77 protein-coding genes, 1 pseudogene and 1 riboswitch (1 of these 79 cut by a window edge) are annotated in these 93111 nt (G+C 27.0%); of the genes and pseudogenes, 59 read left to right on the forward strand and 19 right to left on the reverse strand.

Annotation, left to right across the window (positions count from 1 at the left end):
• Both J2Z24_RS11075 and J2Z24_RS11080 read left to right on the forward strand, forming a co-directional pair.
• On the forward strand, window positions 1-627 hold the 3' portion of the coding sequence (locus J2Z24_RS11075; RefSeq protein ID WP_035144561.1) for a hypothetical protein. Its footprint begins 219 nt before the window's first position; 627 of the gene's 846 nt are visible here — the last part of the coding sequence; the start codon falls outside the window, past its left edge; it ends in the stop codon at window positions 625-627.
• A 58-nt stretch (window positions 628-685) separates the two neighbouring features.
• The gene (locus J2Z24_RS11080; RefSeq protein WP_241392960.1) at window positions 686-1021 is read left to right on the forward strand and encodes a hypothetical protein; all 336 of its coding nucleotides are present in this window, start codon (window positions 686-688) and stop codon (window positions 1019-1021) included.
• 51 nt (window positions 1022-1072) lie between these two features.
• On the opposite strand, the gene J2Z24_RS11085 is transcribed toward J2Z24_RS11080, so the two are convergent.
• Window positions 1073-1879: a cell wall hydrolase gene (locus J2Z24_RS11085; RefSeq protein ID WP_035144560.1), complete on the reverse strand. Its 807-nt coding sequence runs from the start codon at window positions 1877-1879 to the stop codon at window positions 1073-1075.
• Between the two features lie 4 nt (window positions 1880-1883).
• A riboswitch (cyclic di-AMP (ydaO/yuaA leader) is annotated at window positions 1884-2011 on the reverse strand.
• Window positions 2012-2334: 323 nt separating this feature from the next.
• Entirely contained in the window at window positions 2335-3030 is a 696-nt protein-coding gene (locus J2Z24_RS11090) for a tetratricopeptide repeat protein (protein ID WP_051593092.1), read from the reverse strand.
• A gap of 328 nt (window positions 3031-3358) precedes the next feature.
• Here J2Z24_RS11090 and J2Z24_RS11095 point away from each other — a divergent pair, with 328 nt between their 5' ends.
• From J2Z24_RS11095 to J2Z24_RS11195, 21 genes are all read left to right on the forward strand, one after another.
• Window positions 3359-5077, forward strand: a complete 1719-nt coding sequence (locus J2Z24_RS11095; protein WP_035144558.1) for a HAMP domain-containing methyl-accepting chemotaxis protein — start codon at window positions 3359-3361, stop codon at window positions 5075-5077.
• A gap of 95 nt (window positions 5078-5172) precedes the next feature.
• Entirely contained in the window at window positions 5173-5967 is a 795-nt protein-coding gene (locus J2Z24_RS11100) for a DUF1835 domain-containing protein (protein ID WP_051593091.1), read from the forward strand.
• Window positions 5968-6206: 239 nt separating this feature from the next.
• Window positions 6207-7292 (forward strand): hypothetical protein, encoded by a 1086-nt coding sequence (locus J2Z24_RS11105; RefSeq protein WP_035144556.1) that lies wholly within the window; start codon window positions 6207-6209, stop codon window positions 7290-7292.
• 94 nt (window positions 7293-7386) lie between these two features.
• On the forward strand, window positions 7387-8571 hold the full coding sequence (locus J2Z24_RS11110) for a hypothetical protein (protein WP_035144554.1): 1185 nt from the start codon (window positions 7387-7389) through the stop codon (window positions 8569-8571).
• Between the two features lie 9 nt (window positions 8572-8580).
• The gene (locus J2Z24_RS11115; protein ID WP_035144553.1) at window positions 8581-11247 is read left to right on the forward strand and encodes a GAP1-N2 domain-containing protein; all 2667 of its coding nucleotides are present in this window, start codon (window positions 8581-8583) and stop codon (window positions 11245-11247) included.
• Between the two features lie 59 nt (window positions 11248-11306).
• Window positions 11307-12704: a GTPase domain-containing protein gene (locus J2Z24_RS11120; protein WP_085058960.1), complete on the forward strand. Its 1398-nt coding sequence runs from the start codon at window positions 11307-11309 to the stop codon at window positions 12702-12704.
• 22 nt (window positions 12705-12726) lie between these two features.
• Window positions 12727-14472: a vWA domain-containing protein gene (locus J2Z24_RS11125; protein WP_035144610.1), complete on the forward strand. Its 1746-nt coding sequence runs from the start codon at window positions 12727-12729 to the stop codon at window positions 14470-14472.
• A gap of 23 nt (window positions 14473-14495) precedes the next feature.
• Window positions 14496-17903, forward strand: a complete 3408-nt coding sequence (locus J2Z24_RS11130; RefSeq protein WP_035144551.1) for a tubulin-like doman-containing protein — start codon at window positions 14496-14498, stop codon at window positions 17901-17903.
• Between the two features lie 62 nt (window positions 17904-17965).
• Complete coding sequence (locus tag J2Z24_RS11135) at window positions 17966-20305, forward strand: hypothetical protein (protein WP_035144550.1); 2340 nt, start codon at window positions 17966-17968, stop codon at window positions 20303-20305.
• A gap of 33 nt (window positions 20306-20338) precedes the next feature.
• Complete coding sequence (locus J2Z24_RS11140) at window positions 20339-21601, forward strand: vWA domain-containing protein (protein ID WP_035144549.1); 1263 nt, start codon at window positions 20339-20341, stop codon at window positions 21599-21601.
• A 29-nt stretch (window positions 21602-21630) separates the two neighbouring features.
• A complete protein-coding gene (locus J2Z24_RS11145; protein ID WP_035144547.1) occupies window positions 21631-22278 on the forward strand; it encodes a hypothetical protein in 648 nt (215 codons plus the stop codon).
• A gap of 174 nt (window positions 22279-22452) precedes the next feature.
• Window positions 22453-23727 (forward strand): TRAFAC clade GTPase domain-containing protein, encoded by a 1275-nt coding sequence (locus J2Z24_RS11150; protein WP_035144546.1) that lies wholly within the window; start codon window positions 22453-22455, stop codon window positions 23725-23727.
• Window positions 23724-24887, forward strand: a complete 1164-nt coding sequence (locus tag J2Z24_RS11155) for a GAP1-N2 domain-containing protein (RefSeq protein WP_173680188.1) — start codon at window positions 23724-23726, stop codon at window positions 24885-24887. Before J2Z24_RS11150 ends, J2Z24_RS11155 begins: the two co-directional genes overlap by 4 nt.
• A gap of 288 nt (window positions 24888-25175) precedes the next feature.
• Complete coding sequence (locus J2Z24_RS11160) at window positions 25176-26906, forward strand: pyridoxal phosphate-dependent decarboxylase family protein (RefSeq protein WP_035144544.1); 1731 nt, start codon at window positions 25176-25178, stop codon at window positions 26904-26906.
• Window positions 26907-27219: 313 nt separating this feature from the next.
• Window positions 27220-28743, forward strand: coding sequence for a BCCT family transporter (locus J2Z24_RS11165; RefSeq protein WP_035144543.1), 1524 nt, complete (start codon window positions 27220-27222; stop codon window positions 28741-28743).
• A 331-nt stretch (window positions 28744-29074) separates the two neighbouring features.
• Window positions 29075-30130, forward strand: coding sequence for a carbamoyl phosphate synthase small subunit (locus tag J2Z24_RS11170; RefSeq protein WP_035144542.1), 1056 nt, complete (start codon window positions 29075-29077; stop codon window positions 30128-30130).
• 94 nt (window positions 30131-30224) lie between these two features.
• Window positions 30225-33431: a carbamoyl-phosphate synthase large subunit gene (carB, locus tag J2Z24_RS11175; protein ID WP_035144541.1), complete on the forward strand. Its 3207-nt coding sequence runs from the start codon at window positions 30225-30227 to the stop codon at window positions 33429-33431.
• 197 nt (window positions 33432-33628) lie between these two features.
• Window positions 33629-34549 carry a M15 family metallopeptidase gene (locus J2Z24_RS11180; protein WP_035144540.1) on the forward strand — a complete coding sequence of 307 codons (921 nt, stop codon included), beginning with the start codon at window positions 33629-33631 and terminating at the stop codon, window positions 34547-34549.
• A gap of 18 nt (window positions 34550-34567) precedes the next feature.
• Window positions 34568-35683 (forward strand): amidase domain-containing protein, encoded by a 1116-nt coding sequence (locus J2Z24_RS11185; protein WP_035144539.1) that lies wholly within the window; start codon window positions 34568-34570, stop codon window positions 35681-35683.
• A gap of 149 nt (window positions 35684-35832) precedes the next feature.
• A complete protein-coding gene (locus tag J2Z24_RS11190) occupies window positions 35833-36513 on the forward strand; it encodes a serine/threonine-protein kinase (protein ID WP_111947542.1) in 681 nt (226 codons plus the stop codon).
• A 148-nt stretch (window positions 36514-36661) separates the two neighbouring features.
• The gene (locus J2Z24_RS11195; protein WP_035144151.1) at window positions 36662-36934 is read left to right on the forward strand and encodes a hypothetical protein; all 273 of its coding nucleotides are present in this window, start codon (window positions 36662-36664) and stop codon (window positions 36932-36934) included.
• A gap of 88 nt (window positions 36935-37022) precedes the next feature.
• Here the strand turns inward: J2Z24_RS11195 and J2Z24_RS11200 are convergent, their stop codons facing one another.
• The gene (locus tag J2Z24_RS11200) at window positions 37023-38573 is read right to left on the reverse strand and encodes a PAS domain-containing protein (RefSeq protein ID WP_035153054.1); all 1551 of its coding nucleotides are present in this window, start codon (window positions 38571-38573) and stop codon (window positions 37023-37025) included.
• Window positions 38574-38893: 320 nt separating this feature from the next.
• Here J2Z24_RS11200 and J2Z24_RS11205 point away from each other — a divergent pair, with 320 nt between their 5' ends.
• Window positions 38894-39376, forward strand: a complete 483-nt coding sequence (locus J2Z24_RS11205) for a hypothetical protein (protein ID WP_035144148.1) — start codon at window positions 38894-38896, stop codon at window positions 39374-39376.
• 390 nt (window positions 39377-39766) lie between these two features.
• Window positions 39767-42361, forward strand: a complete 2595-nt coding sequence (adhE, locus tag J2Z24_RS11210; RefSeq protein WP_035144147.1) for a bifunctional acetaldehyde-CoA/alcohol dehydrogenase — start codon at window positions 39767-39769, stop codon at window positions 42359-42361.
• A gap of 140 nt (window positions 42362-42501) precedes the next feature.
• Here the strand turns inward: adhE and J2Z24_RS11215 are convergent, their stop codons facing one another.
• Window positions 42502-43734 carry an aminopeptidase gene (locus tag J2Z24_RS11215; RefSeq protein WP_035144145.1) on the reverse strand — a complete coding sequence of 411 codons (1233 nt, stop codon included), beginning with the start codon at window positions 43732-43734 and terminating at the stop codon, window positions 42502-42504.
• A gap of 198 nt (window positions 43735-43932) precedes the next feature.
• Between J2Z24_RS11215 and J2Z24_RS11220 the strand changes: the two genes are divergently transcribed.
• From J2Z24_RS11220 to J2Z24_RS11280, 13 genes and pseudogenes are all read left to right on the forward strand, one after another.
• Window positions 43933-44559, forward strand: coding sequence for a protease complex subunit PrcB family protein (locus tag J2Z24_RS11220; RefSeq protein ID WP_051593068.1), 627 nt, complete (start codon window positions 43933-43935; stop codon window positions 44557-44559).
• A gap of 57 nt (window positions 44560-44616) precedes the next feature.
• On the forward strand, window positions 44617-45120 hold the full coding sequence (locus J2Z24_RS11225) for a sigma-70 family RNA polymerase sigma factor (protein WP_035144158.1): 504 nt from the start codon (window positions 44617-44619) through the stop codon (window positions 45118-45120).
• 2 nt (window positions 45121-45122) lie between these two features.
• The gene (locus J2Z24_RS11230) at window positions 45123-46049 is read left to right on the forward strand and encodes a hypothetical protein (RefSeq protein WP_035144144.1); all 927 of its coding nucleotides are present in this window, start codon (window positions 45123-45125) and stop codon (window positions 46047-46049) included.
• Between the two features lie 55 nt (window positions 46050-46104).
• Complete coding sequence (locus J2Z24_RS11235) at window positions 46105-46932, forward strand: alpha/beta hydrolase (RefSeq protein ID WP_035144143.1); 828 nt, start codon at window positions 46105-46107, stop codon at window positions 46930-46932.
• A 150-nt stretch (window positions 46933-47082) separates the two neighbouring features.
• Entirely contained in the window at window positions 47083-47547 is a 465-nt protein-coding gene (locus J2Z24_RS11240; protein WP_035144141.1) for a methylated-DNA--[protein]-cysteine S-methyltransferase, read from the forward strand.
• A 53-nt stretch (window positions 47548-47600) separates the two neighbouring features.
• On the forward strand, window positions 47601-48284 hold the full coding sequence (locus J2Z24_RS11245; protein ID WP_035144140.1) for a DNA alkylation repair protein: 684 nt from the start codon (window positions 47601-47603) through the stop codon (window positions 48282-48284).
• A gap of 80 nt (window positions 48285-48364) precedes the next feature.
• Window positions 48365-48814 (forward strand): GNAT family N-acetyltransferase, encoded by a 450-nt coding sequence (locus tag J2Z24_RS11250; protein WP_035144139.1) that lies wholly within the window; start codon window positions 48365-48367, stop codon window positions 48812-48814.
• Window positions 48815-48971: 157 nt separating this feature from the next.
• Window positions 48972-49601, forward strand: a complete 630-nt coding sequence (locus J2Z24_RS11255; protein WP_035144136.1) for a TetR/AcrR family transcriptional regulator — start codon at window positions 48972-48974, stop codon at window positions 49599-49601.
• Between the two features lie 14 nt (window positions 49602-49615).
• Entirely contained in the window at window positions 49616-50470 is an 855-nt protein-coding gene (locus J2Z24_RS11260) for an ABC transporter ATP-binding protein (protein WP_035144134.1), read from the forward strand.
• 1 nt (window position 50471) lies between these two features.
• Entirely contained in the window at window positions 50472-51515 is a 1044-nt protein-coding gene (locus J2Z24_RS11265; RefSeq protein WP_035144132.1) for an ABC transporter permease, read from the forward strand.
• A gap of 198 nt (window positions 51516-51713) precedes the next feature.
• Window positions 51714-52967, forward strand: a complete 1254-nt coding sequence (locus tag J2Z24_RS11270; RefSeq protein ID WP_035144129.1) for an IS110 family RNA-guided transposase — start codon at window positions 51714-51716, stop codon at window positions 52965-52967.
• Between the two features lie 405 nt (window positions 52968-53372).
• A complete protein-coding gene (locus J2Z24_RS11275) occupies window positions 53373-54368 on the forward strand; it encodes an ABC transporter permease (protein WP_035144125.1) in 996 nt (331 codons plus the stop codon).
• Window positions 54369-54412: 44 nt separating this feature from the next.
• A pseudogene (locus J2Z24_RS11280) lies at window positions 54413-55488 on the forward strand (M24 family metallopeptidase).
• 142 nt (window positions 55489-55630) lie between these two features.
• On the opposite strand, the gene J2Z24_RS11285 reads toward J2Z24_RS11280, so the two are convergent.
• Window positions 55631-56989 carry a YjiH family protein gene (locus J2Z24_RS11285; protein WP_035144123.1) on the reverse strand — a complete coding sequence of 453 codons (1359 nt, stop codon included), beginning with the start codon at window positions 56987-56989 and terminating at the stop codon, window positions 55631-55633.
• 319 nt (window positions 56990-57308) lie between these two features.
• Between J2Z24_RS11285 and trxB the strand changes: the two genes are divergently transcribed.
• From trxB to J2Z24_RS11320, 7 genes are all read left to right on the forward strand, one after another.
• Window positions 57309-58256 (forward strand): thioredoxin-disulfide reductase, encoded by a 948-nt coding sequence (gene trxB, locus J2Z24_RS11290; RefSeq protein WP_035144121.1) that lies wholly within the window; start codon window positions 57309-57311, stop codon window positions 58254-58256.
• Window positions 58249-58488, forward strand: coding sequence for a glutaredoxin family protein (locus J2Z24_RS11295; protein ID WP_035144118.1), 240 nt, complete (start codon window positions 58249-58251; stop codon window positions 58486-58488). The genes trxB and J2Z24_RS11295 overlap by 8 nt, the downstream gene beginning before the upstream one ends.
• Window positions 58489-58546: 58 nt before the next feature.
• Window positions 58547-59083 carry a peroxiredoxin gene (locus J2Z24_RS11300; protein WP_035144116.1) on the forward strand — a complete coding sequence of 179 codons (537 nt, stop codon included), beginning with the start codon at window positions 58547-58549 and terminating at the stop codon, window positions 59081-59083.
• A gap of 208 nt (window positions 59084-59291) precedes the next feature.
• Window positions 59292-60242, forward strand: a complete 951-nt coding sequence (locus tag J2Z24_RS11305; protein WP_035144113.1) for an NAD(P)-dependent oxidoreductase — start codon at window positions 59292-59294, stop codon at window positions 60240-60242.
• A gap of 456 nt (window positions 60243-60698) precedes the next feature.
• A complete protein-coding gene (locus J2Z24_RS11310; RefSeq protein ID WP_051593067.1) occupies window positions 60699-61139 on the forward strand; it encodes a ferritin-like domain-containing protein in 441 nt (146 codons plus the stop codon).
• 108 nt (window positions 61140-61247) lie between these two features.
• A complete protein-coding gene (gene eutH, locus J2Z24_RS11315) occupies window positions 61248-61895 on the forward strand; it encodes an ethanolamine utilization protein EutH (RefSeq protein WP_051593066.1) in 648 nt (215 codons plus the stop codon).
• 299 nt (window positions 61896-62194) lie between these two features.
• Window positions 62195-63916 (forward strand): methyl-accepting chemotaxis protein, encoded by a 1722-nt coding sequence (locus J2Z24_RS11320; RefSeq protein WP_035144111.1) that lies wholly within the window; start codon window positions 62195-62197, stop codon window positions 63914-63916.
• A gap of 87 nt (window positions 63917-64003) precedes the next feature.
• Here J2Z24_RS11320 and J2Z24_RS11325 read toward each other — a convergent pair whose 3' ends face one another.
• Window positions 64004-65410 (reverse strand): PdaC/SigV domain-containing protein, encoded by a 1407-nt coding sequence (locus J2Z24_RS11325; RefSeq protein ID WP_051593065.1) that lies wholly within the window; start codon window positions 65408-65410, stop codon window positions 64004-64006.
• Between the two features lie 235 nt (window positions 65411-65645).
• Between J2Z24_RS11325 and J2Z24_RS11330 the strand changes: the two genes are divergently transcribed.
• Entirely contained in the window at window positions 65646-66338 is a 693-nt protein-coding gene (locus tag J2Z24_RS11330) for a response regulator transcription factor (RefSeq protein ID WP_035144108.1), read from the forward strand.
• Window positions 66331-67746: a HAMP domain-containing sensor histidine kinase gene (locus J2Z24_RS11335; RefSeq protein WP_035144106.1), complete on the forward strand. Its 1416-nt coding sequence runs from the start codon at window positions 66331-66333 to the stop codon at window positions 67744-67746. The genes J2Z24_RS11330 and J2Z24_RS11335 overlap by 8 nt, the downstream gene beginning before the upstream one ends.
• Before the next feature lie 45 nt (window positions 67747-67791).
• Here J2Z24_RS11335 and J2Z24_RS11340 read toward each other — a convergent pair whose 3' ends face one another.
• Window positions 67792-70278 carry an HD domain-containing phosphohydrolase gene (locus tag J2Z24_RS11340; protein WP_051593064.1) on the reverse strand — a complete coding sequence of 829 codons (2487 nt, stop codon included), beginning with the start codon at window positions 70276-70278 and terminating at the stop codon, window positions 67792-67794.
• A gap of 198 nt (window positions 70279-70476) precedes the next feature.
• Window positions 70477-70848, reverse strand: a complete 372-nt coding sequence (locus tag J2Z24_RS11345; RefSeq protein WP_035144104.1) for a LapA family protein — start codon at window positions 70846-70848, stop codon at window positions 70477-70479.
• 202 nt (window positions 70849-71050) lie between these two features.
• On the opposite strand from J2Z24_RS11345, the gene amrA reads away from it, so the two are divergent.
• Together amrA and amrS are read left to right on the forward strand one after the other, a co-directional pair.
• On the forward strand, window positions 71051-72457 hold the full coding sequence (gene amrA / locus J2Z24_RS11350) for an AmmeMemoRadiSam system protein A (RefSeq protein WP_035144101.1): 1407 nt from the start codon (window positions 71051-71053) through the stop codon (window positions 72455-72457).
• Window positions 72458-72497: 40 nt separating this feature from the next.
• Window positions 72498-73487, forward strand: a complete 990-nt coding sequence (amrS, locus tag J2Z24_RS11355) for an AmmeMemoRadiSam system radical SAM enzyme (RefSeq protein WP_035144099.1) — start codon at window positions 72498-72500, stop codon at window positions 73485-73487.
• A 228-nt stretch (window positions 73488-73715) separates the two neighbouring features.
• On the opposite strand, the gene J2Z24_RS11360 is transcribed toward amrS, so the two are convergent.
• The 4 genes from J2Z24_RS11360 to J2Z24_RS11375 all read right to left on the reverse strand — a co-directional run bounded on the left by J2Z24_RS11360 (window position 73716) and on the right by J2Z24_RS11375 (window position 77858).
• Window positions 73716-74837: a DUF1648 domain-containing protein gene (locus tag J2Z24_RS11360; RefSeq protein WP_035144097.1), complete on the reverse strand. Its 1122-nt coding sequence runs from the start codon at window positions 74835-74837 to the stop codon at window positions 73716-73718.
• Entirely contained in the window at window positions 74834-75223 is a 390-nt protein-coding gene (locus J2Z24_RS11365) for a GntR family transcriptional regulator (protein ID WP_035144094.1), read from the reverse strand. The genes J2Z24_RS11360 and J2Z24_RS11365 overlap by 4 nt, the downstream gene beginning before the upstream one ends.
• Before the next feature lie 215 nt (window positions 75224-75438).
• Window positions 75439-76569 (reverse strand): S1C family serine protease, encoded by a 1131-nt coding sequence (locus J2Z24_RS11370; protein ID WP_035144093.1) that lies wholly within the window; start codon window positions 76567-76569, stop codon window positions 75439-75441.
• Between the two features lie 14 nt (window positions 76570-76583).
• The gene (locus J2Z24_RS11375) at window positions 76584-77858 is read right to left on the reverse strand and encodes an FxLYD domain-containing protein (RefSeq protein WP_035144091.1); all 1275 of its coding nucleotides are present in this window, start codon (window positions 77856-77858) and stop codon (window positions 76584-76586) included.
• Between the two features lie 171 nt (window positions 77859-78029).
• On the opposite strand from J2Z24_RS11375, the gene J2Z24_RS11380 reads away from it, so the two are divergent.
• Window positions 78030-78929 (forward strand): hypothetical protein, encoded by a 900-nt coding sequence (locus J2Z24_RS11380; RefSeq protein WP_035144089.1) that lies wholly within the window; start codon window positions 78030-78032, stop codon window positions 78927-78929.
• Window positions 78930-79015: 86 nt separating this feature from the next.
• Here the strand turns inward: J2Z24_RS11380 and J2Z24_RS11385 are convergent, their stop codons facing one another.
• Complete coding sequence (locus J2Z24_RS11385; protein WP_173680190.1) at window positions 79016-79186, reverse strand: hypothetical protein; 171 nt, start codon at window positions 79184-79186, stop codon at window positions 79016-79018.
• 99 nt (window positions 79187-79285) lie between these two features.
• A complete protein-coding gene (locus tag J2Z24_RS11390) occupies window positions 79286-79555 on the reverse strand; it encodes a DUF1294 domain-containing protein (RefSeq protein ID WP_035144086.1) in 270 nt (89 codons plus the stop codon).
• 167 nt (window positions 79556-79722) lie between these two features.
• On the opposite strand from J2Z24_RS11390, the gene J2Z24_RS11395 reads away from it, so the two are divergent.
• Window positions 79723-80175, forward strand: coding sequence for an RNA polymerase sigma factor (locus J2Z24_RS11395; RefSeq protein WP_035144084.1), 453 nt, complete (start codon window positions 79723-79725; stop codon window positions 80173-80175).
• Window positions 80176-80262: 87 nt separating this feature from the next.
• On the opposite strand, the gene J2Z24_RS11400 is transcribed toward J2Z24_RS11395, so the two are convergent.
• On the reverse strand, window positions 80263-81249 hold the full coding sequence (locus J2Z24_RS11400; protein WP_035144082.1) for a biotin--[acetyl-CoA-carboxylase] ligase: 987 nt from the start codon (window positions 81247-81249) through the stop codon (window positions 80263-80265).
• Window positions 81250-81462: 213 nt separating this feature from the next.
• Here J2Z24_RS11400 and J2Z24_RS11405 point away from each other — a divergent pair, with 213 nt between their 5' ends.
• Window positions 81463-82326, forward strand: coding sequence for a DegV family protein (locus J2Z24_RS11405; RefSeq protein WP_035144079.1), 864 nt, complete (start codon window positions 81463-81465; stop codon window positions 82324-82326).
• Between the two features lie 84 nt (window positions 82327-82410).
• On the opposite strand, the gene J2Z24_RS11410 is transcribed toward J2Z24_RS11405, so the two are convergent.
• The gene (locus J2Z24_RS11410; RefSeq protein WP_207714602.1) at window positions 82411-82995 is read right to left on the reverse strand and encodes a DUF2238 domain-containing protein; all 585 of its coding nucleotides are present in this window, start codon (window positions 82993-82995) and stop codon (window positions 82411-82413) included.
• 60 nt (window positions 82996-83055) lie between these two features.
• A complete protein-coding gene (locus tag J2Z24_RS11415; protein WP_035152450.1) occupies window positions 83056-83676 on the reverse strand; it encodes a L,D-transpeptidase family protein in 621 nt (206 codons plus the stop codon).
• Between the two features lie 220 nt (window positions 83677-83896).
• Between J2Z24_RS11415 and J2Z24_RS11420 the strand changes: the two genes are divergently transcribed.
• The gene (locus J2Z24_RS11420) at window positions 83897-84796 is read left to right on the forward strand and encodes a polysaccharide deacetylase family protein (RefSeq protein WP_051593341.1); all 900 of its coding nucleotides are present in this window, start codon (window positions 83897-83899) and stop codon (window positions 84794-84796) included.
• A gap of 183 nt (window positions 84797-84979) precedes the next feature.
• Here the strand turns inward: J2Z24_RS11420 and J2Z24_RS11425 are convergent, their stop codons facing one another.
• On the reverse strand, window positions 84980-85639 hold the full coding sequence (locus J2Z24_RS11425; RefSeq protein ID WP_035149345.1) for a DUF6483 family protein: 660 nt from the start codon (window positions 85637-85639) through the stop codon (window positions 84980-84982).
• Between the two features lie 249 nt (window positions 85640-85888).
• Here J2Z24_RS11425 and J2Z24_RS11430 point away from each other — a divergent pair, with 249 nt between their 5' ends.
• Window positions 85889-86158, forward strand: coding sequence for a hypothetical protein (locus J2Z24_RS11430; protein WP_035152447.1), 270 nt, complete (start codon window positions 85889-85891; stop codon window positions 86156-86158).
• Window positions 86159-86198: 40 nt separating this feature from the next.
• A complete protein-coding gene (locus tag J2Z24_RS11435; protein ID WP_035152444.1) occupies window positions 86199-87068 on the forward strand; it encodes a radical SAM protein in 870 nt (289 codons plus the stop codon).
• A gap of 184 nt (window positions 87069-87252) precedes the next feature.
• On the opposite strand, the gene J2Z24_RS11440 is transcribed toward J2Z24_RS11435, so the two are convergent.
• Window positions 87253-89658: a glycogen/starch/alpha-glucan phosphorylase gene (locus J2Z24_RS11440; RefSeq protein ID WP_035152439.1), complete on the reverse strand. Its 2406-nt coding sequence runs from the start codon at window positions 89656-89658 to the stop codon at window positions 87253-87255.
• Between the two features lie 299 nt (window positions 89659-89957).
• Here J2Z24_RS11440 and J2Z24_RS11445 point away from each other — a divergent pair, with 299 nt between their 5' ends.
• From J2Z24_RS11445 to J2Z24_RS11460, 4 genes are all read left to right on the forward strand, one after another.
• Window positions 89958-90764 (forward strand): sigma-70 family RNA polymerase sigma factor, encoded by an 807-nt coding sequence (locus J2Z24_RS11445; protein ID WP_051593446.1) that lies wholly within the window; start codon window positions 89958-89960, stop codon window positions 90762-90764.
• 207 nt (window positions 90765-90971) lie between these two features.
• A complete protein-coding gene (locus tag J2Z24_RS11450) occupies window positions 90972-91412 on the forward strand; it encodes a GNAT family N-acetyltransferase (RefSeq protein WP_035152431.1) in 441 nt (146 codons plus the stop codon).
• A gap of 120 nt (window positions 91413-91532) precedes the next feature.
• A complete protein-coding gene (locus J2Z24_RS11455) occupies window positions 91533-92087 on the forward strand; it encodes a rubrerythrin family protein (RefSeq protein WP_035152429.1) in 555 nt (184 codons plus the stop codon).
• 131 nt (window positions 92088-92218) lie between these two features.
• Window positions 92219-92872, forward strand: coding sequence for an aspartate/glutamate racemase family protein (locus tag J2Z24_RS11460; protein ID WP_035152426.1), 654 nt, complete (start codon window positions 92219-92221; stop codon window positions 92870-92872).
• Window positions 92873-93111 lie beyond the last annotated feature (239 nt).

Here is a 93111-nt window from a genome sequence, read left to right on the forward strand (position 1 = left end):
TATTCGGAACAATATGATATGGTTCCAATTAAATTACTTAGTAATACTCCAACGAGGGATATGCCAGCCTTAGCTCATTATTCTATAATGGCAATTGTAGGGGCAGCAATTGTAAAATTTTTAGGTATTTCATCAAATAAAAATATACAAGATTTGTCAAATTGGATAGCTGTTGGCACTACAGTTGGAGCTATAATTGAACATGGATATAAAGAAATAAATGAAAAGGGAGCTTTTGATCCTGAAGTAGTTTCAGTTATGTATCTTATAAATTCAGTAAGTAAAGGTAATTTTATAAGAGCAGCAGCCCTTACATGGGTAACAACTTTTGGAAGACATATTTTGGATTTTTATTATGAAGGAATATCTATAAAAGTAAATAAACTCAAAAATTCATGTACACAGGAGGAATATTATGAAATTTCTCTGTGCAAAGGGGAAGACATTTATAAAAAAGTTGATTTTATGAAAGCATTCGTAACAAACTTTATTGAAAAACAAAATTTTACATTTGGAAACAATATCTTAATTAATAAAGGTGGCATGATGAGGAATGGAAGAAATGCTTACACAAGGTCTACTCAAGGATGCAATAGAATAATAATGGATGCTAAATATGGAAATTAATTTAGTATAGCTAAACAAAAAATATTTATAATATGCAAAATTTAAGGGAGGAAGAATTATGATATTACAATCAATTAACAAGGATCATATTAAAGGAGCATTAGTAGGAGTAGGTATATGTGCAGCAGGATATTACATATACAAGAAGAATCAAACACAGGTAGATTCATTTTTAAAAAAGCAGGGAATTAAAGTTCCAAATAGTACAATTAAGGATTATAATACAATGTCTTTACAGGAGCTTATGGAAACTAAAGAATTTATAGAGGACATAATAGCAGAAAAAGAAATGAGCATGAATGTGCAAGAAGAAGTTATAGAAAATATAGAGCCAAGAGTAGAAGAGAATACTATTTCTAAAGATTTAGAAGAAGATATAGTACAGGAAAGCTAAAATAAAAGTCCATGACTTAAATTTAAGTCATGGACTTTTATAAGGTTGTAATTATTTAACAAAAACCATATTTCCAATTCTAGCTAATATAGGTTTAGACCATAACCATGTATTGGTAGCACTGTCATCAAAATAGAATAATGCTCCCTTACTTGGATCTGAACCATATAAAGCTTCTTTAGCTGCTTTTTTGGCAGTATCAGTAGAAGGCTTATTTATCCAACCATTTACTACAGGAGTAAATTGAGCATAGCCATTAATTTTTTGATAAATTACGGATGAAATATTATTTGGAAATTCAGAACTTTGTACTCTGTTTATTACTACGGCAGCAACACCAACTTGAGCACTATAAGGTTGATTTTGTGCTTCAGCAGTTACAAGTCTTGATAAAAGGTCTAAGTCAGCTTCAGTATAACTTATAACTGGCTTTTGTGTAATTGGCACACTAGATGTTGTAATGCTTAAATTAGAATTTTGGCTTGTCCCACTACTTGGACTTATTCCAGGTAAATTAAGTATTTGACCAGGATAGATGTTATTATCCCATTTATTATTAGCCCTTCTTAAATTGTATAAACTTATACCATATCTTTTAGATATTAGATATAAACTGTCTCCACTTTTTACAGTGTATGTGCTACAAGGAACTTTTAAAACTTGTCCTGGATAAATAGTAATTTCGTTAATGTTATTAGTCTTCATTAAATTATTTGAGGATGTATTAAAAACTTGTCCTATTTTATACAATGAGTCTCCTGATACTACAGTATAACTACCTGCGAAAGCTGGACTAGATATAGTTACACATAAAGTTAGTGCAACTAATATTGTTTTTAAAGATTTGAATTTTAACATATTTTAACTCCCTCCGTTTTGCCTCCCAGGTTAGTTGACGGGTTTGGGTTAGAGGTTACCCTACTTCATATAGAAGATTCACCCCAAAAATATCCCCGGTACTTCTTTAAGAAGATTCGGCATTATCATAAGTTAGTGATATTTTAACAAAGGGAGTAAAGGCATGTCTATGTAAAATACATGGAATACTAGGCTTAAAGTAGATATGTTGGGAGGATTTATATCATTAGTATAGACTTTATTTCCATAGCATTAACTTTACAAATGAAATGATAGTAAATGAATATAGAGAAAATATAGAAGAGTTTTTATAGTATAAAGCAAAGAGTACAGATTAGGAATTTAATTTAATATTTATTAAAATAAATTATATTAATATTAAATTTAATATTTTCTGTAGTATTAATCAAAGGAAAGCTTTTTGTTTGTTATCTGTACTCTTAAAAATCTTAATTTTAAAACATGTTTTTCATTATTGAATATTCGCATTTGCACCATTCATCTTTAGGATCTAGCTCATAGGCTTTTTTTGCAAACTCTAAAGCTGTATGATAATTGCCCATATCCCTATAAACTAATGCTTTTTCTATGTAAGCTTTACTTTTAGTTTTATCTAATTCAATTGCTTTTGAATAAATTATAAGGGCTTCTTCATTTTTATCTAGAGCATTTAATAAGCTACCTTTAAGACAAAGTGCTTCATAGAAATCAGGCTTTATGTTAAGGCAGGAATTACAACAGGATAGAGCTTTTTCATTATCACCTAACATATCAAAAAAATCTGCTTTTTTAAAATGTAAGTTGGCATTTTTATTATCCTTTTTTAGTAATTCATCGCAATAATAAATAGCTTTTGAAAACTCTGCAGTTGCATCATATATTTCTATCAAATTTAAATAAGCTCTTTTACTTTTAGGAACAAGAGTAAGATATTTTTTTATACATTCTTCAGCTTCATCCATTTCATACATATCAATATGAGCCTCAGCCTTTACTATATAAGTTTCAGCATAGTTTTTATCTAGATTAATTGCTTCATTAAAAATTTCAAAAGCTTCATCAATTTTGTTTTCTTCAAAAAGAGCTTTACCTCTTTGAATAAGAGTAGTAATTTTACTATTTTCTTTATACATATTAAAACAACTTTCCATAGTGATTCTCCTTTATAAAAATATATTTATTACAATTATTAACATAATATGGATTTTGTATACTTCTATAATGAATTAGTGGTAATATTATCTAGTTGACACCATTTTATAGGGAATGTAAAATTATAAAAAAGGATATAATGCTAAAAATATACTTTTAATTTGCTTCAGTGAGGGCGTAAAGGTTGATATGAATATGATAAAGAATTCTATAAATCTAGTTAATTATTTTGAATATAAAGGGTAATAAGGGGATTAGATATTTAAAGTTGATGCCTTTATTACCCTTTGTTTTTTATATATTATAAATATAGTAGGGAGGAGAAAAATGTTAAATAATTTAAAAGTTAAATGGAAAATTTTTTTATTGTCTGTAATACTTATGACATTTTGTTGTACTATAGGAGTTATAGGATATTATTACATATCAAAATATAATGAAGATATGAATTGTATGTATGAAAATAATTTAGTTGCAATTGAATGTTTAAATGACAATAGAAATCAATCAAGGGCTATAGAAGCGGATTTTTATTACATATTATTGAATACAGGAAATAAAGAAAAGCAGAATGACAAATTAAATGATATAGAAAAAAGGGAAAAAATATTCAATGAAAACTGGGAAAGATACAAAAAAACCAGTGTAGATGATGTAGAAAAAGAAAAATTTCCAACAATTGAAAGTCAATTTCAAAAATATAGTACAGAGAGAAATGAAGCCATAAAACTTGCTATGAAAGGGAAAGTGACAGAAGCATTAAATAAGTATTATTCTTTGCAAAGTGTTGCAGATGAATTTCAAAAAAATTTAAAGGAATTGGCAATTTATAATATTGAAGATGCTGAAAGTGTCAATATTGAAAGCAATGAACAATTCAGCATGACTGAAAAAATATTTATAGTAATATTTTTAGCTAGTGTAGTTCTAGGAATCGGCCTTACAATAATTATTTCAAAATCTATTGTAACTCCATTAGCATTAGGAGTAAAACATTTAAATCGTATAGCTAATGGAGATTTTTCTGAAAATATTGAAGAAGAATTAAAAGGTAGAAAAGATGAAATTGGTGATATTTCAAAGGCTATGGATTTAATGGCTTCATCATTAAAAACTTTAATTAAAAATGTAAAAGAGGAATCAAATAATATTGGATTGGTATTTAAAAATATATCACAAAATATAAATAGCCTAAATATGAATATAGAAGAAGTTTCTGCAACTACAGAGGAACTATCAGCCGGAATGGAAGAAACCTCTTCATCTTCACATGAAATGAATGAGTCCTCAATTCAAATTGAAAATGCAGTTCAATCTATTGCTGCCAGAGCTGAAGAAGGAGCTGAAGCTGCTGGAGAAATAAATAAAAGAGCAATTAATATAAAGAATAATTTTACAGAATCACAGAAAAAAGCAGTAAATATGCTTATGGCAACTAGAGAAGATTTAGGAAAGGCAATTGAAGATTCAAAAGTAGTAGAACAAATAAATGTATTGACAGAAGCAATTATGGATATAACATCTCAAACTAATCTTTTAGCTTTAAACGCAGCTATAGAAGCAGCACGAGCGGGAGAAGCAGGAAAGGGGTTTGCAGTGGTAGCAGATGAGATAAGAAAACTAGCAGAAGAGTCTCAACAGGCAGTAGGAGAAATACAAAATATAACAGAGAAAGTAACAAATTCAGTGGAAAATCTATCCACAAGTTCTAATGAAGTGTTAAAATTTATGTCCGTAGAAGTTCAAAATGATTATACTACTATGTTAGATGTATCAGAAAAATACAGTAAAGATGCAAATTTTATAGATGAAATGGTAACAGAATTTAGTTCCACTTCAGAGGAATTGCTGTCATCGATTCAAGAAATGGCAAGAATTATAGAAGGAGTATCACAAGCTTCAAATGAAGGGGCTAATGCTACAACTAATATTGCTTCAAAAGCTATGAATGTAACTGGAAAATCTAATGATATAATAAAACAAGTAGAAAATTCAGAGGAAAGTATCCATAAATTACATATGGAAATATCTAAATTTATAATTTAAATAAGGTGATTTTTACGTTTAAATGGAGTTTACAAAAATAATGTAGAAAAACTTTATTTAAACATAAGAATCACTTAATATAGTGGAGGGATGATATGGGTAATTTAATTCATATATGTTTTTCAGCAAGTGCAAGTGGAAGTTTAAAGTATGCATTAAAGACTAATCTTATCTCTGGAAACAAGAGTATAGATTTTTTCGATGACTTATCTAATGGACCTATTTATGGTAAAGTAGATTTAGGAGATAGGATTAATTGGTGTAAAAAACTTATTAAAGAATATAAAGCTGAATATATAGAAGATCTTAGAGAAAATTATTATAAATTTAATAAAAAACTATCAAAAATAACTTCTGAAGATACTGTGTATTTTTGGATTGGTAATAATGCTTCAGAGTTAGTTGCTTTAATGTATACTTTGGAGAAATTAAACTTGCCTTTAGAAAATATGTATATTATTAATGTGTCACAAGTTACTTATAATCAAGGATTGATTAATGAATTTACTCCAAGAAGTGTAGGTGAAGTATCTTCAAATAGGCTTTCAGAAATTCTTGAAACTAAAAAGAAAATAAAAAAGGAGACTTACAACTCTTTATTAAATAACTGGAATAAAATCAAAGAAGAAAAAGGAAAGCTCAGAATTTATAAAGATGGACAGGTTATAACTGTAAAGGAAGATTATTTTGATAATCAAATACTTAAATATACCCCTAAAGAATTTAGAAAGTGCGCCAGAGTTGTAGGGAAAACCATAGGATATAGTGAAAAATCTATATCTGATTATTATATATTTTTAAGAATCCAACAACTTATTAAAAATGGATTGATAGAATATAAAGGTAATTTTAAATTAATGAGAGAAATGGAAGTGAAAATCTCTAATTAACTTTATCTTTTAATATTTAATCTTTAAAAATAATTTTATATATGAATTTAAATTTTATAATTTCCTGTAGAAGAATGAAAACTCCCTAGGCTGAAAAGTACTAAGGGAGTTTTTTAAATAAATATTCAATAATTCTTAAGAAATTCATAAGATTTTTATGATAAAATGTAATTATAAAAGTACATTTGGATATATTTGCATTTTTAGAGAAAACTTGATACCAGGTGGAGGAAGTTATTATGAATGAAGAAAAGCAATCCCAGCTAGCAGAATTAATTGATGAATTAGAAATTATACTATCTGTTAAAAATGATATTTCTACAGAGGAAATAGATAATTTTACTAAAAAATTTAATTTATTATCTGAATATGATATAAGAAATAAGATATGTGAAATTACTAAAGATGATTCATATATAAACAACATAGATAACACGCAAGAATTTAAATTACCTGATGAACCAGAATATAATGAGTATGTTAATAATGATAGATTAGATGAGTTAAATGAATATAAAAACCTAAAAGATAATAGTTGTGAACACATAAAAGATGATGATAAAGTTTTACATAATGATTATAAATGGAATGTAAATGAAGATTTTGTTAGTGAAGATAAAAAAGAATTAAATAAAACTATAGAGGAAGTTAATAGTAATAAAATATATTCTTTTGATGAACAGAATATACCAGAAGTTTCATTTATAAGAGGTGAAACTAAATATGGGCAACTTTCCTTAGAATGGGGTTGGCCAGAGGAAATAGATGAAGTGCTTATTTGTTATAGGATGGATAGATTTCCAACAGGTCCTAAAGATTTGTCAGCAACTCAATATGAGATAAAAAGATGTGCCCATGAAAAAATAGGAAGTTATAGCATTAGCAAAGTAAGTGAAGGGGACTTCTATTTTTGTGTTTACACAAAAGTCAATTTAAATGGCAAGGTATGTTATTCTCAAGGGCAAAAAAGGCTAGTAGTAAACAAAGAACCTTCAGAAATATTTTATGAAATAAAGATTAAAAGAAGCATATTTGGTAAATTGAAGTCATCAGAAATTATAGTATGGACTAAGGAAAAGGAAATGAATTTACCTCAGCTCATATTAGTAGGTAAGGTTGGTAATATGCCTTTACAAAAATCTGATGGAGAAATTATATTAAATATTGATTATGAAGTTATTAAGAAAGATGAATGTATAAATATGGAGTTACCTAACGATATTGTGAGAGGAAATATGTATGTTAAATTATTTTTTCTTGATGATGCTAATAGTAAACTTTTTAGAATAGTGTCTCCAGGAAAGGAAAGGTTATACTTTAAATAATAAAGAATGAATAAGAAAACCTTTTTAATTTGTAATAATGTAAATGGAGAAAAATCATCTATTAAAAATATCAACATTTGAGGAGAGAGAATTTATGAATTTTAATTTTAAAAAAAAGGATTATTATATATGTCCCTATTGTTTTTCAAAGCATGATCTAACAGAAATAGGATTTGTATGTGAAAATGAAGCAGAAAAATGTGAAAATGCAAGAACAAGAAACATAATTGGACTAAATGATGATGATGGGAAAGGACAAATGCCAGAAAGCCAGATATGTGATAAATGTGGAGTTAGAACAACTACAAAGGTATGTCCTACTTGTAAAGAAGAACTTCCTTATTCCATTGGAAATTATGATAATCTAATATTTTCAGTAATAGGAGCAAAGGAAGCGGGTAAAAGTCATTATATTGCTGTGCTTATTGATAAAATAATGAATGAAATAGGTTCTTCATTTAATTGTAGTCTTCAAGCTATTAATGATTCTACTATTAGTAGATATAGAACAGATTTTTACAATCCAATTTTTAGACAAAATGAAGTAATAAGAGTAACTCGTTCTGCTAAAACAGATTCATCCGTAAAGCAACCTCTTATATATACATTAACATTTAAACAAAATAGCATGTTTGGAGGATTATTTAAAAGTAATAAAAACAAAATAAGTAATGTAGTTACAATAGCCTTTTTTGACACCGCTGGAGAAGATTTGGATTCTGAGGACACAATGAAAGCAGTAAATAGATATATTTATAATTCTTCAGGAATTATATTTGTACTAGATCCACTGCAGCTGGAAAAAGTAAGAGAAATGTTACCAGAAGAAACTGTGCTACCAGAAAGAAATACAGAAATAGAGGATTTACTTTCAAGAACTGCTAATCTCATAAGAAAAGCAAATGGAATAAAAATGAACAAACTTATAGATATACCTGTAGCAGTGGCTTTTTCTAAAATTGATGCAGTAGAATCTTTGGTAGATCCATCTAGTTCTATAAATTATGCAAGTAAGCACATAAATAATGGATACTTTGATCTATCAGATTTTGAAGATGTAAATGGAACTATGGAATCTTTAGTTAGAAGCTGGGGTGGAGAAAATTTTGCTAATCAGTTAAGTACAAATTTTAAAGATTATGCTTACTTTGGAATGACTGCATTGGGATGTAATCCTGAAAGCAATAAAATTACAAAATTAAGGCCTCATAGAGTAGAGGATCCTTTTTTATGGTTATTATACAAGCATAAATTGATAAAGGCAGAAAAAGGGAAGTGATTTAAAGTTATGAAAGTCCAACAGCTTTTTTATACTTCATGTAAGAAAGGAATTTCCTCAGGTATGGGATTCCAGACCTACTCCATGTCAGAAGGAATTACACAAGAAGAAAGAAAAGAGATAGAAGCTCATTGTATATATATACCACCAGAAAATCTTCCTACACAACCAACAAAGGAGGAGATAAAAAAACTGTTTCCAGTAGCATTATCTTCTTTTAGATTAAAACATGGTAAATATTGTATTTGTCAATCTAAATATGTAGGAAAAGATTATTCAGGAAGGTATGGAAATTATTTTTCTCATGTATTGATTTCTGATGAACCATGGCCATTTTATCCTATAGAGCTTTATGATTCTATAACTTTTAGGGACTCTTTAACTTTTGAAGAGGAAATTGCAACAGAAATAAGCCCTTTACCTCATTTAGATAAAATACATTTAGGAAATAAAATTGATTTTATTCAAATATCAAAATTCCTAAAGGGGACAGAAATGGGTGTGAAAAGAAAAAGCTTGCAAGCTTTAATAAATAGCATTGTAACATACGAAAAAGAGGGGAAGAATATAATATTTTGGGATTGTAAAGATAATAATCCTTATTGGATTGGTGCTATACAAATGGCGCTACCTAAAAATTTAGCAAATAACTTTTCTTTTACTACATATTGCTATAGTCCTGAAAATATTAATTATACAATTTGTGCATTAGATAAAGAGGGAAGTGTATTTAGTTCAAAAAATAATCAAAAATTATATAAATATACTGTTATTGATTTTAATGCAATCAAAGCACAAGTAACTTCTACAAGCTTTTCAAAATTAGTAGAAGTAGGATATACAGTTTCAAATGAAGTTCTTTTATCGTTTTTATCTTTTGTTCAGCAATTTGAATATAGTGTGCTAGATGAAGATATAGAAGATTGTATATGTTTATATAATATAGTGAATAAAGGCATAGAAAGATTAAATGTTGAAAATGTTAAAAAAGCTATAAATTTTGCAAATACATATAAGTCTGAAGATGCCTTTAGTAAATTGTTTAAACAAATTACTCCTAATTTGGAAAAAATAAGTACACAAGTGGACATGAAGCTTACAGAAATAGTAACAGAATTTTTATTTAATATGGGAAGAGAAACAAAGAATGAAGAATATATAGAAAAAGCTTATAAATTTTTCTTCCATTCAATACATAGTCTTGTTATGGATGCAGAAGATACAGATATTAAAGAGATATTTAAATTATATAAAAGAATCAGGGAAAAAGAAAAGTTAAGTAATGAAGAATTTATTAAGATGTCTTTAGATAAAAAGAGAATAGAAGAGTTAGATACTTATCTAGAAGGAGCTAAATCAAGACATGCTAAATTCTATCTTCAGGCAATGATAGATGATGTAATAATGTTTAATAAAGGAGAAAGTGAGACAAATAAAATAGAATTATTCAACAGGAGTTGTGAAGATGGAAAAATAAGAGATAAATTTTTAATAAAATGTATGGATATATTATTACATTCTCCAAAGGATCTGGAAGAAGTTATTTATTATTTTAAAGATGAAGTAGAATATGTATCTGACATAATGATTAAAGAATATAAGGTGAATTCATATAAATGTAGAAGTGAATTAGCAGAAAAAACTTTATTTGAATTTTTAATTAATGAAGGAGAAAATGATAAATATTGGAGAGATAGAATTTATTCTAGTATTTGTAAAAAAACTTCAGGTATAGATTTTATATTTTATCTATTTAAATATGAAGTAGAAAAAAATAAAGAAGATAAAACTTTTTTTACCAGGTACTGTAAAGATATTTTTAATATGTTTGTAGAATATAGAAATAAAAAGTTCTGGGATTGTTTAGAAGCATATACCAACTTAATTGAAGAAAATCATATATCTTTAGAAGAGTATAAAAACATACTAATGTATATTTATAAAATTGCATCTTATACAGAAGTAAATAAAAAACTTCTAGAAAAAGTTATAGTAGATTTTGAGGATAATATCCATATAGATAATGTTGATATAGTTTATGAAGATATTAAAGAAATTGAAAAACTTAAGAATAAATATAAAATAAAAACACCATGCAGTATTACAGAGCTTATATGTATTCATAAATTTACCAAAGAAGATGAATCAAAGAGTAAGATTAAAGGATTGGGAAGCTTTAAAGGAGATTTTTCTCATATAAGTTCAAATAAGTACAAGGAATATTTAAAATGGATTCTACCTAATTTAAGTGCATATATTAAAGACTATACTGATCATAGTAAAATAAAAAAAGCATTCTTTTGTGAGGATTATAAGGAAACTTATTATAAGTGCTATACTGATGTTATAATGAGCATTTTTAATGAAAAAAAATATAAAAATATTTTAAAGCAATGTAACAAGGAAGTTTATGAAATATTATTAGATTATATTATTTTTATATTAAAAAATGGAGTAGATTTTGAAGAAGATATAGAGGTATATGTTGAGGATAAAATTATAAGTACATTACAAAGTGCTAGTGAAAGAAAAATGAGTATTTATGAGGAATATATATTAAAAAAAATTAAAGATGATAGAAATGAAAAGCTCATATTAAAACAATGGAAAAAAATAAAAATGAAATCCATGGAAAAAAACAAGTTGAAAAATATATTATCATTTTTTAAGATATAACAAATTTCATCCAATGTTTTTTAGGAATGCTTTGTACATTGGAGGTGATTGGAGGTAATATGTTAGATTTAGCAATAAAAATAGTTATTCTTATTATAATAGTTATCATAATAGTTGTATTAGGATCCATAGGTATTATAAATGGAATTCTAGAAGGAATTTTTCATAGTATATATGGTTATTTTGAAGCATTAAAGTTTAGTTTAGGTAAGGTATATCCTATGGAAAAAAGAGATAACTTTGCTGAACCAGCAGAAGAAAAATACTTTTTTTACAGACAATATGAAGATTTGAAAAACACTTTTACTAGTGCTGTAGGAGTTAATAGGGGAAAAGTACTCCTTATGAAAAAAAATATGTATGACAAAGACAAAGTTAATTTAAAAAAGCTAAAGGCTTACCAAATATCTTTATATTTATTTGGAAATATTTTTATAGGAATTTATGGGGGAATACATTTTTTAATTATCACTATTATTAGTATTCCAATTTATATTTTTTATTATGTGGTTATAATTTTAAAGAAAGTAAAAAGAATAAGGGGAAGAATTTCAAATGTTTGTCCACATTGTTATAAGAAATTTGAATTGCCTTATTATGTGTGTGTAAGTTGTGGCAGAGTTCATAAAAGATTAGTTCCAGGGGCTTATGGAATAATAAAGAGAAAATGTGCTTGTGGTGAAATTATTCCCTGCGCTTTCTTAGAAAAAACAAATAAAGTTAAAGCTATTTGTCCATCATGCTCTAGAGAAGTCCAAGTGGGAGATAATGCACCGGTATGTATATCAGTTGTTGGCTTAAAATCCTCCGGAAAAACTTCTTTTATAATTGCTGCAATAAATTCTTTACTAAATAATATTTCAAAGGAAAAACAATGGAACACAGAATTTATTAAGGAAAATTTTGTAGATAAAGATAATAGTAAGGTTTATAATATTTTTATAAACTCCAAAAAATTCTCGAGTAAAAAGCTATTATATATGTATGATATAGCAGGAGAAAATTTTAATAATAAGGATAGTATAAAAAGACAGAAGTACTATAATTATGTCCATGGAGTAATATTTGTTATAGATATTTCTTCCTTGATAAATGGTGGAGAAATTAATAAGAGGCAAATAGGAAGTAAAGGTATCTCAGAAATAAATGATTTACTTGATAGATTTATATTTACTTTAAGAGAAATTCGTGAAATTAAATTTGAAGAGAGTATAGATGTACCTATAGCAATATTAATAAATAAGATGGATTGTGTAGAGATAAAGGATAATGTTGAAGATTTTTTAAATAAAGTAGGAGGAGAAATGATAATAAGAAAGTTAGGATATAATTTTGAAAATTACAGGGTATTTCCCTGCGTTTCAAAAGGAAATTATAGTAATGAAGAAACAGATATTAACTATGTAGAAGAACCAGTAAAATGGATTTTAGGTGAAGCTAATAATGAGCTTAAGTAAAGCTGTAAGGGGTGTTAACATTTTGAAGTATAAGAGTAAATTAAATTTAATAATAATAATTATGTTTTTATTTCAAATATTATCTACTTCATTTATATCTGTTAAGGCTGCGGAAATATCTTCAAATTTAGATGTAATTTTTGTTCTCGATGCCAGTGGTTCAATGAAAAAAAGTGATCCTGAAGATATAAGAATAGAAGCGATAAAAATGTTTTTAGATATGGCACAGACTAAAGGAAATAAAGTAGGACTTGTAGCCTATTCTGATAATATAGTAAGAGAACATAATTTAAATAATATAGATTCAGATAATGATAAAAATAGAATAAAAAACATGGCATCTAATATTCCTTTTGGACAAAAAACTGATACAGGAGCAGGTTTGTTAGAAGGCGTAAAGTTATTAGATAGTGAACATAACAAATCTCATAGGCCTGTAATAGTACTTTTATCTGATGGGAAAAATGATCCTTTAAGAAATAATAGTGAATCCTTAAATGATTTAAATAAAGCAATAGATATATGTAAAGAAAAGGGATATCCAGTATATACTATAGGACTAAATTATGATGGTACTGTGGATAAAGCTCAACTAAGTCAAATATCAACTGGAACAAAGGGAAAGAACTATATAACAAATAGTGCAGCGGATATACCTAAAATCCTTACAGATATCTATGCAGATAATTCAAAATTAAAGGTACAAGATAAAGGAACTTTAAAATTAAATGGAAGTTTTCAAGAGATGAAAATTAATATTCCCAATTCAAATGTATTAGAAGCAAATGTAGCGATGATTTCAGATAAACCAGTAGAAGTTAAACTTATCAATCCTAAAGGAGAAGAGAGTAAAATACCTTCTTCAAATGCTATACTTACTTCTTCAAAGAAATATTCAATGTTAAAGATTATGAAGCCTCAGGTAGGAGATTGGACATTAAAAGTAAAAGGGGTAAGTGGAAGTGATATAAAGGTAAGTTATGTATTTAATTATGATATTCAGCTAGAGGGAAAGTTTACTCCAAGTAATGGTAAAGAAGGAGATAAAGTAAATATAGAATCTTACTTTGTAAATAATGGAGAAAAAGTTTCAGATAAGGAACTTTACAATGGCGTAAAAGGAAGATTAATTGTAAAGAGTTTAAAAGATGATTCTACAAAAGAAGTACCTTTAACTGTTGAAGGAACTAAATTTATAGGAGAATATACAATTCCAGACAAGGGGAAATATGAACTTAAAGTAAGAGTGGATGGAAATAGTTTTTATAGAGAAAGTGCGCCTGTAGTTATGGGAGGAACAAAGGCTACTCCTACGGTTAATGATACTCCTAAGGAAAGTGTTGTAAAAAAACCTTTATTTTTAGGAATAATTGGAGCAGTAGTTTTGGCTATAACTTCTGCCATAATAATTATTATTACTAAAAAGAAGCGAGTGCGTGGATTTGGACGTGTAGAAATTAATATTAAAGATGAAAATACTAATGAAATATTACCTCCTCAATTTAGAAGTTTAAAAGGATATCAAGGTAGTTTTTCTTTATTTGAAGTATTAGGACTTAAAGAAGAATATGAAGAAACAGAAGGTATAAGATTTATATTTAGAAATGATGACAGTATAGAAGTTATCAATAAATCAGAATGTACTATTCAAAAATCAGGAAGAAAGTTAAATAAAGATTCTAATATAAGACTTTACAATGGAAATAAAATAACAATGCAGTTAAATAAAATATCAAAAAGTATAACTATGGAGTTTTATTCTAAATAGGTTATAGAAAATGGAGGGTTTTTATGAATACAAGAGTTAGAGAGCATCTTCAAGACCTGGAAGTAAAAAAAGGTGGAGGAATTATAAGTGATAAAATACGTATAGAAACTATATCAAATCCAATGCTTATAATAGGTCTTGGCGGAACTGGTATAGATGCAATGTTAAGACTTAAATATCAAATAAATAAAAGATTTGTTCTTGAAGAAGATAAATTATCAAATACAAGAAAAGATAAACCTAAAAAGGTAGAATTTTTAGGTTTTGAGACAAATCAAAAGGAAAAAAACAAAAGATATCCAGCAAACTTTGGAATGGGACTTGATCCACAAAGTGAGTTAGTAATGCTTTCAAATGCAGAAGTAAGATCTATATTAAATGACCGTGAGATATTAGATGATTCTATAAAAGAATGGCTAGCACCAGAATTATCAGCAGAAAGCGGTACTGATGGAGCAGGTGGCATAAGACAATTAGGAAGGCTACTTTTATTTACCAAGATAAATGAAATAGTAGATTGTCTTGAAAAGAAAATAAAACTTCTTTTAGAAGATAGTGAAGATATTTTGCATGTATTTGTTTTGTCTGGATTAGCAGGAGGAACAGGTAGCGGAACCTTTATAGATATTCCTTATATAGTAAGAGGAATTATGAATAATATCTATGGAGCTAAAGGAGAAGATAAAGTTAATATAATGGGATATTTATTTACTCCAGATGTTAATTTATCAAGAGCTGCAGACAATCAAACCTCACAATCCTATATTATAAAAAATGGATTTGCAGCATTAAAAGAACTTGATTATCTTATGGGTATAGGAGATAGACATGAAAGATTTAAGCAAAGATATAGAAATAGACTAACGGTAGATTCTCCAATGCCTCCATTTAATTTATGTCATTTAATATCTGCTACAAATACTTTAGGAAGACCTATGAGCAATGCTTATGACTATTGTATGAATGTTACAGCAGAGAATATAGTAAACTTTATGTCAAATGAAGTAAGAGAGTCTGGTGGAGAGTTTGCAATACAAGATTATATAAGTAATTTAAAACAAAATACAGATAATATGCCAAAGCCTTATATGGCAAATTATAAATATGTAATGATAGGAGCTTCCTCAGCGGTACTTCCTATTGAAGAGATAACTACATATATAGCATTTAAGATTTTTCAGAAGATGCAGTATATGTTTGAAAAAATGCCAGAGGAAAAAGATATAGACCAATTTATAAGACAGATTAGATTAGATGAGGATTCAGTAATAGAAAGATTTGAGCTTCATCTTCAAGATAGAGAACCTATTTCAGGCTATGAAGATAGAGAACGATATAGCTATGATAATGTTATAAAAAAACAAGCTGTAAATATTGATGACGAAATGAAAGAATTTCTAAGAGATTGTACTAATGAATATAATAAAGTTAAAACACAATATCCTGGAGAAGTTTTAAAGAGTGTAAAAAATATGATAGATGGAATTTTTAAAGACCCTAATAAAGGTCCATTCTATGCATCAAGAATGTTATATTCCAATGGATTTTGTGTAATAAAAACTTTAGAAGCTGAGATATCATCATTAGAACAAAGACTCTCAAATATTTCTAGGGAAATAAAAATCAGTAGAGAAGATGCAGAGGATAGACTAGTTGAGGCAAAAAAAGCTATTCTATTTACAAAGGATAGAAAGAAAAATGATTATATAGATGCCAAAAGTGATGAGTATATTTTAAGAGCAGAAGAAGAAAGGCTCTTTAGAATGATAGAGTTTTATAGAAATGTAATATCTGATTTAAGTGATTTAAATAATAATATATACAAAGTATATACTGAAATACTTAATGAATTAAATAAGATATTTAAAGAAGATGGAGAAATATTAGCACAGGGAGAAGAAATTGAAGGAGCTCTTGGAAGAAGTTATTCTTGGACAGTAGTTAATGTGCCAGATTTAACAGATTATATTGAAAAAATAGTAAATAAAGATACTGCAGATGAAATTGTTAGAAGATTTTCAAACAAACTTTTAGAAGAATCTCAAAAATGGGTTGATGATGTGCATATAGATGTGGTTGGATCTATATCAAGTTTCGTATCAGATGAATACGGAGATATAATAACTCAATCCATGGAAGATTTCTTAGCTTTAGAATATGGTGAAGATAAATCCATAATAAGTTTGATTAAAGATGAAATTGCACCAAGATTAGATAAAGATGCAGTACCAATTTTTCACTTAAATAATATGGAAGCACTTAATTTTCCTTCATGGAGCATGGTTTCTGTTCCTAGAAACGCTAAAAAGATTCTTGAGGGAATTAAAGAGTATAAGAAAAACGCTAATACAGGAAGTTCTCTTAATATAAAAGAGAGTATGGTCACAAATAGAATATTTTGGTTAAATACTAGAAATGGAGTACCTCTTTATTCATATTCTCCAATAAAACACTATGAGGAAATTTATGAAAGTTCATTATTTGAATATGATGGTATAGGAAGACACTTATATCAAAGCAGAGAGAAGAATTGGACTTACTTACCATCACCAATCCCTGAACAGAGCTGGGGATCAACCTATAGTAATGAAAGAATAAAGAAATATAATAGCAACGTAAGAGAACTATTTGACCATGGTATTGAATTGGGATGTATTGCAAATGTTCAAGGAAGCAGTAATGTAAAATATAAATGTATTATTACAGAACCATTTAATATTGAAGAGTTTATGAAGGAGTATTCCATAAATTTAAAAGATGATAAATTTAATGTTGGGGAAATAAGAAGAGCTTTAAAAGATATTGAAAGTATTTTAGATAAAGGGCTTACACCTATTGAAAATTCTAATGTTCAAAAATATTATATATATGAGAGCAGTAGTGAAGAAAAGGCAAAAAATAACTTAATAAGAACATTAGAGCTTACAGAACTTGTAAGAGAAGAAGTTAAAAAATATGAAAGGATTATAGATAAGAAAAATGAGCTTCAAAGTATAATAGATAATTTAAGTAGAGTAGAAACAGATATGGATAATTTCATTAGAGCTTTGTATACGGATACTATAAAGAAAGCAGGATTACTTTTTGTCTATAATGGCGGAGAAGAAAGTAAAATAGAAATAGAGCCTTTTATAAATACATTGAAACAGAAAGAATATCAACATGAAGCTATTTATAGAAAGTATGTAAGTTTAGATGAAAAAGAAAAAATTATTGTGGATAAGACTTCAGATAAGAGGTTAGAACAACTTTCTTTAGAGGAAGATGCGAAGGCCCTTAGGGAAAATGTAAATGAATTACTAGATAAAATAAAAGTAACTGTAGATGATTTAGAAACAAGAAAATATCAGCTTGTAAATGGAGATGAATTGTTTATATTTTATAGTGATATGCTTTCAAGACTTCAAGAAGTAAAAAAACAATTAGAGTAGGAGTTTAGAAGGTAAGGGGTTCCCTTACCTTCCTGTCTTAAATATGTTCAGGAGGAATTTATATGAATGATATATTAACTAATTTTACCCATACTTACTCCTTAAATATGGATAGAAAAATTTTCAGTAAAGATGCTCAAAGAAATTTGCAAAGTCCTATACTTTTTGTGTTTGTAGGAGATGCTGTTAGTTCTGCTGTGTCGGTTATTAATAATATAAAAGATAAATGGAATAATGGAGAAGGAATAATTTTTGTAAATATATCTACTAAAGATATAGAAGATAGTATGAACATATTTAATTTTCAAATTCCTATTGAATGTGAAGATAAAAAAACTTTAAGAAAGAGTATAAGAGATAAATTTTATAGTAATAAAGAACTTCTTCAAAAATTCAATAAAAAATTAACTACAGTAAGAGATAATATGTTAAGTTTTGGAGAATTGTTTAATTCTTTTGAAAATCTCAGTATCTCTGTGATTACAAGAGCAGATGATCCTTTGAATATAATACTTCCTGAAATATCCATACTTACAAAAAAGAGAATGATGGAAGTATTTAAGAGTTCTATAATGGATTTATATGTACTTGTAAAAGAGCAAAATTTAGAAGATGAATTTTATTCTAAAGTTCTATCTGCTAGTTTTTTTAGAGAAGTTGAATATATACAAAAAAAGGATTTTAAATTCAATGAAAATATAGCTATTTATGGAGAAGGAAGAGAATTGCCTGTGGAGGAAAATGGTCCTATATTTTATTTAACTTATTTGTTGGAAGAGAAGAATGAGAAAGGGTTAATACCTAAAAATTCCATGGAAAATAATTATGAGATAGTATCTTATATAAGTCTTTTAAAGAACATAGGTATAGAAGGAGAAACTTATTCAGATATAGAAAATCAATACTATGATAATGGCAGATTTAAAGTAAATATAAAATCAACTTCATTAGAAAATGAAAAAAACATTTATTCAACGGGAGGACTCTCTAAGGTAAAAAGACCTAATGGAGCTATTGCAGCTACAGTTACTAGAGCAGTTTACGAAAATGTATTAAATAAAATGAAATACTTTTCTAAAAAACATAAAGATTTTGTAGCAGAAATTTTAAAAATAGATGAATCTAGCTTACATTCGATGGTAGAGGACTTAATGCCACAAACAGTAAAAATAGCTGATATGATCAGTATAATGACACAAAAGGTAAAAAATGAATTTTATAGACTTACCGTAAGGGAAAGTGAAGAAAGCTTATATGAAAATAGGTGTGAAGAATTTTTTAAGCAAAATTTTATTTATGGATCCGAAAAAAATTTATATAATATGAAACTTGAAGATAAAGTGGAAGGGTTGATAAAAGACTATATAATAAGTAACCCCAAATTAGGAATTTATTGTGCCTGGTTATGGACTTTGGAAGAAGGAGAAGGAATAAATTACATAAGGCAATATAAAAATTTAATTGAAAAAAATATTGAGAATTTAAATAGAAATATTGAAAATACATATGAAAATAAGGCGTTAGATGGATTTAATATTAAAAGTATATTTTTTAAGGATGAAAAAATCAAAGAAGTAAAAAATAAAATATTTTATATATACGAAATGAAAAAAGAAGTGTTAAAACTACAGATAATGAAAGAAATTCTAAGTAAATATGAAAAAATTTTATTTAACATTAATGGAGACATTGAGAAATATATAAAAGAATTAGAAGAAATTAAAAAGTTATTAAAGGACTATGAAGATGATATAACAAAAAGTGGAGATGAGTATACAGGTCAGAATATAAAGGCTTATTATGAGAATTTAGTAAATGACATAATAGTCCATATAGAAAATATTCAAGGAGAAGCTTTTTATTTTGATGATAAATATATTGGAAGTATTCATAAGCTTTTGATAGAAGGAAGAGAACAGTTACTTGAAAAGGTTATTCAATTTTGTAGTAAGTATATTTTATCTAATGAAGAATTTTATAAACCTTTTGAAGAAGAATTTAATAAAAGAGCTAATGCAGATGTAATGGATTCTAGTAATAATGTACTTTCTAAGGAAGAACTTTATAGAAAACTTCTAAATATACTTGATGATAATTCAGCTATTAAAGCTTATATAATGAATTATGATGTAAGAGCATATGAAGAAAAATATTTTTTTGGAGATTATGAAAGTAGTTTTATGAAATATGCTTTTAACTTTGATAGAAATATTAGAAATTATAAAATTGGATATATACATGAAAAAAGAGCTAGTGGTATAGAAAAACTTAGTTTAATGGGAGGTTTTACGGCTAAAGATGTAGTTTATATTAAAAACGCTTTTGAATGTTATGATTACTGTTTAAAAGAGGGATATAAACTACATGGAATAGATTATAATGAACTTCCAAGTATTATATAGAAATTTTAATATTTAAACATGGAGGCGGGGTTTTTGGTAGAAAAGCGAATAAATTTAACTATGGTAATAATGAGTTTAATTGGAGGAGTATTAGGCTTCATTATAGGAGAGGTTTTATTACAACATTATAGATATAAACTTCCTAATAGTATATTAATTGGATTATACTTTGGCATATTAGCTTTTTGTATAGGAATTATGTGTCTTATAGCAGAAGTAGTACATCCAAGATTAAATGGATATGCATGGAAAAATAATTATTTAAAAACTTCTGTTAAGTTCTTAATTCCATGTACTTTAATTTCTATATTTGTAATAGGAATGATTTCTCAAATAATATATGGAATGAATATAGGTAAGTTTAAAAATATAAATGATGTAGTAATGCTTTTAGATACTTCTGGAAGTATGAAAGAAACAGATTCAGAAAATGAAAGGTTTAAAGCTACATTAAATTTATTGAGTAATATGCATGAAGACAATAGGGCTTCTATATATAAATTTGATGATAAAGTAGAAAAAATATTACCTATGACTGAAGTTTCACCTAGTGTGATAGAGGAAGTAGAAGAAAAGCTTAAGCTCTATGAAAAGCCAGGTGGAAATACAAATATAAATGAATCCCTTAAAAAGGCGTACGAGGAAATAGAAACTACTTCAAATGCTGGAAGAGGTGCAATGATAATTTTACTTTCAGATGGGGGAGACAATTTTAATCTTGATTCAGAATTTAAAGATACTATGGAGCCTATTATAAAAGAAGAGATACCAGTATATACTATTGGTATGTCCAATGGTAATGATTTTTCTATGTTAAAGAAGATATCAAAGGAAACTGGAGGAACCTATTACAATGTAAAGGATGTAAAAGATTTAAAGAATGTATTTTATAAAATATATAATGATAGACAGCAGAGACTTTTAATAGATAAAAGAAATGGTATTTTTGAAGGAAAAACAGTATATATTTTTATGAGAATTTTATTAATTACTATAATTGGATGCTGTATAGCTTTATCTGTAAGTTTTGTGTTTGATAATAAGAATTTACTTAAAAGTTTTATAATAGGAGGAGTTATATCAGGAATATTATCAGGATTAATAATTGAATATGGATTTTTACATTATCCAGGACTAGGTATGTTATATAGATTTCTAGCAGATTCTATTATAGCCTTAACTTTTGCACTTATTCCTGCAAAAGTGGATATAAAGGATTATGCTAAAGCTACATATTCTCATAGTAGAAAGAGATCTATAGAAGATGAAAATAAAATTATAAATAAATTTGATTGATTTATAACACCTTTAAAAGGGGGATTCTAGTGAAAATAGAAGAAGTAAAAGAGGAATTTAATAAGATAAGTGGATTAAATTATATTTTGGATAAAGATAAGTTCACTATAAGATGGAAATGGCCTAAAGATATAGATATAGTATATATACTAAAAACAGATGATATAGAAGGTTTTTCTATAGAATATCTTGAGGATAAATACTTAAAGTTATACACAAAGGAAGAATATAACGAATTTAATGGCTATGTTGAAACTATAAAAGAAATAAAGCAATATAAATTTTTCATATTTTCGGCTAAAGAAATAGAAGATGATATTTCTCTTTTTAAACAACAGAACGGAGAAAATGAGATAATTGTTAGCACAGGAGTACCTAATATATATTATTATGTAAATGAAGTGAAAAGCATTAAAAGCTTTTTCTCAAAAGAGAAAACTGTTCAAATCATAATTAATTCAGATGTAGATTTAAAAAAGGATGTTTTGTGTTATGTAAAAAAGAAAGGTTCCTATCCTATTAATAAAAATGATGGTATACAATTCGATTTTATTTGTGAAATTTATTCAGGTGAAAACATTATGCCTGAAATAATAATATCTAAAGACGAATATATAAAAGTTTTTATAAAAGATATAGATAAATATGGTAGTGCATATAATCTTAAGCAAAGATAAACTTAATTTAGAAGAAAAATATTTTTAATTATTAATGATTATATAATAGTAAAAAAATTAGTAAACAAGGTAATATTTACAGTTAAGTGGAATATGGAGCATTTGGAATTATAGTTATAGAGAATCAAGTAGTTTGGTGAAGAATAATTTAAATGTGAAAGGAGGGAGTAGTTAATGGGTCTTTTTAATTTTTTCAGAGGAAATAAAAATGAAAATAATGACTATAAAAAGGCAACTTATGAAAAAGGACCTTTTATGATAACATGTCCATTTTGTTTTAAGAAATTTAAGACAGATCAAGTAGTTTTTAGAGCATCCCACTATGAAAATGGAGATCCTGAATATGAAAAGAATGTGGATGAACTATTAAATGAATATAATAAGAAAGTTGGAAAAGGTATATTAGGAGAAATAAACCCAATAATTATTCCTAAGGGACTTCCAGAAAAAAATAAGGTTAGAGTTGATGGGGGGCTTATAGAAATTAGGGATAAATATGATATAGCAACAAGTGAAAGGCTTTGTCCGTTTTGTCACAATGAACTTCCTATAACTTCAGGAAGAGGACCTTCAAAAATTATTTCTGTTGTTGGTGCTTCTCAGGTTGGTAAGTCTGTTTATATGACTACTCTTTTATATGTACTGGAGAGATATAGTTGTCAGAGAATAGATGCATCTCTTATTGCAGGAAGTTCTTTATATAATGATGAAATAAGGGAAAATCAAGAAAGGATTTTTGAAAAAAATTTAATGCTAGATCCTACTCCTAAACAGCATGTAGAACCTTTAATAGAAAATATGAAATTTAGAGATGATAAGATAGCTCCAATTACGTTTATTTTTTATGATATTCCTGGTGAAGGAATGACAGATAAAGATTATATAGAAAAACATGGTGAGCATATTAAAAACTCTGATGGAATAATATTTCTTGTAGATCCATTACAGATGAAAACATTAAGAAAAAAGATAAGTCTTATGAATAAAGAATTTAAGGGAGATTTTACACAAAAATATCAGGAACCTAAGGATATAATTGTATATCTTTTTGAAAATTTTATATCTAAGCAATCAAAAGAAAAGACTAATATACCTACTGCGGTAGTAGTTACTAAAAGTGATATGTTAAAAAACTTAAATGATGAAGAATATATAAATAAAAGTAGTAATATTTTTAGAAACTATGAACATAAAGAATTATTTAACCTAAATGAGTTTGAAAACATAGATGGTGAAGTTAGAAAATTTTTATCTAAAGCGGATGCTCCTTTTAAAAGTGCTATGGATACTTATTTTGAAACTACTGGATATTTTGCAGTATCATCTTTAGGATGCAATCCTCAGAACTTAAAAATAGATGGAAGTAGTAGTATAAATCCTCTAAGAGTGGATGAACCATTTTTATGGCTACTTTATAGGATGAACTATTTGGACGGGGGAAGGCAATGATACAACAACATTATTACACAAGAGATAAAAGAGGAGTATATAGTGGCACTCCTGGATATGATACTGTAGCCAAGAGCATAAATTTAGAAGATGATTTTATATTAAATATAATTCATAATTTATGCTTTTATGATCCACCAGCTATTCTAGCCGGTGAAGAAGATATTACAAAGTATCCGAAATCATTATTTTGTATAAATACAGAAGATAATAGAATGATAATAGGACAATCGGTTTTTGCAGGAAAGGATTATACTAAGGGAAGAAATAGATATTTTACTCATAATTATATAATACCAAAGGATAAAAGAGAAAATTATATAGAAGAACCAGATAAAATAATTTATCTAAATGATTTTGTAGATAATTATGATATAGCAAAAGGAAATATTATTCCAGAAATTTTAGAAACAATGTATGATTCAAATATAAAGGACAAACTATCTATTGATGAGATGTTTAATAAAACAGGAATGGATAAGGAAGCATTTAAAAAACTTATTTTAGCTTCAATTAATGCAGGTTTATACAAAAAGAAAATATATATAATTTTAAATTGTGAGCTAATCAATTTAAATAATCTATCTAAACAGGTATTAACATACTTATATAGATGTATTCCGTTTCAAATAAGAAGGGAAATTGGATTTAGCACTTATATGAAGGAGCCTAAGAATAAAGATTTTATAAATATTATATTTTTGCCTAAAGATAGTATAAAGAGACTTACAACAGAGATAAAAGCTGGATATGTATTTGACTTTGCAGATAAAAATTTTTATTTAGAGAATCTATATATAAAAGAACATTTGTTTATTGATTTTGTGATAAACAATATAAATAATTTGAATATACTAAAAGAATTTTTTGAAAAAATAGATAAAATTCAAGTGAAACATAAACTAAACATTGAGGAATATGATAATATTACCCATTTTATTCAGCATAATAGTGATAATTTTACCATTGAAAATATAAGACAAAAATATGAAAAATTTTTAAATGATAATAATAAACAAAGTAATTTAAATAAAAGATTATGTGAAAATGAAAAAGATATATTCTTCAAAGAAAATATTGAAACTAAGAGAAAAGAGAACTGTAGTTGTTTCGATAAATTCATAAAAAAAATTAAGGAATTTATACATAGTGAAGATTAGTATATATTTTAACTATGAAAGAAGCAATTATATATATTCATATTGAGAGATAAAAAATAGAATAGATATTTAAAGATGTGAATTTCCTTTTATTAGAAATCCACATCTTTTCTTTTAAACAAATATATTTTTGTTGATTTTACGGAATTTATTGAATTTTAACTGAAAAAATTCAATAAAAATGAACTTTGAAAAAATATTATAAAGTATTATAATATATATGGAAAATATTATAGGATTTATAGAAATATTTTTAAAGTAATTATTAATTTGAAAGTGGGGATAATAATGGAACAAAAAAATGAAATATCACGTTGGGAAAAGGTTTTAAAAGAAAAAGTACAACCAGCTTTTATGGCTCCATGGCAAGAAAAAACTAAAGAAGAAGAATTTAAAGATATAGTCAGAGAGAGTCTTCGTAATATTAATTCTTTAAAAGGTGATAGAGGAAACAAAAGATGTTTTTTAGGAGAGCCTAAATGCTCCATGAAAAATAAAGATGATATTATTAAAGTAAAAAATGAAGCGAAAATATCAGAAGAATCAAATGATATTAAAGATGTTATGAAAGAAGCGTCACATTATTTTAATGGTATGTTTAATTTAGTGCATCCTCAATCTATGTTTAATGTAGTTCCACCTGCTGCAATTCCATCAATTGTAGGGAATTTAATGGGAGCTATGTTTAATCCTAATTTAGTGGAACAGGAATACTCCGGTAATGTAGCAGCTCTAGAAATAGAAGTTTCATCTATGATATCAAAACTTATAGGGTATGATCCTGTAAAATCTGCAGGACATTTCACTTTTGGAGGTACAGGGGCATATTTATTTGCTACTAAGTTAGCATTAACTAAATGCCTAGGAAAAGAGAGTAGATTTAAAGGTATAAGGGAAGATGCTCAAATATTAGTATCTAAAGTAGGACATTATGCCGTGAAAAATTGCAGTGATTGGACAGGTCTAGGAATGAATAACATAAGAACTATAAATATTAATGAAGACAGTTCAATGGATATTAATCATTTAGAGCAGGTTATGGAACAGTGTCATAAAGAAAGAAAACCAATAGCTATGATTATTGCAACTATGGGAACAACAGATGCTTTTGGTGTGGATAATATAAAAGAAATTGAAGAAGTTTGTAATAGATTTGTAGAAAAATATAATTTAGAAAAAAGACCTTTTATTTATGCAGATGCTGTTATAGGATGGGCATGGAGCATGTTCAATTCTTATGACTTTAATTCTAATCCTATGGAATTTTCAAAGGATACTTTAGAAGCTATAAAAGAATGTAAAGAAAAAATAAAATATCTTAATTTAGCAGATGCTGTAGGAGTAGATTTTCATAAAACAGGATTTACTTGTTATAATTGTAGTATGATTTGCATAAAAAATGCTGATGACTTAGAAATGTTGAGTAGAGATAAGGAAGAAATGGCTTATTTATATCAATTTAGCGCTTATACACCAGGAGAATATACACTAGAGTGTTCTAGGGGAGGAAACTATGCTCTTGCAGCTTGGTGTAATTTAAAATATTTTGGATTAGAAGGATATAGAGCCATTTTAGGTAATCTTATAGAATCAGAAAAAGCTCTACGAAACGTTATAGAAGATGAACCTTCTATGGTTTGTATAAATGAAAGAGATCACGGATTTGTAACTTTATTTAGAGTTTATCCTAAAAAGTTAAGTATTTTCTCAAATTGTGAAAATTTTGCCAAGAATCAATACGAAAAAGAATTTGAAGATACAGCTTACAAAGAAGAATTAAGAAAATATAATGATTATCAATTTAAAGTGTCACAAGAACTTCAGAGAATGTTATTTGAAGAAAATGGACCAGCATTGAGCTTTACAAGTGAATTTAGATTAACACCTTATGGAGAACCTATAGCTGCTATAAAAGCTTATCCAATGTCACCATATATGGGGAGATGCGAAAAAGAATTAAAAGAAAATATAATAGAATATATATTGAAAGCTGCAGAAAATGTAGACAAAGACTATTAATTTTAAATATATTCTAATATAATTCCCTAGGGAATAAGTACTGTCAATACTATTGAATTTCAATAAGTTTTGATAGTACTTTTATTTTTTAAATAAAACATAGAAACCATAAGGGGTTTTAATATATTTATAGTAAGATAAACTAAGATTTATGCAGTTATGTACCTTTTTAATCTTATTTTTCTTCTAGAGATAATAGAATACATAAATTACACATTTTACAAGTAAAAACTTTAATGTTATAATAAAGTTGTCGAAAGTAACACACTAAAAATAAAAATGAAGTTGTTACACGAAAGGAAGTAGATAGTGGATGATAGAGAAGATTAAAAAGGACAAAGTGTTTTATATTTCTAGCATTACTTTAACAGCAGTCATGATTTTTGCTTTTTTTAATATTGAAATATTTAGTAAAATAGCCAAAAGTACCCTTGATTTGCTATTAAATAAGTTTTATTGGTTATATTCTGGAGCTATGTTAAGTTTTTTTATTTTCTGCATTTGGGTGGCATTCAGTAAGTATGGGAAAATAAGATTAGGAGATGACAATGAAAAGCCTGAGTATAGCTTCATATCATGGCTTTCAATGTTATTCTGCGCAGGAATGGGAATGGGACTTGTGTTTTGGTCTATAGCAGAACCTTTAACCCATTATGTATATCCAGATAAAATATCAGGATTTACTGAAGAAGCTAAAATGTTTGCACTTAAAAAGGTATTTTTACATTGGGGAACCTCTGCTTGGGGATGTTATGCAATTCTTGCATTGATATTAGCCTATATGCAGTTTAGAAAGAAAAAACCAGCTTTAATGAGCAGTGCTTTAATTCCTATTATAGGTGAAGAAAGAGCTAAAGGAACACTAGGAAATATAGTAGATATTTTTACTATATTTGCAACAGTGGCAGGAATTATTACATCATTAGGACTTGGTACTCTACAGATTAATGCAGGATTAAATTATTTATTCAATATACCTGAAAATATTAAGATTAAATTATTGATAATAGGAATAGTTACCATATGTTATATGACTTCTGCTATATCTGGAATAGATAAAGGAATACAGACATTATCAAATATAAATATTTTTATTGCAGCTTTTATGATTATATTCGTTTCAATAATAGGTCCAACTCCAGAAATCTTTAAAAATCTATTTAGAGCATTAGGAATATATGGAAAGGAAGTATTGACTACTAATAATAATATATTTTTACATGGTGGATGGTATAAAGATTGGACATTGTTCTATTGGGGATGGTGGATAGCTTGGGCACCTCCAGTTGGAATATTTATAGCAAGAATTTCAAGAGGAAGAACTATAAAAGAATTTGTACTTGGAGTTTTAATGATACCTTCATTGTTATGCTTTATATGGTTTGCCATATTTGGTACAGTTGGATTTAATGTGGACAAAGCTACTATATTAACAGCTATACAAAAAGCTGATACTGCATTTTTTATTGTTATGAGTAAATATCCATATAGTTTATTAATTAATATTCTTGTTATGATACTATCTTCTATATTCTTTATAACTTCTGCAGATTCATCTACTTTTGTTTTAGCTATGTTATCTTCAAAAGGAAATCTAAATCCTAAGAATTCAAGAAAAATTGTTTGGGGAATACTTCAAGGAGCTTTGACTATAGCATTTTTATTAGCAGGTGGATTAGAAATGATTCAGACAGCATCTATATTGGCAGCATTTCCTTTTGCATTTATAATGTTGTTTTCTATGATTTCTTTTAGAAAAAGTCTAAGGGAAGAGGATGAAATATTAGAATTAAAAAGTAAAGAAAAAGTAGTAAATGCTAAGTATAAATTAGGATAATAGTTGATTTATAAAATTCAGTCTTGACATATTGAATTTTATAAATTACAATTAAGCATAGAAAAGCTGAAGTTAATAATACACTTTTAATTTGGTCCTGAGAGGCCAGAAAGAGGTATGATGATATGAAAAAGATTTTTTGTTGTGCGAAAAAAGTTATAAATAATTTTAAAATGAATTTAAGAGAAGTTTTTTTAATACAAAGGATAGTAAGGAGATTAAATTTTTTAATTTAAGGCTCCTTGTTATCCTTTGTTTTTTAACCTACATTAATAGACAAAACCTTTATAAAGTGTATTTTAGCTATCAGAATTTAAAGGAGGTCTATTATATGAAAGCAAGATTAATATTAGAAAATGGCATAGTTTTTGAAGGAAAAGCTTTTGGCTACTTAAAAGAAAGTGTTGGAGAAGTAGTTTTCAACACAGGTATGACAGGATATGAAGAAATTCTTACAGATCCATCCTATTATGGTCAAATCGTTACAATGACATATCCCCTTATAGGAAATTATGGTATAAATTTAGAGGATATGGAATCAAACTCACCAAAGGTTAAAGGATTTATAGTTAGGGAAAAGTGTAATTTTTCTAGTAATTTCAGATCAGAATTAGAAATATCAGATTATTTAAAGGGAAATAAAATAATTGGCTTAGAAGGAATAGATACTAGAGCTTTAACGAAAATTCTAAGAAACAATGGAACTATGAAAGGAATAATTACTCTAGAGGATATTTCCTATGAAGAAGCTTGTAGAAAACTAAATAATTTTTCTAATAAAGAGGCAGTTAAAAATGTTACTACTAAAGAAACATATAAAATAGAAGGAGAAGGAAAGCATGTAGCTATTATGGATTTTGGTATAAAAGGTAACATAATAAGATCCTTTATAAGAAGAAATTGTAAAGTAACAGTTTTTTCAGCAAATACTACAGCAGAGAAAATTTTAGATGTAAATCCAGACCTTGTATTTCTATCTAATGGTCCTGGAGATCCTGAGGATTTACCAGAAGTTATAGAAAATATTAAAAAATTAGTAGGTAAAAAACCTATAGTAGGAATTTGCTTAGGACATCAGCTTTTAGCACTAGCACTAGATGGAAAAACTGCAAAATTAAAATTTGGACATAGAGGAAGTAATCATCCGGTTAAGGATTTAAAGGAAAATAAAGTGTATATAACTTCTCAAAATCATGGATACTATGTGGAAACATTGCCACAAGATATGGAAGTAACTCATGTAAGTCTTAATGATGGAACAGTAGAGGGAATGAAACATACAAGGTTACCAATATTTTCAGTTCAATTCCATCCAGAAGCGTGTCCAGGCCCTAAGGATAATGATTATATTTTTGATAAATTTCTTAGTTACGCAGAAAATAGATAACAGAGAATAAAGGGCAGAGTATAGAGAAAAGAGCACATAAACTGTAATCTGTTAATTGTTAACTGTAAATTCAATTAAACGGGAGGTAGAAATTATGCCATTAAATAAAGATATAAAGAAAGTTTTAGTTATAGGATCAGGTCCAATAGTTATAGGTCAAGCAGCGGAATTTGATTATTCAGGAACTCAAGCTTGTGAGGCCTTAAAGGAAGAAGGAGTAGAGGTTGTTTTAATAAACAGTAACCCAGCTACTATAATGACAGATAGAGAAGTAGCAGATAAGGTTTATTTAGAGCCTTTAACAGTAGAGTTTGTAGAAAAAGTTATAGCAAAGGAAAGACCAGATAGTCTACTTGCAGGTATGGGCGGACAAACAGGACTAAACCTTGCAGTAGAACTTTATGATAAAAAAATACTACAAAAGTATGGTGTAAATGTAATAGGAACTTCTATAGAGTCCATAAAAGAGGGAGAAGATAGAGAACTCTTTAGATCAATGATGAATAGAATAGGAGAGCCTGTTATTGAAAGTGAAATAATAACTGATATGGAAGCAGGGAAAGCCTTTGCAAATAAAATTGGATATCCAGTTATAGTAAGACCAGCTTATACTTTAGGAGGAACTGGTGGCGGAATAGCAAAGGATGAAGAAGAATTAGAAACAATTCTTTCCTTAGGTCTTCAATTAAGTACTATAGGCCAAGTACTTCTTGAAAAAAGCGTTAAAGGTTGGAAAGAAATAGAGTATGAAGTAATGAGAGACAGCTTTGGAAACTGTATTACTGTATGTAACATGGAAAATATAGATCCTGTAGGAATTCATACAGGAGATAGTATTGTAGTAGCTCCAAGCCAAACTCTTTCGGATAAAGAATATCAAATGCTTAGAACTGCTTCAATAAATATAATAAATGCAGTAGGTATAGAAGGAGGATGTAATGTGCAATTTGCACTAAACCCAAATTCTTTTGAATATGCAGTAATAGAGATAAATCCAAGAGTTAGTCGTTCTTCAGCCTTAGCTTCAAAAGCTACAGGATATCCTATAGCAAAGGTAGCAGCAAAAATAGCTTTAGGCTACGGATTAGATGAAATTAAGAATGCAGTAACTCAAAAAACTTATGCTTGTTTTGAACCATCATTAGATTATGTAGTAGTTAAAATTCCAAAGTGGCCTTTTGATAAATTCCAGGAGGCAGATAGAGTTTTAGGTACTAAAATGATGGCTACAGGTGAAGTTATGGCCATAGGAAGTAACTTTGAAGCAGCCTTTTTAAAGGGAATAAGATCTTTGGAAACCGGCAAGTATTCTTTAGAACATAAAAAAATTAAAGATTTAACTATAAGTGAATTAAAGAAGAGAGTTATGTCACCAGATGATGAAAGAATATTTGCTTTAGCAGAAATGCTTAGAAGAGAGTATAGAGAAGAAAAAGTAGCGCAAATAACAGGTATAGACAAATTTTTTATAAAGAAGTTTAAAAAAATCGTAGAAGAAGAACAGAAATTAAGAGGAAGTTCTGTAGATGATTTAGACAAAGAGTGGTTGTATAATTTAAAGAAAAAGGGATTTTCAGATAAAGCTATAGGAGATATGTTAAATGTAAGTCCTGAAAATATATATAGATTAAGAAGTATATGGAATATAAAACCGGTCTATAAAATGGTAGATACCTGTGGAGGAGAATTTGAAGCATTATCACCATATTATTATTCAACTTATGAAAGTTATGATGAAGTAGAAGTTTCAGATAAAAGGAAAGTCATAGTTATAGGTTCAGGACCAATAAGAATTGGACAGGGAATAGAGTTTGATTATGCTTCAGTTCATTGTGTAAAAGCTCTTAAAAACATGGGAATAGAAACTATAATAATAAATAATAACCCAGAGACTGTAAGTACAGATTTTGATATATCAGATAAATTATACTTTGAGCCACTAACAGAAGAAGATGTACTAAATATAATAGAGAAAGAAAATCCTTACGGAGTAATACTTCAATTTGGAGGGCAAACTGCTATAAAGCTAGCTAAGTTTTTAAAAGAGAAAAATATAAAAACCCTTGGAACTACTTCAGATCAAATAGATACAGCGGAAGATAGGGAAAAATTTGATGAGTTATTAGAGAACTTAGGTATAGCAAGGCCTAAAGGAAAGGGAGTATGGTCTATTGAAGAGGGACTAAAGGAAGCAGAAAAACTAGGTTTTCCAGTACTTGTAAGACCTTCCTTCGTACTTGGCGGACAAGGTATGGAAATAACTCATGATGAAAAAGAGTTGGTATATTATCTAACTCAAGCTTTTGAAAAGGATAAGAAAAATCCAATTCTTATAGATAAGTATCTAATGGGAAGAGAAATAGAAGTAGATGCTATATCAGATGGGGAAGATATTCTTATACCTGGAATTATGGAACATTTAGAAAGAGCAGGAGTACATTCAGGAGACAGTATTACTATGTATCCAGGCCCAAATTTAACTAAAGAAATAAAAGAAAAGGTTCTACAATATACTAAAAAACTTGCATTAGGAATAGGAATAAAAGGTATGATTAACATACAATTCATAGAATTTAAAGGACAGCTTTATGTAATTGAGGTTAATCCAAGGGCTTCAAGAACTGTACCATATATAAGCAAAGTAAGTAAAGTTCCTATAGTAGATATAGCCACAAAGGTAATGCTTGGAGAAAAGTTAAAGAATTTAGGTTATGGTGTAGATATATATAAAGAACCAGAATTAATTTCCGTAAAAGTACCTGTGTTTTCTACTCAAAAACTTCCAAATGTAGAAGTATGTTTAGGACCTGAAATGAGATCTACAGGAGAAGTTTTAGGAGTAGGAAAAACTATAGAGGAAGCTTTATATAAAGGATTCTTGGCAGCAAATATGTATACTAAAAAAGAAAAAGGAGTTATACTTGCTACTATAAACGATCATGATAAAGAAGAGTTTTTACCTATAGCTAAAGAATTAAGTAAGCTAGGATTTAAATTTATGGCTACTGCAAAAACAGCAAAACTTTTAAAGAATGAAGGAATAGAAGTAAAAGAGGTTAGAAAATTAAAGGAAGAACATCCAAATATCATAGATGTAGTTAAAAATGGAGAAGTGGATTTAGTAATAAACACTCCAACTAAGGGAAATGACTCAAAAAGAGATGGATTTCATATAAGAAGGGCAGCCATTGAAAGAAATATAGGAGTGATAACAGCATTAGATACATTTAAAGCTATGGTAGAAGTTAAAAGTAAGTGTATAAAAGAAGAAGAATTAAGAGTATATGATTTAGGAAAATAGAATAAAATTAAAATAGGGAAAATCTAATTTGGATTTTCCTTATTTTTTTGAAAAAATAGGAAAGTTTTATATGACATTAGTTTAATTTGATATTATAAATAAATTTATCCACACATATAATTTAAATCCCTGGTAAATATAATAAGAAGAAGATTTATTATAAATTCATACATAGGTTTAGAGAGGTGAAATAGATTATGAAAAGAATAGTTTCACATATAATAGTATTTTTTTTATTAATTAGTCCAATATCTTTAGCAAGAGCAGAAAATACTATAAATAGAGATAACGAATTGTATGAAATAAATATGAAACGAGATTTATTATGTTTAATGATGGCGTATCCAGAACATATTACCAATATTCAATATAAAGATGGATCGGTATATTTAGTGATGAAATCTGGAACAAAAATACTTTATGATGATAAAAGACAAAAGAATTTTCATGAGAAGTTGGCCAATCCAGATTTACAGGATATGATGGAAGAAATTTATCCACTATCGCCGGTAACAGGATTAATGGATGAGAATTTTGATCCTGGTCGTTATAGAGTTTATTCTCTGTTAAAAGATGTATATGGAAGTTCAAAAGGAGAAATAGAAAAAAACCTTACAGGAGTGAATTGTGGATATAAAAATTATCTATTTAACTCTAATAATAAGGCGGCAGAATCTTTAAAAAATGTTATGGAGGAACTTATACCTTTGGCAGGTAAAAATATACATGTACAAAGATGTTTATATCCTACTAATGGTACTTATAATTACCGCGTAATTTCAGGAACAAATAGATTAAGTCCTCATGCTTTTGGAATAGCTATTGATTTAGCTAGGGATAAAAGAGACTATTGGAAGTGGGCGTCTAGAGAAGATGGAGAAAAGAGGCTACTTGATTATTCTAAAAAAATGGTAGAAATATTTGAGGAAAATAACTTTGTATGGGGAGGAAAGTGGGGACATTTTGATATACTACATTTTGAATATAGACCTGAAATTATTATAAAAGCTAAATATTTTACTAATAAAGATAATAATGATTTGTGGTATGAAGGAGCACCTTTAAATGATGTTTCTGTGAAGAATTATATAGAGAAAATAAATGAAGTATTAAAATAACAAAAGGGGAAGAGTACTATGAGTTTATATAAAATAAAAAAGAAATATTTAAATTTTTTAAAAATCATGGTATGTATCATTATAGTTTTAATAATACAGCAATTCGCATTAGGAAAAGCAACAACTTCAAATAATTACTCTGAAGACGAAATTACTGAAGCTATAGAACATATATTTGAAAATAGAAATAAAGCAATGTTAATAAGAGATTTAGAATTAATAGAATCTATTTATGACACTAATACTAAATATGGAACTTGGGCTTATGAACATGAGAAAAAGAAAATGCAGTATATTCATAATTGGGAGCAAAAGCAAGGGGTAAAATTTATTGATATAATACCCAAAGTAGTAGTTAGGAAAATTAGCAACAATAATGAAAGAATTTCTGCTAATCTTTTATGCTCTACAGAATACAAATATATATATGAAGATAAACCAGAAGTTGTTAACAGCTCTAGAATTGGTACTTATCATGTTTTACAATTAATAAACAGAGACGGTATATGGTTAGTAACTAAAGAATGGTATAAAGATCCCTTTGCAGATTCACTGTCTTTAGATAATTTAAAATTTGATGCTATAAAACAACACATATTATCTCAGGAAGGAAGAGATGTTTTAAATATTAATAAAAGACGAATAGATTCTATGGAATATGCAGAAAAGTTTTGTGGAGCGGCTACGGAAGAAAAATATGGATTTAAATATAATAAAAAATATAGAGATTACAATTCACAGGGAGGAGATTGTGCAAACTTTGCATCTCAAATATTATTTGAAGGAGGAAAGTTTAGGAAAAATTCCATATGGAATTATGATGGTGGAGGAGCATCGGCGGCTTGGGTTAATGCAGATAGATTTAAAGAGTATATGTTAAATAGTGGAAGAGCTTCCGTGATTGCTTATGGTGGTTATGAAAAAGTATATAAAGCTTCCTATAAACTTTTACCTGGAGATTTTGTAGCATATGAAAAAAAAGGTGATATTACCCATATTTCTGTAGTAACAGGAGCTGATTCTAGAGGATATTCTTTAGTAACTTGCCATAACACAGATAGAAATAAAGTTCCTTGGGACTTAGGATGGAGTAATAAAAATATAAAATTCTGGTTAATACGTGTTCATTATTAATTTTTTTTATACCCTATAAAATTAAAAAAATAAGTTGTATATATATATGTTAAGATAAGTGTTTAAGCTTCAGTTAGGGGAAATCTTCTTTCTGAAGCTTAATTATTGAATAAAAATAAATAAAACTTTATTACAATAAGAGGTGGAATATGTATAACAGCAAATATATTTTAGGAGAAGGAAAGGAATTAATAAAAGCGTTACCAAAGGAAGAGTTTGGAACTGTCTATATGGATCTAAAGTACATAAAAGGACAAACCATTCAGAAATATGTGTGTAAAAATGAAGCTTTAGATACAAAAGATATATATAATATTATATCAGGTATATGTCATATAATAGAATATTTGGATGATTTAAATCAGACTATTTCATATAAGGATTTAAATCCTAATAAGATAATAATAACTCCAAATAATAAAATATTTATAGTAGATATTGATATGTATAAAAATGATAATATGGTTAATGACAAATATAAAGCTATAAATAGTATAGGTAAAATTATGTATTTTATGGCTACAGGTAAAATGCCATTTACAGATTTAGAACCTTTGGTAAGTGAAAATTATGGAAATAATATAGATTATAATTTAAAAAGAATAATTCAAAAATGCTTTGAAATAAATATAAGTAAAAGATATGTTTCTATAGAAGAATTGAATAGAGAGATTATAATAGAGTTATTAAAGAAAAGCAAACAAAGAGAAACTATAGATGTAAGTTATTTAAATAATAATATACATAGAGAAGAACATACTAGAAGGAAAAATTCCAACAAAATCACTATAAGAGGAGTTATTATGAATTTATTATCTTTTATTCAATAAAAAAAAGTAAGAAATAAGTATTATTAATAAAAAATAAGTATAAATATATTGAAAATTATATATATTTAGTATATAATTAAATTGAAATAAATTTTCAACATAAGTAAAATTATTACATTATCATGAATAGTTAAGGGGGAATGGGAAAATGAAAAATGTAAATGAAATAGTAGAATTAATAAAATCAGGTAAAGTTAACTTAGAACTTATAGATGATCGTGTAACAAATCAAAAAAAACTTGAAATGGTAGATGGAAGTGGTTTTGAAAAATTATGTGAATTTAGTGATGAAGAATATTTTAAAGCATTATATAAAAAAGATGAAAAATATTTTTATGCAGAAAGACAATATTGTGCCGATAATGCATTTACAGGTTCTTGTGAACTTCAATATGATAAATTGTATGAAGTTGAAGTGTAATTATTTATCTAGCAGTGTAGTATTTAGTATAAGATAAATAAAAAATATCCATTGAATATTAGATTCAATGGATATTTTTTTACTATATTTAAATTGCTTTATGCTTAGTTATATCAACTATAATACCATCCCATAATATGCTATCATCATTCATTTTAGAGGGAATTGAATCTAATTGAATCCATTTAATATTGTCATTAATCACTATTCTACCAGTCCAATTTAATGAAGTTAAGTTTTCTTTGGAAAATTGAAAAGCTTTTTTAAAGTTATCTAAATCTTCATTATGAATCTTTTCTAGGAAAAGATTAGGATTGGTTTTTAAGGCTGTTGGAGTTATATTAAATATTTTAATTACTGCTACATTTACATAGGTGAATGAAAGTTCACCTTGGGAAGAAAGACAAAGTTGAAAAATCATTCCAGGAATATTTTGTGTTATAGTAGTATATTTTTGATTAGTTTCATATAAGGAATTTTTAATATTTTTTTGTACTGTAATATCTTCTCCTAATACAATAAAGTTTGATATTTCATTTTTTTCATCAAAAATAGGAGAAATTACTGCTGATTCCCAATAAGATTCACCATTCTTTTTTATATTTAAAAATTCACCACGCCAAGTCTTTCCGGAATTTATGGTAGATAATAAATAATTATATTCGTAGGAAGTAGTTTCTTTTGGTTTCAATATTTTTAAGGGAGTGCCTAATACTTCTTCACAAGAATATCCTGTGACATCTGAAAATCTAGGGTTTACATATTCTATAGTACCTGACTTATCTGTTATAGCTATTGAGGTATAGCTGTTTTCTATAGCTTTTTTGAATTTTATAAGTTCTTTCTCGGCTATTTTTCTATCTGTAATATCTTCTATTTGAGATATAATATAAATGGGGTTATCTGAATCATTAAATATTGCACAACCAGAAATTTTTCCAAATATAAGTTGCCCGTTTTTAGAAACATATCTTTTTTCTAGAGAAAATTCCGAAATCTCTTTACTGCAAATTAGTTTTAAAATTTCATTAGTTTTTTCTATATCATCATTATAAGTAAGATCTTGTATTTTCATATTTGATAATTCTTCAGGTGTATAATTAAGCATATTAATAAAAGCTTTATTAAATTTAAGCAACTTACCATGTAAGGAAATATGAATTTGGCCAACTAATGAGTTTTCAAAAGAAGACTTATAGAGTCTTTCACTATCACTTAAGGCCAATTGAAATTTTTTATTTTCTGTTATATCTATCATTTTAATTAATATGTTAATAATTTCTCCGGATTCATTAATAATAGGGTTTAAATTAAAGGAAAACCAAAAATCTTCCTTGAAGCTATTGGTTAATTTTAATTGAAAATCTATAGATACACCATTTAGAGCTTTATCTAAATTTTCTTTAAAAAATGGTGAATTGAAATCTTTATGATATTCGAATATATATTGTCCAATTTCTAAATCTTTTTCAAAAATAGATTTTAGATTATTTTTTGATAAAGTATTAAATGTATGTATTTTTAGATATGTATCCAGTATGATGTAATAATTACTGGATGCGTTAAAAATAGACTGTAATTTAGTGTTTCCTAAGATTAAATGGTTTTCTACATTTTGTAAATAAAGATTATTATCCATTAAGCATCCAACTCCTATAATGCAGTTATAATAATTTTTTAAATTATATAGATTTGTAAATCAAATAAGTTGCTAATTAATTTTTTATAGTATATATAGAATAAAAAAATATATCAATGAAATTATACCAATAAATCCACAAAATTTATAGTTCTTTTTTATTTTATTAATTATCGGCTACAATAAATTATTGTTTTATATTCTTTTAAAGTAAATTTATTCTAAAGAACAATATTGGACATATATTAAGAGTTTAAGCTATAATAAAATAAATACAATGTATTATATAGATAAAAATATGATTTCAGGAGATGGTAATATTGTCATATACAGCAATAGATTTGCTAGATAAAGTTATTTATATTAGCGAAAGTAAAAAGGCAATATGTAGCGTTTTTATGAATGAAAAAAGTAAAAATAATAATATTCGCGTGATGATGAATATATTTATTAAAAATTTAAATAAAAGTATACAATATTATAAAAATTTAAAAGAAGAAATTAAGAATTTACCTTTAGAAGAGATAGATTTTGTTATATATGACAAAATATCATTTTTAATAGATACATTTAATCGTAAAGAAATTGTAACAGAATCTATGAGTGCTAAAGATATTTTAGAGTGTTGTTTAAACTTCCAAAAGGATACATTAGCTCTCTATATTGATATTCAAGGAAGATTAATAAAAAATGAAAATGATGTGAAAGCAAAGACTTATAAAATTATTGAGGATATGATAAGGGAAAAAGAAAAATATGTAAAAGATTTGGAAGAGTTTTCTAATAAGTATTTGAAAAAATAGAATAAAGTTTATAGAAAACACTATTAATGGTATTGAAAATAATAATCATTAATAGTGTTTTATTTATAAGAAAATACATAAATAGCTTTGTTTAAAAAATAACAATTATAGAAGGGAAAAATAAGTTTAAATTGTTAAAATATAAACTAATAAACACAATAAAAACAAATAATAATAAGAGTAAATGGATAATAAATGAATTAAATTTAGTGTAAATCCTTTAAAATCGTAATAAAATGTAATTGTAATATTTAAAAGATTGTTATATAATTAACATAATAAATAATTCAATAAATATTGTGATAATATTTATTGAATAAGATTGATAAAAAAAACACAAAGTTTTTGTTAAATGATGAATGTAAAAATAATTAAAAGGAGTGCTTAATAATGAAGGTTGAAAATACTGAGCAATTAATGAAAAAAATTGAAAATGTAAAAAAGGCGCAGAAAGAATTTGCAAAATACAGTCAAAAGCAGGTAGATGAAATATTTAGAAATGCAGCTATAGCTGCTAATGAAGCTAGAATAGAACTTGCTAAAATGGCAGTAGAAGAGACAGGCATGGGAATTATTGAAGATAAGGTTATAAAAAATCATTTTGCATCTGAGTATATATATAACAGATATAAGGATTCAAAAACCTGTGGAGTTATTGAAAGAGATGAATCATTTGGTATTTGCAAAATTGCAGAGCCTAGAGGAGTTATAGCAGCAATTATTCCTACAACAAATCCAACATCAACTGCCATATTCAAAGCTCTTATTTCGTTAAAAACCAGAAATGGAATAATATTTTCTCCTCATCCAAAGGCAAAGAAGTCAACTATTGCAGCAGCAAAGATAGTATTAGATGCGGCAATTAAAGCCGGTGCTCCAAAGGAAATAGTAGGCTGGATAGATGAACCATCTTTAGAACTTTCCCAAATGCTTATGCATGAGTGTGACTTAATACTAGCTACAGGAGGACCAGGTATGGTTAAAGCTGCCTATTCTTCAGGTAAACCAGCTATAGGAGTTGGGGCAGGAAATACTCCAGCTATTATAGATGAAACCGCTCATATAAAGATGGCAGTCAATTCAATAATTATGTCAAAGAGTTTTGATAATGGGGTGGTATGTGCTTCAGAACAGTCAGTTTTAGTAGCAGAGGAAGTATATGAAGAGGTTAAGGAAGAATTTAAAGAAAGAGGAGCATATATATTAAAAGAAGATGAAGTAGATAAATTGAGAAAGATAATATTGGTAAATGGTGGAGTAAATCCTGATATAGTTGGACAATCTCCTGTAAAAATAGCAAATCTTGCAGGAATTAAAATTCCAGAAGATAGTAGAATTATAATAGGAGAAGTTCAATCAGTAGAAATAGAGGAACCTTTTGCTCATGAAAAGTTATCGCCAATACTTGCTATGTATAAAGTAAAAGATTTTGATGAAGCATTAGATAAAGCAGTTAGACTTATAGAAGATGGAGGAAAAGGACACACATCCGTATTATATACAAATACGGTAAAATCTCAAGATAGAGTAGAAAGATTCAGTATGACTATGAAAACAGGAAGAACAATAATAAATATGCCTGCTTCTCAAGGAGCTATGGGAGATGTATATAATTTTAAATTAGAACCATCACTAACTTTAGGTTGTGGTACTTGGGGTGGAAACTCTGTTTCGGAAAATGTTGGAGTAAAGCATTTAATAAACATAAAAAACGTAGCTGAGAGGAGAGAAAATATGTTGTGGTTTAGGGTTCCTGAAAAAGTTTATTTTAAATATGGTTGTCTTGCCATGGCGTTAAATGAACTAAAGGATATGAATAAAAAGAGAGCTTTCATAGTAACAGATAGAGATCTTTATAAGCTTGGATATGTAGAGAAAATTATTAAAGTCTTAGAAAGTATAGGTATTGATATTAAAGTATTCTTTGATGTAGAACCAGATCCAACATTAAAAATAGCAAGAAAAGGCGCTGAAGAGATGAGAAGTTTTAAGCCTGATACCATTATTGCACTAGGTGGAGGATCACCTATGGATGCAGCAAAAATTATGTGGGTAATGTATGAGCATCCAGATGTAAAATTTGAAGACCTTGCTATGAGATTTATGGATATAAGAAAAAGAGTATATAAATTCCCTAAGATGGGGCAAAAGGCTATGATGATTACAATACCAACTTCTGCAGGAACAGGATCTGAGGTTACTCCTTTTGCAGTAATTACTGATGAAAACACAGGAATTAAGTATCCACTTGCTGATTATGAACTTACGCCACAAATGGCTATAGTAGATGCTGAGCTTATGATGAATATGCCAAAGTCATTAACAGCAGCTTCAGGTATAGATGCTTTAACCCATTGTATAGAGGCATATGTATCAGTAATGGCTTCTGAATATACTAATGGATTGGCTTTAGAGGGTATTAGACTTATATTTAAATATTTGCCTGATGCTTATAAAGATGGAGCCAACAATGAAAAAGCACGAGAAAAAATGGCACATGCATCTACTATGGCAGGTATGGCTTTTGCTAATGCATTCTTAGGTGTATGCCACTCAATGGCTCATAAATTAGGAGCTACTCATCACATATCCCATGGACTTGCCAATGCATTGCTTATTAATGAAGTTATAAGATTTAATGCAGTAGATAATCCGCGAAAACAGGCTTCTTTTCCACAGTACAAATATCCTAATGCAAAATGGAGATATGCAAGGATTGCAGATTATCTACATTTAGGAGGAAATACAGAAGAAGAAAAAGTAGAACTTTTAATAAAAGCCATTGATAAGCTAAAAGAAAAGATAGATATACCTTCAAGTATTAGTGAAGCTGGAGTTTCGACACGAAAGTTTTATGCTACTTTAGATGAAATGAGTGAACAAGCTTTTGATGACCAATGTACAGCAGCTAATCCAAGATATCCACTTATAAGTGAAATTAAACAGATGTATATAAATGCTTTTGGAGATAAGCCTGAGCAATAGAATTTTTCAATTAAATTATTTTAGCCCCATAAGCTGTTTTATAGAAAAAGCTTATGGGGCTAATTTGAGTATGTTTAAAATACTTCATAGACTAAATTAAATTTTTGTATAAATTGAACATAATAAATAAATTTAAATGATTAGAATGCCCAGTTTCCATCTATGAATACAGGTAGTTCTTTTCCATCAGCGGTAATGCCAATAATTTGAAGATCTTTTGTTCCTACCATAAAATCTTCATGGACTATGGAATTATTAACCCCTTTAGTAAATAGTTCTTCTTCATTGAAGTTTTTACTATTTTTTAAGCATACAGGATATGCTTTCCCTATAGCAAGATGACAAGAAGCATTTTCATCATAAAGGGTATTAAAAAATATTATATTTGAATTTGAAATTGGAGAGTTAAAAGGAACTAAAGCTACTTCTCCAAGATAGTGAGACCCTTCATCTGTATTTATGAGATTTTTTAGTGATTCGTAACCCTTTTCAGCTTTAAAATCAATGATTTTTCCATCTTTAAAAGTAAGAGAGAAATTTTCTACTAAATTCCCATTACAATTTAATGGCTTTGAGCTTACAACATTACCATTAACACCAGTTCTTAATGGAAGGGTAAATACTTCTTCGGTGGGTATATTAGCTATAAATTCTATACCTTCTGGGGTATAATCCGCTCCACCTAACCATATGTGATCTTCTGGCAGTTCTATCTTTAAATCTGTTCCAAGAGTATTTTTATAATGTAAGAATTTAAATTTATTAGAATTTAAAAAATCTAAACTTTTTTGTAAGTTTTTTTTATGTTCTTCCCAAGCAACTACAGGATCATTATTATCTACTCTTACTATTTTAAATATATAATTCCAAAGTGTTTCTATAGCTTCATTTTCCTCTAAATTAGGAAATATTTTTTTTGCCCAAGCTTTAGTTGGAATAGATATAATAGACCAAGTGTTTTTATTACTCATGAGTCGCTGACTATATTCTTTTAATGCTAATCCTCTTGTTTTTTGCCAAGTACTAATGATTTCAGGATCTATATCTTTTAAAAGTTCAGGGTCTGAGGCAGATATACTTAAAAAGGCTGCATCACATTTTGCATAGGATATGTAAAATTCTTTTTGCCACTGAGGCATCTCTTCAAAGACTTCTTTTGGTGCTTTTGAGAATCTTATTTTGTTAAATAATTCATCATTCCAATTTATCACTACATCTTTAGCTCCTTCTTCATAGGCTATTTCAGCTATTAATCTGGTGAAGTCTGCACATTCAATAGGTGAAGAAATAACAAGGGTTTGATTCTTTTGTATATTTACACCTACCTTAACTGCAAGATGAGCATATTTTTTTAAAACTTCATTATTATTCATTTTCTTACTCCTTTCATTTTAGATATTACTATATAATAATTAATTAGTTCTAAGATTTAGATAAAATTTTACCATATAAATTATATTATAGATATATTTATAGAAATTTATAGAATTTTTTTGAAGCAAATTTAAAACATGTATCGTCTAATATAGTGAAAAGGAAAATATAGCTAAAATTTAAAGGAGGAATTAAACATGAGGAGAAAAGTCATAGTAAGCTTAGTAGCTATTATTTCAATTACGTCTACCATAGCTATAGCGCCAATAGTTTCTGCAAAGGATGAGATAAAAGCCATACCTATATCCCATTCGTTGATAGAAAAAGAAGATGAAAATCATAATCTGGTTATATGTCCAGCTAAATTAGGTGATTCAGTAGAATATGATAAGATATTTGGACAAGGCATTCCAAAGGAATTTAATGAAATTATTGAGGCTTGTAAGTATAATAAAGGATATTTACAGTATAGACAAAAAGATTCTTCTGATATATATGTTGCTATACTTGGAGGAGAAAAGCCAAATCCAGCTTATGGAATAGAAGTGAAAAGTGTTGAAGAAAATAATGGTACAATCAACATAAATGTAGAAGAAATAATTCCATCGCCATATATAAAAATAGCTCAAGTTATATCATATCCATATACTGTAATAAAGATTAAAGATACGGGAAATAAAATAATAATTAGAGATAATTTGGGTAAAGTTTATAAAGATAGTAGATTAAGACATGAAGAAAATGATATTATAAAAGAAAAGGAGAATAATTTAAATAATTTTATATTTAGAGGATTGCTAAATATATTTTTACCAATTAAATAAGAACAATTAGTAACAATATAGATACAATATCTAGGATGGGATATTTGGATGGCTAATATAGACATGGAACTTGAAAGGTTAATAGAGGAATACGGAAATGATGTTTTGAAAATAGCATACCTATATTTAAAAAGCAAAGATAAGGCAGAGGATGTGTTTCAAGAAGTATTTTTAAAAGTGTATTCAAATTATGATAAATTAAACAATATAAAGAGTGAGAAAAGTTGGATTGTTAGTATTACAATTAACACTTGCAAAGATATGCTTAAGAGTTCTTGGCTTAAAAGAATAATATTTTTAGGAGAAAAAGAAGAGGAATGTTCTTTTATTTGTGAAGAGGATGTAGAAAAAAAGGTATTAGATAAAATCTATAGAAAGGGTGTTTTAAAAAAAATAATGGACTTACCGGATAAGTACAAAGAACCTATTTTGCTATATTATTATGAAGAATTTTCTACAGGAGAAATATCTGAAATTTTAAAAGTACCTGAAGGTACTATAAGAAGTAGATTGCATAGAGGAAGGCAACTCCTAAAAAATATTATAGGTGGGAAGAGTTAGTTATGATAGATAAGAATATAAAGCATATTATAGATAAAGAATTAGAATATATATATGTTACAGAAGAATTAAAAAAGGAAACTTTACAAAAATGTAAGAGAAATAAAGCTTGTTTTAAAAATACTCTAATATTTAATAAAGGATTCAAAGCATTAGCTTTAGTATGTACTCTTTTATTTATGTTTGTATTTTCTTATTTTTTATCATATCACAGTTTAAATAAGGGGCAAAAAAATTATTCTGTGAAAGATAATGGCAAAGGACAAGAGAAGAAATCTATTGAAAATAAAGTTGAGTATAATATAGAAAAACATATAAGTAAAGATGAGCTAAAAGGAAAGGAAATAGCAAAAGGGGAAAAAACAGCAAAGGATATAGAAATAAAACCACAAAAAAGGGATGAAAAAAAATTAAAGAGGGACAATGTTTCAGTAGATATAAATACTGAAAAGAAGGAAAATATAAAGGAAAGTGCGGTAAAGATACCAGATATTAAAGAATCTGAAGAAGCAGAGGGAACGGAAAATACAAAGAATATTAGTGCGGATAATAATGAAAAATTAATGATGTCAAGAGCTATGAAAAAAGAACCTATAGAAGAGAAAATAAAACAAGCGGAAGAATTTTGGAATGGAGAAGTACCTTTGCCATCCTATATACCAGAAGGATATAAAATGGAAGGAATAGATACTTATGCAAAAGAAGGAACAAAATTTATAAACATAACTTATAAAAAGGAAAAAAGCTACTTTAAGGTAGAAGGAATAAAGGGAGAGCATAAAGAATTAACTATAACAAATTTAGAAAATCCGATTAAAGGGGAAGAAAAAGCAAAGGAAGTAAAAATAAACAAAGAAGGGGTTTCATATATATTAAAGGGTGATGTAAAGGATGATATTTTACAAAAGATAGCAGAATCTATAGATTAAATTAGTAAAAGGAAAAATTACTTTTATGTAGAATAGATACCTAGGGGTGATTTATATGAGTATTAGTTTAGAATTTAAAATTAAAACTTATGATGGAATAGAAATCTTTTGTAAAAAAGATGTGCCAAAAGATGCAAAAGCTATGATTGTAATAGTACATGGATTATGTGAACATTTAGGAAGGTATGATTATTTTACCGAAAAATTAAATGAATTTGGATATGGAGTTTATAGATTTGATAATAGAGGTCATGGAAAATCAGGAGGAGAAAGAGGCTACTTAGAAAACTTTCAAAATTTTTTACAAGATGCAAATAAAATAGTTGATATAGCAAAAGAAGAACATAAGGACTTACCGATTTTTATGTTTGGACATAGTATGGGAGGACTTATAACAGCTGCTTATGGTATGAAGTATACAAATAAATTAAAAGGGCAGATATTGTCAGGAGCGGCAGTCATAGAACCATCTATATGTGCAGATTTAAAGAAAGACAATTATTTTGAAAAGCATCCAATGGAGAAATCTCCTAACAATTTAAGTTACTTAATTTCTAGAGATGAGGAAGTTATAAAAGATTATGATAAGGATCCTTTAGTATTAAAGGAAACCAACTTAAAATTGCTTGGAGAAGCATTTATTAATGGAACTCGCTGGGTGAGTGATAATGTAAAAAAATATATATATCCTTGTCTTATTATGCATGGAGCTGAAGATAAAATAGTATCACCAGAATCTTCAAAATGGTTATTTCAAAATATAAATTCTAAGGATAAAACATTAAAAATCTACGAGAGATGTTATCATGAAATATTAAATGAAAAAGAAGAAAAAGAAGAAGTTATAGAAAATGTACACAAGTGGATAAAAGAAAGAATATAATCTAAAAATAAAAAGCATATGATTTCTAGAATTAAAACTTTAGAATATCATATGCTTTTATAATTATAAAATTATATTTTAAAAGACAATAGAGAATTAATAGGGTAAACTATAATTATAGAAAAGATGTAGTTATGAGGGAGGAATAATATGAGTAATGCATATTACTATGAAACAGAAATTGGTAAGATAACAATTGTTGAGAATGGCATGTCAATTACCCATATGAATTTTGGACAAACAATTTTTAAAGATGCAAATATAATTGAGACACCTTTGTTAAAAAAATCAATACAACAGCTTCAAGAATATTTAGATGGAAAAAGAAAAGATTTTGATTTGCCACTTGAACCAAAAGGTACAGAATTTCAGCAAAAGGTGTGGAAATCACTAAAAGAAATTCCTTATGGTAAAACCTATAGTTACAGAGACATAGCAAAAAATATAGGTAATATAAAAGCTTGTCGTGCAGTAGGTATGGCAAATAACAAAAACCCAATACCTATATTTATCCCTTGCCATAGGGTAATTGGTGCGAATGGGAAATTAGTTGGTTATGCAGGTGGTTTAGATATTAAAGAAAAACTTTTAGAATTAGAAAAACAGAACGTATAAAGCTAAAACTAAGTTGATTCATAATAAGTCAATAAAAAAGAAGGAGGAAAATATTGAATAATAAGATAAGAGAAGAAATTTTTAAATTAGCAGATGAACAATATAAACAGTTTCAAAGTAAATTATGCCCCAATACTGATAATATTGTTGGAGTTAGGTTACCACTACTGAGAAAACTTGCAAAACAAATAGTCAAAGAAGATTGGCGAGAATATATGAACACAGCAGACAATGAATATTACGAAGAGGTTATGCTACAATGTATGGTTATAGGCTATGTAAAAGCAGATGTTGAAGAAATACTAAGTTATGTTACACAACTTATAACTAAAATTGATAATTGGGCTATTTGTGATAGTCTTTGCAACGGACTAAAATTTACGGAGAAGAACAAGGAGCGAGTTTGGGAATATTTACAACCATATCTATCATCAGAGAAAGAATTTGAAATGCGATTTGGTGTTGTAATGCTTCTTGATTTTTACATAGAAGAGATTTATATTGATGAAGTGTTACAGTTGTTAGATAGAGCAAAGCATGATGGATATTATGTAAAAATGGCTGTTGCTTGGGCAATTTCAATTTGTTATATCAAATTTCCTCAAAAAACAATGGAATATCTAAAGAACAATACATTAGATAATTTTACATATAATAAGGCATTACAAAAAATAACAGAATCCTTAAGAGTAGATAAAGAAACAAAAATACTTATTCGTAGTATGAAACGTAAGTAAAAGATTCTTATATAAATTAAAAAGTAAAATCCATGACAATGAATAGAATAGTTTAAATAAAGAAAGAAGGAAACAACAAATTGCATTGGAAGATTAAAAGATTTGAAGAACTAAGTGTGGAAGAAATATATGAAATATTAAGGAGAAGAAATCAAGTTTTTATTGTTGAACAACAGTGTCCTTATGATGATGCTGATGAAAAGGATAAAAGTGCATACCATTTATTCTGTGAAGATAAAGGGCAGATAGTTGCTTATATAAGAATTTTAGACAAAGGAATTTCATATGACGAAATATCTATAGGGAGAGTTCTAGTACACAAGGAATACCGTGGAATGGGATTAGCAAGACAACTTATGATAAAAGGAATGGACTATATAGAAAATACTTTAGGCGAAAAACAAATAAGGATTTCTGCTCAGAAATATTTAACTGATTTTTATAAAAGCTTAGGATTTAAGATTGTATCTTCAGTTTATTTTGAAGATAATATTCCACATATAGAAATGTTTTATGAAAAACTATATTAATAAAAAGTACACATAATAACGGAAATTTATCAATTATTTACAATTTAAAATAATTAATAAATTTCCGTTATATTTTTATTGACAATATGACCATATAGTCATATTATAAAAGTAAGAAAACATGACTTATAAGTCATATAGAAAAATGGAGGTTATTATGCCAAAGAACACTTTTTTGAATTTACCTGAAGAAAAGAGACAAAGAATTTTAGAAGTGGCTATAGATGAATTTTCCAAAAATACTTTTAAAAATGCAAGTATATCTAAAATAGCTGAAAATGCAAATATATCAAAAGGAAGTGTATATCAATATTTCAAAGATAAGAAAGATTTATACAAATATGTTTTAGAAATATCTTCTGAGAAAAAAGTTGAATATCTAATGCAATGTATGCACAACATGGAGGATTTGAATTTTATAGACATTATAAGAGAACTATATATTAAAGGAATAGAATTTGCTAAAGAAAATCCTAAATTAGCGGCTATAGGGAATAATTTTATTAAAGAAAATGATATGAAATTTAAAGAGGAAATTTTAGGTATGGGAATGGAGAAAAGTAATAAGTTTTTTGAAGAACTTATTGAAAAAGCTAAAAGAAAAGGAGAGATAAATTTAAATATAGATACTAAGGTAGGAGCATATATGATTTCTAGTTTAAATATAGCTATAATGGACTATTTACTTAGTTATATGAAATATGAAGATGTTATAGAAGATACTAAATCTCTTTTAGATAATGTAGATAAGATGTTATATATAATTAAAAATGGCTTTAAAGCTTAGAGGGAAGGAAATTTATGATTGAAGTGAAAAATTTATATCATTCCTATTTTAAAAATGGAAGCTATGCTATAAAAGATTTAAATTTTTATATAAAACCGGGAGAAATATTTGGATTTTTAGGGCCTAGCGGTTCTGGAAAATCTACTACACAAAATATTCTTATAGGACTTTTACCATTGCAAAGAGGAGAGATTTTAATAAATGGAAAAGATATAAGTGAAAGCGGGAAAAATTTATTTAATTATATAGGAGTTTCTTTTGAAAAACCTAATGTATATAAGAAACTTTCTGCATTAGAAAATTTACAGTTTTATAAAAGTATGTTTAAAGTACCTACAGAGGATCCCATGAAACTATTAAAAATGGTTGGACTTGAGAAAGATGCACATAAAAAAGCAGGGGAATATTCAAAAGGAATGCTACAAAGATTGGTATTTGCAAGATCTATGATAAATAATCCTAAAATATGGTTTTTAGATGAACCTACTTCAGGATTAGATCCTACTACTACAAGTGTTATAAAAGATATTATAAAGGAAAAACAAAAAATGGGAACTACTATATTTTTAACCACTCATAATATGCATATTGCAGAAGAATTATGTGATAGGGTAGCATTTATAACTAATGGAGAATTAAGGACTATGGACTCACCTAGAAATCTTAAACTAAAATATGGAGAAAAGCTTGTTACTGTAGAATATAGAGAAGATAAAATTTTAAAAAGAGAAACCTTATCTTTGACTGATGAAAAACAAAAACTTAGAATAAATGAGCTTATATTAAAAGCTAGTATAGAAACAATTCATACTCAGGAAGCTACTTTAGAGAAAATATTTATAAAAGTTACAGGTAAGGAGTTGAAATAGTATGAAAAGTTTTTTTGGACTGCTTAAAAAGGATTTTAAAATAGCATATAGAAATTATTTTTTTCTTATAATAGCTATAGTAGCAGGTATATTAATAGTTGTAACAAACTTTTTTATACCTAAAAAGGCTAGTATAGACTCAAATATTATATATATGATGGAAGAAGAAAATATAGGAAGTCTAAATAAACTCAATAATTACTTTAGCAAAACACAGGGAAGTAGAAGGGTAAATTGTAGGGATGAAGTTATAGATATAATGAGAAAGGATAAGAACAGTATAGGTATAATACTGAAAGAGACTCAAGGAAAGATAAATGCTGAACTTATAATGCAAGGTTATGAAAGTGAGCAAAGTAAAAGAGCTATAGCTTTATCTTTAGAATCTTTATTACAGGAAAAACATACAGTAAATTACAATATTGAAAATGTAGTATTAGGTAGCAAGGAAGGTTTGAAGGACATTTCTTTTAATAAGGCTATGGTTCCTATTATGATATTAAATGAGTCTGTAATGCTTGCATTTATTCTTATTGTTGCACTAATATTTATGGAGAAAGAAGAAGAAACAACGAAATCATATGGCGTAAGTCCAGGTGGAATTGGTATATATCTTTTTTCTAAGATATCACTTATGGCATTTTTAAGTATAATATCTACTATAATAATTACTATTTTTACAGTAGGTTTTAAGGTGATGTGGATACCTTTATTCATTACAATAATAGTAAGTAGTATATTTAGTTCTACATTAGCCATGCTTATAGGAAGTTTTTTTGATAATATATCAAAAGCAATGATATGGATATTAGGTATAAGTTTATTTCTTACAGCTCCTATTGTTTCATATTTTATGCCAAGCTTTTCACCAACATTTGTCACTTTAATACCAACTTATGATATGATGTTTGCCATTAGAGAAACTGTGTTTACCACAGGAAATTCAACAATTATATATACAAATACAATTAAATTAGTTGTTATTGATATAATTTTATATTTATTGTCCTTAATCTATTATAAACGGAATTTATTAATGAAATAAGTAACAATATTTAAAATAAGATTAAGTAATGTTCGTTAGAAAATAAAGATGTTTTCTATCAAATGTTGCAACTATATTATACGAGTATTCCTGTAATAAAGAGTTTTAGGCTTTGAGATGAATAAAAAAACCTGATATAAATATATTGTGTCAACCTGCAAAAGACAACAAATAATTTATATCAGGAGGTAAACTTAAATGAATAACATAATAATGATTCCCAATACTTTAATTCTAGGAATAGATATTGCAAAAGAAAATCACTATGGTCAATTTGTAGTGAATGGTGAATATATAAAAAAACCATTCCTAATAAAGAATACCAAAGAATCTTTTGATTGTCTATTAGAAACAATAAAAGAATTAACAAATAAATATGGGACAGTTCATACTCTTGTAGGTATGGAGCCGACAGGCCATTATTGGAAAAATATCGCCTACTATTTAAAAAATAGAGGTATAAATATATGTTTAGTTAATCCTTATCATGTTAATAAAACAAAAGAATTAGAAGACAATAGTCCTACTAAGAATGACAAAAAGGATGCCAAAATAATATCAAAACTAATCTATCAAGGACAATATCTTACATGTATGTTTGAAAAAGAAATATATATTAATTTAAGATTGTGTAGTAATAATAGACAAGAATTAAAAAGGCAGCTAATTGCTGAAAAAGTAAGACTAATAGTGCTATTAGATGAATATTTTCCAGAACTCACAAGATTATTTTCAGATATATTAAGTAAATCTTCAATAGCAATTTTAAAATCCTGTCCTTTTCCGAAGGATATTTTAGATATTGGAATTGAAAAGCTTACACGGATTTTAAAAGATGCTACTAAAAATCGTGTTGGTTTGAAAAAGTCTATATTGGTATATGAGGTAGCTAAAAAATCAATAGGCGTACCCGTAGGGTTAGAAGGTGCAAAATATAGATTAGAGTTAGTTTTAAGGAAGTTAGAATGGCTTCAAAAAGAAATAGATGCAGTTGAAGAAATGATGAAACAATACTTAGATAAAACCGGTTATGCTGACTTTCTATTAAGTATACAAGGCGTTGGAATAGTGACTGCTGCAAGTTTTTTAGCTGAGGTAGGAGATATATCTAAGTATGATGACTATAAGCAAATTCAAAAAGTTGCGGGGCTAAATCTGAAAGAAACTAGTTCTGGCATGAAAAAAGGAAAAACTAAAATTAGTAAAAGAGGTAGATCTAATTTAAGAAATATCTTATATCAAGCAGCTATGGTTATGGTTGCCAAAAATCAAGCATTTAGGGAAATTTATGAACATCTCACAAAAAGACAAGATAATAAACTTACAGGAAAACAAGCAATAGTAGCGTTAAGTGTTAGACTTATTAAAGCCATGTACACTTTATGTACTAAAAAGTTGATGTACTCACATGATAAAGTTCATGGACTAAATAATTATCAACAAGTAGCTTAATAAGATATTTTAGGTTATATAAGTAATAAAAAATTGTTCTTTTAAAAAAGAGTAAGGTTAAGCACGTTCAGACCCCCATAAGGGCTTAAATGACCCAGTATACGAGGATTAACGCTAGCACCTGCTCTAAAATGCAGAACGAAGGAATGATAGAGGCACAAATGTTGTGTACTCAGGGAGACATGGTAGGGTCAGCATTAGAGCTTTTTAGGTGAATACCTTCAAATTATTGGTAAATGTGAACCTCTAATGGGGCTGTCTACTAAACTCCAGTAAAATAAAGCTATATATTCAATATAATTCTAAATATCTACTAAGTTTGCTTTATAATATAAATTGAAATTCTGTGAAAACAAGAGAATATTAAAGAAAATATTAAATTATTGAGGTAGGAGGGATAATATTATGAATAGGATGTTTTCTATATTTAAGAGAGACTTAATTAGCAGCTTTAGAGAATTTCTTTTAATCTACATTATATTAATTCCAATAATTCTTGCAATTGCATTACGTTTTTTTATTCCTAGTATTAACTCTGTTTCTTTTAAGTTTGCTATTGATAAAAATATGGATAATAAGATTATAGAACAATTTAAAGATTATGGTAGTATAGAATTATTTGATGGAAGAGAAGAAATAAAGGGTAGAGTGAAAAAAGTTGATGATGTCATTGGAATTATGCAAAAGGATAAAGATAATTTTATAGTTATAATGGAAGGAAATGAAAAAGAAAGCTCTAAATTTATTCCTCAGCAAATAATAAGAAGTATTAATAAAAAAAGTAATGAATCTATAGTGAAAATTAGTAATATAGAAACTAAAATATCTTTAGTTGCAGTATATGGAGCGAGTTCTATTATATTGATGGCAATTGTGTTTTCAGGTGTTATTGTAGGTTTTAATATTATAGAGGAAAAAGAACTAGGCACAATAGGTGCATTAAATACCACACCTATGACAAGCATAGATTTTATTTTAGGGAAGAGTATAATTGGGTTTATTCTACCTATTATTGAAAGTTTCATAATATTATGGATTTTAAATATGATGTCTTTAAATATTGGTATGATGATTGTAATTACTTTAACTAGTTCTTTAATATCTATATTATTTGGATTTCTTATAGGAGTTTTTAGTAGTAATCAAATAGCTGGTGTTGCTAATATGAAACTTTTGCTTATATTAGTATCTGCATCGTATGTTGGGGCAATACTACTTCCTAAAAGTAAACAAGGATTTTTATATTGGTCCCCATTATATTGGAGTAGTTTAGGATTAAATTCAGTTATTATGAATACAGCTAATTGGAATGATGTTCTAAATTATAGTTTTTGGATTTTAGCTTTAACATTAGTTATATTTTTAGTTTGTAGAACAAAAATAAAAAATACATTAATTTAATATTAAAAAAGGCTAATTTTTGGCAAATTTGAGGGGGAATAAAAATGAACGAAATTAGAATTAAAAGAGTGTTAAAAGAAATGGAAGAAAAAAATATACTGCAAATTATAATTTCAGATCCAGCTTCAATTTTTTATTTAACAGGAAAGTGGATTCATCCAGGAGAAAGACTTTTAGCTCTTTATCTTAATATAGATGGAAATCACAAATTGTTTATAAATGAATTATTCCCAGTGTATGAGGATTTAGGGGTGGAAAAGGTATGGTTTAATGATACTAAGGATGGAGTTCAGATAATTTCTCTATATATAGATAAGAATAAAACTATAGGAATAGATAAAAACTGGTCAGCTCGCTTTTGTTAAGACTTATGGAATTAAGTCCAAATGCTACATTTATTAATGGATCCGAAATTATAGATAGAATTAGAATGTATAAAGACGAAGAAGAAAAGAATGTTATGAGAATGGCTTCTAATTTAAATGATAAGGCTATGGAAAAGCTTATTAAATCTATTAAAATGGATCTTTCTGAAAAGAATATGGCAAATATATTATCTAATATATATGAAGAATTGGGAGCGGAAGGGTTTTCGTTTTCTCCAATAATAGCTTATGGTGCTAATGGAACAGATCCACATCATGAATTAGACAATTCAACTCTTAAAGAAGGGAATAATATAATACTAGATATAGGGTGTAAATATAGGTCCTATTGTTCAGATATGACTAGAACAGTGTTTTATAAATATGTACCGGATAATAGCAAAAAAGTGTATAACATAGTTTTAGAGGCTAATAAAAGAGCCATACATAAGGTTAAACCAGGAGTAAAGTTTTGCGATATAGATTGGGCCGCTAGAGAATATATTGAGAAAGCTGGATATGGAAAATATTTTAATCATAGAACAGGACACTCTATTGGCATAGATGTACATGATTTAGGAGATGTGTCTTCTGTAAACACTGATATAGTGAATCCAGGTATGATATTTTCTATAGAGTCAGGAATATATATTCCTGGAGAAGTGGGAGTATGAATTGAGGATTTGGTTTTAGTTACAGATGATGGATGTGAAGTTTTAAATAAGTATAATAAGGAAATTACTATAATAGATTAAAAAGAGCTAAATGTTTTTTAAAAAGAATAAATAATAAATTAATGAAAATTTTCTTCTGTTATTCTGCAGGAAATCTTTAATCTAAAATTTTTACTAATACAATGAAGAAAAATTATTCATATCTATTATTTATTCTTTATATTTAAAATAAAAAGTGTGCAATTAGTGCAATAATAGGTAAAGTTATAAGGGTACGCTGAAGGAAAATTATTATTAAGTCCTTCATACTTACAGGTATTTTAGATCCTATTAAAAGTCCACCTACCTCAGACATATAGATTAATTGAGTAACTGATACACAAGCTATTACAAATCTTGTTAATTCACTTTTAATTGTAGCTCCTATAACTGTTGGTAAGAACATATCAGCAAAGCCTACAACTAGAGTTTGAGATGCTTCCTTTGCTTCAGGTATTTGTAAAAGATTTAATAATGGTATAAAGGGTAATCCTAACCATTTAAATATAGGAGTATATTCAGCTAATATTAAAGCAAAAGTTCCCATAGCCATAACCACAGGAGTTACACCTAAAAGCATATCTAATACATTTTTAAAGCCTTGTACTAAAAAATCCATTAAACTAGTATTTTCACTAGATTTTATTAATGCTTTTTCTAATCCCCATTTAAAAGGAGTATAATTTTCAGGAATTGTTTCTGATGTAGCTTTTTTAACATCATTATAATAACTATCAGGTTTTTTTGATAGAGGAGGAATTCTTGGTGCTATTATAGCTACCACAAATCCAGATAAAGTAACAGTTAAGTAAAATGGTATAAAAAGATGTTCAAGATTTACTTGAGAAATAACAACCAAGCTGAAAGTTATAGACACAGCTGAAAAGGTTGTACCAATAACTGCAGATTCTCTTTTACTGTAGTAACCGTCCTCATATTGTTTGCTCGTAAGCATTACACCTACAGTTCCATCTCCAAGCCAAGATGCAATACAATCTATAGAAGAACGCCCTGGTAAAGTAAAAATAGGACGCATAATTTTTGTTAATAATATACCGAAAAATTCCAGCAATCCATAATTTAAAAGCAAGGGTAAAAACATACCTGCGAAAATGAATACTGAAAATAAAATTGGAAGTAAACTATTTAAAAGAAGACCTCCTGTAGCTTCTGACCATACCCATTTAGGTCCTATTTGAAAAAATGTAAAAATTGCAAAAAATGCTCCAAATATTCTAGCCACAAACCACATATTAGAAACGTTAAACAATTGGTTTAAAAATTTATTATTTAGAATTGATGCTGGTTTAAAAACTTTAGTTATGATGCTACCTATAGAAGTTATACATATTATTAAGGTCATAATCATTGGCAGTATACTTTCAAGACTTTTTAATACAAATTTTGAAAGTATTGCTATAGGTATAGTTATTTCCCCATTGTAAGGAATGGGAAGCATAAAAAGAAATACACCAATTAAAGAAGGTATTAAGAATTTAAATAAATTTTTTACTGAATAATTAACATTTAGTTCCTTTTCCATAGTTACCTCCAAACCCCTTTTTTTATTAATATTTATACAGCGACATTCATTATAATGCATAAGAATGAATTTATCAAGGTATTATTATTAAAAAATGAATTTAAATTTGCTTTTGTTTAAAAATTTAATGAAACAATATATAGTATTTAATTAAGAATATTTAAAGTAATTTAGAGGAAAAATACTTATGATTATTTATAAGTACATTGAATAAAAAAATAATAAAGATACTATTGACAGCGTAAGAATATTATACTAATATATATTTAAAGATAATAATTATCAAATACTAATATATATTAATTGAGTGGTGTTTAATATGAATAAAGAAGAGAAGAAAATAGATTTGGTTATAATTGGATCAGGTCCAGCGGGACTCACAGCTGCAATATATGCTGCTAGATTAAAATTAAATTTTATTGTATTGGAAGATGAACTTGTGGGAGGACAGATAAGAGCCAGCTATATAGTTGAAAATTATCCAGGATTTAAGAAGATAAGCGGAGAGCAGCTAATAAATAATATGCAAGAGCAAGCTGTAAATGCAGGAGCAAATATAGATGAATTTGATAATATAGTTAGAGTGGATTTAAGAAATGAAGAAAAAATAATAGAAACTGAAAATTATATATATAAACCTGATACAGTAATAATAGCTGCTGGATCTAAATATAGACCTCTTCCCATACCAGAAGAAGAAAAATACCATGGTAATGGAATACATCATTGCGAGTTATGTGATGGACAGATGTATGAAGGAAAGGAAATAATAGTAGTTGGAGGAGGAAACTCTGCACTAGAAGGAGCTATATTTTTATCTAGGTATGCAAAGACTATAACTATTATTCATCAGTTTGATCATTTTCAAGGAGAAAAAAGCCTTCAAGAGGAACTTTTTAAAAGTTCTAAAGTAAAGGTAATATGGAATACTGAAATAAGGCATGCCTTTGGTGAAGAAAAATTAGAAGGTGTAGTTGTACAAAATTTAAAAACTAAAGGAACATATAAAGTTGAAGCTGATGGAATATTTGTATATATAGGAATGATTCCAAGAACTGATTTATTTAAAGATTATATAAAATTAAATAAAGCAGGATATATTGAGGCAGATGAGACTACACAAACAAATGTAAAAGGAGTTTTTGCAGCTGGAGATGTAAGAACAAAACTTTTTAGACAATTGACTACAGCTACTGCAGATGGAGCTGTAGCAGCTTTAATGGCTGAAAAATACATTGTAGAAAAGAGGAGGAATATAAATGATTAAAATATATACAACAGCAACTTGTCCTTATTGTAAGAAAGCTAAGGCTTACTTAGATATGAAAAAGGTTGAATATGAAAATATAGATGTATTGAAAGATAAAAAAGGAAGGGAAGAGTTAATTAAACTTTCAGGTCAGCAGTCTGTACCAGTATTAAATATTCATGGAGAAATAATGGTAGGATTTGACAAATATGCTATTGATGAAGCACTAAATAAACTAGTAGAGGTTTAAATATAATATGAATGTAAAGATATGAAATGATTATTTAAAATAAAGGAGAGATTTTAATATGGATAGATTAGTAGGAAAAGTGGCTCCAGCCTTTACAATGAATGCAGTTAAAGGAGATGGAAGTGACTTTATAAAAGTTAACCTAGAAGATTATAAAGGTAAATGGTTAGTAATGTTTTTTTATCCATTGGACTTCACATTTGTATGCCCAACAGAAATAACTGGATTTAGTAATAAATATAATGACTTTAAAAAAGCCCATGCAGAAGTTTTAGCAGTAAGTTGTGATAGTGAATATTCGCATCAAGCTTGGATAAATGGTAGAAAAGAAGAGGGAGGCCTTGGAAAAATAGAGTTTCCAATAGCCTCAGATAAAACCTATAGTGTGGCTAAAAATTATGGTATATTTATAGAAGAAGAAGGAATTTCATTAAGAGGTTTATTCATAATAGATTCAGAAGGTGTTGTAAGATATCAAGTAGTACATGATTTAAATGTTGGTAGAAATGTAGATGAAACTTTAAGAGTGCTTAAAGCATTACAAACAGGCGGATTATGTGCGGTTAACTGGCAAGAAGGAGAAAAACTCTTATAGAGGTCAGATAAAGCACTTTCCAAATAAAAGACTTATACTTTAGAGTATAGGTCTTTTATTTTGGAAATACCTTTTACTAGTGATAAAACTTCTTTGATGGAAAGATTTCTCAGATAAATTGCAAAAAATAAGCCGTAAGCAGCATTGTAATATATAGGTAAAAGTTATACTATATAAATAGTAGACTTTTTAAGGAGGATGAATAATTATGAAAATAGTTATACTTGAATCACTTGGAATATCAGAGGATCAAATTAGAACTATAGCTTCAGATATTACAGACAAAGGACATGAACTTGTTACCTATAATGATAGGATAGAGGATATAGAAATTTTAAAAAAAAGAGCCTCTGGAGCAGATATTTTGGTTTTAGCTAACATGCCTTTAAAGGAAGAAGTAATAAAATCAGTAGAAAATCTTAAGATGATTTCTGTAGCTTTTACTGGAGTAGATCATATAGATATGAAAGCTTGTAGAGAAAAAAATATCATAGTATGCAATGCGGCAGGATATAGCACATCTTCAGTGGCAGAACTTACCTATGGACTTATATTTTCGGTTTTAAGAAATATAGTTCCATTGGACAAAGCTACAAGAGAAGGAAAAACTAAGTTAGGTTTTACTCAAAATGATTTATCAGGTAAAACTATAGGCATTATTGGTACAGGTGCTATTGGATTAAAAGTTGCTCAAGTAGCTAAAGCTTTTGACTGTAATATTCTAGCTTATAGTAGAAGTGAAAAGGAAGAAGCATTAAAATTAGGAATAAAATATGTGTCTTTAGATGAACTTTTAAAGAATAGTGATGTGGTATCCATACATATACCAGCAAATGATGAAACTAAGGGACTTATAAGCAAAGAAAAGATAGCTTTAATGAAATCTAATGCTATATTTATAAATACAGGAAGAGGATCTATAGTAGATAATAAAGCTTTAGCTAAAGCTTTAAAGGAAGGAAAAATAGCAGGTGCTGGTATAGATGTATTTGATATGGAACCACCAATACCAAAGGAGTATGATTTATTAAGTGTTTCCAATGCTGTACTTTCTCCGCATATAGGTTTTGCTACAGAGGAAGCTATGATAAGAAGAGCACATATTGTTTTTGAAAACATAACTAAATGGTTAGGTGGGAATCCACAAAATTTAATATAAAGCAATTGTTGATTTAAGATAGAATTTAATTAAATAGATAGATTACTTAAATATTTAATCTAAAAATGAATTGTAGAATATGATTTTACAATTCATTTTTTTTAGAAAGCTATGAATTATTTTATATAAATTTTTATATTAATGACCTTTTATTATTTAATACTAGATACAAAATACTAATTATAATAGTACAATAGAGCTGTTGGAATTTTTGTTTAAAAATTCCAAAATTAATATTATTAATAGATGTAATAAATAAGCTAACTAAGGTTAAAGATAAGATTAATATCAGAATAAATACTATAAAGTTTTTAAAACATGATTATGAATATTTCCTAAAAGAAAAAAACGTTAAGAAAGACTTTTATAAAACAATTTACAATGGAAGATCTATTAAAAAAGTTTAAGGAAAATAATATAGCAGAATATAAATTTATATTAAGGAGGAATTAAAATATGAAAAACCGTAATATTAATGACTTAAATACTTTGTTAAAAGGTGAATATATGGCTATTGATAAGTATGACCACTATATTAAAGGAATAGTTAATGAACAAGTAAAAGGAGAACTACAAAATATTCAAAAGATGCATAAAAAACAAGCAGAAAATATCTCTACAAAAATACAGCAGTTAGGAGGAAATCCTCTAAATGGGTCAGGTATAACTGGCTTTATATCTGATATAGCTTCTAATATAAGAAATGAAAAAGATGCTCAGAGCATTTTAAAAGGAGCTATAGAAGGAGAGAAAATGGGATTGGATGCTACAACCCAAATATTAAACAATATTACTGATGAGGATAGTAAAAATCTTATAAATGGAATAATAAATGAAAATAGGAATGCACTTAGTGCTTTAGGAAGTATTACTAATAATTCTAATAATATACAGTAATTTTAAAAAATAAAGCAACTCAAATATTAGTTGCTTTATTTTTTATAAGCTAATATATAAAAAATAGCTCAACTAATACGAAAACAAAAATAAAAGTATAATATTGTAATGATTGGAATTATAACTATACCAATTGGAGAGTTTTGTGCAGGACTTTTTTTACAATTAAATTTAAAAGAATTAATTGTAAATCTTTTTCCTATAATTATATTTTCTTTACTTTTAAGTATAGGGCTTATGAAATTTCCCGGTATTTTAATGAAAGGTTTTAATATTTTTGGAACATTCATTATAATTTTAAGTGGTATAGGAATACTACTTGTTGGATCTGAAGTCATATTCGGAGTAATATTTATTAAAGAACTAACTCCTTTTAGTGAAGGAATGGCTGTAGTTGGCAAAATTGCTTTTATTTTAGGGGGAGCATATCCAATGCTAACTTTTTTGAGTAAAATTTTCAAAAACTCTTTTGATAAATTAGGAAAGATATTAGAAATTAATAGTATATCAGTAGCTGGACTTATAGGAAATTTGGCTAGTAATTTATTAATATTTAGTACATTTAAGGATATGGACACAAAAGGGAAAGTTATTTGCTCTGCTTTTGCTGTAAGTGGGGCTTTTGTATTTGGTGGACAACTTGGTTTTGCAGCTGGTGTATGTCCAAAATCTGTGGGAGCTTTTATGATTTCTAAGTTTATATCAGGAATATTAAGTATTTGTATTGCTAATGTTACATTTACATTAATTAAATAATTCGTATACCCAATCTAAAAGTTTATAAAGGTTTATCAAGTATATAACTATATGAGAAAATGATAATATAAATAAATTGTAAAAATAACTAAAGTTAATTTATTTTTTAGTAAATTTTGCTATAATAATTAATATAGAAGTATTATTAAACAGAAGAACTTATCTAAGGTTATAACATTGCTTATTTTAAATTTTTATAGAAAATCATATGTTTATTATGATTTTTTGTACAGCCCAATGAAAAAGATATGGTAGCAATGAAATAAAATATACACAGAGAGGAGAGGGGTAAAATTAAAATGAAGAGGAATTGTAAGAATAGGACAACAATAAGAACACAATGGAATAAAAGTATTATGATGTTAGCTGTAGGAATTTTTATAGTAGTTGGAGGAGGTGCATATTTAGCTGTAAAAACAATTACAAGAGATATTATTTCTAAGGCAGAACCTATGTTTAGTTATATAATATCTAATGAATTAAATGAAAGAAATATAAATGATTTAATAAATGATAAAGAAAATAGTGAACCATATAAAAAAATAGATAATGCATTAACCGCATTGCAAAATAAAGGGTCAGAGATATTTAATAAAATTTATGTAATTAAGAAAAATGGTAATGAAGGTTGGAACTATATAATAGAAAAATCTAAAGAAAATAATAAGAAATTTGGAGAAGCTTTTGATTCTACATATAATGAAGGAGAAATAAATGAAGCTTTAAATAATAATAAGCTTGCTGTAGGAGATAAAAAAGATTCTGAAGTTTCGGTTTTTATACCTATAAAGATAAAGAATGGTATGGATATAATTTTAGGTATAGATTTTAATTTACAAGCTATAAAAAGAATTCAATTTATAAGTTTAGCAATTCTTATTGGGTTAATGATGTTAAGTTTATTTATAATAAGATTTATAGTAGGTGTTATTACAAAGAAACAGACTAAGTCTATTACAGTATTAGTAGATAAGATGAAGGAAATGGCAGATTTACAGGGGGATTTAACTAAAAGAATAGAAATAGATAGTAATGATGAAATTGGAGAATTAGCTTTTTATACTAATAAGATGTTAGATACTATACAAGTTACTTTAAAACAAGTAAATGATTTATCTCAAAATTTAAATAGAACTACAGAAGATTTTACAAATTCTTTTAATAGAACTACAGAGGAATTTAAGATAATGAATGATGCAGTACAGCATATATCAGAGAGAATAGAAAGTCAAACAGAGGAAATTGCAAAAACTTCTGAAAGTGTTGTTCAAATAAATAATGCTATAGGTGGTATAGCAGATAGTTCACAGCAAGTTACAGAACAAGCTATTACTACTAGTAATAATGCAATGGAAGGAAATAGAGTCATGGAAAAATTGGAGGAGCACTCAAAAGAAATATTTTCTGTGGTTGACAAGACTTCCAAATTAGTTAAACAATTAGGGGATAAGTCACAAGAAATAAATGGAATAGCTGATGCTATTGGCGCTATAGCATCTCAAACTAATCTGTTAGCGCTTAATGCTTCTATTGAAGCGGCAAGAGCAGGTGAACAAGGGAAAGGATTTGCTGTTGTGGCAGAAGAAGTTAGAAAATTAGCAGAGGAATCTGCAAAATCAGCAGAAAGTATATTCGCACTTATACAGGAAGTAAGAGAAGGCATTGAAAATGCAGCGGTATCAATGGAACATGTATCAGAGAAGACATCAGAGCAAAGCCAATTCGTAGAGCAGGTTACTGCTAAATTTAATGATATAGTAAGTTCTATAAATAATGTATCAGAAAGTGTAGAAGAAGTGTCAGCTTCAACTGAAGAAATGTCTTCTAATATAAACATGATAACATCAAAATTTGAAAATTTAGCTTCTATATCTGAAGAAAATAGTAGTGCAACAGAAGAGATAGCTTCTTCTATAGAAAATCAATCAACCACAATAAAATCATTATCAGATTTAATTAAAGATTTGAATGGTAAATCCTCAGAACTTATGAATAAGTTATTGAATATGAAATTACATTAAATATAAGATAAAACATGGTGAAAAACAAAGCGGAAATCTTTTCTTTTCCGCTTTGTTTTTTATAAAGGGTTATTTGTGCTATCTATATTATTTAATTAAAAATTGTGGCTGAACCATAGTTTTAAAAGAATCTAATGATATTTTAAATTCTTGAATACCAAGGGCATAAGGAGCTATATCGTATGGTTGAAAGTAAATCACTATAGTTCCATTATTTATATAAAAATTAGTTTTGTCATTAATACCGGTAAAATCTGATATTTGGGAAGCATTTGTAACTTTATTTTTAATAGCAATTTGTTTATTTATTTCTTTATTAATAATATCTTTATAGTTAACATTTGGCTTAAATACATCTTTTAACTTTATATCTTTTCCAGTTGTTAAATTTATATTATAAGCTTGTTTTGTATACATGCCATGAGCTCCACCAGTATATTGATTATATAGTACTGTAAGGCTTAATATATTACTATTGTCTTGATATACTGTATAATTAGTTCCACCAAAATAATTTATAGGTTTTATTCCTAATCTTTGGCTTTCTTTTACAAATTCCATACCATCTTTTTTAAGTTTATCATTAAAAACTAAAGCATCTTTTTCTAGTCTAGAATTTATAGCAGTTTGAATATTTGAATTTTTAATTTCTTTTACTACAGGAATTATTAAGTTTCCTATATAGCCTTCTTCAAATTGATTTATTATTTTTGAAGATACTTTTACTCTATCTTTTTTTAAGTTTAGATTTGTTTTAACCCCATAGTTGAAATTGCTAAAAGGTATCTTAAATTCCTGTATTCCACTAGAATAAGGAGCTATTTCATATAATCCGAAGTATACAACTATATTATTATCTTCAATATAGAAAGGTTGATCTGGAAGTATATCTTTAAATGCAGTAGCATCTTGGAAATAATTTTCTGGATTTTTTTCTATTTCTTCTCTAATAAATTTATTTATAATTTTTTTGTAATCTTCGTTGGAAGAGAACATATCTTTTAAGGAAGCTTCTTCACCAGTTTTTGTATCTATATTAAAAGAAACATTATCCGTTGTACCATGAGCTCCACCTGTATAGCTATAATTAGATAAAGTAATACTTAATAAGTTGTTTTTGTTATAATGAATTTTATAATCTACATTTATAATATAGGGATGAGTTGATAAACCATCTTTTTCTAAATTTTCAGCTATTTTCTCTGTTTCATTTTTAAAATCAGTTACGGTGTTTTTTATAATAGTATTTATTTTTGTTTCCAATTGTTTATCTTTTAAATCAATAACTTGAGGATATTTTATATCTATTTCTGAATGTGAATTTTTACTTTTTATGGTATTTGTAATAATATTAACTGAATTTAAATTTGACTCTTTAGATTGAACTATTATCTTTTTTATAGATGGATCTAAATTCACTCCTTTTGCACATACAGTTGAAATGTTGCTTAAAGTTAAAGAAGCAGCTAATGCTAAATAAAATAATCTTTTCATAATTAATTCCCTCCATTTATATAAAAACTATAAGTTTTTTTAGTTTATGCTTATAATATACTAGAATTTTCCTTTGACAGGGTTACGAATTTAATAAAATATAGTTACAATTTGGTAACAATTTAAGAATAATAATATAATTTAAATATGAGAAATAAGCATTACTATGTTATAATATGTAAATAGATAGAATGTATAAAAAATTACTTTGTAATTTTTAATAGGAGGAGCAAAGATGAATATACTAATTGCTGAGGACGAACAAGATATAAGAGAACTTTTAGAATTGCATTTAATTAAAGAGGGATTTGATGTTTTTCAAGCAGAAGATGGCGTAAAAGCTTTAAAAGTATTTAATGAGAAACATATAGATTTAGTTATATTAGATATTATGATGCCAAAAATGGATGGGTTTAAAGTACTTAAGAGAATAAGGGAACATAGTGAAGTTCCGATAATGTTTTTAACTGCAAGGGCAGAAGATGTAGATAAAATTTTAGGATTAGGACTTGGAGCAGATGATTATATAGTCAAGCCTTTTAGTACTATGGAATTTATAGCAAGAATGCAGGCACTTTTAAGAAGGACTTATAAATATTCAGGTTTACAAAGTGGTGGAGATTTAATTAATGGATCATTAAAGTTAAATAAAGAAAGTTGTGTTTTTTATAAAGATGAAAAAGAGGTAGAATTAAATGCAAAAGAATATAAAATACTAGAATTGTTTATGGAAAATATAGGAAAAGTCCATACTAAAAAACAAATATATGAAAGGGTATGGGGAGAACCTTATTATGAAGATGATAATACTATAATGGTTCATATAAGTCATATAAGAGATAAAATAGAGGATAATCCTAAAGAGCCTAAATATTTAAAAACTATAAGAGGAATAGGGTATAAGCTGGAGAAGATAGAGAATGAATAATAATAAAAAAATATCAAATTTACTTTTAAGAAATTATGTTATATCAGGTTTAATAATGTTTTTAGTTTTTGTAGTTTTTTTCTTCGGAACTGTAGCTATGTGGGTAACATTATATTTGCCTATAAATACTTTAATAAGTGCAGAAAATTCCAAGCTTGTAGCTGAAAATATTGTGAAAGATGACTACAAGGAAATTGATGTGGAAGAGATATTAAAGGTTAAAGGATGGGTAGAAATAGTAAATAAAGACTATAAGATAATACATACTAGAGGGATTCCTAAAGTAAATAGGAATAAGTATACTAAAGAAGAGTTTTACCGTATGATTATTAATTCAAATAATGAAATTTTTAGCAGTGAGGAATATATATATAATGTAGCTTATAATGCTAGGAAGGATTTTACTCTCATTGTATATCTTCCGAATGATAATTATTTTAATGATTTTATAAGAAAGCCTAAAATAGGAGTAAGAACTTTTTTTAGAATATCTGTAGTGTCCTATTTAGTTATATTTATTTTAATTATGATAATTTATACTAAAATAACCTCTAGAAATTTAACTATACCTTTAAAAAAACTTATGATGGGGGTTAAAAGTATATCAAAGGGAGATTATTCAGTTAGAATAGACCTTAAGTCAAAAAATGAATTTGGACAGTTAAGAGATGCTTTTAATTTTATGGCAAAAAAAATAGAGGAAGAAAGAACGCTAAAAGAGAAAAGTGAAGAGGCTAGAAGAAGGCTTATAATGGATATATCCCATGACTTAAAAAATCCTTTAGCTAGCATTAGGGGATATTCAGATTTACTTATAAAAAATAAAGAACTGCATGAGGATGAAAAGGATAAATATTTATCTATTATAGAGAATAATAGTATAAGAGTGAATGATCTTATTACTGATTTATTTGAGCTTTCAAAATTTGAAAGTTTAGATTTTAATCTAGAATTAAAAAGAATAGATATTTGTGAATTTGTAAGAGAAGTTATAGCCATATATATACCAGCTATGGAGGAAAAAAATATAGAGTATAGATTTTCAATACCGGACAGAAGCATAAATGTATTAATAGATTGTAAAAGTATGTATAGGGCTATAAGTAATTTAATAATAAATAGTATCAAATATAATCCTAATAAAACCAAGCTTAAAATATCTATAGAGGACTTAAAAGAAAATATTTTACTAATAGTTGAGGATGATGGAATAGGGATACCAAAGAACTTAAAACAAGATATATTTAATCCTTTTGTTAGAGTTGATACTTCAAGAAATTCCAGAAGTGGAGGAACAGGATTAGGGCTTGCTATAACAAAAACTATAATAGAAAAGCATGAAGGAAAAATAGAGTTAGAAAGTGATACAAATAAAGGATGTAAATTTATAATAACGCTAAGAAGGTAATATAAAAAGAGTCTTGCATATAAGCTAGACTCTTTTTAATATAGTTTATAGTTCTTTAAATATATCAATGCATATGTTGAGTAAATTAGGATCAAATTGAGTTCCTGAACATCTTATAAGTTCTTTTATAGCCTCCTCTTTGGAAATTGCTTTTTTATAAGGTCTATCATGAGTCATTACATCAAAGGAATCTACTATAGACAGCAATCGCGATAGTAAAGGTATTTTATCTCCTTTAAGTCCTTTTGGATATCCACATCCATTATATTGTTCATGATGGGTAAGTATTTTATAAGCAATATGACTCAGCTCTTGAGAAGAACAGGCAATTCTATAGCCTATTTCAGTATGGGTTTTCATAATAGACCATTCTTCCTCTGTAAGCTTATCTGGCTTATTAAGTATTTCATCAGGAATTGCAATTTTACCAATATCATGGAGCTTAGCCAGAGTATAAAGTTCATCTAATTGAGAAGATGATAACTTTAATTTTTTACCTACTTTTTCACAAAGATTATATATTCTTAAAGTGTGCTCTTCAGTTTCATGACTTTTTTCCCAAAGACTTTTTGTTAAGGATGTAATTATACTATTTCGTGCACTTTGATCTTCTAAAAGTTTATTTCGATACATTTTATCTTCAGCTTCTTTTATAATTTGAGATATATCTTCAGAATCATTATATTTTGTAGCATAGCCTAATGCTATATTTACTCTTATTGAGTTTAGTGTTTTTGTTTTACATACAGCTTTAATTTTTTTACATATATATTCTCCAATAAATTCATCAGCTTCTTTTATTATTATAGCAAATTCATCACCACCCCAACGGCAAACCCAAGAATCTTTTCCACCGCATTCCTTTAATATATTAGCAGCTTCCATAAGAAGCTTGTCCCCAGCTTCGTGTCCAAATGTATCATTTGTAATTTTTAAGCCGTTTATATCACCGATTATTATAGTAATTGGGTAGTTCTTATTTTGATTTATTTTATCTAAAATATATTCATAGTAACCACGGTTAAAAACTCCAGTTAATTTATCATAATAGGTTAGATAGCGAAGTTGTTCTTCTGAGCGTTTTTTATCATCTATATCTGTAATTATACCAGTCATCCTTTTAGGAGCACCGTGGGAATCGTATTCTACCACATTGCCTTGAGTAAATATCCATTTGTAATTTCCATAATTAGTAAGAACTCTATGCTCAATTGTTACTGAATTTCTAACTCCCCTTAGGTTTTCATTTAATATATTTAAAAAATATTTTAAGTCTTCTTTATGTATTATCTTAGCTAAACATTTAATAGTTGGAGATATATCGTTATTTTTATATCCTAATATATTAAAAAACATGGTACTAAGATTTAATGTACCCTTTTCTATATTCCAGTCCCAAAATCCTGCATTGGCGCCTTCCATAACTATAGATAATTGTCTTTCGTTTTCATATATAATTTTGTTATTTTCTAATATATTTTCTAACATGTTATTAATATTTAAAGATAATTCTCCAAGTTCATCTTTGCTTTTAATTTTAATCTTATTTAGTTTTAAGTTTTTAAGATCAATACTTTTGATTTGTTTACCTATACTTTCTATAGGTGATATTATAAACATTTTAATAAGTATATTACAAACCCAAAACAAAATTAATATATATAAGCAGAATAAAAAAATAAAAAATTTTAAAGATTTTACTCCTTGATTATAAGAATCTCTATCTGTAGTTAAATTTAAGAGAAATAATGGACGATTATCTATTCCTTTTATAAATGTATATCCACATATGTTATTATTATCTATAGGAGAAACCACATTTTTATAATTGCCTTCGCTGATATAATGAAAATCTATTCCATCAATATTTAAATATGTTCCATTATCTTTAATGTTTTTTATTAAATTTATTGTTATATTACAGCCAGTGATAGTTTTAATTTTATTTACAAATGAATTGTCTATATATTTACCTACAATTAATGTACCACTTATAGGAGAGTTATAAGTGCTGTTGGTTATAGGTGCAGAAGAAAAAAGAACCGGTTTACCTCCAACAGAAATAATGCCATTAATAGAACTATTTATAGTTTTATGATTACAAAGTAGTTCTATATTTTTATTTATGTAGTCTGTTAATTCTTTTGGAGGTTTATTAGTGCTATTTGGGGAGAGGTTATTATAGTATTTAATATATTTTATATTATTTAATTTATCTAATACTATAAATAAATTTATTTTTAAATCATTAAAAGTAGAATCGTTTAGGTTGTTCTTAATATAATTTTCATCTTTAAATTTTACAAAATTTAAAGTAGCATCCCAAGCAGACCAATCTTTGTTAAGTATGGTTAAGCTATCAAGAGAGTCCCGTATTATATTATGATTTATTTCTAATTTACTATTAATATATGAAATTTCTGTTTTTTTTAGATTTGATTTTAAATATTTATGAGTGATACTACAAGCTACGCTAATTAAAAGTAATAAAACTGTAACCATTATTATGAAAACTTTATTTCGTATTTTCAAAACTATAACACCTACTTTTATTATGGAATTTTCTAAATAATTATAGCATAAAAATGTTTTTTTATAAGAAATAGTTGAAAAAATTAATTTGATTTTAAGAGAATATTATAAATAAAAAGCTTTACATATTTTATAAAAAATGCAAAGCTTTTTTATAGAGTATAATTTTTATACAGATTTACAAATAGAATAAAAATTTTATTCTTTGTTATAAGAAGAAATATTATTAATATCTACAGCAGATTCTTTAAAAGAAGATTCAACTTTTTCAATATTATTTATTTCTTCTTTTAGTTTAGTATTTTCTTTTAAAAGATTAGAATTTTCTTTTTCTATATCTTCAATTTTTTTATTTAAAAGTTTATTACTACGTTTTAAATTATATTCTCTTTTTAAACCTAGAAGCATTACTATTACTGCACCTAAAATAACAGAAATAAATATTATAAGAGCTTGAGAAATTTCTATTTTTGTAAAAAGAAAATTAACAGAAATAATAGCTGAATTTTGTATGGCAAAAATTGCTATTAAGATAGCAAATATAAGAGAGATAATAAATCCAATTTGCATAATATTCCTCCTTTTTTGTTAAAGATAAAATACCCATTTACCACAATTTAATACAAAAATATTTATTATATAACAATTATAGCATATTTTTAACAAAAAATAATATTAAAATTTTTATAAGTTTATTGAAAGTATGCATATTGTATGGAATTATTATTAATAATATTAAAGGATAAATTTATTTTATGAGGTGACGTTTGTTATGGGAAGGATTTTAGGATATTATATAATGCCTCATCCACCTATTATTATACCAGAAATAGGAAAAGGGGAAGAGCAAAAAGCTAAAAAAACTATAGATGCCTGTTGTAAGGTATCAGAAGAGATAGAAAAACTTAAGCCTGATACTATAATTATTATTACTCCGCATGGACCAATATTTGAAGATGCTATAGCAATTAAAAATGAGAATGAATTTATAGGTAGTTTGGAAAATTTTGGAGTAAATGAAGTTAAAATTAGATTAAAGGGAAATGAATCTCTTACAGAAGACATATTTATAAAAGCTCAAGCAGAAGATATAAACACTATTTTAATAGATAAAAAAAGGGAAGAATTATATGATATAGAAGAAGGACTAGACCATGGAGCTATAGTACCGTTATATTTTATAAATAAGAATTATATTCAATATAAATTAGTACATATAACTTATGGATTACTTTATGACACAGAGCTATATAGGTTTGGTAAAATTATAAAAGAAGTAGTTGAGAAGTCTAATTTTAATGTGGTGGTTATTGCATCAGGAGATTTATCTCATAAATTAAGTCATGAAGGACCTTATGGATATATGAAAGAGGGCAAGGTTTTTGATGAGAAGATATTAACTTTATTGGAGAGAGGACAGGTTGAGGAAATATTTGGTTTAGATAAAGGCTTAACGGAAGCAGCAGGGGAATGTGGATTGAGGTCTTTTTATATTTTACTTGGAACTATTGATGGAAAGAAATTTTTAGGGAATACCTTATCCTATGAGGGGCCCTTTGGTATTGGTTATGGAGTAATGAAATTTAATGTTGATGAAGAATCTATTAAAGAAAATGTTATAGATAAAATAGAGAAAAGAAAAAAAGATAAAATAAAAAGAATAAGAGAAGAAGAGAGTATATATGTAAAGCTTGCTAGGGAATCCTTAGAAGGTTTTATAAATACTGGTGAATATATAGAAGTGCCTTCATATATAGATGAAAAAATGCTTAGAGAGAAAAGAGGAGTTTTTGTTTCCTTAAAAAAAGATGGAGTGCTAAGAGGCTGTATTGGTACTATTGCACCTACTACAGATAATATAGCTAAGGAAATCATAAGGAATGCTGTAGAGGCAGGTAGCATGGATCCTAGATTTATTCCAGTAAGAAGAGAGGAATTGGAGTGTCTTACTTATTCTGTAGATGAAATTATGCCTGGAGAAAAGTGCGAAAAGCAAGATTTAAATCCTAAAAAATATGGAGTAATAGTAAGAAATGGTTTTAAAACAGGATTATTACTACCTGATTTAGATGGAGTAGATACTATAGAAGAACAATTAGATATATCCCTTAGAAAAGCAGGTATAGGTCATAATGAAAAATATACTATAGAAAGATTTCAAGTAATTAGGCACCACTAAAAAATTGCATGGCAACTTTTTAGAAGGGGGTAATATTTTCATGGATAAAGAGGCAGCTTTTTATAAAAATTTACAGGAAGATAAGATTTTATGCGAACTTTGCCCACATAATTGTAAACTTTCATTAGGACAAATGGGAATGTGTAAGGGGAGAAAGAGAAAGGAAGATAAGCTTTATACTATAAATTATGGGGAAGTTACTTCTATGGTAGTGGATCCTATAGAAAAAAAGCCATTATATCATTTCAAACCTGGTAGTAATATTTTATCTGTAGGAAGTTTTGGTTGTAATTTTAAATGCGGTTTTTGCCAGAACTATACTATATCCCAATATAAGTATAAAAGTGAATATGTATCTCCACAAAATCTTATAGAATTAGCAGAACACATAGAAAATAATATAGGAATAGCTTTTACTTATAATGAGCCTTCTATATGGTATGAATATATAAGGGATGTATGTAATGCTTCAAAAAATAAAAAGTTAGATTTGATTATGATAAGTAATGGGTATATTTCTACTAAAGCTTTAAAAACATTACTTCCATATATATCTGCATTTAACATAGATTTAAAAGCTTTTAATGAGGAATTTTATAAAAAAGTGTGTTTAGGAAATATAGAAACTGTATTAAATAATATTAAAATTGCAGCAGATTATTGTCATGTAGAAATTACTACTTTATTAATAAATGGATATAATGATTCTGAGGAAGAAGTAAAAGAGTTATGTAAGTGGATAGCATCTGTGAATAAAGATATACCACTACATTTTTCAAGATACTATCCTACTTATAAATTTAAAGAAGAAGCTACGCCGGCGGAAAGATTAATAAGAGCTAGAGAAATAGGAGAGAAATATTTAAACTATGTATATATAGGTAACTTACCAGGAATTGATAACAATACTTATTGTCCTAAATGTGGAGAGCTATTAGTAAAGAGGGAAGGCTATTTTACAGAAGTATTAATTAGAAAAAATCAATGTTCAAAATGTAATCAGCATATAAGTATGGTGATTGATAATTGATAATTGAGTAAATTCCATATTTTATAGCTATTGAATTTACTGATATTTTACAAATTTAAAAATGAGATTCACTCCTGAATGCTAAATATATTAAGTGACAAAGTAAAACACTTAAACATAAAGGAGTGAATACTTAATGTATATTCCACAAGAATACTTATTATCCTTTAATGAAATTATAAAATATTAAACTAAAACAAAATTACAGTTAATATTAGCAGATTGAACTTATTTTAAAATAAGTGGTATTAATATAATAGAAGCAATTAAAGCTACAAAAATAAGAATTCCTTCGATTCTACCAAAATTAATTGTCCATCCGATTCCAAATCTTTTTTCTACAAATATAGCAGGATCATCTTTATTTACATAAAAGCTTCCTAGTTTCCAATACTTGTCATCATTTCTTTCTGTAATTATTGTATTGAATCCAGTTCCATTTTTTAATTTTATTCTGCTACCACCTTGCCCTGTTTTTATGGAAAGTATAATGGATACTATTAGTATTAAGGTAGTTGGTATTAGTATTGACAGCATAATAATAGATGCACTAATTTTAATTACTAAAAGTGTAGTCATATTAGCCAATGTAAAAATAAGTTGCATCATTATAGATATAAATACCATATATCCAGACCAAAGCCTTCTAAAAATTCTGTTTTTCTCTAAAGATTCCTCAGGATTTGATGAAGATATCTGTTGCTTTGACCAACCAATACTTTTATATGAAAAGTACAAAACTATTAACATGAAAAACTGAATTAAAGGGAATTGATATATTATTTTAGGAGATTTGATTGTGTATCTATCTATTTCCCCAGCAAAATTCCAGTGAATAGGAAGTTTTTCAGGTAAGTTTGGATATACATTATAACCTATAATTATATTTAATATTATTAAAGTAAGAGGAATTAAGAACCATAGTTGAGATACAAGAACATTTTTATTTTTATTCATAGTAAAATTTGTATCTATAATAACCACCTGTTGTTTTCCTTTATCCCAGCCATAATAGCTTTTAATATTTTTTACTTTATTGTGGATGGAGAAGTAAATTACGAAGTTAATAAGCAGGTACAGAATCATTCCTAATATAAATATAAGGGGATTTTCTATATAGGTATACATTAAATAGGTCAGAAGAATTATATAAGGTATCCCCAAAATTAAACAAATTTTTATATAAGAACTTTCTATATTTTTTAATTTTATATTATCTAATTCTTTTTCAGGTATTCTAACTCCGAAAAATATTTCTTTTCTAGTGAGTTTGGGCATGAATAGTTGAAGAAAAAATATAATTAATAAAACTATAACATTGTATAAAATATAATAAATTTGTCCTGTCATTTTTTAGTTCCCTCCTGATATATTTTAAATATATTTTTGCATGATATTAAAAATTCTTCTTCTGAAATACCCTTACATAAAGCTTCCGCAATGGTAGATTTTAAATTCTCCTCTAAGAAAGATTTGTATTCCTCTGTTGGAGAAGAAATTTTATCATTTATAATGGCTCCTTTTCTTCGATCTATTGTAAGAAAGCCATCATTTTTTAAAAGATTATAGGCTTTGTTTACAGTATGCATATTTATACCTATATCTTCTGCTAATTGTCTAACTGAAGGAAGATTTTGCCCGGGTGACAGTTCTCCTTTAGCTAATCCTTGTAGTATTCCATTTTTTATTTGCACATATATTGGAATATCACTTTCAAAGTCTATTTTTAACAGCACTATTAAAACACCTCCTGTTTTTAGAGTAAAGAAAAAGAATACAGAATCTATACTTTTTAAAATGTGTTATATTTGTTATATATATAATAGAACAGATATAATAAGAAGTCAATAAAAAAATAATACTTCTATAAAAGCTTTTAAGGCGATTAAAGAAGTATTAAATGATATATATAATAGTTTTTACTCTATTACATATGAAGCTAAGAATAAATTTATTTGGATTTTTCCATAGTTCCTTTTAGTATTTTTAATACATTATTTTCATAATCTATTGTATAGGTTATTTTATATTTATTAAATTCATTAGGATCTTTAGCGTTTATAATGCCTTTGATGGTTATAGAGTTATCTTTATTAGTGTTAGAATCTAAGCTGATTATTTTAACATTTCTTATAGATAAAAAATCTCGTCTAAAACTATTATAGTCTTTTTTTGATTGCCATTTACTACCTAGTAATGCGTATGCAGCTATATAATCGTTGGAATTTATGCAATCATAAAAGTATTTTACTAGATATTCAGAAGAAACTTCTTTATCTTCTATATCATCATATTTATATTTAGGTGTAATATCAGTTGTTACTGGAGCAGCAGGGTTTTTTGACCAAGATTCTACATCTTGTAGAACTTGAATAATAGGAATACTAAAGCCTAAAGAAGCTCCTTCAGCTTTTGCTGAATTAATTCCAATAACTTCTCCAGTTTTTTTGTCAAGTAGAGGACCGCCACTACTTCCGTTATCTATGGGAGCAGTTATTTGATACATATTTTTATATTTAAAGTTATTTATAACAAAGTCTCTATCTAGATCATTTATTATGCCAGTAGTTATAGTATTTTCAAGGCCTAATGGACTTCCGATAGCAATAACTTCTGTTCCTATGGTGGCCTTATAGTTTTTTGCTATTTTTAAAGGGGCTTTTCCTTTTAGAGCAGGAACTCTTATTAATGCTAAATCTGTATTAATAGATTTGCCTATAACAGTACCGCTATATATTGTTGTATCAGCCATTCTAATCCGTACATCTAAGGCATCGCCTACTACATGAGCGTTGGTAATGATATCTCCATCACTATTATATAAAAAACCTGAACCTTGACTTAGCCCTTGCTCTGTATTGGCATATACAGAAACTATTAATTTTTGGCTTTCGCTTATTATATCCATAAGATTTTTATCTTTTTTATCTATAGACTTTAAATCTTCCAAGGTACCTAAAGAAGAAGTAATAGCTAAAGATGAGTATTTCATGTTTTTATGTATTATATATGAACCAAATATCCCAAAAGAAACAAATAAAGTAGAAACTATAGCAGATAAGGTGATTTTATTAATTTTCATAGCTATACCCTCCTTCAATCAACAAACCAAGTGGACTTAAGTATTTTAATTTTACTACCTTTTTTTACTCCATAATGAGTATATTCAAACTTACCCTTGTCTTTAGGATATAAATAATTTGGATAAACAAAGGTAGAATTTGAAATTATTATGTCGCCTTTGGCATTATATATATTATAAAATATTTCTATGGAGTAAATAGGTTTTGTTCCTATATTTTCTATTTCACCCTCAATAACTAAATCGCCATTTTCATTTATACTAAGATCATTGCTTAATACCTTAACAGATTGAGTTTGATTTTTATTTTCTTCTTCAACTGCTGAGGCAATTGCTTGCTCTAGTCTCTTTTGCTCTTCCAGTTCAAATTTGTTTTTTTGTTCTTTTATTGTACTAGCTAGAGAAACAAGTTTACTATTATTTTTGTCATATTGTAATGCTCTAGTAATTTCATCAATGGCAGATTTGAAATTTTTCTTTTTTAAGTACTCATTAGCATCGTTATAGGCAATAGTTGAAATTTGCTTTTTTAATTCTTGTAAAAGCTTTTTTCCTTCTTCTCCTCCAATTGCTGCAACTTTATTATAAAGAGGAATTAATTCTAGTACAGTTTTTCTATTTTTTATATCATTTTTAGCATCTATAAGCATAAGAGCATTTTTTTTGTTTAATATCTTATTTTTTAAACTAGAAAAGAATGGTCCCGTAGAATTATATAGACTTTTTTCAAGGGAATCCAATATGTTTATAGCTTCATTAAATTTATTATCTTCTTTAAGCTTATCTACTTTTTTTAATGTAGTTTCAATATTTTTTCCTTTATCTAAAAAGTCTAAATCAATTTTTAAAGCTTCATAATTAGGTCTCTTTTTTGAAGCTTCTTCTATTATTGGAAAGGATTTATTTATGTCTCCAGAAATGGCCAAAGCTTCTCCTTGTTTTTGCATGGAAAGTATTTTTTCATTGATATAATATTCATATCCATAGGTAAGGATTACTATACTGCAAGCGGCTAAAGCTGATATTATAGGAAAAAGAAAAATAGATGTATTTTTTCCAGGGGAATTTTCATTCTTTATAAAATTATTATTTTTATTATCTAAATCCTTAGGAAATATCTCGCCTTTTATAATACTAGATGAGGATTCACTAGGGATTTCTTTTTCAACTATTTTATGCATTAATAAAGTTTTTTCTGTATCTATACTATCAAAACATATTTTATTTTTACAATGAGGACAAAATGTATCTTCAGTATTTAGAGTATGACCACAACTTGGACAAATCATATTACCAAATACCTCCTTTAAGTTTTATTTGTTACATATGTATTTTATATTATTTATAGTAAATTTGTATATGGTAATTTGCAACATAGTCACAATTTATGTAATAATTATACTAGAACTATATAAAGGTGACAAATAAAATAAGGATTATAATGGATCTTGGAGGAAGATATGAACAAAAATAAAATTGTGAAATATATTGATAAATTGTTGTTAATTTTACTAATAGTATCACTTTTTATTATATTTTTAGATAGGATAATTAAACCTGATAAATTCATTACTTACTTAGTTAGTATATTTTTATTTTTAGTTTCTATATTTTTTAAACCCTTTATAGATAAATTAAAAGAAGAACCTTTTGGAAAAAGGGGGAAAAATATTTTATTTTTTCAATCCATAATTAGTATAGTATTTATAATATCCTCATATAGAGTATTTATATCTAGGGATTTAAATATAGAATTGGATTTTTATTTTTTTATAGCCTCTTTTATTCTTTTAATATTAATGTGTGTTTATATTGAAGGATACAACGATATAGAAGGGAAAAAAACTTTTAATATAAGCTGGAAAGAATTTCTAAAACCTATAATATGGATAGGAATATTTATTATTTCTTTTTTAAGTATTTATGATAGTAAAGAAGTAGTATATCTGAAAGATTTAAAGAAACCTAATAAAATAGCTATAGTGAAGAAGGAAGGAAAGAATAATGATACTTTTAAAGGGAAGTATAAGGAAGTTAAAGAAAAGGAAATTATAGAAGGCATTTATAAACAATTATATGGACAAGAAGTAGAGAATATAAGAAATATGGAAAAAATAAGATATATTAAGTTTACAGATAATAAAAGTTACTATTTAATACTACCAGACTATGGTGAAAAAAATAAAGACGGTTTAAAAAATGGATATTTTGATTTTATAAGAATTTATCCAGAAGGATATATTACAATTGAAGAATTTGGAAAAAATAATGGCGTTTTTAAAAGTTATGTAAAATCTTATAAGGCTCATTTATCTAAAGAACTTATAGATAAAATACAGATAAATTATAATAAAAAATAATATTAATATTTTAAATATAAATTAAGAAATTAATATATAAATAAGCTGTGAATGAATAATATCACAGCTTATTTGTATATTAAAGTTTAGTTGTTGTGAGAAAGTTTAGAGCGCTTAGTAAATTTTTTACCTATAGCATGAGCTCCAATTTTTTCTCCATTTTTTATGCCTATTTTTGCGCCATCTTTAGGGTACATTTTCCTAAGTTCTGCATTGGTCTTATGGTCAGTTTTTAAATGACTTTTATTATTATCCATAAGACATTCCTCCTTAGAATTTCTTTATAATATTTTGGAAAAAGGCAATGTTATATTTATAGTGTGTCCAAGAAGTTTTAAAATATGTTTTATAAAAAATTATTTTACACTTATAATATATTTAATTAGTATAACGACTTGAAGAAAAAGGATTAGAGGAATTCCTAAAGTGAATTTTTTATGTTTTGTTTTATGGTTAAACATATACATTCCAATAAATATACCTAAGCTTCCAAAAATAGAAGAAATAAAGAATAGTTTTTTTTCAGGTATTCGCCATTTGCCTTTTATTGCATTCTTTTTATCTATATACATAATAAATATTCCATATAGATTTATAAAAGTTAAGTAATATAATAAATATTTCATGTATGCCTCCTATAAGTGTAATTTTAATTTAGTATAAGTATAGGATAAAGTTATAATAAATGTCTATAATTTTTTATAGGTTAATTGTTTCTAATTTGTTACCTAAACATTTTTATTATAGCTTATCATATAACTATATATGGATTTATTAGGAGGATAAATAATATATGATTGAGGATAGAAGTATAGTTGAGAGTGTTTTAAATGGGGAATATAATAAATTTGAAAAGCTAATAGAAAAATATGAGAAGATGATTTTTTTATTTATATATACCTTAATTGGAGATATAAATTGTTCTCAAAAATTATGTAAGAAAGTGTTTACAGAAATTTATAATAATTTATATAGATATAATATAAATTTAAAATTATCTAATTGGATTTTAAGTATTGCAGTTAAAGAATATTACAATTTATTAAAATATAGTAATAAATTTTTGATAGAAGATAATTATATTAATTTATTAAATATACAAGATAAATGTATTCTAGTTCTAAGGAAGATAAGAAATGATTTAACATTTGAAGATATTAGCGAAATATTAAATTTAAGAGAGAGAAAAGTAAAAGATAGATATATAAATATAGTAGAAGGATACAAAAAGGAAGTCAAACTTTAATGTGATTTAAAATAAGGGTGTGACTCAAAATTTTAGATACAATATTATTATTACTATCTTTATCATGGCACACCCTTTTATTAGTTGCTATACATATCCATACAATCCTCTAATAGATACTTCACCAGATACTAGAGCTTCCTTTTTTCCATCTAAATGTTCTATTACAAGTCTGCCATCATGGTCTATATCTATAGCTTTACCTATTATGGTAGTATTTCTATTTATTATTTTAATATCTTTACCTAATAGTATAGAATGTTTTTTACATATTTCCAATGAAGTATTAAATGAATTCTTATGTAAAAATTCCTCATAGAGCATTTCAAAATTATTAAGTATTTTAGCAGTTAGATATTTTCTTTTTATAGATTTTCCATCTTCTATTTTTAAAGATGTTGCAATAGTTGATATTTCTTCTGGAATTTCATTTTTGTCAATGTTAGCATTAATTCCAATCCCTAAAATCACATAGTTTATCATATTTAGTTCACAACTCATTTCAGTTAAGATACCACAAACTTTTTTATTATTTATAACTATATCATTAGGCCATTTTATATAAGAATTTATTCCTATTTCTAAAAGAGATTTACAAACACTAGCTCCAGCAATTTGAGTTATTTTAGCTACATTCATAGGGTCTATTTCAGGTTTTAAAATTATAGAAAGCCAGATACCTTTATTTTTTGGAGAACACCAAATTTTTCCTAGCCTTCCACGACCAGAGGTTTGCTCTTCACTAATGATTACAGTACCATTTAATTCACCTTTTGATGCTAATTCTTTAGCTTTTGTATTAGTAGAATCTATAGAATCATAATAAATAATGTTTCTACCTATATATTTTGTATTTAAATTTTCTTTTATTTCTTCATAAGTTAATATATCAGGAGAGGAAATTAATCTGTAGCCTTTTTTAGATACGGATTCGATTTTATATCCTTCATTTTTTAATGTATTTATATATTTCCATATAGCAGTTCTGGTAACTCCTAATTTTTCACTAATAAATTGTCCAGAAATAAAGGAATCATTATTTTCTTTAAGTAAGTTTAATATTTCTTCTTTCAACAAAATCACTCCTAAAGCTTAATATTATAATTATATCATCAAATTTTTATTTATGGATATAATATCTAAATTTTAATATTTTTTTAAAATTAATAACAGTTTAATATTATATTTTAAAGAATTTAATGGTATAATTTATATGAATTAAGTTTCATTTTACAATAACATTAATTGTTTATTTCTTATAAAATTAAAATAAAAGGAGAATTTGTAATGAGTATAAAAATAGTTACAGACAGCACTTCGTATATTGATGAAACAATAAGAGAAAAGTATGATATTTCAGTTATATCTTTAAATGTTGCTTTTAAAAACGATAGTTTTAAAGAAATTGATGTGGACAACTATACTTTTTACAAAAGGATAGAAAAAGAGGGGGAAATACCAAAATCGTCTCAACCATCTATAGGAGAGATTTATAAAAAGTTTTTACGTTTAGTTGAAGAAAATAATGATGTGATAGGGGTATTTATTTCATCACATATGAGTGGAACCTACTCTTCAGCTCTTTTAGCAAGGGAAATGGTTTTAAAGGATTATCCAAAGGCTAAAATAGAAATTATAGACTCTAAAACTAACTGTATGCAATTAGGATTTGCAGTAATAGAAGGAGCTAAAGAAGCTAAGAAACATTCGACTATTGAAGAAGTGGTTAATTCAATTAAAAATACTATAAGTAGGAGCAGATTTTTATTTATACCAAATACTTTAGATTACTTAATAAAGGGAGGGAGAATAGGGGAAGCTAAAGCGCTTTTAGGAAAGATATTGAAAATAATACCAATATTAACAGTAGAAGAAGGTAAAACTACCATATTTAATAAAGTAAGAACAAAAAAAAGAGCTGTTCAAGAAATGGTAGATACTTTCCTAAAAGATATTAAGAAGTCTCAATTTGGTAATGCTGTTATACACCATATTAATTGTGAAGAAGAAGCAAAGGAAATGGCTAAAACAATAAAAGACTTTATAGGAAAAGATATAAGCATTTGTCCTATTGGACCAGTAATAGGATTACATGTAGGACCAGGAGCTATAGGAGTTGCTTATTATACTAGGGAATTGCTAGATAAATAGTATTGTGCAATAAAAATGTAAATAAATATAAAAATTCCTTAAGAGAAATAATAATATTTTTAAGGAATTTTTATATTTGTAATGTTATTTGTTTTTAAAGGTAATATAGCCATAAATAGCTGGAATTATACCGCCTACGAGATCGGCAATTAAATCTTCCATAGTATCTACTACTCCTGTAAAAGATGCTCCTTGCATATCTAGACCAAATAAAGTATCAACTGTAAATTCATATATTTCCCATATTACTCCACAAAGGGCTACAAAAGAAAGTATATATAAAAAAATGAATTTTGGATTTAATAGGTGGGAAGAAAAATTTTCCATATTTAAATTTTCCATAAGAACTATAGCTAATAAACCTAAAATTAATCGTGATATTAAGTGAAGCATTGTATCCCACCAAATAAATCTATAGAAATTTTTTAAAGTACCTAAATAAAGTGAAATGAACATAAAGAATACTATAGAAAAACTCATTAGTTCATTTAATTTTGTTTTTAAAATTTTGGCTAATATTTCTGGTAAAAAGGTTAAAATTAAAGCTACTAAACCTATCAAAACAAAATAGTAATTTTTAATAAGATAATTCTCTAAAATATCAATAAATAATAAAAGTTTTATTATAAGTATTATAATTTTATATAATTTTTTTATAAATTTATTCATAACTATATCAAATCCTTACTATATTAATTGCCATATAATAAAAAATAAAATATTATCTCATCATTTAAATATTTCGATAGTAGTACCATAATTACAGTATTGCCAAAGTAGTTTTATATCTTCATTAGACACTGCAATACAACCATAGGTCCAATCATATTTGTTACCACCACCATGAATTCCGACAGCTCCACCTAAAGCCGTATTCCAAGGTGGTAAAGTTTTATTTTCTATAGCTTTTTTTATTACATTATAATCGTTTTTATTTATTAAGTTATTTTTTAATCCTTCTTTAGCATCTTCTATATTTGGATAACTTATTCCCATAAAATAAGTATATTTTGTTTTATCATTTTTAGTACAAATATAATATTTTCCTTCAGGAGTTTTGTTATCTCCTTCTTTATGTTTAGTTCCTATGGGAGAACGACCTAGACCAATTTTTAAGCGGCCTATAAGCTTATTATCACCATATAATTCTAGAAATCTATTTTCTTTGAATACTTTAATATAGGTAGAGGAGGGGAATTTTTCAGGTTTGTTAAAAAATAATTTTTCATTATTCCTATTACTTATATTTAGCGAATCAGAAGAATTTAAAATTAATATGTATTTTATTGTAAAAAATAATAGAGTTAGAGAAATAATTACAAGAGTAATTTTTAATAATTTTCTTTTCAAAAAAATGCCTCCTTACAATTATATGGTAAAATTTACATAAGCTTATCATATTTTTTCTAAATATTCAATATACAAAGTTGAATATTTATACTTAAGTAGTATAATTAATTATGTTAATACAATAATTTATAAGCAAGGTGTTTCTTTTAAGTAAATTTCATCTGAAGCTAAGTATGGCATAATAAGACAATTATACTTAAAAATGAAAGAGATGATATATATGAAAAATAAATATATATTTAAAATATTCCTTATAGTATTAATAGTCACAATAGCTTCCTATAGTTATAATCAACTTACTTTAAATAAAAGTGATATGATGAATAAAAAAGTTAAACAGAATATGAATGAGGATGTAAAAGATAATAAAAAAGATATTGTTACAGATAAGAAAGAAGGAATATTAGTATATAATATTTTAGGAAAATCAAATAAGCTTACAGATAGCCAATGGAATAGTATGCAGCATTGGAGAAGTAACGCAGTTAAATTAGCAAATGAGAATAAAGATGAAGTATATATAAACGGATATAATAATGAAAAAATGGTAGCATTAACTTTTGATGATGGCCCAGATTATACTATAACCCCTAAAATAGGAGAAGTGTTAAAAGAGAATAATGTAAAGGGAAATTTCTTTTTTATAGGAGAGCAAGTAGCAGAAAAGTCTAATATAGTAAAAAAAATTTATGAAGATGGTAATTTAGTTTTATCTCATAGTTATAATCATATAGAATTGAATAAATTAAGTGAAGAAGAAATAAAAAAACAAGTGACTATGGGGGAAAAAGAAATCTTTAAGGTTATAGGTAAAAGACCTAAATTTATAAGACCCCCTTATGGAGCCATAGATAATAAAGTTATAAATATACTTGAGCAAAACGAAGAGAAGATAATTCTCTGGTCCATTGATACATTGGATTGGTCACAAAAAGATGAGCGAAATATTGTAAAGAATATAATGGAAAATTTAAGACCTGGAGAAATAGTATTAATGCACAGCAATGAAGATAAAGAAATTACATTAAAGGCTTTACCTAATATCATAAAAACAATAAAAGAAAAAGGGTATAAAATTGTAACTTTGGATAAACTTCTTAAGACTGAGGCATATAAATAATATAATTTGATACATGTAGTAACTAATAAAATTATTTCTCTGCTAACTCTACAAAAACTTTAAATTTAACAATTTTTGTAGAGTAGCTAAAGGAAATAATTATTTTGTCATTATCTATTATTTCATGTACAAGGAATTTTTAACAATTATTTGTATATTATATATTTTTAAATAGATTGTTTGCTAATTTATTTTTTTCTTTAGGGATAGCAATGCATCTGTTATTTCTTCTCTTGGAAGATTGCCTTTTTCTAGTGTTTTATCATCTTTTTTTAACAAATCTTCATAGTAGTTTATGCCAAATTCAATCAAATTAGAGTCTTTATTATCTTCATCTAATAATTCATAAAGCATATCTTCACCAGAAGCAAAATTACCAATTTGCTTATAATAGTTTACAAGTCTTTTTATGGTAGTTTTCGGAAGTTTATAAGATGAAATTTTATCTAATATTAATGGAATGTCAGAGAAAAATTCTATAAGTTCTGATTCTCTATCAAATAAGAAAGATTCAATATATAAGTTTAAAGATTTTAAATATAAGTAAAAACTTTCATTTTCATTTCCCTGTAATTCTAAAACATTGGCTTTTTCTTTTAACAGTTTTGATACTATAATAGCTTTATCTTTTTCCAATTCTCCACCAGCTTTTAATATTTCTATTAAGTTATCTTCTGTCATAGAGTGAAAGAACATAGAATTTAGTCTAAAAAGTTTACTAAAGGTATCATCTATAGATTCAATGGCTTTGTCATAATCTTTTTTTTGTATGAAACATAAAACTTCTTCAAAAGATTTCTTAAAATCTTCCACTAATTTTTTTGTTAAGTCGCTTTTCAACATATTTATCATCTCCAGTAAAATAATATTAACAACATCAATTATATCACAGCTTCATGGATTATTAATAAATTATTAAGTTATATTTAATCAAATAAATATATATTATATGTTATAATTCTAGTAAATAATTTATAAGAATTATACTATAAAATAAATTTTATCTAAATCTGAATATAAGAATTACTTGATTATTTAATAATAAAAGAAGAAATTTAATGTTGAAAATACAAATTGAAAGAGGGGATAGAAATGGATTTTGTAAATAGAAATTTTTTTAAGGGACTAATACCCATAGTTATAATGTTAGTTGTTGGATACTTATTTATAACAATTGTTCCTATTATAATTGTAGCAGGAGTTTCAATATGGGGAATAAGCTATGTGGTAAGAAAAATAAAATCATGGAAGGATAATTTCAAGGAAGAAAGAAGTAAGAATGATATTGAGATTGTAAATATGAAATCAGAGGATTATCCAGATGGAGAAATAATTGATGTGGATTATAGGGAAGTGAAATAAAAAAGTTGCGAAGTAATTTTTTTAGAATAGGAGATTGTAAATGAGATATGAAGGAATAGTATACAGGCCGCCTAGTGAGGCTTATAGTTTTATAATACAGGTGACTATTGGTTGTGCTCATAATAAGTGTAGCTTTTGTGCTATGTACAAGGATAAAAAATTTAGAATAAGAAAATTAGAGGAAATTTATGAAGATCTACAAAAAGGAAGAAAATATTATAATAAGGTAAAGAGAATATTTTTAGCTGATGGAGATGCACTATGCATTCCTATAGAAGATTTGGAAAAAATCTTAAGAAAAATAAAAGAATTGTTTCCAGAATGTGAAAGAGTAGGAATTTATGCTACTCCAAAGGATATTTTAAGGAAATCCTTGGAGAATTTAAAAGAATTAAAGAATTTAGGAATTGGAATAATTTATATGGGACTAGAGAGTGGAAGTGATGAAATTTTAAAGAGTATAGATAAAGGTGTTACTCAAGAACAAATGATAGATGCAGGGAAAAAAGTTAAAGAAAGTGGAATTCCTTTATCATTAACAGTTATATCTGGACTTGGTGGAAGGAAAAAATGGAGAGAACATGCAGAAGAAACTGGAAAAGTGATAACAAAAATAAATCCAGATTATGTAGGACTTTTAACATTAATGCTGGAATCAGGAACAAAAATGAGAGATAAAGTTGCTACAGGAGAATTTCAATTGTTAACTCCAGAAGAAATAATGTTAGAGACAAAAATATTATTAGAAAACATAGAGGTAACAAATTGTGTGTTTAGAAGTAATCATGCTTCTAATTATGTATCCTTAAAAGGTACTTTACCTTTTGATAAAGAAAATCTAATTGAAAAAGTTAAACATATTTTGGAAGATGGATACAACTACAAGAGTGAAATATTTAGAGGACTGTAAAAAAGTATAAAGTGCTTTTTAGTTCATGATGCACATAGAACAATTGACAGTTAAGTAGGTTTCTTTCTTATGCTGGTTATTAAAAAGCTTAAAATTAAAATCACCTAGATTTAATCTACATAAATCTAGGTGATTTATTTAGCAGTAATTAATTTATATAAATAGAAAATATTATTATAAAAAGTTATCTCCAAATTTCTTCATAATAATTGTTTATAGTGTTATCTGAAGAGAACATTCCTGAATTTGCCACATTAATAATACACATTCTATTCCAATTCTCTTTATTTCTATAAAGAGAATCAATTTTACCTTGAGCTTCTACATAAGAAGAAAAGTCTCTTAATACAAAATATTCATCATTATTTTTAAGAAGTGAATTGTAAATATCAGTGAATTCATCAGATGGTACGCCTAAAGACCCATTTATTAGAGAATCTAAAATCAGTTTAATTCTAAAATCATTGTTATAATATTCATAAGGATTATAATTTCTATTTTTCATATAGTATAGAACTTCTTCTTTAGTTATTCCAAATATAACTATATTATCATTTCCAACAGCATCCTTTATTTCTATATTAGCACCATCTAAAGTAGCTAAGGTTAAAGCACCATTCATCATAAATTTCATATTTCCAGTACCAGAAGCTTCTTTTGTAGCTGTAGAGATTTGTTCACTTACTTGAGCACATGGAATAATTTTTTCAGCTAAGGATACAGAGTAATTTGGAAGGAAAAATATTTTAATTTTATTATTTACTTGAGCATCATTATTTACTCTGTAAGCTACTGTATTTATAAGTTTTATAGTTTTTTTAGCTAAATAATAACTAGGAGCTGCTTTAGCTCCGAAAAAGAAAGTTCTAGGAGTAATATCTAAATTAGGGTTTTCCTTAATTCTTCTATATAAGTCCATAATGTTAAATAAATTTAATATTTGTCGTTTATAAGCATGCAGTCTTTTTACTTGTACATCAAATATAGAATTAGGATCTATATCCATATTAAATTTTGTCTTTGCATAATTAGAAAATGCTATTTTATTTTCTAATTTAATTTTTTCAAATTTTTCTTTGAAGGAACTATCATTTGAAAAAGATTCTAAAGATTTAAGAGAATTAATATCCTTTATCCAATTGTCACCAATAGCTTCAGTAATTAAGTTCGACAGTTTAGGGTTTGCTTGAAGAAGCCATCTTCTATGTGTTATACCATTAGTTTTATTATTAAATTTATTAGGATAGAAGTCATTAAAATCTTTTAATTCTTGATTTTTTAAAAGTTCAGTATGAAGCTTTGCAACTCCATTTACTGAATGACTACCTACAATAGCTAAATGAGCCATTCTAATTTGACCATTTCCTATAATACCCATAGAATTAACCGTATTTTCATCTTTATATTTTTCACGGATTTCTATAGTAAATCGTCTATTTATTTCTTCTACAATCATGTAGATTCTAGGAAGAAGCTTTTTAAACATATCTATTGGCCATTTCTCTAGAGCTTCAGATAATATAGTATGATTTGTATAAGCTATAGTATTTACAGTAATAGACCAAGCTTCATCCCAAGAAAGATTTTCTTCATCAATAAGAAGTCTCATAAGTTCAGCTACTGCTAAGGAAGGGTGAGTATCATTTATGTGTATTGCTATATATTTAGAAAATTTATTTATAGGTTCATTAAGCTTTTTATATCTTCTAACTATGCTTTGAATACCAGCACTTACAAAGAAATATTGTTGTTTCAATCTTAAAATTTTACCGTCATTGGTGGAATCATCTGGATAAAGTACTTGAGAAATAGATTCAATTGAGGTTTTATATTCAATAGCTTTTAAGTATTCCCCTCGAGAAAAAGATTGAAAATCAAAGTCTTTAGTTATAGGTTCAGCACTCCAAAGTCTTAAGGTGTTTACTGTAGGATTATTATATCCTATAATTGGAGTGTCATAGGGAACAGCTAAGATTGTTTCACAGTCTTCTTGCTTAAATTTAAGTTTTCCATCTTCTATTTTAGAAACAACTTTTCCACCAAAGTTTATTTTAACAGATTTATTTTCTTTTCTAACCTCCCATATATTTCCATCTTTTAACCATTCATCAGGTTTTTCTACTTGATAACCATCAATTATTTGTTGTTCAAAGAGTCCATAAGTGTATCTTATACCATTTCCATGACCAGGTATACCTAGAGAAGCCATAGAATCAAGAAAACAAGCCGCTAATCTTCCAAGTCCTCCATTTCCAAGGCCAGCATCATTTTCAACTTCTTCAATTTTTTCTAAATTTATATTCAATTCTTCTAAGGCTTCTTTGCAAGTATCTAATATTCCTAAATTTAAAAGATTACTATGAAGAAGTCTTCCAATTAAAAATTCCATAGAGAAATAATATATCTGTTTGTCCTTATTGTTGGTATATTCTTTGTTGCTTTTCATCCAGTTTTGAGAAGCATAGTCTTTTATGAGAGCAGCTAAGGCAAAATACTTATGAGTTGAAGATGATTCATCAATATCCTCAGCATACATATTAATAAGCTTTCGTTTAAAATCATCTTTAAAAGTTTTTTTATTAATAAACAAAGGAAGTCACCCCTTTAAATAATATTATTGGTATATTATAACAACATTTATGTTCATATGATATGCTTTAAATTTCCATAAGTCAATACATTTTGAAAATTTAAAAAAGTCATTGGAAGTAATTAACTCTTTTTTGCATAAATATTAAATAATTTGTAAAAATTCTTTTAACTTTATTTAATATAGGAGGATAAAGGTGTAATATATTGAATTATAGAAGGTGGATATTGTTGAATAAGTTAGTGAGGGTGATTTTTTTGAATATTGATTTGTTGAATAATACTGAAGATTATATAAATATGTACCTTAAAGAGATAGGGAAGGTGGAACTTTTATCAGCAGAAGAAGAAATAGAATTAGCTCAAAGAATTGAAAAAGGAGATGAGAAAGCAAAAGAAAAACTTATAGAAGCAAATTTAAGATTAGTGGTAAGTATTTCTAAAAAATATGTAGGAAAAGGAATGAATTTTTTAGATCTTGTTCAAGAAGGAAACATTGGACTTATGAAAGCAGTTGATAAATTTGATTATAGGAAAGGCTTTAGATTTAGTACTTATGCTACTTGGTGGATTAGACAAGCAGTAACTAGAGCTATTTCAGATCAGTCAAGGACTATAAGAATACCTGTACATATGAATGAAGTAATAGGAAAAGTACTTAAAATTAAAAAGCAACTAGAACAAAGGTTAGACAGGGAGCCTTCAGAAGAAGAAATAGCAGATGAATTAAAGATTCCATTAAGTAAAGTAAAAAAAATATATAGTATATGTCAAGACCCTATTTCATTGGAAACCCCAGTAGGAGATAATGAAGATACATATTTGGAAAATTTTATTGCAGATGAAAGATATATACCAGAAGAAAAAGTAGCAATTAGTATGTTAGGAGATATTTTAGCTAATCTTTTAGGAACACTATCACCAAGGGAAGAAAGAATTGTGAGATTAAGATATGGATTACTAGAAGATGGCAAATCAAGAACTTTAGAAGAGATTGGAAAGGAATTTAACTTAACTAGAGAGAGAATACGACAAATTGAAGCTAATGCTATAAGAAAATTGAGACATCCAAATAGAAAAGTAAAGCTACAAGGGTATTTGGAGTAGATATTAATTTATAACAATTTAATATAATATAAAAACTGTGATAATTTATTAAATTATCACAGTTTTTATATTATAATATTTACAATAAATGTTAAAGTAACAATATGGGTTTAATAATTATTTATTAAGTTAATTGTTAAATTTTATGATATAATTAGTAACATACAGTGATAGATATAAATTATGATTTGTAAGGAGAAATGCAATATGGAATCTATTGAAAACTTTAAATATGATGATCTAGATGAATGTGTAAATTTATATATAAAAGCATTTAACCAAGCTCCTTGGAATGATAAATGGAATTTTAATACTGGACGTAAAAGATTAGAGGATATATATAAAACCCCCAATTTTAAAGGATTAGTTTATAAAAAAGATGGTAAAATTATAGGGGCTGCTATGGGAAATTATGAGCACTGGTATGAAGGATTACAGTATAACTTAAAGGAGATTTTTATAGATGTAAGTATTCAAAAAAGCGGAGTTGGGAGGAACATACTAGAATTTCTGGAAAAAAACTTAAAAGAAACAGGCGTAAATTCAATTTATCTTTTTACAGCTAGAGTAGATAAAACAGAAGGATTTTATAAAAGAAATGGTTATAAAATTCCTAATGAAATAACTATAATGACAAAAAGCATATAGTATGGATTATTTAAATAAAATATGATTATTTCTGTGATTTATGTAAAGAATTTATTATAATAGGGTAGTATGCAAAATATTAGTAAAATAATTTATTTAAATTTATATGAGGTGATAATAATGTCGGTTAAAAATGCAATGACTGCAGATTTTTTAAGATCAGCTTATGGTGGGGAAAGTATGGCACACATGAGGTACTTGATTTGGGGAGAACAGGCTAAAAAAGATGGATTCTTGAATATTGGAAGACTCTTTCAAGCTGTTGCTTATGCAGAGTGGATTCATGCTAAAAATCACTTTACAGTACTTAAAAGTCAGGTAGGTGATTATACAGTTCCAGCAGGGGGAGTATTTGGGTTAACAAATATAGTTGAAAATTTGCAAGGGGCTATAGATGGGGAACTTCATGAAATAGATCAGATGTATCCTGTTTATCTCCAGACTGCAAAATTTCAAGAAGAAAAGGATGCTGAGAGATCATTTCATTATGCTGTTGAAGCTGAAAAGCAACATGCTGAACTTTTTAAAAAAGCTCAAAATTTAGCTAAGGATAATAAAGATATGGAAGATAGTAAATTTTATGTATGTCCTGTCTGTGGATATACTGTAGAAATTAATGCACCAGAAAAATGTCCAATTTGTGGAGTTAAAAATGAAATGTTTAAAGAATTTTGATTATTTATAATTTTTATAGGAGCTGTTTTTAAAAAAGCAGCTCCTATAATATAATGAAATTTAAAACCTAAGAAATGGGAGTATTAGTAATGTTAAAAGTGATATAAAGAAAGATAATATGAGGTGATATAATGAATAGTATAAAAGTGGGAGTTATTGCAGGAACTCCTGTAGATACCCAGATGGGAGTAGATTTTTTATCATCAAAGGGAGTGTGTGCAGTTGGGTACCCAGTGTCTTCTTGTCCAGAAGAACAATCTAAATTTCAAATATTATCTTCAATAGAACTTACTAATGAGATAAGAAGTATAATTAAAAAAGCAAATAGTGAAAATATTCATTCAATAATGGTATATTGTAATTCGTTAAGTGCAGCAGTTGATATGGACAAGCTTTCTATGGAACAAGGTATGAAAATAATTACTCCACTTAATATATATAAGGACATTGCTGATAAATATGAAAGTATTGGAGTATTAACAGCTAACAATCAAAGTTCAGCAGGTATTGAAAAGGCTATACAAAGCAAAAACCCTAATTGTAATGTTATTGGCATAGGAATACTTCCAGTAGTAATAGAAATAGAAAAAAGATTGTCAGCTGAAAGTATTGTTGAAAAATTTGCGTTAAAGAAGATTATAGACTTTTATAATTCTATAAAAGTAGATGTAATTATTCTTGGCTGTACACATTTTCCATATCTTTATAAGGAGTTAAAGAAATATTCCTCTATTCCTATTTTGGATCCGGCAGAATTAATGTATAGGAGTATAACTAATATTTAATATATTTATTTTTATAAAATTTTATAAAAAACCAACTATAAGAGTAAAAAAGATAAATAAAGATGGGAAGTATATATGTGAAGTTATATAAAAATGTACTAAATAAATAAAAAAATAATGCTGTCTTAAAATTTATAGTCAGCATTATTGTCTATAAATAAAACCACCTGCTATGCAGGTGTGTTCAGAAAAGCTTAAGCGTTGAAAAAAAACACCTCACTTTGATAGAATAGATATGG

The sequence above is a fragment of the Clostridium tetanomorphum genome (genome assembly GCF_017873215.1).
GTDB lineage: Bacteria > Bacillota > Clostridia > Clostridiales > Clostridiaceae > Clostridium_AO > Clostridium_AO tetanomorphum.

Coding starts and splice junctions, on each gene's coding strand:
- J2Z24_RS11460 (WP_035152426.1), top strand. CDS start 92,219: ATGAATAGTATAAAAGTGGGAGTTATTGCAGGAACTCCTGTAGATACC.
- J2Z24_RS11380 (WP_035144089.1), top strand. CDS start 78,030: ATGAACAAAAATAAAATTGTGAAATATATTGATAAATTGTTGTTAATT.
- J2Z24_RS11080 (WP_241392960.1), top strand. CDS start 686: ATGATATTACAATCAATTAACAAGGATCATATTAAAGGAGCATTAGTA.
- J2Z24_RS11270 (WP_035144129.1), top strand. CDS start 51,714: ATGAATAACATAATAATGATTCCCAATACTTTAATTCTAGGAATAGAT.
- J2Z24_RS11095 (WP_035144558.1), top strand. CDS start 3,359: ATGTTAAATAATTTAAAAGTTAAATGGAAAATTTTTTTATTGTCTGTA.
- J2Z24_RS11255 (WP_035144136.1), top strand. CDS start 48,972: ATGCCAAAGAACACTTTTTTGAATTTACCTGAAGAAAAGAGACAAAGA.
- J2Z24_RS11160 (WP_035144544.1), top strand. CDS start 25,176: ATGGAACAAAAAAATGAAATATCACGTTGGGAAAAGGTTTTAAAAGAA.
- J2Z24_RS11230 (WP_035144144.1), top strand. CDS start 45,123: ATGATAGATAAGAATATAAAGCATATTATAGATAAAGAATTAGAATAT.
- eutH (WP_051593066.1), top strand. CDS start 61,248: ATGATTGGAATTATAACTATACCAATTGGAGAGTTTTGTGCAGGACTT.
- J2Z24_RS11295 (WP_035144118.1), top strand. CDS start 58,249: ATGATTAAAATATATACAACAGCAACTTGTCCTTATTGTAAGAAAGCT.
- J2Z24_RS11310 (WP_051593067.1), top strand. CDS start 60,699: ATGAAAAACCGTAATATTAATGACTTAAATACTTTGTTAAAAGGTGAA.
- amrS (WP_035144099.1), top strand. CDS start 72,498: ATGGATAAAGAGGCAGCTTTTTATAAAAATTTACAGGAAGATAAGATT.
- J2Z24_RS11325 (WP_051593065.1), bottom strand. CDS start 65,410: ATGAAAAGATTATTTTATTTAGCATTAGCTGCTTCTTTAACTTTAAGC.
- J2Z24_RS11430 (WP_035152447.1), top strand. CDS start 85,889: ATGGATTTTGTAAATAGAAATTTTTTTAAGGGACTAATACCCATAGTT.
- J2Z24_RS11180 (WP_035144540.1), top strand. CDS start 33,629: ATGAAAAGAATAGTTTCACATATAATAGTATTTTTTTTATTAATTAGT.
- adhE (WP_035144147.1), top strand. CDS start 39,767: ATGAAGGTTGAAAATACTGAGCAATTAATGAAAAAAATTGAAAATGTA.
- J2Z24_RS11100 (WP_051593091.1), top strand. CDS start 5,173: ATGGGTAATTTAATTCATATATGTTTTTCAGCAAGTGCAAGTGGAAGT.
- J2Z24_RS11345 (WP_035144104.1), bottom strand. CDS start 70,848: ATGCAAATTGGATTTATTATCTCTCTTATATTTGCTATCTTAATAGCA.
- J2Z24_RS11375 (WP_035144091.1), bottom strand. CDS start 77,858: ATGATTTGTCCAAGTTGTGGTCATACTCTAAATACTGAAGATACATTT.
- J2Z24_RS11285 (WP_035144123.1), bottom strand. CDS start 56,989: ATGGAAAAGGAACTAAATGTTAATTATTCAGTAAAAAATTTATTTAAA.
- J2Z24_RS11215 (WP_035144145.1), bottom strand. CDS start 43,734: ATGAATAATAATGAAGTTTTAAAAAAATATGCTCATCTTGCAGTTAAG.
- J2Z24_RS11105 (WP_035144556.1), top strand. CDS start 6,207: ATGAATGAAGAAAAGCAATCCCAGCTAGCAGAATTAATTGATGAATTA.
- J2Z24_RS11320 (WP_035144111.1), top strand. CDS start 62,195: ATGAAGAGGAATTGTAAGAATAGGACAACAATAAGAACACAATGGAAT.
- J2Z24_RS11200 (WP_035153054.1), bottom strand. CDS start 38,573: ATGGATAATAATCTTTATTTACAAAATGTAGAAAACCATTTAATCTTA.
- J2Z24_RS11190 (WP_111947542.1), top strand. CDS start 35,833: ATGTATAACAGCAAATATATTTTAGGAGAAGGAAAGGAATTAATAAAA.
- J2Z24_RS11410 (WP_207714602.1), bottom strand. CDS start 82,995: ATGAATAAATTTATAAAAAAATTATATAAAATTATAATACTTATAATA.
- J2Z24_RS11235 (WP_035144143.1), top strand. CDS start 46,105: ATGAGTATTAGTTTAGAATTTAAAATTAAAACTTATGATGGAATAGAA.
- J2Z24_RS11300 (WP_035144116.1), top strand. CDS start 58,547: ATGGATAGATTAGTAGGAAAAGTGGCTCCAGCCTTTACAATGAATGCA.
- J2Z24_RS11165 (WP_035144543.1), top strand. CDS start 27,220: ATGATAGAGAAGATTAAAAAGGACAAAGTGTTTTATATTTCTAGCATT.
- J2Z24_RS11425 (WP_035149345.1), bottom strand. CDS start 85,639: ATGTTGAAAAGCGACTTAACAAAAAAATTAGTGGAAGATTTTAAGAAA.
- J2Z24_RS11155 (WP_173680188.1), top strand. CDS start 23,724: ATGATACAACAACATTATTACACAAGAGATAAAAGAGGAGTATATAGT.
- J2Z24_RS11395 (WP_035144084.1), top strand. CDS start 79,723: ATGATTGAGGATAGAAGTATAGTTGAGAGTGTTTTAAATGGGGAATAT.
- J2Z24_RS11260 (WP_035144134.1), top strand. CDS start 49,616: ATGATTGAAGTGAAAAATTTATATCATTCCTATTTTAAAAATGGAAGC.
- J2Z24_RS11305 (WP_035144113.1), top strand. CDS start 59,292: ATGAAAATAGTTATACTTGAATCACTTGGAATATCAGAGGATCAAATT.
- J2Z24_RS11110 (WP_035144554.1), top strand. CDS start 7,387: ATGAATTTTAATTTTAAAAAAAAGGATTATTATATATGTCCCTATTGT.
- J2Z24_RS11275 (WP_035144125.1), top strand. CDS start 53,373: ATGAATAGGATGTTTTCTATATTTAAGAGAGACTTAATTAGCAGCTTT.
- J2Z24_RS11185 (WP_035144539.1), top strand. CDS start 34,568: ATGAGTTTATATAAAATAAAAAAGAAATATTTAAATTTTTTAAAAATC.
- J2Z24_RS11240 (WP_035144141.1), top strand. CDS start 47,083: ATGAGTAATGCATATTACTATGAAACAGAAATTGGTAAGATAACAATT.
- amrA (WP_035144101.1), top strand. CDS start 71,051: ATGGGAAGGATTTTAGGATATTATATAATGCCTCATCCACCTATTATT.
- carB (WP_035144541.1), top strand. CDS start 30,225: ATGCCATTAAATAAAGATATAAAGAAAGTTTTAGTTATAGGATCAGGT.
- trxB (WP_035144121.1), top strand. CDS start 57,309: ATGAATAAAGAAGAGAAGAAAATAGATTTGGTTATAATTGGATCAGGT.
- J2Z24_RS11335 (WP_035144106.1), top strand. CDS start 66,331: ATGAATAATAATAAAAAAATATCAAATTTACTTTTAAGAAATTATGTT.
- J2Z24_RS11450 (WP_035152431.1), top strand. CDS start 90,972: ATGGAATCTATTGAAAACTTTAAATATGATGATCTAGATGAATGTGTA.
- J2Z24_RS11120 (WP_085058960.1), top strand. CDS start 11,307: ATGTTAGATTTAGCAATAAAAATAGTTATTCTTATTATAATAGTTATC.
- J2Z24_RS11090 (WP_051593092.1), bottom strand. CDS start 3,030: ATGGAAAGTTGTTTTAATATGTATAAAGAAAATAGTAAAATTACTACT.
- J2Z24_RS11360 (WP_035144097.1), bottom strand. CDS start 74,837: ATGACAGGACAAATTTATTATATTTTATACAATGTTATAGTTTTATTA.
- J2Z24_RS11390 (WP_035144086.1), bottom strand. CDS start 79,555: ATGAAATATTTATTATATTACTTAACTTTTATAAATCTATATGGAATA.
- J2Z24_RS11115 (WP_035144553.1), top strand. CDS start 8,581: ATGAAAGTCCAACAGCTTTTTTATACTTCATGTAAGAAAGGAATTTCC.
- J2Z24_RS11405 (WP_035144079.1), top strand. CDS start 81,463: ATGAGTATAAAAATAGTTACAGACAGCACTTCGTATATTGATGAAACA.
- J2Z24_RS11370 (WP_035144093.1), bottom strand. CDS start 76,569: ATGAAAATTAATAAAATCACCTTATCTGCTATAGTTTCTACTTTATTT.
- J2Z24_RS11135 (WP_035144550.1), top strand. CDS start 17,966: ATGAATGATATATTAACTAATTTTACCCATACTTACTCCTTAAATATG.
- J2Z24_RS11385 (WP_173680190.1), bottom strand. CDS start 79,186: ATGGATAATAATAAAAGTCATTTAAAAACTGACCATAAGACCAATGCA.
- J2Z24_RS11435 (WP_035152444.1), top strand. CDS start 86,199: ATGAGATATGAAGGAATAGTATACAGGCCGCCTAGTGAGGCTTATAGT.
- J2Z24_RS11195 (WP_035144151.1), top strand. CDS start 36,662: ATGAAAAATGTAAATGAAATAGTAGAATTAATAAAATCAGGTAAAGTT.
- J2Z24_RS11130 (WP_035144551.1), top strand. CDS start 14,496: ATGAATACAAGAGTTAGAGAGCATCTTCAAGACCTGGAAGTAAAAAAA.
- J2Z24_RS11455 (WP_035152429.1), top strand. CDS start 91,533: ATGTCGGTTAAAAATGCAATGACTGCAGATTTTTTAAGATCAGCTTAT.
- J2Z24_RS11330 (WP_035144108.1), top strand. CDS start 65,646: ATGAATATACTAATTGCTGAGGACGAACAAGATATAAGAGAACTTTTA.
- J2Z24_RS11265 (WP_035144132.1), top strand. CDS start 50,472: ATGAAAAGTTTTTTTGGACTGCTTAAAAAGGATTTTAAAATAGCATAT.
- J2Z24_RS11085 (WP_035144560.1), bottom strand. CDS start 1,879: ATGTTAAAATTCAAATCTTTAAAAACAATATTAGTTGCACTAACTTTA.
- J2Z24_RS11445 (WP_051593446.1), top strand. CDS start 89,958: ATGTACCTTAAAGAGATAGGGAAGGTGGAACTTTTATCAGCAGAAGAA.
- J2Z24_RS11420 (WP_051593341.1), top strand. CDS start 83,897: ATGAAAAATAAATATATATTTAAAATATTCCTTATAGTATTAATAGTC.
- J2Z24_RS11150 (WP_035144546.1), top strand. CDS start 22,453: ATGGGTCTTTTTAATTTTTTCAGAGGAAATAAAAATGAAAATAATGAC.
- J2Z24_RS11170 (WP_035144542.1), top strand. CDS start 29,075: ATGAAAGCAAGATTAATATTAGAAAATGGCATAGTTTTTGAAGGAAAA.
- J2Z24_RS11220 (WP_051593068.1), top strand. CDS start 43,933: ATGAGGAGAAAAGTCATAGTAAGCTTAGTAGCTATTATTTCAATTACG.